The sequence below is a fragment of the Hymenobacter sp. UV11 genome (genome assembly GCF_004684095.1).
Classification (GTDB): Bacteria; Bacteroidota; Bacteroidia; order Cytophagales; family Hymenobacteraceae; genus Hymenobacter.
The window spans coordinates 1-101,264 of sequence record NZ_SRII01000014.1 but is presented as its reverse complement, the minus strand read 5'-3'; the positions used below and the strand labels follow the sequence as shown (position 1 = coordinate 101,264).

Sequence of the window (101,264 nt, the reverse complement as noted above, 5' to 3'; positions counted from 1 at the left end):
CAACTGCGCCCGCTCTGCCGGTGTCAAGCTTATGTTCATCAAACAAGTTTAGTACTTTTAGCTGACTTCTCTCGCAATCCTATTCGCGACGAGTATATTGAGCGCCAGCGCGTGTACTTGCTCAATACCGTTATTCCGGTGGGCGAGACGTATCGGACCAGTTTTTCGCAGGTGCTGGGGGAGCGGTAAGCGGGGGCCCTTATTGGACTAATTGCTGCTAATAATCAATCTATTAGCATCACAAGGTTGAGTAGGCGCATCAAGCAATTGGCGCTTTTATAGATGTACAGGTTGTTCACTAAAACGGCCGTTTGGCTGAATACACTAGGTTTATCGGTGCACCTGCGGCCAGTAGTACTTTGCTTCCATGAGAGCCCTCGTGCTCCTACTCGTCTGTTGTGCTCCTGTGTGCAACTACCTGTGTGCAACTACTGGTTTTCTAGGCCTGCCCCAAAGGATAGGTAAGTCCCGGCCGAACCCTGCCGGCTTCTGGGGATGTGGCCGGCAGGGTAGTGAGTGTGGTTGTGTTGGGCTGTCAGCCAGTACCAGACGCTTGCCTGCGGGAGCGTAAGGGCCACTACATACTAGACTTGTTCCTCAATAAGAAATCGCGCATTTTCCAAGCCGTATTTGGAGTCGAAAATGAAAGTTGCCTATAGAACCCAAGGATACGGGCTTGGCCAAGCAAAAAAGACTACCCAGTGACCCAAAGTGGCGAAAAATTTCAGCCATTTCTTATTCGGGAACAAGTCTACTGACTTGAAGAAGAACTAGCAGGAGCTATCTACCCAAGCCGAGGTCCACTTCACTCCGCATACTGCTTATTAAGCATGTCTATCGATGTCATCAACGGAGCCAGCGAGACTAATAAAATAAATATATAAATTTATCTTATTAGTCTAATCCTTTTTCTCCCCCAAATCAGCTATACCGTTCGGAAACATGCTTTTTGCTACTTGGGCCATGTCTAATGCCTCACGCAGCAACTTAATTTTTCCGTTCTCCGCTACCAGACGTCCCATGTAAGTCTGATTGTAAGCCCGGTTGGTGGATGCCACTTGGCAATGGGCATCGTATTCTCCAAAAACCTGGTCGGGAGTGTCGATATGAATTTTAATATTGCTGAATCCAAACCCAGGGAAAGTTTTCGGCAAATTCGCCAAAAATTTGCGAATGGTTTCTTTTCCTTGCCATTGCCAAGGCAACCCTAAACTAGCGAGGTAGGGCATCTCAATAGTGGCATCATCCGCAAACAGTTCAATTGCCTTATCCGAGTCATGGATGCCTCCAAGATAACTTAACAGTAATTCTTTGGCTGTTTTTGTAGCGCTCATGGTTTTGCTCTTTTTTGGGTGAATGGATTGTGCGGCAGCTGTATTTATTTCAAATGCATAAGGTGCTAGTGCCGCGATGCCCAGCACACCTAAACCTTGTCTAAGGAAATCTGAACGTTTCATCTATTTTCTGATAGAAAGTAGGCTTTATAGAATGCCGGCGTGGTTGACCAGAGTGTCCCGCTGGCCCTGCGCCTAATCGACCGACAAACAGGAGGCTTATCGGTCCTTATTCCCTCGTGACGTCGAGTTGCAACGAAGAGGTAACAGGGCCCGGTGCACGCACCCCAGCACCGGTCTTTTCCGCTTTTTTGCTAGTCCCTATCTCTTGCGGGGACGTGGGCAGCCAGCGTCGCGAACTCGCGGTTAATCCCGGTGCCCGTGTCCCCGCACGCCGCCAGCAACATGGGCAGCTTAGCCGGACATAGCAGCGTTACACCTGCGCAGAACCCCCATCCACAAACAGCTCGGTACCGGTGACGAAGCTGCTGTCGTCGGAAGCCAGGAACACCAGGGCCTTCCCGATTTCATCCGGCGTGCCCAGGCGGCCCAGGGGCACGGTGCTGGCCAAGTAGTGCTTGATTTGCTCGGCCTGGGCAGCATCGGCGGCGAGGCCGCTGAGGCCGGGGGTGTCGATAGGGCCAGGGCTGAGAGCGTTTACCCGGATTTTGCGGTCTTTTAGGTCCGCCGTCCAGGTGCGCGCGAAGGAACGCACGGCGGCCTTGGAGGCGCTATACACGCTGAAATTGGCTACGCCCTGCGAGCCGGCCGTGGACGACATCAGGATAACCGAGGCGCCATCGCGCAGCAAGGGCAGGGCCTTTTGCACCGTGAAGAGCGTGGCTTTTACGTTCAGGCTGAAAGTGTTGTCGAAGTGCGCTTCCGTGATGCTACCCAGGGGAATAAACTCGCCGCCCCCCGCGTTCGTGAACAGGACATCCAATTGGCCCTTTTCGGCCTGGATGGTGGCAAAAAGCTGGTCCAGGTCGGCTTGACTGGTCACGTCGCTGCGGATGCCGCGGGCGTTGGCGCCGAGCTGCTGCACGGCGGCGTCGAGTTCTGCTTGCCGACGGCCGGTGATGAAGACGTAGGCTCCTTCGGCCACAAAGCGCTGGGCTGCGCCCAAGCCAATGCCGGCGGTACCGCCCGTAATGAGGGCTACTTTACCGGCTAATTTCAGGTTGTTACTCATAATAGGGAGCGAAAAAATGGGTTCGGTTGGTAAATCAGCGTGGCGATTTTCGCCAGTTTAGAGAGAGCGGAAACAGCCGCTTGGCTGGCCTCTGCTAACTGCACAAAGGTCCCACCCCGTACCCCGTGGCTCCTTTGATATTTGTCAAAAAAACGCGCTGACAACTACCCGCTGAATCCGCTTAGTTTATTGACTTACTGCTCACTTCTCTTCGTATTTCTTGCCTTTTGTCAATGCATGCGCACGACTGACCTGGCACCTTTGCTGGTGGAACAACTCAACAGCCAATGCCTACTATGCCTCAGTTATACGCCTTGCCCGACGACCGTGCGCTTACCATTGCTCCCGGGGAAACGCTGCTAGCGGCCACGCTGCGGCAGGGCGTGCCCCACGCGCACGCCTGCGGCGGCCAGGCCATCTGCTCGACGTGCCGGGTGCAGGTGCTGGAAGGGCTGGCTTATTGCTCGCCCCGCAATGCCTCGGAGCAGGCCCTGGCCGACCGCCTGCGCCTGCCCCCGCCTGTGCGCCTGGCTTGCCAGACTACCGTGGCAGGCGGCGATGTGCGGTTCTCGCGGCCCATCCTTGACACCCTCGACCTGGAACTTACCGCGCAGGAACTCCAAAACCCCGGCCAACAGCTCGGTCAGCTGCAACAGGTAGCCGTCTTGTTTTCTGATATACAGGACTATACTGTGCTAGCCGACCAGTTGCCGCCCTACGATGTCGTTCACCTGCTAAATCGCTACTTCGAGGTCATGAGCGAAATTGTGGCCGCTCACAATGGCTACATCAGCGATTTTATCGGCGACGGGCTCATGGTGGTATTCGGCTTGAGCCACCCCGCCACGGCCGTACTCGATGCGCTGGCGGCCGGCCGGGCCATGCAACGCGGCGTGGCGCAGCTCAACCCGTACCTGGAGCAGATGTACGACTGCGCCTTCCACGTGCGCATCGGGCTGCACTACGGCGAAGCGGTGGTGGGCCACATCGGCGGCAGTGGTTTCCGCAAGCTGGCGACCATCGGCGACACGGTGAACGTGGCGTCCCGCATCGAAAGCGCCAATAAGGAGTACGGCACCTACTTTCTGGTGTCTGAGGCCGTGGTGGAAGCAGCCGGTCCAAGCCTAGTGGTGCGGCAGGGCTTCCTGGCGCCGCTTAAAGGTAAAAAAGGCTTGCATCGCCTCTATGAAGTGGCTCCCGAGTCAGAGAATGAGCCAGTGCATAAGGGCCAATGAGTAGCAGGTAATGGCCATCCATTCAAAAACTTAATCTAGGAAGTACATGAGGCACCCTTACTTTCTGCAGGCCCTGCTGCTGCTTGCCGGGCTGCTCACTTGCTGGCCGGTGGCGGCGCAGCCTTTACCGGTTAGCACCGTGTTCGTGGTCGGGGGCCGCAGCCGGGGGCCAATTGAACTGCTGCAAACGTTACGGGCAGTAGCGGCCCAGGCCGCCCCCCTTAACGGCCGTAGCACGCTAGTGCTGCTGGACGACCACCTGGGCACGCTTTTGCTAGCTAGTGGGGGCAAGGGCGAAGCCTCGGCGGCCCTGCTGGCGCAGTTGCACGCCTTTCCTGGGCGGCTGGTTGTCGTACCCAGCGGGGCCGACGGGCGGGAAGGTGATGCACCGGTAGCCCAACTCCTAGCTACCCCCGCTGGCCGCCCCGATGGGCTGGTGCCCGACGGCCGCTGTCCCGACCCGGTGGAGTTGCGACTCGATGGGCAGCATACCCTGGTAGTCCTGAACACGGCCTGGTGGCTACGGGCACCCGCTCCCGCCGACCAGCCCGGCAGCTGCACCACCCAGGACCCGGCGCTCGTGCTCACCCAGCTCAATGATGTGCTGCGCCGCAACCAGGGCCGCCACGTGCTGCTGGTGGGCCAGCAAGCGCTGGCACTGGCTCACCGACGGCTGCCGCTCTTACCCAATCCGCGCTACGAACTGCTGCGCACCTCCCTGCGTAGCATCCTGGAAAAGTATCCCGGCCTGACGTATGTGAGTGCCCAGGGCGCCCGCCACGCCCGCTACGACGAAGAGCATGCGCTGCACTACATCAGCAGCGGCCCATCGGCTCCGCACGCCCCACTCGCCGATGTGTTGGCGACGCCCGCCAGGGCGGCTTATCAGGGTTTTACTCGCCTGGAGTATGCCCTTGATGGCCAGGTACGGGCCACCTACTGGGTGCCCGATGCCCAACACCCCGAAGGCCAATCGGTGGTAGCCGAACGGCAATGGCTGACCCCCGACCTCACTCCGGTGCCAGTGGCTGACACGTTTGCCCGCGCCCACACTGCCGCGCAGCCGCCTATGGTAGCAGTGGTGCCCGCCAGCACCCACTACCGGGCCGGTCGGTTTCGCCAGTGGCTCCAAGGGGCCAACTACCGCCGGGAGTGGCAGCAGCCTATTGCCGTGCCGGTGCTGGATTTAAGCACCGCGCAGGGCGGCCTGACTCCCCTCAAGCGGGGGGGAGGCCTGCAAACGCAGTCGCTGCGCCTGCGCGCGGCCAGCGGCCAGGAATTTGTACTGCGCTCGATTGAGAAGAACACCGCGGGCGCAGTGCCCGACTTTTTACGCCATACGCTGGCCGCCGCCATTGTGCAGGACCAGATTTCAGCCGCGCATCCCTATGCCGCGCTGCTGGTGCCGCCCTTGGCCGAAGCCGCGGGGGTAGGGCACACGAATCCGCAAGTCGTGCTGGTGCCCGACGACCCCCGCTTAGGCATTTATCGCCGCGAGTTTGCCGGCTCGCTCGCGCTGCTCGAAGCCCGCGACCCGGCTCCGCCCCGCAGCTTTTCGGGCGAGCCCGAGCGCAAAAAGTACGGCACCGCCGACGTGCTCGCGCAGTTGCAAGCTGACCCACGCAACCGCGTCGACCAACGGGCCGTGCTGCGCGCGCGCCTGCTGGACCTGGTGCTCGCGGACTGGGACCGCCACGACGACCAGTGGCGCTGGCTGGCCTACCCCCGGCCGGGCGGCGGGCGCACTTTCCGGGCGGTTCCGCGCGACCGAGACCAGGCGCTGTTCGTCAACGAAGGCTTTTTGCCGCACCGCGCCCGCGCCGAGTACCTACTGCCCCGTATTCAGGGCTTTGACCTAGACTTTCAGAATGTCAACAGCTTCAACTTTAATGCGCGCTACTTCGACCATTCCTTTCTGACCCAGCTTAGCCGCGCCGATTGGCGGGCCCTGGCCGACTCGGTACAGGCCAGCCTTACCGACAGCGTATTCGCGGCCGGGCTGCGCCAGTGGCCCGATTCCATCTACCGCCTATCGGGCCCCACGGTGCTAGCCAAGCTGCAAGCGCACCGGGCGCGTCTGCCCGCGTGGGCCGACCAGTACTACCGCTTCCTGGCCCACGCGGTGGACGTGGTAGGCAGCGAGGGCACCGAGGAGTTTGAAGTGCTCCGCCAGGACGATGCCCGCACGCAAGTGACGGTGTATACCCTATCCCAGACGGGGCAGCGCGGCGCCGTGCGCTACCAGCGCACGTTCCAGACGGACGAAACACAGGAAATTCGCCTATATGGGCAGGGTGGGGCCGATGTATTCGCGCTGCACGGCGAGGTGCGGCACGGGCCGGTGGTGCGCGTGGTGGGGGGGGAAGGAGCGGATACGCTGCGCGATAACTCCCGCGTGCGCAGCGGTCGGCGGCGCGTCACAGCCTATGATACCCCCACAGGCTTGACCGTAGTCGCCCGCGGGCCCGACACCAAAACCCGTCTCAGCTTCCAGCCCAGGGTAAATCAGTACGACCGCCAAGCGTTCCAGTACGCCTTTGCCGGGCCCCTCTATCCGTGGAGCTACAATGTGGACGATGGGCTATTCGTCGGCCTGGGGCTGCTCCTCAAGCGGCCCGGTTTTCGCAAGCTGCCTTGGGCGGCTACCCACCAGCTCACGGCCAACGCGGCCCTGCGCACCGGGGCCTTCAGCTTCGGCTACGAAGGCAATTTTGCGCAGGTAGTGGGCCCGTTCGACTTGCAGGTGCGCGCCGCCGTGCAGGCGCCGAACTACGTGCGCAACTTCTACGGCCTAGGCAATGAAACCCAGCTGGTGCCCGACGAGCCCACCAGCGCCGCCTACTACCGCGTGCGCTTCCGCAACCTCGCCTTGTCCGCCCTGCTGCTGCGCCGGCTAAGCGCCCACAGCACGGTAGTTGGCGGCCTGCTGTACCAGGGCGTTGACGTCGAGGAGCAGCCCGGCCGCATCCTCGCCCAAAATCCAGACGAGCGGTTGCACCCCGCTACGCTGTTCCAGGCCAAGCAGTACGTAGGCGCGCGCGTGGGCTACGAGCTAGCGGGGCTGCACGCGCGGGCCGAACTGCCCCAGGGCGCGGCTGGCCAAGCCGAGTTGTCGGCCCTGCGCCCCCTTACCAGTAGTGCCCGGCCGCTGGCCCAGCTCACGGCGTCGCTCGCCCTCTACCGCAGCTTCCGCTTTCCGCTGCGCCTCACGCTGGCCACCCGCTTTGGCGGCACCGTCAATCTCAACGACGACTACGAGTTTTTTCAAGCCGCTACCCTCGGAGGCCTTTCCAACCTGCGTGGCTTCGGCCGTACCCGCTTTGCTGGCCGCCAAAGCGCTTACAACAACACGGAGGTGCGGTTGCAAATCGCCCGTTTTCGTAGCTACTTGGTGCCGGCCACGCTGGGCATCCTTGGCTTCCATGACGTGGGCCGCGTGTGGGTACCGGGCGAAACGTCCGGCACCTGGCACCAGGGCTACGGCCCTGGCCTGTGGCTGGCCCCCACGCCGCAGGTAGTACTGGCTGCTATGTACGGCATCTCGCCTGAAGGCCGCTTACCGCTCGTCCGCCTAGGTTTCTTTTTCTAAGGCGGGCCACCAGCTCAGTTGACCCGTTGCTACTCTTCACCTCCTCATGAAACTGTCCTCGCTGCTCCTGCTTGCCCTCGTGGCCGGTGCAGGTCTTTTCTATTGGCGGGGCCAGTGGATAACTAGGACGGTCAGCGCGGCCGTTCCTCCTGCTGCAACTCAACCGGCACCAGGGGTGCTAGTAGGAGTTGGCACCGTGACAACCACCTATTCGTTTCCCCTGGCCCGGTACCGGCACGGTCCCATTAAGCATCTGTATGTGGGAGATGGTCAGCACGTGCGTAAAGGGGAGCTCTTACTGAAGTACTACGACTATACCTTTCTAACGGCTCCGGCAGCAGGCATCATTACACAACTTGCCGACACGGCCCATAATAATAGCTCGGGAGCTGAGCCGGTTTACTTCTTTACCGAAGTCGCGCCTTTTCGCCTGCGGCTGCTCACCAGTTCAGCTAGTAACACACTGGCGGTGGGTCAGCAAGTGCAGGTGCAAAGCTTACAGTATCCAAATCAGGTCGTGACTGGGGTAGTAGTCGGCATTCAGCCTAATAGTGCCGCGCGCCTGCTCGACTTGCGCTTGCTGACCATTGGCTATGAGCCATTGTCCCCTCAAGCTCAGGTTCAGGTAAGAATATTGCAGCCATAAGCGCACGTTGCTGTGCTGTCGCTTGGCGCAAAGCGTTGCCCATCCACGGTGCAGATAGCCACGGCAAACTGGTCGGAGTTGACCTTAGCCAACTGCGAAATATTGTCAGCCACGGCCCCCTCTTCTTGCAGGTAGCTTAATCATACCAGATGATGGGCTCTCGGCTACACGGCGTGTAGCTGCTGGCGGCTTAACTTATCTACCAAGTGCAGGCCCACATTGGGGGCTAGGCGGCGAATCAGGCGCAACTGCCAGGCGTTAGCGCCGGGGGCGTAGTAGAGCTTGCCGGCCTCTATTCTTTTTAACAGCCCGGCGGCAAAATCGGCGGCCAGCACTAAGGGGCCCGAGTTGCGCAAGTCTTGCATTGTCATGCGGCTTTCCACGGGCGGCGGCATCACCACAAACGGCTGGTTGCTGAGTTGCACCCGCAGGCTCTGCGTGAACACACTCAGGCCCGTTTTGGACGCGGAATACAACGGCAGAATGGGCACCGGCATGATGGCGGCTTCTGTCGTAACGTTAATAATGTAGTTTTTCCGTTTCAAGTCGGCCTGCCGGATGAATCATTGCGTCAGGCAGATAGGGCCAGCTAAGTTGATGCTCAGGCGATTGGAAATATAGGCTGCTTCAGAATGTCCCACATCTCCAGCACGGCCGCATTATTAACCAGCGCATTGAGCACGACGCCCTGCGCGTGCAGGGTAGCAAACAGCGCGTCGATGGCTGCCGGCTGGGCTACGTTGCATTGAAACACCTGTAAAGCAGGCACTAGCCGTTGAGCTTCCTGTAGCTTTTCCAGCCGGCGACCGATGATGATAACCCGATTGCGGCGCTGCACCAGTAGCTGCGCCAAGGCAAAGCCAATCCCGGTGCCGCCCCCGGTGAGCAGCACGGTTTTATTTGTAAAGTCCATGAGATTTTTAAATGGTATAAGCCTAATTTTCTCACCCCCTCTTAGCCACTAGCACCCCAGGCTAGTGGCTGAGAGGGGGTGAGAAATATTTCCGAACAGCCGGCGTCCAATAGGACGGACGTAAACTTGCTGCGGGGCTGAATCAACTGGGCCTACCGCTCTTTCAGCGCACCCACCTGCTCCTACAACTGACGCGTAGTGGAAATTAAAGACGGAGCCTATTAGCGGTAAGTAGCTACCGATAAAGTAGTTGCTAGCTGGCTACTCGACAATTTCAGCAGCTGGCGGCGCAAAAAACATGTTGTATTTTGGGGCCAGACTCAGGGCACGCATGAGCTCGTCCATATCGGGCGCGCCAGTGGGCAGCGGGTCCGATGCTGCTACCGTGCGGGCGGCCTCATCGAAATACGCCTGATGTAGTCCGTTGGCCGTGCTCAGTAACCGGGCTGGGTGTTCAGTTCGGTTGGCAAAGCCATGGAAGGCATTTGGTGGCACGATGAGCGTGTCGCCCGGCGCGCAGCTCACCCATTCCACCTGGTCCTGCTCCAAGCGCATGAAATCGACTTGACCATCGAGGATGTAGAACACCTCGGCGTAGGGATGCGCGTGCAGCGGCACACCCTTGCCGGGCTCCAGCGGCAATTCATAGATGGCAAAATTATACCCCGTGTCGGCAGTCTTTGCTTTCCAGGTAAAGCGGGAGTTGGCTATCTCGAAATGTTCGCCGGCGCCGCGGCCTACTTTGCGTACGCCCTCCGTGGGTGGAATCTGCAAGGAATTACTCATAAGTTTAAGAAGTAAAAAGTTGGGGAAAGTGAATGTTAAAGCCACGCATGTGGGCTCAGCCGCTACATGCCGAAGGGCTTAGCGGATGGGGTGATTTTTATTGAAAAAGCTCCTGAGAAGTCGTGCTTCGATCAACGGACGCCAGCTACGCATGACGTCCTTCTGCTTTATCAAACCCACACTTAGGTTGCGGCTCAAGCAAGGCAGGCGGTACGCCCAGCCTTGTCGTGAGGTCGAAAGGCTCTTTAGCCCAACAAACGGGGTAAGTACGGCGCAGCCTTATAAGCCGAAGCGTTGCACCTTGCCAGCGAGAGCCGCAGCACGTGAGGGCCGCCCGGCTATTAGGCATCAGTCCCAAGTACGCCGCGCCGAACTGCTTATAAGGCCAGCCCGCCCCCACGGTCCCGAACCAGGTGTGGGTGGTACCCCGGCAGGGCAGCGGCTGGCTGGACCGCTGCCCGCGCAAAGCAGGGCCCCGCCGCGCGTTTATTTTCTTACAGCGCTATTCGTTGGGTTTCTGGCACCGTGGCAATGTGTTGCAGCTTGCCCTGCCGGTAGTCTTGAAATAAGCGGTTAATGTCGGCGGAGGTATCCCCAATGAAGGGGCCGTGCGCGATGATGCTTTCACCGGTCGGCTTGCCGGCATACAGTATAAAGCGAGCGCCCTGGTTACCAGCAGTTACTGGCAAGTCACTTAGCTCGTCCGCCGCCGTTAAATCCAGCCAGCCCAGCTGGTCCTGCCGTAAGATTTTTTCATTTTGCCCGGCTTCGAAGCTACCCTGTAGCACGTACAGCAGGGTGTTAAAATTGGCAGGCAGTTGCAGCGTAGTCGTCACGCCAGCTTCGAGGCTGATGTCGGCGATGATGATGGGAGCGTAGTTTTTGACGGGAGAAACCAAGCCAGCCAACGTGCCGCTGTACAGCCGTATGGCGACACCGTTTTCGTGGGAGGTAGGCACATGCTCCAGCGGTAGGTCCTGCACGCGGGGCAGTACCCAGCGGTCTTTCTTTGGCAGATTCACCCACAGCTGTAAGAAACGCACTCTCGCTATCCTATCAATCGTTTCGGTATGGATAATGCCACTACCGGCTGTCATCAGTTGAAAGTCGCCGCGCTGCATTCGACGGGCGCCATCGCCGATTTCGCCCTCCAGCAAGAGCGTAACGGTTTCGAAGCCGGCATGCGGATGAGGTCCACCCACCGGCGTAGTGTCCTTCTTATCCAACCAGTCATCCATGAGAAGAATGAACGGGTCGCTTTGCGGGTAGTTGTCGCCTATCACGGCGCGGGCCGTATGCTCGGGGCCCATAAAGCCAGTGTGCCCTGCCGGGGTACTGGTGCTTACCACATTTCTTGTGCGTGCCATGGTAACTTTTCCTTTCTGTGTGAAAGATGGTGAACGGGGCTATAGCCGGTTCGGAAGCAGTTGTCCGGGCGGTGGCGGGCACTCGCCCGGACAACTGCAGAACCTACCCCAGGTATTAAGTAAGTCGCGGGGGGGGGGCTAAGCGCTTACTGCTTAGCTAGTACGTTGAAGCTGAGCGTGAAATCGTCGTAGATGGCTTTGTCGCCGATGTTGTCGAAGAAGGACTTCGAGCCGTACTTGATGTCGTACTGCGTGCGGTTGACCGTGGCCGTACCCGTAGCGGCGGCCACGCCGTTTTTCACGCCTACTTTGGCCGGGAAGCTCAGCGGCTTGGTAATGCCTTTAATGGTCAGCTCGCCCGTGATGGTGGCATTGTTGGCCGTGGCCGCTGCACCCTTAATGGGCGTCACCTTCGTGATTTTGAAGCTAGCCGTGGGGTATTTAGCGGGGGCAAAGAAGTCGTCCGACGTGAGGTGGCCCATGAACTTGCCCATGGTTTCCGCATCGGTGATGTCAGTGGTTTTAATCGTTTTCATGTTCACCGTCACGGTGCCGCCCACTAGCTGATTACCCGTTACGAGCAACTCGCCGCTACTGAACTGCACCGTGCCGTTGTGGCCATGGGTAACAGCTTTGGCATCCCAACCGAGGGTGCTCAGCTGGGGCTGCAGCTTGTAAGGTGTCGCCGCTTTGGAGGCAGCAGCACGGGGAGCAGGAGCGCCGGGAGCTGCGGCGTACGTGGGGGCTGCCAGCAGCGTGGTAGCAAAGAGCAGGGAAAACAGGGTCTTTTTCATTGTAACAAGGGAATGGTGGTTGCAGCCTTGAGGTGCAACCGGGGTTAAAAAAAGTCAACTAAAAGGGGGAGGCGCATGATTAATATTCCGGTTATCAACTATTTGCCCAGCATTGTTTCGCGCCAGGGGTAGCCAGCGCCGCTGGTTTTCGCGGTTGGCTGGTGCCGGTAATCACGCCCTGGTGCCGGTGGCTGCCGGCACGCGTGCTTTAGCAAGGGCAGCCGTGGGGGAGTTGCTGTTCGGAGTGGCCCAGTGCCCACGCCTTGGTCCTGGCGATAAGCTTTTTCGTGAGGCAGAGGAGCACTGATTCGGCCCGGTAAAGGAGCATAATGCCCCACACTACGCAACTGAGGAAGCCTGCTATACCGGTTAGGTTGTCGAGTAGCTGGGCGAGCTGGTCAACCCACCAGCCAAGGCCGCTGGCGGACCGCGGAGCGGACCGGTTAGTGGGCGCAAAGGATGCAGGGCGCGAGGCGGGCTGCTGGTAGCGACCCTTTCGCACACGAAGTAAAAAACTGCTGGCGGTGTGTGGCATGGCAAACGGGGCAGAAAAGAAGCGTCGGCTTAGCTAAGCGGAAAAGGCATAGCGCAACGCTCGCGTTGCTTGTGTTACTTACAGCGGGATGCTGGCCAGCGCGTTGGGGAATGCCGCCTCTTTTAACTCGGGATTAGCGGTGCCTTCCACGCGCAGCACCGTCACGTCGGTCATCCCCAGGAAGGCGAGCACTGTCTTCAGGTAGGGCACCACGAAGTCGTAGGCGGTCATGGGGCCTTCGGAGTAGACGCCGCCACTCGACATGGCGAGGTACACCTTCTTGCCGGTCACCAACCCTTCGGGGCCGGCTGCGGTGTAGCGGAAGGTGATGCCCGCGCGGGCAATGTGGTCAATCCACGCTTTCAGGGTCGAGGCAATTCCAAAATTGTAGAGGGGCGCCCCGATGACGATGGTATCGGCCGTCATTAATTCGGCAATGGCCTCATCCGAATGGCGCACGGCCGCCTGCAGCTCGGGGGAACGGCCTTCGGCGGGCGTGAAGAAGGATTGCAGGTGCACCTCCTCCAAGTGGGGGAAGGGCTTGCTGGCCAGGTCGTGAACTTGAACGGCGCTGCCGGGATTGGCGGCTACCAGCTTTTCAACTACTGCATTGGCCAGCTGCGTGCTGTAGGACGCTGCCCCACGGGGGCTGGAAATAATCTGCAGAATCTGCATGACAAAAAGGGCTAGGGGGTTGGAGACTTTGCGAGCGAGAAAGCAGCCGCTTGGCTGGCTTCTTCTACTTGTACAAAGGTCCCGCCCCGCTCCCCCTGGCTCCTTTGATATTTGTCAAAAAAACGCGCCCGTCGAGGCGAGTTTCCACTCCATCAGCGCAGCCGTTGTAGTCGTGTACTTACGCCACCTGGTCGCTGTTTCCAATTGATAATTTGGCGCTTAGCTTGCGCCTAGAGGCTTTCCTGATTACGCTGGATACTGCGCCTTACTGCCTGGGTTGTAGGGGCGCTGCTGGGGAGTGCCGGTCCCATGCCTTTTGCGGGATGGTTCGCCCGAAAGCTACTCCACTGCGCCTGGAGACGATACAGCTAATACGACAGGACTCGCGCCAGTACCAGGCTCAATACGACAACCAGAACCAGGCTTATCAGCACGGCTGGTTTGCAGTTGGCTTTTAGGGGCAGTCGTGCTTGGGCAGCACTGCCGAGCCGAACCTTTTCATTTTTTGATAAATGTCAAAGGTTCGGCTCAGCCCCGGGCTGAACCTTTGTGCTGTCAGCCAGGCACCCGTCATTCAAGCTTAAAGGGCACCTGCCGATAGCCTGGTCTTGCCTACTTATCAATCCCATTCCCCACATAAAAGCCACCAAAACCAAGATGATGACTGACCCCATAAATGTACTTCTCCACCGCAACCTGCAGGAGGTCTTCGGCGAAGGCGATGATGCTCGCCGTCGGGCGGCAATTGAGGAGCTCTATACGGAAGACTGCGTGCTCTACGTCCCCCCGGGAGTTGTCGTGGGCCGGGATGCGCTCGACAAATTCGCCGGCGAGTTGCGCGCTACCCATCCGCACTTCGCCTACACGCCCTACGGCGAAGCGCAGGCGCTGCACAACGGCGGCATCCTGGCCTGGGGTTCGGGCTCCAGCAAAGAGGCCCCTGCCTATACCGGCCTCGATATTGTCATCGAGCGGGACGGTCAAATCGCCGCGTTGTATGTGTTTGTTAATCCGAAGCTTACACAGCAAACGCAGTAGTCGTTATCTCCGACAAGTATCGGAAGACCGATTAGGTTAAACGAAGCCTCCGAGAAACACGCACAAATTCAATCAGTAGCTTCTTACTACTACCCCACGCATGAACCACGAAAAAACCATTGTTGACTTGATTTTAAGTCAATTCGAAGGCAAAGTGCAGCAAACCACTGCGGTATTTACTGCCCTGGGGGCCGAGGCTGCCCAGGTACCCGTGGCCCCTGACCGCAATACCGTCGGCTACTTGCTGGGCCACCTGGTGGCCGTGCACGATAAGCTGCTGGAAGGGTTAAGCCTCGGCGAGCGGCTGCACCCGGAGTGGGACGGCCTATTTTTGGCGCCGCAGCAGGCCGGCGCGGCGTACCCCCCTTACCAGGAGTTGCTGGCGGCCTGGCAGCAGGTCAACGCGGCGCTCGTGGCTGGCTTCGCCACCTTGAGCGTGGCCGATTGGCTCACGAAGCACGCCTACGTCAGCGACGCGGATTTTGCTCACGAGCCGCACCGCAATAAGCTCAACCTGTTACTGAGCCGCACCGGCCATTTGTTTCACCACGGTGGTCAGCTAGCCTTAGTGAAGCGCTAATGCCACTACGGCCCCCACTTGTACCGGGGCGGCCTAGCCGCTCCGGTACAAGTGGGGGCCGTGGGCGCGTCGGTCAGTACCATCACGATTAACACTTCTTAGTCAACCTCCTTGTCCTCCACTTTGGTGTGGAAAAGAAGGTACGATGTACGTCTTCGTAGATAGCGTGACAGCGCAGGTGGGTAAGTGAATCAAGCGCACGGTGAAGAAGCACCCGGAAACATGGCGGCAAAAGGCATTTCTTTGCCCTGTTCTCCGTTTTGATTCCACCGCTATGTTTGCTGCATTTGAAGAGTATCTACTTAGTAAGGCGGCTTTTACTTCCGCTGAAATCCAGCAGATTCAGGCCGTAAGCGCCCTCAAAAGCCTACCCAAGCGCCAGTTCCTGCTACACGCGGGCGAAGTCTGGGCCTACCATGCGTTCGTGACCGGTGGGTGCCTGCGTACCTACACCATTGACGCCAAAGGCGCGGAGCACATCATCAACTTCGCCGTGGAGAACTGGTGGATTGGCGACCGCCAGAGCCTGACCACCGGCCAGCCCGCTACCTATAACATTGACGCGGTGGAGGACTCGACGGTGCTGTTGATTAAGCGCGAAGAATTTGACCAGCTCCTGCACGACATACCCACGCTGAATGAGCTAATCAACCGTATTCTACAGAACAGCTTTTTAACTTCGCAAAACCGGATTCACGCGGCCATCAGCTACTCAGCCGAGGAAAAATACCGTGATTTTCTACAGAAATATCCCGCATTCGCCCTGCGCATTCCCCAGCACATGGTCGCCTCTTACCTAGGGATGACCACGGAAACCCTAAGCCGCGTCCGGCGAAAGGTGTAGCCCGGCAGCATAGGGCTACTGCTGGCAGAGGTGGCCGCGACCCATCACTTTTTAGCTATGCCCCTCTCCATTCCCTACAAGCTAGCCTTTCACGTAAGCCGTCTTGACCTCGATTGCCTCCAAGCCTTCGTAACGACAACCCTTAGGGCCCAGAGCGTGCACGAGGAGCCCGGCCTAGCGGCATGCCAGCTACCCAACGGCAGTCTGCTGGAACTCTACGGCCCTGGCGCCTGCTACCCGCCCCACTTATTCGAGCACAGCCCTGTAGTAGCGAGCTTTCCGGTTGCCGACCTGACGCTGGCGGTAGCGCAGGCCCAGGCGGCGGGGCTGCACGTAGCCGCGGTGCCCGAGGAAGTATGCTCGGGTTTACGGTATTGCCACTTGCAGCTACCCGGAGGCTTGATTATCGGCCTTTACCAGGAAGGCCCAGCCGCACGGACAGTATCAGCGGATGATGGGGCTGGACCTCACCTGCACGCAGGTGAATAATCGCGTAAACCGCGCTGCAATCCCCTAACGGGACCGGTACCAGTCCCTTTTTAAGCCTTCTATGCCCGCTATTCGCACCGAACTGCTTGACCTACACTACGAAGAGGAAGGACCCGCCGAAGGGCCGCCGGTGTTGCTGCTGCACGGCTGGCCCGACGCCCCACGCGGCTGGCGCCTGGTGGCCCAGCACCTACAGGCTGCGGGCTGGCGCACCATCATGCCCTATTTGCGGGGTACGGCCCCCACCCGATTTCTCTTCCCGGACACGCCCCGGGTAGCGCCAGGGGTTGCGCTGGCTCAAGACGCCATCGACTTGCTGGACGGTTTGCAGATAAGGCAGGTGGCCGTTGTCGGCCATGATTGGGGCGCCCGCGCCGCCTACACGCTGGCCGCGCTGTTTCCGGAACGGGTTACGGCCGTCGTGGCGCTGGCGCTGGCCTACCAGCCGCGGGGCCACTTTACCCTGCCCGGTTTCGCCCAATCGCGCCTGTTCTGGTACCAATGGTTCATGTGCACCGAGGCCGGGGCCGCGGCCGTGCGCCAAGACCCCGTGGGCTTTGCTCGGCTGCAATGGCAGACATGGAGTCCGCCCGGCTGGTTTGAGGAGGCTGAGTTTGCGGCGACGGCTGCTGGTTTCAGCGAGCCGGACTGGGCGGCTATTACCTTGAATGCTTACCGCTCGCGGTGGCTACCCGACGAAGTCAGTGACCCTCGTTACGCCGGACTGCAAACGCGGTTGCACGAAATCGAGTGTTTATCTACCCCGACGCTCCTGCTGCAGGGAGGGGTGGATACCTGTGACGGACCAAAGGAATCGGAGGGACTTGACCGCTACTTCCAAGCGGGCTACCAGCGGCGGCTAGTGGAAGGGGCCGGGCATTTTCCCCACCGGGAAGCCCCGGACGCAGTAGCGCAGCACATCTTAGTATTTCTGTCCAACAACACGCGCGTTTGACTCTACAAGTCGGCGGACATGTCGCGCTACCCGAAAAGCCCGGCAACGACACCGCAATAGGCTCAAAAACCTGTTTAGCAATAAGCGTTCAAAGAAGTTCCTTTACTAGAAGAGTAAGCTGAACTCGGCAGATGATCAGCAACAACTTCATTACTGCGAAGTGGCCTTTATTGGACTAAATTATATTGATAATCAGCTGTTTGTACCCAGTAATCGATATGGGGCTCGTTTCACTCTCCTAAGTACTGATGCACAAACTTGATAGCCATGCTGCCCTCGCCCACGGCCGAGGCCACCCGGGCCATCGCGCCGGCCCGGCCGTCGCCGGCGGCGAAGAGGCCGGGTACGCTGGTTTCGAGCAGGTGCGGCTCGCGGGACTCGGGCCAGATGGGGGCAAAGCGCGGGTCGGCCAGCAGCTCGCGACCGGTGAGCAGAAAACCCTTGGGGTCGCACAGGGCCAGCGGGCTTATCCACTCGGTGCTAGGGCGGGTGCCGATAAATATAAATAGTGCCCGCGCTGGGTAGCGCACCGGCTCCTGGCCTTCGGCCTGCACTACTACGGCCCCTAGGGCGTTGCCACCGCAGGCCTCGCGCACTTGCGTGCGGGGCAGGATTTCGACGTTGGGAGTTTGGGCGAGCTGCTCGATGAGGTAGGCCGACATGCTGGCGCCCAAGCTCTCGCCCCGAATGACGAGGTACACCCGGGAGGCAAAGCCTGACAAATACATGGCCGCCTGCCCGGCTGAGTTGCCCCCGCCCACCACGAACACCGGCTGGGCGCTGCAACTACGGGCCTCGGTGCGGGCGGCCCCGTAGTACACGCCGGCCCCGCTAAGGCGCTCCAAGCCGGGGGCTTGCAAGACGCGGTAGCTCACGCCCATCGTGAGCACCACGGCGCGGGCCCGCACCTGGCTGCCGTCGCTCAACGTCAGCAGCTTGTAGCCGTCCTGCACGGCCAAGCTGGTTACTTCCTGCGGGGCCATTAGCTCGGCCCCGAGGCGAATGGCCTGGGTCCAGGCACGGTGGGTTAGCTCACTGCCGCTCAAGCCTGTAGGAAAGCCCAAATAGTTTTCGATGCGCGACGACGAGCCGGCCTGCCCGCCGGGGGTTTCGCGCTCGATAAGTAGCGTGCGCAAGCCTTCGGAGGCCCCGTACACAGCGGCGGCCAGCCCGGCGGGGCCAGACCCCACGATAACCACGTCGTACAGCTCTTGCTGGGCAGCGGCCAGCAGGCCCAGGTGGCGGGCCAGCTCCTGCCGGTCGGGCTGGGCCACGGCCTGCCCGTTGGGGTAAATGACGACCGGTAGCTCCTGCTCCGAGAAGCCGGTAGCCGCCAGCAGCGTGCGGGCCCCAGCATCCTGCTCCATGTCGAGCCACTGGTAGCCCACGAGATAGCCACTCAGGAAATCCTTGAGCGCGTGCGAGCGCGGCGACCACTGGTAACCCAGCAGCCGCAGGCCGTCGTAGGCGGGGCGGTAGGTGGCCTGCCAGCTAGCCAGCAGGTCGTGCAAAGTTGGGTAGAGCAAGGTTTCTGGCGGGTCCCAGGGCTTGAGCAAGTAGTAGTCGAGCTGCGCCGAGTTGATGGCCCGGATAGCGGCCGTGGTATCGGCGTAGGCGGTGAGCAGCACGCGCTTGGCTTCGGGAAATAGCGCGCGGGCGCGAGTCAGCACCTCTATTCCCTCTACCTGGGGCATGCGCTGGTCGCAGAGCACCAGGGCCAGCGGCTCGGCGCGGGTGCGCAGGGTTTCGAGCGTTGCGAGGGCTTCGGGGCCCGAGCCGACAGGCAGAATGCGGTAGTGCTGGCGAAACTCCTGGCGCAGGTCGCGGGTGATGGCCCCGAGCACCTGCGGGTCGTCATCGACGGTGAGAATCAACGGCTTTTTCATGCGGCGGGGCGAATAGCGGGCAGCCAGGTGGTAAACACCGTATGGCCCGGCGTGGAAGTCACCTCCAGCCGGCCGCCGTGCTCGTGCACGATGCGCCGGGCAATGTCGAGGCCCTGGCCGGTGCCCTCGCCTAGGGTCTTGGTGGTAAAAAAAGGTTCGAACAAGCGCGGCAATACGTCAGGTGGGATACCAGAACCGTTGTCACTGATGGCCACGCGTAGCCGGTCGGCCTCGGCGGTTACTTCCACCGTGAGTGTGCCTTCGGTAGCAGGCAGAGCATCGAGGGCATTGTCGAGTAGATTGGTCCACACCTGGTTGAGACTGCCGGCGTGCCCCAGCACCAGCGGCAGGTCGGGGGCGTAGGCACGGGTCAAGCGCACGTTTTTATCGCGCAGCGCGTGGGCAAACAGGTGCAGGGTGCTGTCAAGCCCTTCCGTCACGGCCAGTGGCCCGGCAGTGGGGGCGCGGTCGAGGTGGGTGTAGGTTTTCACGTCGGCCACCAGGGCGCTGATGCGGTGGCTGGCCTCGCCGATGTCGGCCGCGAGGCGGGCGGCCAGCAAATGCCCGCTCAGCCAGGCAAACGCGGCTGGCCGCGAGCCGGGGGGTAGGGCCGCGGCCACCGGTTCCAGGTCGGCCAGGTGCAGCCCGGCTTCGCGCAGCCCGGCGGCGTGCGCGTAGCCGTCGGGGCAGCCCTGGGTTTCGAGCCAGTCGGCCAGCTCGGCTTCGCGGTCGGCGGCTTCGAGGGCCGGCAGCGAGTGTACGGGGGGTAGGGGCCGCCGCGCCAGGTCGGTAACGGTAGCCAAGGCAGCGGCGGGCGGACTAGTGGCCACCAGCGCCAGCAGCCCCAGCGGAATGGTTTGCAGCAGATGCGTCAGGTTGGCCGCGCCCCGGCTCACGGCGGCGGCGGGGTTGTTGAGTTCATGGGAGAGGCCGGCGGCCAGCTTGCCCAGCGCCCGCAGCCGCTCACCGTGCTCCTGGGCGCGCACCTCGGCGCGGGTGCGGTCGTTCATCAAACTAATCAGGCGCTGGGTGAGCACCGGGCTCAGGCGCTCCAGCTCTCCAAATCGGCCGCAGGCCAGCACGTAAGCTTCGGTTTCCGTTTCGGCCACGCCCTGGTGGGCGAAGCGCTCGGCCCGCGAATAGGGTAGGGCCCCGCCCAGCTCGCCCGCCTCCAGCCGGTAGCCACCCGGCCCCACACTTTCACCGAAGCGCACGCTGCCCCGCAGCACGGCCACCAGGCTGTCGGCCGGCGAGTCGGCAGCTACGACTACTTCACCGGGCGCGTAGCGGCGCAGCTCGCCCGCTTGCTGAAGCCAGGTTAGCACGTCGGCGGGCAGGTCGCAAAAAACGCGGATGGCGCACAGCGCTTCGCAGGTAAGGGGCAGCAGCGTGGGCATAGCGGAAGTGCAAAAAAGTGGCTTTGGATGGACCACGTGAGGCAAAGAGCAAGCATTTAGTACTGGCTCGCCCTCAAGCATCCGGCGCGGCCGGCTCTACCGCCCGCTGCGCCAAATGGTGCTCGATGCGGCGGTCGGGCACGAGCCAGCTCACGGCGACGGCCACGTACAGAGCCACCGCCAACGCAGGCAGCCAGAAGCTGGCCGCCACGCCAGCCGCGTAGAGCAGCAGCGAGAGGGGCCTTTTCCAATCGCGGCGGTCGCGGGTTTGCGCCAGCACCGACTGGGGCCCGTTGGCGACCAGCAGCCGGTTTTGCAAATGGAGGTAGGCTATAGCCGCCAGTAGCAGCACTGTGCCGTAGGCGGCGAGCGGGGCTGTCGATAGGCCCCGCTCGCCCACCCAGTCGGTGGTGAACGGGATGAGCGAGAGCCAGAACAGCAAGTGCAGATTGGCCCACAGCACCCGCCCATCTATGCGGCGCACGCTGCCGAGCAGGTGGTGGTGGTTGGTCCAGTAAATGCCCACGTACACGTAGCTCAGGCTGTAGCCCAGCAGCACCGGCACTTGCCCGCGCAGCGCGGCAAAGCTGGCCGCGCGCGGCACGTGCAGCTCCAACACCATGATGGTGATGATGATGGCGAGCACCCCATCGCTAAAGGCCTCCAGGCGGGTTTTGGACATCAACAGGCAAGTAAGAAGGCTAGCGGCGGGGCTAGCCGCGCCCGGCCAGGTAAGCCGCTACCTCGGCCAGCCGGTTCGAGAAGCCCCACTCGTTGTCGTACCAGGCCGCCACCGACAGCAGCTGGCCCTGCTGGGTGGTCAGCGGCAGGTCGATAATGGACGAATGCGGGTCGGCCACGATGCGGGCGCTGGCCCACTCGTCTTCCAGCACGTCGAGCACGCCGTGCAGGGGGCCCGCTTGCGCCGCCTGCCGGAAGGCGTCGTTCACCTGCGCCACGGTGCAGGCGCGCTCGGTCACCAGGTTCAGCTCGGCGATGCTGCCCGTGCGGGTGGGCACCCGGTAGGCTTTGCCAGTGATTTTCAACTCGGGCCAGATGAACTGCAAGGCCCGCGCCGCGCCCGAAGCAGAGGGAATAATGTTCTCGGCCGCCGCCCACGAGTCGCGCCGGTCGTGCATCGGCTGGTCGGTCAAGGACTGCGAGTTGGTGTAGGAATGCACCGTGGAAAACAGCCCGTACTGAATGCCGAACTGCGCCTGAATAACCTGCACCACGGCCGCCAGCGCGTTGGTCGTGCAGCTACCCATACTGATGATGCGGTGCCGGGCAGGGTCAAAGGTGTCGAGGTTGATGCCCTTCAGCAGCACAGCGTCGCAGTCGGCCAGCGTCTTGCTGGCCGCGCTCACCAATACATATTTCGCCCCCCGGTCGAGGTGCGCCTGGGCCCCGGCGCGGGTGGTAGCCCGGCCGGTGCAGTCCACCACCAGGTCTACCCCCAGGGCGGCCCAGTCGGGTATCTCCTTGGCCGAGTTGAGGTAGGGAATGGGGTGCTCGCCCACCCGCAACTGGCCGGCCTGGCCCGTTACCGGCGCGGTCCAGCGCCCATAGTTGGTATCCACGGCAAAAAGGGCGGCCAGGGTAGCCTCGTCGCGAACATCGGCAATAACCACCGGCACGAACAAGCCCTGCTGCAAGCCGACGCGCAGCAACTGCCGCCCGATGCGGCCGAATCCATACAAGGCAATTTTTTTCATAAGCAACAGATTGTGATTTACTTACAGTAATGCTCCCGCACGTAGCCAACTACCTACTTGACCGGGGCCTTGGCGGCGGCGGCCAGTATCACGTCGGCTACCTTATCGGGCTGGGCCAGCAGGACCATATGGCTGGCGGGCAGGGTAGTGGTACTGGTAGCCTTCATCTTTTTGGCCAGGCTGCGTTCTAGGTCGGGGTTTATCATGCGGTCGTTGGCGGCCACGATGTACCAGCTGGGCTTGGTTTGCCAGGCTGGGGTGCTCACCTTGTCTTTCAAGGCCGCGAAAGGCTGTGGGGTCTGCGTAGCAATGGCGACCTGCTGCTCGGTTTTGGATAGGTCCTGCGCTACATCCTCGACGAAGCCCTTGGGCGACATGTGGACGTAGCCGAACTTATCGGGTTGAATCTGGTCGTTGCCGGGCGTGCCGGGAAAGGTCTGCACCAATTCCAGGAAGGATTGGCCCGCGTCGGGGGCCGCGGCGGCCACGTACACCAGGCCGGCTACTTTGGGGTCGGTGCCGGCCTCCGTAATCACCACGCCACCCCAGGAGTGGCCCACCAGCAGCACCGGGCCGTCTTGCAAGTCAATGGCCCGCTTAGTGGCGGCCACGTCATCGGCCAGCGAGGTGAGCGGGTTTTGCACGGCCGTGACGTGGTAGCCCTTGGCTGTGAGCAGCGGAATGACCTTGGCCCAGCTGGAGCCGTCGGCCCAGGTGCCGTGCACGAGCACGATGTTCTGGATGCCCGCCGGAGGGGTAGACGGGTGCGCGGCAGAGGGGGTAGGGGCTGGGGCAGCGGCCAGCAGCAGGCTGGCGAGCGCCCCCGCTAAGGAGCCGGAAATCAGGTTCATACTAAAAAAGGGTTGCGGCTGGGCCCCAAGTGCTTGCGCAGCTCGGCGGCGGCCTGGGTGACAAAGGAGGTTACCTGGGGCAGGTCGGCCAGCGCGTTGAGCAGGCCGCAATCGTGCATCATGCCGTCGTAGCGCACGGTAACGAAGGCAACCGGGCCGCGCTCACTTAATACAACCGCGTCGGGGCCTCCTTACTACTGCAAACCTAGGGGCGTACATGGCGCGCCCTGCGGTAAAAAAGCCGGAATAAACGGTACTTTTAAGTGGATAACCCAGCCCTGTGCCCGCCCTGCCCGGCGCGGAAGCTTACTTCGTGGTCTCTATGCGCCTGCGTGTTTTTCTCTTAATCGGCGGCTGGCTGCTGAGCACGTTGGCGGCTCGGGCCGAGCCTATTACGCCGCTGCTGACCCCGGCCGCGGTTGTTCGCTTGCGCGCGCAGCTCTGGCGTACCCCGGCTAGTCCTGCTCGCCTGCGCCTGCTGGTGCAGCTGGCCGAAGAGCTGCTGGCCCAGCACGACGAGCTGGGAATGCCCCTCGATAGCGCGGTCGCCTATGGTCAGCAGGCGCTCGCCCTGAGCGCGGGGCTGGCCGACCCCGCCGGCCGCATTCGCAGCATGTACGTAAGTGGGCAGCTGCCCGGCGCGAAGGATGCGGCCGATACCACTGGCCGGGCGCAACTGCGCCAGGGAGTGGCCTTAAGCCAACGGCTTGGCTACCCCCTGCTCGAAGCCAGCGGCTGGCTCCACTTGGCCGACAGCTACCCGCGCACTATGCTAGGGCTGCCACGCAAGCTGGTCGGCTACGCCCACGCCGCTACCCTGTTCAAGCAAGCCAGCCGGCCGGTGGAGTACGCCTACGTGTTGAAAACCATGGCCGATATGCACCTGCTGCAAGGGCATTCGGGCCAGGCCGAGCAGGAGCTGCTGCACGTGCTGGACCTGTACCGGGCCGCCGGTCACCGCGAGTTGCACTACACCTACGACTTATTGCGGGGCGCTACCCGGCAGGCGGGCAACTACCAGGAGGCCCTACGCTATGGCCTGGCATCTATTGAGAGTGCCCAGGCCACCCACGACACCACGGTGATAGCCTATTTTTATAGCAATGTAGCGGCCATCTACGCCGAGCTGAAGCAACCGGAGCGGGCCTTGGCTTACTACCATCGCATCCTGCGCCGCGAGTTGCGGTCGCGGGCGAAAGAAGGGGCGGTAAGTACGTGTGCCGTTATCAGCCGCCTGCTGCTGGGCCAGCAGCAGCCCCGCCAGGCCCTGCGCTTTCTGCAAGCCACGGCGGGCCCCATCCAGGCCACCGACCAGGATACCTACACCCGCTGCCTGGTTGACTGCTATGTGGCGCTGGGGCAGTTTGCGCGGGCCGAGCGAGCGCTGCGGACGTTACTGGCCGCGGCCCGCCAAGTCCCCTTAAGTGACATGGACCGCATGAACCTGGACAAAACGGCTGGCAGATTTTACTTGGCCACCCGGCGCTACGCCCAGGCTTACCCCCATTTGCAGCAGGCGCTGGTGCTAAGCCAGTCGGCCGGGTTTCTATTGCAAACGGCCGCGCTGCACCAACTGCTGTTTCAGGCTGATTCGGCCCTGGGGCGGTTTCCCGCCGCCATTGGCCACTACCAGCAGTACAAGCGCCTTACCGATTCGGTGTTCAACGCCACCCGCAGCCAGCAGCTGGCCAGCCTCCAGATTCAGTACGACACCCGCCAGCAGGAGCAGAACATTGCCCTGCTTACCAAGCAAGGGCAGCTGCAACAGGCCCGCCTGCGCCAGCGCGAGCAGCAGCGCAACGCCGGGCTGGTGGGGGCGGCCCTGCTGCTGCTGTTGCTGGCCCTGGGCTACAGCCGCTACCGCCACGGGCAGCGCAGCAACCGCCTGCTGCGCGCCCAGCGGGCCGAGATTGAGCAGCGCAGCCAGGCGCTGGCGCAGCTGCTGGCCGAGCAGCGCGAGCTACTCACCGAAAAGGAATGGATGCTGCGCGAAATTCACCACCGCGTTAAGAATAATCTGCAAGTAATTGGCAGTCTGCTTAATACCCAGGCCGACTATTCGCCCGACCCCGCCGCCCTCAGCGCCCTGCGCGAAAGCGAGCACCGGGTGCAGGCCATGGCCCTGGTGCACCAGCACCTCTACCAAACCGACCGCGTGGGCTGGGTGCCGCTGCCCGCCTACGTGCAGGAGCTGGCCGCCCACCTGCTTGATGCCTTCGATGCCACCACCCGCGTGCACCTGCACCTCGACCTGGCCCCGCTGGCCCTGCCCGTAACGGTGGCCACCCCGCTCGGCCTGATCCTGAACGAGCTGCTCATCAATGCGCTAAAGCACGCCTTCGGGCCCGGCCAGCCTGGTACGCTGACGCTAACCGGCCGGGTGCTGCCGCAGCATGCGTACCAACTCAGCGTGGCCGACGATGGCCGGGGCCTGCCGGCCGACTTCGACCCGGCCCGCGCTAATTCACTGGGCCTTAACCTAATAACCGGCCTGAGCCACCAGCTCGACGGCGAGTTTAGCCTCCTGCCTAACCCCGCGGGCCGGGGCGCGGTAGCCCGCTTATGCTTAGCCCTCCCCGGCCCGGCCGAGCACGGTGCCTAGCGCAGTTTCCGATTTAGTGTACAGCGCGAGCGCCAAACGGAGTGGCACTCCGTTTGGCGCTCGCACGGAAACGGAGTGCCACTCCGTTCTACATCGCGCTGTATATAGACCTGGAAATTGCCATAGAAGCCCCGCGCGGCGGCCCGCCATAATCCGCTGAAAGTACCGCGAATGCCGGTTTTTTTACCGCCGGGCCAGTCTGGAGGGCGGGTAGTTTTGCAGGGTCAAAGCTGCCCCAGGGCGCAGTGCTGCGGGCGGCCTGGCATTTTTTCACCCTCCTAACCATCCGAGTCATGCCTAAAATCACGGTAAAAGACGGCACCGAAATTTTCTACAAGGACTGGGGCACGGGCCAGCCCTTGTTCTTCCACCACGGCTGGCCGCTGTCGAGCGACGACTGGGATGCCCAGCTGATGTTTTTCCTGAACAAAGGCTACCGCGTTATCGCCCACGACCGGCGTGGGCACGGCCGCTCGTCGCAGGTGCCCACCGGCCACGACATGGATACCTACGTGGCCGACGTAGCCGAGCTGACGGCCCACCTCAACCTGCAAGATGCCGTCCACATTGGGCACTCCACGGGCGGCGGCGAGGCCATTCACTACGCTGCCCGCGCCGAGAAGGGCCGCGTAGCTAAAGTGGTGCTCATCAGCGCCGTAACGCCCCTTATGGCGCAGGGCCCTACCAACCCAGACGGCGTGCCGATGGCGATATTCGATGAAATCCGCGAGGGCACGGCCATGCACCGCGCCCAGTACTACCTCGACTTTACCCTCCCCTTCTACGGCTTCAACCGCGAGGGAGCCAAGGTGCAGCAAGGCATCCGCGACAACTGGTTTAGGCAGGGCATGACTGGCGCTGCCAATGCCCACTACTACGGCATCAAGGCGTTTTCGGAAACCGACTTCACCGAAGACCTCAAAAGCGTGGATATACCGGTGCTGGTGCTGCACGGCGAAGACGACCAGATCGTGCCTATCCAGGTGGCCGCCGTCAAGGCTATTAAGCTGCTCAAGCACGGTAAGCTAATTACATACCCCGGCTTTCCCCACGGCATGCCCGCCACCGAGGCCGCCACGATTAACGCTGATTTGCTGGCGTTTATCCAGTCGTAGGTAGTCGTTAAAATTGACGAAAAAAGGCCATGCTGCGCGCAGTATGGCCTTTTTTGCGTTTACCAGCCAGCTGCTTTCAGCGCACGCCCAGCTTCTTCATGCGGGCTTCCAGCGTGGTGGCCTTGATGCCTAGCAGCTCGGCCGCGCCACCGTCCCCGCGGATGCGGCCACCGGCCTGCGCCAGCGCCGCCGTAATGGCTTCGCGCGCGGACTCGGCGAAGAGGCGCACGGGCGGGGCCGCAACTGGCGCGGAGGGCGCGGCCAGTGCCGGGACCAGCGATTCAGCCAGCGCCACGGTGGGCGTGCGGGCCACAATGGCGGCGCGCTCTAGCACGTGCTCCAGCTCGCGCACGTTGCCAGGCCAGTGGTAGGCCAGTAGCTGCCGCACGGTGTCGGGGGTGAGGCCGGTGAGGGGCTTGCCCAGCTTCTTGCCCAGGCGCTGCAAAAAATGCTGGGCCAGGGGCAGCACGTCCTCGGGCCGGGTGCGCAGGGGCGGCACGGCCAGCGGAAACACGTTGAGGCGGTAGTAGAGGTCGGAGCGGAAGCGGCCCTCGGCCACCTCCTGCTTGAGGTCGCGGTTGGTGGCGGCCACGATGCGCACATCCACCGCGATGGGGTGGCGGCCGCCCACGCGCTCTATCTCGCGCTCCTGCAGGGCGCGCAGCAGCTTGGCTTGCAGCTCCAGGGGCAGCTCCCCGATTTCGTCGAGGAAGATAGTGCTGCCGTCGGCCAGCTCAAACTTGCCCAGGCGCTTGTCGGTGGCCCCGGTGAAGCTGCCTTTTTCGTGACCAAACAGCTCGCTCTCAATCAAATGCGGGGGTAGGGCGGCGCAGTTAACCTTGACCATGGTGCGGGCGGCCCGGCCCGATAGTTCGTGCACGGCGCGGGCCACCAGTTCCTTACCAGTGCCGGTTTCGCCGGTTATAAGCACCGTGGCATCGGTGCCGGCCACTAGGCCCAGGCTGCTCACCAGCGCCTGCATGGCCGGGCCGGTGCCGATGATTTCGCCCACGTTATACGTAGTGCGGATTTCCTCGGCCAGGTAGGTGTTTTCCTGCGCCAGCTGCTCGCCCAGGGTCTTGATGCGCTCGAAGGCCAGCAGGTTTTCCAGGGCCAGGGCCAGCAGGCGGCTCAGCTCTTGCAGTAGGCGCAGGTCGCGGGCGGTGTAGGCGTAGCGGGCGCGGCTAGCCACCACCACGGCCGCCCCCGGCCGCCCCTGCACGTGCAGCGGCATGTACATGGACGAGCGCAGGCCCAGGTGCTCGCCGTAGCGCCGGGCCACCAGATTTTGGGCGCGCCGGGCCTCGCCTTCGTCGCCCACGTTCAAGGTAGGCTGCTGCAGCCGGGCCTCCAGCTCTAAGATAGACTGCTGCCAGGCCAGACGGGCGGCGGCATCGGGCAGGTACACAAACTCGGCGGCGGGCAGCAGCCGGAAGCTGCCGTCGGGCTGGCGGCTGGCGTTGGTACCGTCTTGCACGGGGCCCAGCACCCGGTCTACGCCGTAGAGCGCCACCAAATCGAGGGGTAGCACCTGCTGCAGGGCTTCGGCCACGGCCGGGGCAATTGCTTCCAGCTCGCGCCCGTTGCGAAAGGCGCTGACCAAGGCCAGCTCGGCCGCTTTCTGGCGGCGGCGGGCCTCCACCTCTTCACACACCAGCAGGTTGTCGAGGGCCAGGGCCAGCTGCGGCAGTAGCAGGGCCACGGTGGCGTACTGCTCGGGGGTGAAGGCGGCGGGGTCGGGACTGGCCAGCTGCAAGCTGGTGAAGGAATGGCGCTTGAGCAGCACCGGAAACGTGGCCAGCGCCCGCGCCCCAAACGCATCGCGGCTGGCGCGAACCGTACGCTGGGTGCGGCATAGCTCGTTGAAGATCGCACCAGTGAAGGTGCCTGCCTGCTCGCCCATTTGGTCGGGGGGCTGCTCGGTGAGGCGCTGCAGCAGCGCGTCGGGCGCATCGGGGCCCAGCAACCGCAGCGCCGGCACTTTCTCGAAGGTGCCGGCAGCGCTCTTGTGCAGCACCACCCAGTAAAACGACTGCTCCTGGGGCAGGCCAATACGCAGGCTGAGCAGGGTGAAAGGCACGAGCTGGTCGAGCTGCGCGGCAATGGCCTGGCACAGCTCGTCGCGGTTGTGCAGGTATACAATGGCGTTGTTGACCGCCACTTGCAGCTCGCGCTGCTGGCGCAGACGCGCCTCCTCGCCGTGAGCGTGGCGGTAGCGGGCCAGTTCTAGGGCGGCCAGCACGTCCTTCTCCCGAAACGGCTTGTTGAGAAAGCCCAGCGGCTGCGTGCGGTTGGCGGCCGCCAGCACCTCGTCGCTGAGGTTGGCCGAAAGGAACACGAACGGAATCTGGCGCTCGCGCAGCCAGGTGGCCAACTCCAGGCCGCTTTCGGGGCCTTTCAAAAAAATGTCGAGCAGCACCACCGTGGGGGGCGCGTCGGCCAGCAGGTGCCGGGCCTCGGCAGCCGTGGCGGCCATGCCCAGCACCTGGTAACCGGCCTTGGTGAGTCGCCGCCGCAGGTCGTCGGCCACAATAAACTCGTCCTCTACCAAGAGCACCGTATCGATGGGAGCGGGCAGCGAGCTGGCGGGTGTCAGGGCAACGGGCATGAAACAGGCTGATAAGTTAGCGAGAATCAGTCCCGCTACGCTGGGCTAATTCTCCAAAAGTAGGCTCCATTATGTTGGAGGCTCCAACATAATGGGCGGGTGGAGAAGATAGCACGGCTGGCAATTTATGATGTAATAAATTGATTGTCAAACATAAGCGAAGAAAAAAACACATTAAAAATCGGCGGTGGCAGGTTGGCACCGTGCTGGCACTGGCCTGGGCAACTCCTTTTCTGCCGACCTATGCCAACTTTCAACACCTCACCAGCCGAACCGCTTCGCATTGCGGAGTGGGTAGCCACCGGCGGCACCCTACCGGCCCCGCCCAGCGGGCATTTTGCCCTGCTAATCATGCGTGAAGGTACTGGTACCTACCATCGCCCCGACGACGAGGCCGTTGCCTGCTTGGCTGGGACGCTATTGCTGCTGGGGCCCGCCGACCGTTGGCAACTAGCTGCTTCCCAGCCTACCCGCCTGGCCTGGTTGTGCTTCTCTGCCGATTTTCTGACCAGCCAGACCACGGGCTTCCCGCAGGCCGCCGACTGGCAGCAGCTGCGGAGCCGGGGGGCTACCCTGGGCCGAGCCGGGCACCTGGCCCCGGCGGCCGTGCCACCCGCGCTGGCGGCGCTGCTCACGCTGCTCATCGACTGCTACGCCGGCTGCCCCGGCGCGGCGCTGGACCCGCTGGCCGGGCCGCTGGCGGGCACGGTGCTGCGGGCCGTGGGGCAGCAGCTAGCCCCGGCCCTGCCCGCGCCCGGCGGCGCGGTGGCCGCCCACGCGGCGGGCGTGGTGCGGCAGGTGCTAGCCTACATCCGGCGGCACGCGGCCGTGCCCGGCCGGCTGCACCTAGGGCACCTGGCCGACGAATTTGCCTACTCGCCCTCGCACCTGAGTGCCTTGTTTCGGCAGCACATGTGCGAGCCGCTGCACCAGTACATTGTGCGCCACCGCTTGCAGCTGGTCGAAACACACTTGCGGGCCGGGGCCCTCACCGTGTCGCAGATTGCAGACGAGCTGGGCTTCGTGGACGTGTGCCACCTCAACAAGCAGTTCAAGAAGCGCTACCACCTCACGCCCACCGAGTACCGGCGGCAGCGCAGCACCCTTGCCGTAGCCAGCTATGCGCACGCCTGAGCCAACCGCCCCCCGCGCCCCGCTGGCCGTGGGTCCGCTGGCCGACCTGCGCCGCCAGCGGCCGGCCAGCATCGCCCACTACGCGCTCGTATTGCTGGAGGCGGACCGCCGGGCGGCGGCCTCCCCCCAGCTGCTGTACTGTGGGGTGCCCGGCCAGCTGGCGGCCCTGCTGGCCCGCGTGCCGGCGGCGGCCCAGGGCCTGGGAGCCTGCTTCGCCCCCGGCCTGCTGCCCGAAGAGCCCGGGGCCGGCCACGCCGCGCTGGCCCTGCTGGCCAACCCGGCCCCGCTGGCAGTGGCCGCTGCGCCGGCGGCCGAAATCGCGTTTCTGCTCACCAGTCTGGGCCAGCAGGTGGCCGCCGGCCAGGGCCTGGAGCTGGCGCGGGCCTACCTGCACGCGCTGCTGCTACGCTGCGCCAGCCTGCGCGGGCCGGGGCCGGCCCCGGCCGCGCCGGGCGGCCTGCTGGCCCGGTTCCGGCAGCTGCTGGAGCAGCGCTTCCGCACCTGTAAGTCGGTGGCCAGCTACGCCCACGAGCTGTGCGTGACGCCTAACCACCTGAGCGAGCGCATTCGCCAGGAAACGGGCCGGCCGGCCGGCGAGCACATCCGCCAGCGCGTGATGCAGGAGGCCCGCCAGCTGCTGGCGGGGCCTGACGTGCAGCTTAAACAGGTAGCCTACGAGCTGGGCTTTGAGGATACGGCGCACTTCGGCAAGCTCTTTAAGCGCTGCCACGGCATGAGTTTTTCTGATTTTCGGACTAAGCAGCTGGGGTAAGCCGGCTCGGGTTTGCGAGTCATGTACGCGCGGCTGTGATAATTCGTACACGGCTTGTAAATCTAGCTTATCTACCAATGAGTCAAAATTTTGACGCCCTGATAGTGGGGGCCGGCCAGGCTGGCCCGCCGCTGGCGGGCCGCCTCACGGCGGCGGGCTGGTCAGTGGCGCTCATCGAGCGCAAAGACTACGGCGGCACCTGCGTAAATACCGGCTGTACGCCCACTAAGGCCCTGGTGGCGAGCGCCAAAGCCGCGCACACCATGCGTCAGGCTGCTGCCTACGGCCTCCCCCCCGCGGGTGAGCTCCGGGTGGATTTAGCCCTGGTGAAGGCCCGCAAGGATGCTATCGTGGCGGCCTCGCGCACCAGTCTCGAAGCCTGGCTGCAGCAGCTACCTAGCTGCACGCTTTTCCGGGGCACTGCCCGGTTTGCGTCGCCCACGGCCGTGCAGGTGGGGGAGGAGTTGCTGGAAGCCCGGCATATTTTTCTGAATGTGGGGGCCCGGCCGGCCAGCCCGGCGCTGCCCGGTATCGGGCAGGTGCCCTACCTCACCAGCAGCACCCTGTTGGCGCTGGAAGAATTGCCGACGCACTTGCTCGTGGTGGGCGCGGGGGCCGTGGGGCTGGAATTCGCGCAGCTTTTCCGGCGGCTGGGCGCGCAGGTAACCCTCGTCGAGCGCAACCCGCGCCTGCTTCCGCACGAAGATGCCGACGTGGCGGCCGCCGTTACGGACATTCTTGCTGGGGAGGGCATAGCGCTGCGGCTCGGGGCCGAGTGCATTGGCCTGGCGCAGGAAAACGGGCAGCCGGTGGTGCACGTCAGTTGCGCGCACGACCCGGCCCCGAGTCGGGGCTCGCACCTGCTGCTGGCCCTGGGCCGCCAACCCAATACCGATGACCTGGCTCTGGAAAAGGCTGGCTTGCAGGCCGATGCCCACGGCTACATTCCGGTGAATGATCAGCTGCAAACGGCCACGCCGGGCATCTGGGCGCTGGGCGACTGCAACGGCCGGGGCGCGTTCACGCACACCTCCTACAACGACTTCGAGATTGTGACCGCCAACCTGCTCGACCACGACCCGCGGCGCGTGAGCGACCGGCTGCCCGTGTCGGCCATTTACCTCGACCCGCCCTTCGCCAAAGTAGGCTTGACCGAAACCGAGGTGCGGGCCGCCGGCATTCCGGCGCTAATCGGCAAGCGGCCGATGACCGAGGTGGGCCGGGCCGTGGAGAAAGGCGAAACCCAGGGCTTTATAAAAGTGCTGGTGCACGCCGAAACCGACCAGATTCTGGGGGCCAGCATCGTGGGCGTGGGCGGCGATGAGGCCATCCACTGTATCATCACGGCTATGTATGCCCATCAAACGGCGGCCTTCATGCGCCGCAATGTCTTCATTCACCCCACGGTTTCGGAACTGATTCCGACGGTATTCGGGGAGTTGAAGCCGCTGGCTAGTTGAGCAGTAAGGCCGCCAGCTCCTGGGGCTTGGCGAAGAACGGACTGTGGCCGCAGTCCAGAGTATCTACTTGGGCTACAGCCCCGTTGGCGGCCACCATGCGCCGCTGCAAGGCGGGGGTGATACCCACGTCGCGCAGGGTTTCGATGTAGCGTTTGGGTAGGCGGCCGAAGTTGGCGGGCGTGAGCGCGACCGGCTCCTGAAAGGGGGGTAGGGGCTCGGGCCGATGCCGGGCTACCACCAGCGCCTGAATGGCCGGGGGGCAATCGGCCGCGAAGATGGGCACGATGGCTTCGGGCTGGATAGTGGCCGTGCGCTGGTCGGCCGACACGACCAGGTTGGCGGGCAAGATGCTGTCCGCATCGGCGAAGCTGAAGGCACTTTGGCCGTCGAGGGGCAGGTAGGCGCAGAGGTACACGAGCTGCGCAATGCTGGCCGGAATACGCTCCGCTACCTGCGAGACGACCAGGCCGGCCATGCTGTGGCCCACCAGCACAACGGGGCCGGCTTCGGCCAGCACGCGGGCGGTGGTGGCCTCCACGTAGCTGGCCAGGGTGAGGTCGTCGGGGGGCATGGGGTCGTCGCCGTGGCCCGGCAGGTCAAAAGTCACTACCCGGTGCCCGGCCTGCTCCAGCAGCGGCCGCACCTCGGCCCAGGCGTATTGGCCCGACCAAGCCCCGTGAACGAGTACGAAAGTCTTTTTCATGAGAAGGATTAAAAACTGATTATGAATAAATTGCCAACAGGCTCAAGCCCTAAAACCGGAAGGTGACCCTAGGCGAAACGTAGGTCTGGTCGAGTCCGGGGCCGGAATCCCGCAGGAACTGGCCAGCCCGGAAGTAGGTCAGGAACAACTCCAACTCCCAGTGGCGGCTGGCCTGCCAGTCACCTTCCAGCGTGAGCTGGTCGCCGATGTAGCGCGCCTGGCCGGGGTTACCGGGGCGGTTTAGCACGTAGGGCACGCGGTAGAGGCCGTCGTCGAGGCTGGCGCGCCAGAAAAAATCCCAGTCGAAGCTCAGCGCGAAGGCATCGGTGCGGGCCGGGTAAAGCGTGAGCACCGGGTGCAGGTCGAAGAGGTTGGCCGGGCCAATAAGAGCCGCTTGCCCGAAGTATGCCCCCTTGGGAAATAGCGGGTTAAAGGTTTGCAGGTTAGGGTTTTCAGCATTACGGTCGCCGCTGATGTATTCAGCGCGCAGTTGCAGCAGCGGCCGCAGTGGCTGAGCGGCAAGCCGGTAGCCAAACTCGCCCGAGGCCGTCCAGGCGCTGATGTTGCCGCTGCCGAAGCTGCCCCACTGGTACACGGCCTCCACGTTGTAGCGCCAGGCGCCCGGGCTGCCCCACCAGCGGCTGCCCACCGAGTGCCGCCGCTCGGTAGCCAGGCCCTGCTGGTAGCGGGCCGCCTGGTTGTCGAAGCCCAGGTAATACATATCGAGGCCGCCGCCCAGGCCCTTGAGCGTGTGCACGCCGTAAAGGCCCCAAAACCAGACGCTTGGGCTCGGGCTATCGTCAAAAATGCCGGGCTTGGTGGTGGCCGGGCGGGTAAGAAACCCGTCGAGCTTCCAGCCCGGCGCGTAGCTCAAAAAGCGCGCGCCGTCGAAGGTCTGGCGCACGTTGGGAGCCTCGCGCCACGAGATGAGGCGTGACGAGCCGTAGGCCATTTCCTGCCGGCCCAGCCGCAGCGTGAGGCCCCGCCGGCCGGGCCCGGTGCCCACGTCCATGAAGGCCTGTTGCAGGTCGAGCTGGTCTTCTTCGGTCAACTCGGGCGCGTAGCTTTTGAAGTGGGTCAGCCCGCTTTTGAGCTGGCCAAACACCCGCAGATGGGGGCCCAGGTGCAGGTCGGCGTGCAGCATGTAGCGCTCCAGCAGGTAGCCGTTGGGGTCGTCGGGGCCGGCGCCCCAGTCGCGGTGCCCAATACGCTGGTACTGCGGCCGGATTTCGCCGCCGAAGCTTAAGTAAGTGGTTTTAGCCGCGTTGAGTGGGATAAACTTAAGCGGGTCGAACAGGTCGGGGGGCACCGCGCTGCTGTCGTGGGCCAGGTAGCGGTAGTCCTCGCGGGCACGCTCCATCTGGTAGGCCGGGGAGGTGGCCCGGTGTTCCTCGCCGGGGGGTAGCCTGGACTGGGCCAGGATGCGCCCCCCGGCGAGGAACACCAGCAGCCCAGCTACCAGCCCCGTGGCCAGCGGCTTACTTGGCAGTAAGCGGCGCATCGAGCTGCTGGATAAAGTCGGCTGCCGCCGTTTCCACGTAGGGCCCATAGGCGGCTACCAGCACGCCCCGGTGGGCGGGGTTGCGGCCCGAGCGCAGGGCGTAGAGCACCGCGCTGTCGTCGGGGTTCGAGTTGCCCTCGAAGCGGTGCACCTCTTCTATGTGCAGCTCGCTCGGGCGCAACTCCTCGGGCACCTGCACGCAACGGGCCACGGTGCCGGCCAGGTTGTAGTCAAGGGTGTAGCCCCGTCGACGCAGGGCCAGGAGCGCTTCCATCAGGGTGTCGTAAACGGGCGTTTCCATAAGGCAATAAATTGACAGTGAATAAATTGGCTTCAAATCAAGGCGCATCTGGACAACAGTAGCTAGCCGGCTAGCCCGGCTAGCTGGCCTCGAATGCCCGGCCGTAGGGCCCTGGCACGGGCACGGCGGCTAGGTCGGCGTGCAGGTCGGCAGCGGCGTGGAGCGGGAAGTAGGGGTCGCGCAGTAGCTCGCGGGCCAGTAGAACTAGGTCGGCCTGTTGGCTGGCAATGAGGTCATTGGCCTGGGCGGGCGTGGTAATGAGGCCCACCGCGCCGGTCACAATCCCCGTTGCGGCCTTGATTTTGGCGGCGTAAGGCACCTGGTAAAGCGGCACCACCTTGGCCCGGTCGGGCATGCCGAAGCCCCCGGCTGAGGCCGTTACCACGTCCACGCCGCGCTGTTGCAGCGCTGCCGCCAGGCGCACCGAGTCGGCCAGCCGCCAGGCGTGCTCCTCATCGGAGAAATCCACGGCCGAGAGCCGCACCAGCAGCGGCATACTGCCGGGAATAGCCGCCCGGATGGCCTCCACCGTTTCGAGCAGCAGGCGAACGCGATTGTCAAAGCTGCCCCCGTACTCATCGGTGCGGTAGTTGACCAGGGCCGAGTAAAACTGATGAAATAAGTAGCCATGCCCGGCGTGCAGCTCGATGGTATCGAAGCCGGCGCGCCCGGCCCTCCCGGCCGCCTGGGCAAAATCAGCCACCAGCTGCTGGATTTCCGGCCTGGTCAGGGCCTCGGCAGTGTGCTGCTGGTCGAGCGATACCGCCGAGGCGCTTTTGGTCGGCCAGCCGCCCTCGGCCGGGGGTAGGTAGTGAAAGCCGGCGGCCGGGTGCGCGTGGCTGCCCTTACCCCCCGCGTGCCACAGCTGCACGGCGATGCGGGCGCCCTGGGTCTGCACAAACTGCACCACCGGCCGCCACGCCGCCACCTGCGCCTCGTTCCACAAGCCAGCGTCGAACGGCGTGTTGCGGCCCTCCGGGGTCACGGCCGTGGCCTCCGTGATAACCAGGCCCACGCCACCCACCGCCCGGCTACCCAGGTGCACCAGGTGCCAGGCCCCCACCAGGCCATCGGGGCTACGGTACTGCTGCATGGGCGACATCACCAGCCGATTCTTCAGGGCCAAGCCGCGCAGCTGCAACGGCGAGAATAGGGATAAGCTCATGCCTCAGGCGGTTATGGTGACTGTCAGATTAGTGGCGGCCTGCTGCCGGGCCTGCCGGTGGTAGCCCAGTACCCGTAGAGGCAGCAGCAAGCCGGGCAGGCCTACCACGGCCAGCCCACCCCAGCGGGCCGCCACGGCCCCCAGCAGGCACCCGGTCAGGAAGGCTCCGATTACCAGCCCCTGCTTGCGCAGCGCGGCGGCCGGCTCGGGGCTGGGGTGGGCCATCAGCCCCAGCGCGTCGAGGGTAGCCTGGGTCACGTTGCCAGTCATGACGGTAGTAGGGCCGTAGGTTTCCTTGGCGTAGAGGCGGCCGAACGCGTTTTGCAGGCCCATGGCGAACACCACCAGCATGGCGGCCACCTGCCGCAGCGCCCCCGGCCCAGCCAGTGCCAGCAGGCCGGCGGCCAGCAACAGGCCGCCTTCCCAAAGCAAAACGGCGTAGCGGTTTTGGGCGCGGCCACCCACCCAGCGGCCCGCCGCCACGGCCGCCACAAACACTGGGAAGCTCACCAGCTTGGTCCAGGCGTGGGAATCGACGTGGTGCAGCACATCGTAGGCAAACACGATGAAGTTGCCGGTGACGTGGGCCGAAAACAGCGAGTCGGCCGCCACGAAGGTGACCGTATCGCAGAAACCAGCCACCAGCGTCAGCAGGATGCTCAGGTGGCGGAGGCGTTTTTCCAAGTCGGGAGCCATAAGCTGCGGTTGATTAAGTAGCCAGCCACTGCCACAGGTAATGGTCTACGGAGCGGGTACCCGGCCCCAGGGCCAGCAGCAGCAGAAAGCAGATGGTGTAGATGTAGGGCACATCGCGCACGGCCACCGAATCGCGCCGGTGCACCACGAAGTAGCCAATGGCCGTGACGCCGATGGTGGGCAGCACCGCCAGCCGCGTGGCTACCCCCAGCACCACCAGCAAGGGCACCACCGTGTCGGAGAAGGTGGCTACCAGCTGGTTGAGCGCAGCCGGTAGCCCCAGGGGGTTGGGTACTACCTCCGGCGCTTCGCCAGCCGGGTACTGAAACTTGCGCAGCCCATGCACCCGAAATAGCTCCACGGCCAGCAGCACCCGAAAGCCCAGCAGCGCCCAGTTGTTGAGGGCGCTGCCCAGGTCGGAATAAAGCAGCGTTTTGAAGAAGTCAAGCATGACGAGCCGGGAAGGGCGTTTCTCTCTAAAAAGCGAAGCAGGAGCAGCCGAGCGCGCCCCAGAAGGCGGTGTAGTTGTTGACCGGCACGTTACTTAGGCGGGCCTGGTCGTGGGCGTGGCCGTGCACATCGCAGGCTCCGGCGCAGCAGTGCACCTGCGCAAGCACTTGGCGCTGGGCGGCGCGGGCGGCCCCAGCGGCGGGACTGTCGGCGGCCGGCGGGCGGTTGGCCGTCACGCGGTAGGTCGGGTTGGCAGGGTAGTAGCCGGGGCGGATAACCGTGGGCGACCAGTCGGGCAGGATGGGCAGCGGCGCGGGACCGAAGCCGCCCTTGGCGTACACGATGGTACCGCCCACGATGGTCATCTCCGCCTCAATCTGCTTGATAACCTCCTCATTCACTGTAAAATAGTCCTGGTCGAGCACTGCCAGGTCGGCCAGCTGCCCCACCTTGATGCTGCCTTTTGTGTCCTGTTCGCTCGAAAACCAGGCGCTGCCCCGCGTGTACAATTCCAGCGCCGTGGCGCGGCTCAGGCGGGTGGCCTCCGGGTAGAGGGGTAGGCCGCCCACGGTTTTGCCGGCGGTCAGCCAATACAGGGCCAGCCAGGGGTTGTAGCTGCTCACGCGAGTGGCGTCGGTACCGGCCCCCACGGGCAGGCCAGCGGCCAGCATCCGCTGGATGGGCGGCGTGTGCTGCGCGGCCGCGGCCCCGTAGCGCTCCGTGAAATACTCGCCCTGAAAAGCCATGCGGTCCTGCACCGCGATGCCGCCGCCCAGGGCCCGCACCCGGTCAATGTTGCGTTCGTCGATGGTTTCGGCGTGGTCAAATATCCAGGGTAGCCCGTCGAAGGGCACCTCGCGGTTAACCTGCTCAAACACGTTCAGAAAGCGCGTAATACTCTCGTTATACGTGGCGTGCAGCCGAAAAGGCCAGCGGTTTTCGACCAGCAGGCGCACCACCCGCGCCAGCTCGGTCTCCATCGTAGCGGGCAGGTCGGGGCGGGGCTGGAGAAAGTCCTCGAAGTCGGCGGCCGAAAACACCAGCATCTCGCCGGCCCCGTTGTGGCGGTACATGTCGTCGCCCTGACGCAGCCGCACCGAGTTGGTCCAGGCCTCGAAGTCCTCGTACTCCTGCTTGGGCCGCTGCGTAAACAGGTTGTAGGCGATGCGCAGGGTGAGCTGCCCGGCGTCGTGCAGCTCCTGAATCACCTGGTAGTCATCGGGATAGTTCTGGAAGCCGCCGCCCGCGTCAATTACGCTCGTGAGGCCGAAGCGGTTCAGCTCGCGCATAAAGTGGCGGGTCGAGTTTACCTGGTGCTCGTGGCCGAGCTTGGGGCCTTTGGCCAGGGTCGAATACAGAATCATGGCGTTGGGCGTAGCCAGCAGCAGGCCGGTGGGCTCGCCGCGGCTGTCCTTCTGAACCTGCCCGCCGGGGGGCGCGGGCGTGGCGCGGGTGTAGCCCACGGCTCGCAGCGCGGCCCGGTTCAGCAGGGCCCGGTCGTAGAGGTGCATAATGAACACTGGCGTGTCGGGCGCGATGGCGTTCAGCTCGTCGAGCGTGGGCATGCGGCGCTCGGCAAACTGCATTTCCGTCCAGCCGCCCACCACGCGCACCCACTGCGGGGTGGGGGTACGGGCCACCTGCGCGGCCAGCAGGCGCAGGGCATCGGCCAGCGAGGGCACGCCGTCCCAGCGCAGCTCCAGGTTGTAGTTGAGCCCGCCCCGAATCAGGTGAATGTGCGAGTCGTTAAGTCCCGGAATGGCCCGCTTGCCTTGCAGGTCGATGCGCACCGTGGCCTCGCCACCGAGCGGCATTACCGCAGCGTCGTCGCCCACGGCCACAAACCGGCCGGCTTCGATGGCTACGGCCGTGGCGGCGGGGTTGGCCGGGTCCACGGTGTGAATGCGGCCATTATACAGAATCAGGGAAGCAGGCATAGCAAAAAAAGGGGGGTAGGGGAGAAGTGCCGGAGCACGCCCAGCGAGCATTGCCAAGCCGTTTTAGGCCGCTACTTCGTGCTGCTTCAGCATGTTGTGGGCGTACTGAATGCCCAGGCCGTAGCCGCCGCCGTACTTCTTCATCAGGTCCGTCACGGCCGGGTAGGTTTCCTGGCGGGCCCAGTCGCGCTGCAGCTCCAGCACGTACTGCACGGCCGTCATCGGGCGCACGCCGGCCTGCACCATCCGTTGCATGGCCCGCTCGTGGGCTTCGGGCGTCACGTCGCCGCAGGCATCGGCAATCACGTAGACCTCGAAGTTTTCGGCCAGCGCCGACAAGGCCGGCCCCACAATGCACACGCCCGTCCAGAGGCCGGCCATCACCAGCTTCTGCTTGCCAGTGGCCTTGATGGCTTGGTTGCAGGCCGCGTCTTCCCAGGTGTTCATGGTTGTGCGGTCGAGGTAGGGCGTGGTGGCCGGCGGGTACACCTCCGTGATTTCCGGAAACGTAGGGCCGCTAAAGGCGTGCTCCAGCACCGTCGTCACGATGGTGGGCACGTTGAAAATGCGCGAGCCCCCCGCGAGAATGGCCGCGTTGGTGCGCAGCTCGCTCATGCCAATGCTACTAGTAGCGAAGGCCATCTGCCCCTCAAAATCGATGAGCAATAGGGCGTGGTTTTGGGGGTCGAGGAGCTGGGAAGAAGGATGAATGTCCATGGTAACTACTTAAATGAAAGGAGTGAATGCACCTGCGCTGCACCTGCAAAACGCTCTTTCAAAGGTCTGGCCAGCCCCTACCGGCAACAAGGTGCAAACCACGGCTTCGGGGGTATAAATCATGGGCCGCCCGGCCGCCCCGCAGCCAGTATTTGTACTGCTGAAGCCGTGGTTTGCACCTTGCCGCTACCTCCCGCGCGCACGCACCTTTGCCCCTTCCTACCGGCTTCGCGGCCAACTTCGCTTATGCACGATTCCCCCCTCACCCTGGCCGGCCAGCCGCTGGCCACGGCCTCCCACGCCCTGATTCTGCTGCACGGCCGCGGCAGCTCAGCGGTCGATATTCTTGCGCTGGCCCGCTACCTGCCGGTGGCCGACTACGCCCTGCTGGCCCCGCAGGCCACCGGCCACAGCTGGTACCCGCAGTCGTTTCTGGCCCCGCCCGCCCATAATGAGCCGTACCTGACGGCGGCGCTGGCCGCCGTGGGCCGGGCCGTGGCCCTAGCCGCCAGCCACGGCATTGACCCCGCGCGCACCTACCTGCTCGGCTTTTCGCAGGGAGCCTGCCTCACGCTGGAGTACGCCGCCCGCCACGCCACCCGCTACGGCGGGGTAGCGGCCTTCACGGGCGGCCTCATCGGCGACCAGGTGTACCCGGAACGCTACGCCGGCGACTTCGGCGGCACGCCCTGCCTGCTGGCCAGTGCCGACCCCGACCCCCACGTGCCCGCCGCGCGGGTGCGCGCCTCCGCCGCCCTGATCACCACCCTAGGGGCCGCCGTCACGGAGCAGATTACCCCCGGCATGGGCCACACCGTCACGCAGCCGCAGTTGTCGCTGGCTAGTGAGTTGATTTTTAAACCGGTACCAAGCCACTAAATTCTTTTCCTCTCATGGCCGATACTGCCCCCGCTCCCGTTCCGTTCGACCCGCTGAATTTCCTGCTGGTGCCCGCGCGCACCTTCGAGCAGCTTGAAATCGGCGAGGTGTTTCGCGCGCCCAGCCGCACGCTCACCGACGCGCACTCGGCCGCCTTCCAAACCGTGTCGTGCGATAACCACCCCGTGCACTACGATGCCGAGTGGGCCCGGCGCCACGGCCACAGCGCCCCGGTGGTGCACGGCTTGCAGGTGCTGGCCTTTACCGCGCCGGGGGCCACGTTGTTTCCGCACGTCATTGGCGAAGTGTTTATTGCCTTCACGGAGGTGTCGTGCCGATTTCTGGGCGAAGTCCACGCCGGTGATACCCTCTACCCGGCCCTGCAAATCACCGACCTTATTCCGCGGGGCGCTACCGGCACCGTGGTCACGGCGGCCACCGTTCACAACCAGCGCGGTGAGCTGGTGCTCAGCGGCCAGCACACGTATTTGCTGCGCACTACGCCGGCCGCTTAGGCCGCTTATTTCCTTTCACCTCTTTACTTGATTACCCACATGGAACCTCGCATTCTGGGCCTGCACCACGTCACGGCCATTGCGGGCAATGCCCCGCGCAACTACGACTTCTACACGAGGGTCCTGGGGTTGCGCTTCGTGAAGAAAACCGTTAACTTCGACGACCCCGGCACCTACCATTTCTACTTCGGCGACGAAACCGGCTCGGCTGGTACCATTCTCACGTTCTTTCCCTGGGAGCACATCACGGCCGGGCGGCGCGGCACCGGCCAGGCCACCGAAATCGGCTACTCGGTGCCGGCCGGCAGCTTCGATTTCTGGATGCAGCGCTTCGAGGCTAACGGCGTAACCTACAACAAGCCCAGTGAGAAGTTTGGCGAGCAGTACCTCACGTTTCTGGACCCCGATGGCCTGAAATTTGAGTTGATTGCGTCGAAAATGCCCGACCCGCGCACGCCCTGGACGACCTCCGAAGTAGGGGCCACCGTAGCCACGCGAGGCTTCCACACCGTCACGCTCACGCTGGCCGACCCCCAAGCCACCGCCGAAATCCTGACCGACGTATTCGGCTATACCTTACTGGAAACCCACGTCAACCGCAGCCGCTACGTAACGGACACGGTGCCGGGCGGGGCGCAGTACATCGACCTGGTAGCGGCCCCCGGCGAGGCCCGCGCCATCACGGCCGGCGGTTCGGTGCACCACATTGCTTTTCGGGTGAAAGACGACGAGGCTGAGTTGTACTTCCGCCGGAAGCTCATTGCCAAGGGCATGCAGCCTACCCCCCAGATTGACCGCGACTACTTCCACTCGGTATACTTTCGCGAGCCGGGCGGGGTGCTGTTCGAGCTGGCCACGGAAAACCCCGGCTTCGCCGTGGACGAGCCCCTGGCCGAACTGGGCACCCACCTGATGCTGCCCACCCAGCACAAGCACCTGCGCCCGCAGCTGGAGCAGCGCCTGCCCAAGATTGGGTAAGGCCAGGGTGGCAGCCAGGCAGCGCGAAAAATTCTGCAAGCGCGTCACGCAGAGCCGGTTGAAGCAGCGCTGCCGAACGATACGGTGGAGCTACTTCGATTGGCTCCACGTGACGCGCTTTGCTTTTTAAGCCAAGCCGGCCACTTAAGGCGCGGCGCTAGTACTCGCGCAAGTCCTCATCCACGTAGCACCAAGCCCAGCGCTCGCCGGGCTCGGCCGAGGTGATGACGGGGTGCTGCGTGGCGTGAAAATGCTTGGTAGCGTGCTTGTTGGGTGAGTCGTCGCAGCAGCCCACGTGCCCGCAGGCCTGGCAGATGCGTAGGTGCACCCAGGTGCTGCCCAGCGCCACGCACTCGGGGCAAATGTGCTGGGTATCGCGCCGCAGGTGCTGCGTGTCGAGCGTGGTCAGGTGCTGGCAAAGGGTACTCATCGCAAGAGGGCTTGGTGGAGGAAAGGAGCAGCTGGCGAAGTACGGTGGGCCGCCGCGCAAAACCAGCCCCAGCGTGGCTTTATACCGCAGATTCGCTGGTTTGTACCGCCGCGGCGGTGGGGGCGAGGGGTAGTTTTGCCACCGTGCGGCTCGCAGGGAGCCAGCAGTCCCTAACCCCCTTTTTTGACCTTGAAAACGCTCATTCTCTTTTATTCGACCTACGGCCACGTCTGGAAGCTGGCCGAAGCCGTGGCCGACGGTGCGCGCCAGGTAGCGGGCAACGACGTAGTCGTAAAGCGCGTGCCCGAAACCCTGCCCCCGGCCATTCTTGACCAGATTGGGGCCACCGGGGCGCAGCAGGCCTTCGCCCACCTGCCCGTGGCTACCCCGCAGGAACTGGTTGACTACGATTCCATTATCTTCGGTACGCCCACCCGCTACGGCAACCTCTGCGGCCAGATGCAGGCCTTTATGGACAGCACCGGCGGCTTGTGGGCCAAGGGCGCGCTCGTGGGTAAGGTGGGCGGCGCGTTCGTGAGCACCGCCACCCAGCACGGCGGCCAGGAAGAAACCATTCGCGCCTTCCACACCGAGCTGCTGCACCACGGCTTCGTTATCGTGGGCCTGCCCTACGCCTGGCAGGGCCAGATGGGCCACGAGGAAGTAACCGGCGGCACGCCCTATGGCGCCAGTACCGTGGCCGGTGGCCAGGGCGAGCGCCAACCCAGTGCCAATGAGCTGGAGGGCGCTTACTTTCAGGGCCGCCACACGGCCGAAATCGCCCGTAAGCTGGCGGCAGGGTAGGGGCGATGCCCGCCCCGCCTCTACGTGCCGCCCGGCCAGCTGCCGCCCCACGCTGGCTGGGGTCGTAGGGCGTGCGCGGGGCGGCCGGGCGGGCCGCGAGTTTCTGGCCCTGCTGAAAGGCGAAAGTAGCCTCTACCACCTCTGCGAGGTAAGTTCGCAGGACTGAGCAATCACTTTTTGCTAGCCTATGAACGTGCGCTACCTGCTTCTTGCGGGGCTGCTAGGGCTAGGGGCGCGGCTGGCAGCCCCGCCCAGGCTCTGGCGGCGGGCGCCGTATTCGTGATAGGCAGTAGCCGCGCCGTGCCCGAGCCGGTGAGCACGGGGCCCTATGAGTTTTTCTAGGCCGCCACCCTGGGGGGCACAGCAACCTGCGCGGCTACGGGCGCGCGCGCTTCGCGGGCCAGCACAGTGCGTATCAGAATGCCGAAGTGCGCCTGCAAGTGGCTCGTTTCCGCAGCTACCTGGCGCCCGCCACCGTGGGCGTGCTGGCTTTTCACGACGTGGGCCGCGTGTGGCTGCCGGGCGAAAGCTCGCGCACCTGGCACCAGGGCTGTGGCCCTGGCCTGTGGCTGGCCCCCACGCCGCAGGTGGTGCTGGTCGCACCAGCGGGCTCTCGCCCGAAGAGGCACTGCCGCTGGTGCGGCTTGGCTTCTTATTCTAATTTATTGATTAACAATAGTTTATATTTTTTCTATGCAACTCTCAGTACGGTTATCCTGGTGGCACCGGCTGGTTGGCTGGCTGGCAACCCCAGTACCCCGCCCGGCCAGCGTGCCCACTGCGCCCTTACCCGCGGTGGGCACCGAGCAGCTAGCCGGCCAAGCCGACGGCTTGGCCGTGCTGGTGAAAGCGCAGGGGCCGGCTAGCCAGCCTACCCCTTTGCAAGTCATCTGCCTGTTTGATAGCAGTAATCCGCAAGACATCTACCAGTCGCCCCCCGCCCTGCCGGCCGCCCGCAATGGGCTGGTTCACGTCGACCAGGCGCTGGGCGGCCAGCTCACGGCCCTGCGCCGGGCCGGGCATTTCCGGGGCCTACCCGTCGAAACGCTACTGCTGACACCGCCCGCCGGCACTATGCCAGCTACCCGGCTGCTACTGCTGGGGCTAGGCAGCCGGGCAATAGCCGCCACCAGCCTGGAATCCCTGCTGGAGCAGGTCGGGCTGACTGCCATGCGCGAGGCCCTGCGCCTGGGCGTAGCCAGCTACTCCTTTGCGGCCAACGTGCAGGACGGCGGCCTGACCGTAGTGCCCGCCCCTGTTACGCAGGCACTGCTCACGGGTACTTTCGCGGCCTACCGTACGCAGCAGTACGTGGCCGCTCACCAGTTGGGGCCGCCACCCACCGTGCGGCAACTGACGATGCTGGCCGGCCCGCCCACCTTCGCCCACGCCGTAGCGGGCGTCGAACAATTTTTTCGTTACCAACGGGCTAGCTAGCCGAGCTAAGTAGGTAGTAGCGCAATTAGCAAACCCTCTGGTTTATAGCCTTCCTACCCCGTGACTTTTCCTCAGCAGGTTTGTGAAGCCGCCCCACTTTCAGGATGACCCAGAACGAAATACTGACTCCCGTGCCGGGCCCAGCTGGCTGGACCGGGCCCTCCAGCGTGCTGGTAGTAGGGGGCTCGGTGGCCGGGCTGGCGGCCGCCCTTGCCCTGGCCCGCACTGGCCACTACGTCACGGTGCTGGAGCGTCGGGCCGGCTCATTGCACGGCGGGGCCGGCCTGGGCATCGACCGCCGGCTGCTGACGGCCGTTACCGGCCAATCGGCCCTGGGGGAGGTTAATAGCCCAGCCCTGCCCGTCGTCACCAGCTCCCGCGATTCTACCAGTTGGGAGGCGCTGTACACCTGGCTGCGCACGGGCGTAGCCCGGCAGGCCTCCCGCATTCGAGTACTGGCAGCTCGCACGGTGGTAGAAGTGGGCCAGGACCAGCACCGGGCTTGGGTGCGCACGGCCGAAGGCCCGCGCTACGAGGCCAACTGGCTGGTGGGGGCTGACGGTTACCGCAGCCTGGTGCGGGCGGCCGTCAGCCCTGAGCAGCCGGCTGCCCGCTACGCTGGCTACGTGCTCTGGCGGGGCTTGGTGGAGGAACATGACCTGCGCCACCCGCTGCCCGCTACCGCGCTCGGCGTGCAGGAGCATTGGCAGCCCCGCTACCGCCTGGTAGCCTACGCCGTGCCTGGAGCGGGCGGTACTATTGAGCCGGGCCAACGCCGCCTCAGCTACGCCTGGTACGACCCCGACCGCACTTCCTTGCTGCGCGAAATGGGCTGCCTGGTTGGCGATGAGGTGCGCGCCTCCGTGCGTCCTGAGCAGCTGCCAACCGAGTTGCGCGCTGAGCTGGCAGGAGCGCTAACGCGCTGGCCGGCTCCCTGGCCGGCAGTACTGGGTACCTCGCTGGCAGCGGGCGGCCTGTTTGGTACGCCCGTGGCTGAATACCTGCCTCCGCGCCTGGTGCAGGGCCGCCTAGCGCTGCTTGGTGATGCTGCCCACGTTGTTAGTCCTATTACGGGTAGCAGCTACCGCCACGCGTTGCTCGATGCGCAGGCGCTGGCCGCTGCTTTAGCAGCAGTTGGTCCACCAGTAGCTAGACGGCTGCTGACTTACGAGCAGGCTCGTTTAGGTTCTGCCCAGCGGCTCGTACGCACCAGCCAGCGCCTTGGCAACGCCTATCTGCGGTATGTGGGCGGGTAGGCAGGCCTATGCTGCACGCAGCAAACAGGTGAAAGAATTGCTTTCTCAAAGCCACGGCCACGGGCCCTTATTGGATGCTTTTCGAGGGGCCATTTCCAGCGCGTAGAGGTGCTTTTTTCGGCCGTATTTTGCTGACCCTTATTGGAGTACTTTTAGGGCACGACACCCGTCGCCCTCTTTGCCTGTGTATCGACCAATGATAAAGGTCAGCTTACCGAAGCTAAAGTAATAGGTCAGGCTTGCTGCGACAGAATCATCCTAGCTCTTCGCCTTCTTCTGTTTGGTCGAGTTTGCCGGCTCTTTGACCTTTAAACCAGTTCCGATAAAAGAGCTGGGCTTGTAATTGAGCGTCTTCCCATACTATCCATTGCCGGAAGCTCTGTGCGTGACCATTCGCATACTGCTGCGAAAACGCAACCGTGGTTTTTTGAAACTGGCTAACCAGCCAGAATGGACGCAACTGATGCTGGGCACTTGCCTCCATGAACTGCTGTCGGTCGACTACCAGCATCTCTTGCGACGGGTCATAGTCTTCGTTGATTTCCTGGTAACAGGCTACCGTCTGGCCTTGCTGATCACGAAACGCTTGTCGGTTTGTGTCAATAATCTGCAGTTGCTGGCGAACCATTTGTGAGGGAATCAAATATGAGGTTTCACCGTTCTCAACCGAGTTTTCCAGGACTCTGGTAATCGTAGTATATGCGGTCCATTCTTGGTCATTAGGACCATACAGCGTTGTAGTAGTTTCCTCTTCTTCCAGATCGCGACTGAGCACTACATCTTTTACCGAAGCGTAAGTGTCGCCGGCCGGCCGGGACTGCCACCGGTCCAGGTTGTCAAAGTCATGGAAGTTGTCAGTTGCCAGACGGCGCATGTTGCCCGCATAGCTGTGCTGCATAGCATCCCAATCTGTTTGGCTTACCCAGATGCAGCATATAATCAATTCGGTAGTTCCACGGCCCTCCTGCTCGGGTAGGCGAATTTGGGAAAAGAGCGGCAGCCATGCCCGCAAGGTTGTTTCGGTGGCCACCGCAGCCGGCACAAAATCAGGTAATGTCAGCCACGTCGCAAAGTCAGGCTCATCCGGCCGGTGGACCCATGCCTGCAGCCGAGCTACGACATCCTCGTCGGTGCCTACCGACACCTCAGGGGCCAACTCAACCGGCACATACCAAGTTACTTCACCTTCCGTCGTGCCCTCCAGTTCAGTAGCTGGGTTGGCAATGGTGAGAAAATCCCGATAATTGAGCACCGACGGCCGGTGTACGCCATGTCGTTCGAAAGGAAGACGGTCGGCTAGGTACCCTTGTAGGTGGTGGACTGCCAGCCACGTATATTTCTCCTCAAACGTACTGGTTTTGCTGAGCGAACCATGCGTGGCCTTGGTTGAGCCGGGGCCGGTGGTGCGATTATAGCCCAGGGAGGCGATGTAAGCGAGAGCCGCTGACATCGCAAAATCATAAGTGGTGATTCTTTTTTGATGTGCTTGCTCATATTCAGCCAGTAAGCTGTAGCCTTGCGCCTCTTTGCGGCTCCGCCCAAAGTTAGGATAGCCTAAAAACCCCTCATAGCTCTTTTCAAGAACATACCAGGCTAAATCGTGAACGATAGGAAACCGCTCATCGGTCCCCCGGTGGCTTATTAGTTCTTTCGGCTCTTTAGGGTCGCGCAGCTTGAGTGGTAAGAGCGTTGAGTTAGCAGGGTATGGGGGCCGGGCAGGGCCGGCATCCTCTTCAGAACAGTCACCCAATGTTACCGCGCGTTCCACCGCTGCTCGGGCATGGGCCCGTACCACTGAATTCAGCAGATTCGCGATACGGGCAGGGGCAAAGATGTTCCGCAAAATCCACTGGGCTACTTGCTGACCGCCTGCGCTGGGCTGCGTCAATAAGCTCATCACGCCCAGCATAACCGCTGCTAAATCCTCCTGCATCTGCGGGTCGCCGGCGTCAAAAACCAACTCCATTAGTTCTACAAAAGCTTCGGGCCTTGCACTACCCCAGCGAGTCAATTCCCGGCGAGCGTGTTCCCGGTAGGTGTTGTTGACCGTAGCTAAACTCCAGGCAAACAGCAGCGGCAGTCCCGTAGCGGAATCGTACGCACGCAACTGCTGCTGGCTGAGAATTTTGCCCACGTTTCGTTCCCTCGTGTCCTCTAAAGCAGCCGGACTGGACCAGAATAAATCCCGGGCGAACACTGACGGAAAACTGCTCAGCACCTCGTGCACCAGCGGCCGCACTATTTCCACGTCCGTGCGGTAAATATTCGGCAGCACAAACTCTTCCAGAACTGTATTGCGCTCACGCACACCCTGTTTGAAATGGGCAATAGCCTTGGGTAGATAGTCGGCAATCCTGGCTCCCGGAGCGTTGGCCAATGCCACATACTGCATGTCGGCAAGCTGAACTGCGTCGAGCTCATCCACCCAGTAACCATCTTCTCCCACCAGAATACGTTTGTCGCTGAGTAGGGCAGTTGCCGTCAGATACAATACGTTCGGGTCTTGGCGCTGGAGCAGATGCTGCGGGATGTGCTTATCACCTGACTGCAGGATGTATTCGGTTGCTTCACAGGCTAGCAGATAGTCAATGAGCGGCTGTTGATAGGCGAAGCTAACAGTTTGAGTAGAGGGTGCAAGCTTGTTAGCGCGCGGCTCATCTTGCTGCAAGATAAGTCCATGGTTCGCATAGCCTTCCAACATTAGGGTGGCCTGGTTGAGGTTTACCCGCCCTGGCAATTCGGCTACTATCTGCTCACACAGCCTATCGTGTCCAACGGCTTGTTGCTCTTGTAGCAGTTTGCCAATACGAAGCAACCCACGCTGTGCCACGTGCTGGCTGGTTGGGAAAGCTAGCTGTGGGTTTGCTGTAAACTCCGCTTCAATCTGGTCGATTTTATAGCTAAGCAAGCCTCCTAAGCTTATGGTAACCGGCTCATCTATAGCTGCTAAATCCTGCCCAGCATATTGAATGGCAAATAAGCGAATGCATAACGCGTCGTGGAATGCTTCGGGCAACCACGGCGTGCTGGTATAATCAATACCATAGTGCTCCAGATAGCGTGTGGCCAAGTCCACGAGGGGTACATCCCCCTCGTGCGGCAAATCAAGCCGCCGGTTGATAGTGGCGTCGAAGTCCAGACGGCTAGGATTCAGGTTTGCCGGTGGGTACGCTCGCGAAGTGACGACAAAGCGCAGGTGTGGGTGCTTGGTCAACAAAAATCTTAATTCACTGACTCTTTCTTGCCATGGCGTGGCGTAGGTCACTTCATCAATACCATCCAAACAGATAAGGACGCGTGTGGGCTCATCTTGCAGTGCTTGGCCGGCCACTGCGGCGCGCGCGCGCCGCACATCTACCCGAGCAGCCATTGCGCCTAGCGCGGTGAATAATTGCTGGGCCGTCCAATCCGTGAAGCCATTCAGTGCATGATTAAGGAGAACATGCCAGTTCTGAGCCGGCGAATAGCGCGCCGAAACCAGCAGCGCTGGGTAGCCATCGCTCAATCGTTGTTCAACGGCTCGAACGACTCCGTGCGTTTTGCCAGTGGCCGGTCGGCCAAAAATCAGCAGATTATGAGGGTGCTGCTCTGTAAGTAAGCGCGTTGCATAGCCCGATAATTCTGCCTCACTCAGCATTTGTAGTACGTCCTTGAGCCGAGGCAAGGTCCCCAGCACGAGATTAGAAAAGCCTTTTGCTTCCAGCTTGTCCAACACCGAGTCCACTTCTACTACTGGTATCACTGGCAACGTCAAACTATTGTCTGCAAGTAACAGCGCTTCGACTACTTGCTGTAACTGCTGAAGTTGAGTGAGTAGATATTCCCGTAACTCCTCCGCTTCCGCATTCAACTCAGCGGGCGCCCCAGCTAATCTGATGAAAGTACCTAGTAGAGATTCCGCTTCGCTTATGAGACTGGCCAGCTCGACTACTCGCTGGTGAGCAGCCGAGCGGTACGCGGGTGCTAGCACGAGCTTGTCAAGCTCGTGCTGGATAAGGCCATAACTATGCAATGCAGGTGAATAGCGCTCCCGAAGCCAGCCAGATTTGGCTAGCTCAAATTGGTCTATTAGCGTAGCTGGCGAAAGCTCTTCCTTGTTGAACCAAAAGCGATGGACACCTTCGTTTTCGGGTTGCTGTAGCAATTCCTGCAACTGGTGCTCGGTCCAGAACTCAACCTTTAGATTGGGGTAGGTGCCCTCCAGTTCTAGTAGCAGGTCTTCAACCCGTTTATCCTCCGGATTCCGAATAAGCTTGTCACCGCGCCCTATTTTGATGGATTGTAAATCCCGCGGCACGCACACGATATACTGTTGTAGCTGTGAGCGAACGCGCTGAGCAGTGTCAACAGAATCTCGGATTTGGTCGATTTGGCCTTTCTCCAAAGGACCCAAGAACCATTTGGCTTGCAACCCAATAATCTCCCCCGTACCTAACTCAGCATACGCCTCTACGCCACCGTCGCCTCCTGCCCCGTTCACTACGGCAAAGCGTTTCACTTGGCCCGCATAAGTAGCATGGACCCAGTGGTCAAAAAGTTGATTACAAAGCGCCTCGAATGCTTGGTCTGGGGCATCCCCGTAAGTACTAAGCGTTTTGAAATTCATAGTAAATAGCTGCAGGAATTACTAGCTGGGCATTACTTCTGGGGACATGCTATCAAGCCCAGTACGGCAGGTACCTTGCATGCTTTTTGGACTTGCTGGTCGGGTCAGCAGATTTGAGCAGTCCCGCAGTGATGGCGTCGGTGATGATGCGCGACGCTGCCGGATAGTTGGATTCGGCGATACCCAGCCGCTCGCGTAGCGATTGATTGGTCATGCTCTCACCCGATACCTGCTTGAGGCAGGCGTGCTGGTAGCAGGCCCGGACTTTATCCTGTCGGTCCATCTCCCCGAAAGAACGCGCGCTGAACAGCACTACACGAGTAAATTGCTCGGAGGCCTCAAAGCGAGGTGCTGGCAAGTGGTGCTCCTCACATTCCTGCACCACTTTGTCGATGCCGCTGCCGCGCTCCTCACACATGTCCAGTTGGCGCATGGCTCCGGCCAGCAATTCATTACGACTACGTGGGGCGTGGTCGATGAAGCGGCGCTCATCAATCAAGGGCTGCCCGGGATTGGTAATTTCAATACGGTTCTCGAATACATCTACCTGCGGCGAAACCCCCTGGGCTAAGAAATCCTGGTGAATTAGGGCATTAGCAATAAGCTCGCTCAGCACCAGGGGTGGATAAGAAGGAGCTGTCTGTTCACGCAGGATAACTTTAGTTTCGACATTGCCCGGCAGCATATTGCCGATGGTCCGCACTAGGCCCTCAAATTCGAGTGCGTAGCCCCGCGGAGCCGGCACTTCCCGCAGGGTACGCACCTTGCTGCGTCCCTGGTAGAAAATGAGGCGAATGGCCTTGCGTCCCAGGCGCTCAAAGTCACTCAGGTGCTGCGCGAAGAGCAAGGCGCCGAGGTTGGTGATGTCGTAGGCCGCGTCTCGTGGCTGAATCATGTCGCGTTGCGCCAGCTTTTCTAGCAGCCCAGCCTGGGTTGTGGGGAGCGGCAGCTTGAACATGCGGAAGAAGGCGGAGTAGTCGAGCAATTCCAACACCCGCGCGGCGGACTGCCCTTTCAGCGCAATTTCTCGCTCAAAACGGGTCGCAGCAGCTTGGGCTCGAATGCGCTCCAGCTTTTCCAGGCTCAAGGCTGTCAGGCTCTCGCCGTTGCGCCCGTAGTAGTGCCCCTGCCAAGCGGTGGGTACTCCTTGCAGCGCCGGCGGAATCTCAAACAGCACTAGCCGCTGCCCCGCGTACACCACTTCATGAATGTCAATGAACGAGAGGTTGTTGCTGGTCTTAGCCGCCACTTCGCCCTTGAGACTATCGAGGCCGGGGCGACTGGGCCGGTACTGCGTGCCTACTACTTGCCTCTTGTCATTTACGCCAAATACCAGCCACGCTTGGTCCTGCCGGTGCAGGTTGGCCTCGTTGCTGAGAGCGCTGAAGTACCGGCCCAGGTCGTCAATGCCAAAGCTCGTGCCCGCTGTTTTAAACTCCAGTAGTTCAGTTTCGGCCGGCAGCGCTAGGAGGCGGTCTAGCAGGGCAATAAGGTCAGTATCTGTCACGAGGCAAAGAGGGGATTACCAGCAAATATAGCCTGTTCCCAACGTGTCTGTTACATAAGCGCTACATAAGAAATGCCCATTTTGGGCTATTGAAGCAGGGTAAGGAGGTCAAGTAACCTGTTTTGTTACATAAGCACTACATAAACTCGCTGTTTACAATAACAGACGCTTACTTATTACTACTTACATCCACGTCACTGATGACAGCAAAGAAACGCAATGCCTGCACCGGCTTGATAAAATCATAACCAGTTAGGGTAAATCAAACCAGATTGCAGCTACTTGATTTAACTCAACTGATTATGGTCTTTATGCTTTACACCAGCTGTTGGGTTACTTCTGTATAAGCAGTCTTTAATGAGGCACGAGTTAAGTCATTCGTTTCTAAGGCCTCAAATACTTGTTGTGGAGTGATTTCAAGCAAATCTTGTTTTTGAAACGCTTTGATATAACTAAGTGCATTGTCTCGCAATTTTCGTAGGCCGGGCTTGAGCATCACAACTACATCGCTGCGCAGGCCCGCTTCCCGACCTATCTTTCGGGTAGGAATTATCATAATGGGCGTGACTTGTGCATCAGCGTATTCACGCTCAAACCACAGCAAGGAATTGGCCATCTGACCTGTTTCCGTTTTGTAAATGCTAGGACGGTCTGTTTTGACTTCGTTTTTACACTCGAATAGCAAGTAATCGCCACTTGCGATATTCCATAGATTATCCGGGCCAGCGCCATACTCCTTGTCTGGGCGACCACTCCGAAAGCCCAGTACTGTTCCTAGGTCTTGTAGGGCCTTTTCAAACTTCTTGGCCTCTACGCCAAAATGCAGGTGGTTGAGAATAGCGCTCAACTGCAAGAAAGCCTCTTTGTAGGTTACCGCCTGGCGAAGCCAAGCTCGTGCACCTTCGGCCTGCGTCTGGCTGATGACGAGCTTACTAACCTGCATGCCGTGTTGCGGCTTAAGCACGTACTGGTTTTTTTTGTGTGCGACAATCTGTAGCTGGCCCGCCGCGTTTTTATCTGTTGCGTAGCGTAGCCGCGCCATTTCCTGCAAATACCAGCCCCGCTCGGCGTCATCCTCTGCGCCTAAATGCTGGTCAACAATTGCTTGCAAATGCTGCACAGCCCGGTCTACTTCATTCTGCCGGTAGCTAAGCTCAGCCTTGCGCTCCAGTTCTAGGATAGGAAGCAACCGTCGGTCGGGCACTAAGGCGTCGACAGAATTCATTTCCTGGATATAGTAGTTTTTCCAGCCCTCGTCCCGCCGCAAGCACTGCCCAATAATCCCACTAAGTTCTTTCGCGCTGTCGCTTGTCGTCGCCTCTTTGGCTACCATGCCCGAAACGTCTACCCCGATTTCTAACTGCTTGCGTGTTTGGGGCGAGAAAAATCGCTGATTCCGCAGTGTGCTAATGAATGACGTCAATTCGTGGTCGATTAGCAGGATGACGCAGTAATCTTTTTCGCCGCGCACCCCGCGCCCCAAACCCTGTTCAATCTTCTGTGCTGTTTTCATCGCCAGTACCTCGCTGCCTTCCCGGCATTCTTCCTGATAACGGTCACTCAGTGTTTCAGCGCTGGGCTTGCCGTCCAGAATGAGGATGCGGCAAGCATCGTCAGGCAAATCGATGCCGTCGTAGCGGTTAGCCATCACCAGCGCTTTCGCGCCATCACCAGCTTTAAGTGATTGTAAGCGGCTGGCCAACGTGTCCCCGTCCAGCACTTCTGCACCAGCTGATTTCCAGACGGCTCCGTCATTAAAGCTCGGCACAATGGCTACAATACCGTGGTTGCGACCCTTTACTTCTTTACCATAGGCATCGACAATGAAGCTGTGGCCAAGATGATAATCCATGTTATAGGGCATCAAAATCATCTTTTCACCAGACCACTTCACGTCCTCATAGGTCAGTGGATTACTAACCGTGTTGCTGCTCAAGCCTAACTCTTTAACGAAAAAAGAATCATCATTCGTGGTAGCGGACATGAATACCCGCAGCTTGGCCTTATCAAAGGAGCCTAGTAGCTCGATGGGATTATGGTACGGAGAAATTTCGATGGCCTGACCAGTTATATAACACTGGCAGTCACGCAAACTATCTTTTACCAAGTCCCAGACAAACAGTAGCCCTTCTTCTTCCCGGTGCTCGGTCAGCAAGCGCGAAACCTCTTCCAACCGGTTTTGCCACGTCCAATACGGCACGGGCAACAACACATTCCACTCCTCGGCTTTTACCTCATCTGTGCGAGCCAAGCTTTGGTGCTTTAAATCATCCTCGAAGAATGCCAGCAACTGGTCAAACAGCGGGCCGTGCTTCTCACGTGTCAACCGGATAGTGAAGGCTTGCCGCAGCGTATCAATGCAGGCGTGGGAGTCGTCGAGCACAATAGCGCCTACTGGCTGCGCTCGGTTGCCCAACCCAAACTTAGACTTGCCATTGAATAGCTTTTGGACATGGGTTATCAGGATGGACTTTCCATTGGTGAAATCAGCGGGTATCTGCCGGTCATTGCCAATAGCACACTGCTTGATGCCGAACTTATCGGCCTGTATTTGAGTCTGCTCCGCTAAGTATTTGTTGGGGCATAGGTATAGTGCTGGCCCCTGGGCTTGGTTCAGCTTAGATTGAAGCATCAGTAGCCCGGTCAGGGTTTTGCCTTCGCCGGTGTGCAGTTTCAGGATGATATCACGCTCTGCTAAGCGGGTTTCGTACCAGGTGCTTAGTACTGCTATTTGAGCAGGGCGTAAGGGTCCCTTATCACTTCGCCGGTCTAATAACTCATAAATTTCGATGGGGTGAAGCTTTTTCTCTGGTTTGCCAGCGGCCAGGTGCTTGTTGAAATCAACCATAATTTGGATGGGAATTGGGTGAGCAGCAAAGATGCGCGCTGAATATCACTATTTGGTTCTAAGCGCATTATCCATTGATGCCTACACCTTTTTCTCCCTGCCCGCCGCTCACCAATTTGTTCAATAATCATCCTTGAAAGCCCGCACGGCCACCAGAAAATCCGCTACGTGCGGGAGCAGCTGCTTTTTCTCCGGTAGCGTCAGCGCATTGAAGCGCGGGGCGGAGAGGGGCAGCGCCAGCGTGGCTCGTAGCATATCGTAGTAGCCCTTGCCCCCGCGCCGCACTTCGTAGCGCAGGGTAGGGGAAGTGAAGTGGTGAGCGTGCCTGGCGGCGAATCGGTCGGCTTCGCTGCCCGCCACCACGCTCCGCATAACCAATTGTTGGCTGGGCCGGTCAATGCTGACGGTGAACGTGTTATTCAGTGCCCGAATGGATAAGCTGCAGTCGCGCTGCCCGTCTACCTGCGCCCGCCTATCCACTTGGTCGGACAAGCAATCGGCCAATACCTGGCCAAATTCGGCGGTGCTGAGGTACTTATCTTCGTCACTCAGCGGCTTCACCAGTTCCTGCGGGGCTAGGTACTGCTGCACGAAGCGGCGCAGCTCCTTCACCTCCTCGGCGGTTTCGAGCTGCGAGCCTATTTCGATGGAGTTGCTATTGGAGCCGCCTAGCAGGTTGAGGGAGGTGATGAGGCCGCTGGTTTCGTTGAAATAGAACTTGGCGTGCAGGTTGGCCACGAGTTGCGGCGTAATGCCCAGGCCCTGGACCTGCTCCTTGCTGACCAGATTACCAGGCTCGTGCCGGATGTAAAAGGTGATGCGCACGCCTCGGTCGCGGGCGGCAGTTAGGGCGGTAGCCAGTTGCTTCCAGTAGGTCAGGTTGACGTAGGGCGACACCAGCACCAGCTCTTGCCGGGCTTCGTGGATGATGTCGAATAGTAAGCCGCTGATTTTGTGCGGCTGGAGAATTTTCACGGAGAGTGAAGTGCTGGTTAAATAGAATTTTTAGGGTAAGCGCAGTCTAACTGTTCACGCTATTTGTCGGCGCCCACCTTTGGGCATTGCCCGGATAGGGTAGGGGTAGGAGCATTTATAGCCATCGAAATAAAAGCTGCGAATGTAGCGCGCATACCCGCTGTACCGACACAAACTGCCTGAGCAGGTGCTGCTAGCTGGCAAATAGCTTCTTTCTGCGGTAGCTTCGTTACCTGCCGCTTACAAGCGCTGCGAGCTATTAGCATTTTTACTAGGTGAACTATTCCGATTTTGAAGCCCGCTGGCTCCGTTCCGGCGGGGCCGAGCACGCCAACTACGGCCTTTTCTTGCAAGACCTCTGCGACCTGCTGGGCGTGTCCCGGCCCGACCCCACCACCGACGACCCCGCCCAGGACGCATATGTGTTTGAGCGCGGCGTGACGTTCGACGATGGAGCCGGCAAGCGCAGCACCGGCCGCATCGACCTCTACAAGCGCGGCTGCTTCGTGCTCGAAACCAAGCAGGGCACCGATACGCCCGACCAGCAGGCCAAAGCCGCCAAGGCCGAACTGGGCCAGGCCGCTGGCAAGCGCCGCAAGGGCCACGCTGTGCGCGGCACCGCCAAGTGGGGCCAGATGGTAGAAGCCGCCCGCGAGCAGGCCCTGCGCTACGTGCGCGCCCTGCCCGCCAGCGAGCCGCGCCCGCCGTTCGTGGTGGTAGTCGACGTGGGGTACTCCATCGACTTGTACAGCAACTTCGCCGGCGTGGGCGACAGCTACGTGCCCTTCCCCGACTCACAAAAGTTTCGGGTGCTGCTGCCGGCGCTGGCCGATGCCGACGTGCGGGCACGGCTTCGGCTGCTCTTTACCGACCCGCAGCAACTCGACCCGGCCCGCTTGGCGGCCCAGGTCACGCGCCGGCTGGCTGGCTACCTAGCCGGGCTCAGCACCCAGCTCGAAAAGGTGGGCCACGCCCCCGACGTGGTCGCACAATTTTTGATGCGCTGCCTCTTCACCATGTTTGCCGAAGACGTGGAGCTGATTCCCAAAAAGTCGTTTTCCAAGCTGCTGGCCGAGTATGCCGACACGGCCGAGGCCCGCGCCTACCTGCCCGAGGCCCTGGCTAGCCTATGGGCCACGATGGACAAGGGCGGCTTTTCGCCGGCCCTGCGCACCAGGGTGCGCCACTTCAACGGCAAGCTCTTCCACGATGCCACGGCCCTACCGCTGAATGCCGATCAGGTGGCCCTGCTGCAACAAGCTGCGGAGGCGGACTGGACGCTGGTGGAACCCGCCATTTTCGGCACGCTGCTCGAACGGGCCCTCGACCCCAAGGAGCGCCACAGCCTGGGGGCGCACTACACCCCGCGCCGCTACGTGGAGCGCCTGGTGCTGCCCACCGTGATGGAGCCGTTGCGCCAGGAGTGGGCCGCCGCCCAGGCCGCCAGCGCCCAGCGCCTGGCAGAGGGGAGGGGTAAAAAAGCCGTGGACGAAGCCCGTGCCGAACTGCTGCGCTTCCTGCACCGACTCACGTCGGTGCGGATACTGGACCCGGCCTGCGGCTCGGGCAACTTTCTCTACGTGACGCTGGAGCATCTCAAGCGCCTCGAAGGCGAGGTACTGAGCGCCCTGGGCCAGCTTGGGCAGTCGGGTCGCCTGGAGCTGGGGGACGGCACCACCGTGGGCCCGCGCCAACTGCTGGGCTTGGAGCTTAACCCGCGCGCGGCAGCCATTGCCGACGTGGTGCTGCGCATCGGCTACTTGCAGTGGCACCTGCGCACCTACGGCCTCACGCAGCTGCGTGAGCCACTGCTGGATGATTACCAGAATATTCAGCAGCAGGACGCGGTGCTGAGCTACGACGGGCCGGATTTTCAGAACGCCCGCCCGGCGGTGTGGCCGGAAGCTGATTTCATTGTGGGTAATCCGCCATTCATCGGCGACAAAGCTATGCGCGGAGCGCTTGGTAATGAGTATGTGAAAGCGTTGCGTAAAGCGTACAAAGGGTATTTACCTGAGTCAGCCGACCTAGTGATGTATTGGTGGAATAAAGCAGCCCGAATCGTGCAAATGGGCAATGCGGAAAGGTTCGGCTTCATCACCACCAACTCTATTACTCAACAGTTTAACCGCCAAATAATTCAGCCTTTTTTAAATGATACAGAACGGCCACTTTCACTGTATTTTGCTATTCCTAGTCACCCATGGGTGGAGGAGCGCGGTGGAGCCGCAGTACAGATAGCCATGACTGCTGGGCAGCCGGGTATAGGTGAAGGAGTAGTATTACAAATTATCGCCGAAGAACCGCAAGAAGATGGCAGCAGCGAAGTGAGTTTTCGGTCTCAATACGGCCGTGTCAACGCCGACCTAACTGTTGGAGCAAATCTCGATATTGCCGACCCGCTCCGCGCTAACGAGGGAATTTGCAACCTAGGGGTAAGTCTGTTTGGAGCAGGCTTTATGGTGTCGCCCCAAAAAGCCGAGCAGTTGGGTTTAGGGACAAAGCCGGGCTTGCAACAGCATATCCGACCTTATTTGAACGGCCGTGATATGGTGCAGATAAGCCGTCAACAGTGGGTAATTGACTTGCTAGGCCTTACTGAAAATCAAGTATTGACTCAATATCCTGAGGTTTATCAGCACATTTTTGAGGAAGTTAAACCAGAGCGTGACCGCAACAACAGAGAGTCATATCGGCGCAACTGGTGGATATTTGGCGAGCCACGAAAAAGCTTCCGCCCTGCGCTGGCGGGGTTGGAACGGTACATTGCCACAACGCTAACCGCAAAGCATCGACTATTTCAGTTTGTAGAGGAGCAAATTATAGCGGACGATTCGCTGGTAGTGGTAGCATCTGACAATGCTTACTATTTGGGCGTTTTATCTAGCCGCATTCACGTGGTTTGGGCACTGGCCGCGGGAGCTGATTTGGGTGGCAATACACCGCGCTACCGCAAAACCCGTTGCTTCGACCCTTTTCCTTTTCCTACCCCTACCGCGGCTCAGCAAGCCCACATACGCGAGCTAGCCGAAGCGCTTGACGCCCATCGAAAGCGCCAACAGGCCCAGCACCCCAGTCTTACCCTCACCGACCTCTACAATGTGGTAGAAAAGCAGCGCGCCAGCCAGCCCCTCACGGCCAAAGAGCAAATCACCCACGCGCAGGGCTTGGCCGCCGTGGTGCTCAGTCTGCATCAGCAGCTCGATGCCGCTGTGGCAGAGGCCTACGGCTGGCCCGCCGACCTGCCCGATGCTGAAATTCTGACCCGTTTAGTGCAGCTCAACCACACCCGCCAGCAGGAAGAAGCCGCCGGCACCGTCCGCTACCTGCGCCCCGCCTACCAGGCCCCCGAGCAACAGGCGGCTCTGGCCCTACCCGCGGCCACCGCGCCTACCCTCGTCGCTACGGCCGAGGCCGGCCCCCAGCCCTGGCCCGCCGAACTAGCCCAGCAAATGCAGGCCGTGCGCGGCATCGTGCAGCAAGCCAGCCAGCCCATGAGCAGCGCCCAAGTAGCGGCCCGCTTCCGCCGCACCCGCCCCGAGCGTGTGCAGCCGCTGCTCGACACGCTGGCTGCCATGTCGCTGGTGCGCTTCGTCGAGGAAGACAACGTGTATGCCTCCTAGCCCCATCTTAGGCCCGCTGAAGCAGCCCAGTCTGCCCTTACCACCCCGCTACTTGCTAGTATTTTTTTGCTTCTATGAAATCTAATTTTTATCCGATTACTTTTAATTTTGAGTCGTTTGATGTGCAGCGGGTTGCTTACCAGGATGGCCGGCTGCCGCAGCTGCGGCAGCAGTACAACGCCACGCATTCTTTCTTCCGGCGGGGCGATTTTATCTACATCTCGCCCGGTACGCCCGATGCTGACACGCTGGGCACGACGGTTCGACTAGCCATTCAGGATGAGCCAGAGGTTGTCAGCTCGCTGATTAAGCACGTGTTCTTTCGGGCCGTCAAAGACGCGCAGCCCAACCTACGGCCCGAGTTTTATCCGTTTCGGTTTGCGGCTCGCCGGGCCGAACTGGATTTGGCTTGGCGGCAGGTACCCGAGCCTCTGCAAGGCATTCTCACGTTCAAGCGCATCACGGAGGTGCAGTTTCGCGACCACGCCGATACAAGCGGCCAAGTAGTGTTCGGAGCGCTCATCAACCACCGCTACCGGTGGAATCTGGAGCGCACTTGCCAGGATTTGGTCGAGTCTGGGTTTGATTTGGTGGGCCGGGAAGTAACCGGCACGCAGGCTCCCGACCACGCCGATGGGGTAGTGGCCCCCGAAGTTTCCTTGCTGGGCCCGGTGCGGCAGGTGGTCGATGGCACTGCCACGGTCGATGCCAGCACCGGGCCCGTGAGCTACCCCTTGGCCGAACTACGGTTACACAACTCCCGCGATAACATTACGGCGTTCCTGGCCTGGAGCATTGGCGAGCCCCGGGCCGAGAGCATCATGCGCAGCATCAAGGACCTGGAAGCCCAGAAGTTAAAGCTCTTCACGGTGATGAGCGAGATTGAGGCTATTGGGCGCTGGCTGGGAACATTGGAGTACCGCAACTATGATTCCTTTGGCTTTCAAATCAGCCTGGATAACTCCGTAACCACGCCCAGCGGATTTGCTTTAAGCGAGCCCAGCCTGATATTCGACCTTAGCAAGACGCGGGTGCACGCGCAGCCTTCGCAAGGCCTGAATCTGTACGGCCCCTACAGCCGGTCCACGGGGTTTTCGACCAATACCCCGCGGGTACTTGTGGTATTTCACCGGCAGCACGCGGGCGATTTCACCAAATTCCTGGCCGACCTGCGCGAGGGCATTCCGGGCCACGGCTGGTTTGCTAGCGGTATGGTCAGCAAGTACCGCCTCACCTCCATGTCGTTCCATATTGAGGAGCTAACCGACTACTCGGTGGCCGAGTACTTGGCTGCTATTGACCGGGGCGTGCGCAAAGAAGACACGCCGTTTGACCTGGCTATTCTGGAAACGGCCGATAGCTTTCGCCGCCTGCCAAACGAAGACAACCCGTACTTCCGGGCCAAAGCACTATTGTACATGCAGGGCACAGCAGTGCAGTTCATTAAGCCCGAAACGGCCCGGACGCCTACATACACGATTGACGGCATCGCGCTTCAGCTATACGCCAAGCTAGGGGGTACGCCCTGGACCATTCCAGTCGACCAAAGCGTGGACCGCGAGCTGGTTATTGGCATCGGCAGCGCCATTCTGCGGCGCAACCACTACGCGGGCGCCGCCCAAACCCGCTACGTGGGCATCAGCACGTTCTTTGCGGCGGATGGCAAGTACCTGACCAACAGCCGCACCCGTAACGTACCTTACGAGGAGTATTTCGATGAGCTTTTACGCAATCTGAAAGACGCGCTGGACCGTCTCTCCAACGAATACAGCTGGAACGCGCAGGACCGCATCCGCTTGATATTCCACATTTTCAAGCCTATTAAGAACCTGGAAGTGGACGTCGTTTCCCGCCTCGTGGCCGAATACCCGCAGTATGACATCCGCTTTGCGTTCGTCACGCTGGTCGAGCGGCACCCCTACATTTTGTACGACGAGCAGCAATCGGGGACCAATGGCAAAGGGGCCCACGTGCCGAGCCGGGGCTACACCCTGCCCCTCGGGCCCCGGCAGTGCCTGGTGCACCTGCTCGGAACCCGCGAAGTGCGCACGGCCCGGCACGGCTCACCCACGCCCATCCTGGTCCGAATTCACGACCGGTCTACCTTCCTGGACCTTCAGTACATTGTCCAGCAGGTATTCAAGTTCAGCCGCTTGTCGTTCCGCACGTTTGGGCCCAGCGACACACCGGCTACCTTGCTCTATGCCAACCTGCTCACGCGCCAGCTCAAGGATTTGCGCGCGGTGCCCGGCTGGAACTCCACGACTGCCAGCGCCCAGCTCCGGGAAAAAAAATGGTTTCTGTAGAGGCCCTATCAACTTATTGGCTTCCCCTGCGCGCCAATCCGTTCACTAACTTCTTTCTCAATTTCTTAGATGAGAAGCCTGGTTTGGTACCCCCGGCCTTGAATCCCTCCGATACGGATAGCGTCGTCTCCAACTTGCTGTTCTATGTGCGCCGCGCGGATAGCGCCGCCGCCGCGAGCCTCTACCAAAAACTGGCGACCCGGCAGGTCAGAGTTGATTCCGAATGGATACACAATGATTACCTGGTTTTCGCGCTGGTGTGCGTAGTGCAAAAATTCCAGCTGGATGGCCAGTGGGTGCGCCAGGTCCTGCACAATCGGCCGAATGCTGACCCTACCCAACGGCTTATCAATAAGTCGTTTGACAATCTTCTGGCTGGCAATTACAACGCGAAAGAAGACTATCATCAAATTTCAATTGCCTACCAGTTAATCACGCAGCAAGAGCAATTTGATGCGGAGCGCTTGCATAAAATGTTTGCTTACCTGTGGCGACACTCCTTCCCGTACTTTGAATCAGAGTTTTTAAATATAGTCTCGTTACGCGCCATCCGAGCCGCTTTTGAAGCGAAAGGACTTACTGATATCGAACAGCGCTTTGTGGCCGAAAAATTTGCTAGTCAATTTCTGAAGAGAGCCGCTACGATAAGCAAAATACTGACATACAGCATTTTTATTTTGATTATCCTAGCTATGAGCGCTGGTGCCATCTTTTACGCAGAAAATAAGTGGGTGAAGGGGGCCCTGGCCGTGCTCACAACGCTGGGGCTGGGAGCTAGTTTCTTTGCGGATATTCGTAGCTGGGTGGCCTTACGAGTCGAAAAGCTAGTTCAGAGAGTCTGGGGCTACTCCGTTGACAAGTAGAGATATCCGGCAAGCTGTACTATATGTCACCCTTTATAACGGCTCCAGAATGCGATGAAAGGCCTAATTGGCTACTCCTAATCGAATACCAACTTTAGCTCGTCCTCCTATAGGTGCTGTCGGCAGTGACCTCCCTCCGGTGCCGTCTGCTGGTTTCGAGCCGTAGTGCCACACCCGACTATTCGCCGGAGGTGGCCAACCTAATGCCCGCTAGCGTAGAATACTAGTAGGCTCCATGTTCGTGAGGCTGGTCGAACAAACCACAGGAGGCTTCGTGAAATATTTATATATAATTTATGTATAAATATTTCACGAAGCAGCCACATCCTGTCAGGTAGCAATTCCCTATTTGCCAAACCTTTTTGAATTTACTGGACTGCGATATACAAAAAACAAATCATACCATAACTTACCTAAAACAAAAGCTCCCCATTACTGGGGGAGCTTTTGTTTTGCCGAATATCTTCTGCTAGGGCTAGGCTACAGTACTTCCAAGCAAGTTGGGCTACGCCAAGGTCGGTAGATGGCAGCCCGCCATTCTAGGGCATCGGGTGGCACACCGCCTACTATCAAGAGCAAAGGGCTACTAGCCCCGTACAAACGGCGCAGCGCAAAGCACCGCATCTGTCGAATATCCACCCCACTCGGGCGCGGCCTGTTATTGGGGTGCGTGTGCCATTCGCCCAGGTAGTGCAGGGGCGGGTCTTGTGCTTTGCAATCGGCCAGCAATTCTTTGATGCCCAGTATACCCCGCTCAAAAGTGACCGGCCCATGCTTAGAGTCGAGGGGCGGGGGCGTGGCTAGCACGGCGGTGGCCAAGTGGTAGCTCTCGTCGTAGTATCCGACCAGAATACCGCCCGTCTCGTGCGGGTGCTTGCGCTGGGCCTGCTCTTGAATGACCGCCACTGCTTTGGACGATAGTACTAGGCACTGGCGGCCATCTTCGGAACGAAATACTAAACTCAAGGGAAAACTTCTTCAGTGGCTGGCACCAGTAGCGGCACCCGCCAATTATGGGAAAGCGAAACAGGCAGCGAAATGGGCTGGCCATAAACTTGCTCCAACAACTCCACAGCGACACTACCCAAACCAGCTATCCGATTGAGCGGGGCCGGGGTCAGGGGGTTGTAACACCCAATGCCTCGCGGTAAGTCAATCTGCTCAGCTAGTTCATTTTGCTGAAGGCGATAGGGGGCGTACCATTCATCGAACTTGGCCTGCTCGAATTGACCCGCCATTTCCGCGTAAAAGAATAGCTGCTCGGCTCGTAAACTTAGCGAGCAACTCACAAATAAGGCATCTAAATTCATGCAAGCCAGCGGTATCATCCGCAGTACCGCATCTTCGGCCGTGGCATCAAGGATAAGCGTAGCCTCGCTGGCCGCCTGCTCAAACTCGGCGCTAGTTTTCGGCAGCATCAGGTCTATGCCTACTACGTGCGCTAGCGGGTTAGCTTGTCGCAACTGCTCGGCTAGGGCCAGCGCTTTAGGCTGCGTTAGCTGTTCAAAGCCGAGTGTGTGCCGAACTAGGTTACCGCCTTCTAGCTTCTCCCCGTCTACTACTGTTAGATGCTGTACACCCATGTGCACCAGTTGTACACTTAGATTACTGCCAAGCGCGCCAGCTCCTAGCAAAAGTACCTTAGCCTCACACAAAGCTTGGGGCAGCCGGCCCCGGTTTTGTAGCTCGGCTGCGTCCCAGTTTTCGGCAAGCTGTAACCAGGTAAGGGGGTGAGCAGATGCCAAGTGCGCCTTAACCAAGGCTAAGCGGCTTTTGGGTGGTGCTTTGGTAATTGGGAATAATTGCAGTGCCTGCCAGTGGTAGCGATACGGGTCTTCCCCGATTTTACGCGGTATTGGTACCCCGACCAGTAACATGACCTGAGCACCCGTAAGCTCAAAGTTCTTCCAGAGCGGCTCCAGCATATCGGCTAGATTTTTTCCCTGAGCAGTAAGTGCTTGCGCTAGTTCGGTCGTAGTGGCAGGTGCTTGCCAAGGTCCTACCACTGGCATCTCATTCAGCCTAATCCAAAGCGCTTGCCAATCTTTCTTTTTGCTCGCGACCACTTGCCCCCATGGCGGGGTATAAATAGCCTGTTTGCCGCGGGCAGGCAAAAAGCTGCGCACGTATAACGTGTTGGTTTCTGGACTATTGGAAAGCCAAGCTATGCCACTCGTGTTCGTATCCTGCTGCCATAAGGCAAAGGATTCCTCGTTTTCCAGATAGACTAAACGATTGCCTAGCGTTTTCCCGCCAATCGCAAAATCTGGCAATTCATACACGTCGCCGGGCTTTGCCAATATATTGGTAGCCGCTTGCGGAAGCCATTCCAACACCCGCACGACGTGCCAGCAGATGCGCTCGGCCGTGGTAGTAGGCTCAACGGGCAGCGCGTTGCGTTGCTTAGCCAAGCCGCCCGACCACGAAGCCGAACAGACGTGCCCACTGCGGCATTCCCACGTTGCATGCCGCGCACCATTGAACTGCTGATGCTGAAACGTAACGGTTAACCCATTTGGCCCCAAAGCCGGGTAAATCTGCACTTTGCCCCACTCATCGGCATCAAAGTTAACCGCCACTTCCCATTCACTATACAAGGGCACGGCGGCTGTGGGCTCCGCCTCAAGCTTGAGGCGGAGCCGTAACAGCCACGCAGCCGACTTCGATTGCTTCCTCCACTCACCCAGGACGTCTACGCCAGCCGTATGAGCCAGCATAGAACGCGCCTGGGCAAGGGCCATCGCATCAAATTTGCTCATGGCACTAGGGGGTAGAATTGCTTCCTAGGCGAAACGACCAGGACCAGAAGAACCACCCGTAGTAGGAGGAATGTACCCACCCGTGCTGCCGCTATCGTTGCTGAGACTCTTGAGCACTTGGCGCACTTTCGCGATAGCGAGCTTGACATCGGCCTCCGATGGATGAGACTTAGCCCCACTAACCGCGATAATGTCGTTGTTGCCAGCCTGGAAGTGCCAGCGCCAGTTCAGCCGGACATCGAGGAAGTACTCGTAGCCAGGAGCAACGGCCGTTTGCTCGAACTCAATAATTTTGCGTTCTGCGGTAGTTACCCCTAAGGTTTGGAAGGTGTGAGCCTCCTTTTGGGATTCTGCCTTATTTGCAAAGCCTTCGGGAGTGATGGCGATGATATTTTCATTCTCATCCCGTAGGCGCCAACGCCATTTTTTGGCGTCATCTAGGTAATACTCAAATCCTTTCATAAAAAAATAGAAAGCTGAAGGTTTAAAAAGTGTAAGGAACTCGCTGTATTTGCACTGGCCAGTATAGTACAGACGAGCCTGGTAGGTACAAGCCTCATGCCAACTAAACTTATGCGTAGTCCTGTTTCATTAGTGGGACAATATATTGCAAACGATTGTTAGGCAATTGCTTTTAAACCAATAATTTAAGTTTTTCGTAGGAACGCAATATTAATATTGGCTTAACAAAGCAACGCGTGCATTACTGACACGAAGACGCATACATTTGCCGTTGTGGAAAAGAAAATTGCCAAAATGGCAAGAAAACAGCCTTGTATATAAACATTGAATAGCCATGCCTCAAGAAATAGATGCTAAAGCACTGGCTGAAGCGATTGTCAGACGCCGTGAATCTAAGAAATTGACAGTAAGAGCAGTAGCGGCCGAGATGGAAAACGTAAGTTCCTCCACTCTATCCAGGATTGAGCGAGGTAACTTGCCAGACCTTGATACTTATATGCGAATTTGCCGTTGGTTAGACGTAGACCCAGCATTTTTTGCAGTAGAGCCCACTGGAAAAAAGGCTAACAGGAAAGACTCTGTTCTACAAAAGGAAGATATTATTACGCACCTTCGTGCCGACCAATTATTGACTACCCAAACACGGGAAGCACTAATAACCATGATTGAGGTAGCCTATGCGGCGGCCAGGCGCAATATCTTCCCTGATGAGTCTCAAATTCCCCCCACGGTTCAAGGCTGATGCAGAAAGTCATTCGCTTCACCTACGTCAACGGTTAGGCTTAAATGCTAGAGTTGCTTGCCCTGCCAAATTGGCAACTGGCGTGCACGGGATACTCCTTGCTGCGGCAGGCGCATTAAGTGACGAAATAGTTGATGCACTGGTCGATGAGTTTCCCGACCACTTAAAAGTGCGTCAGCATTTAAAATGGGTTGCAAGCGATACCACGGAGTTTTCAGCCATTGTGGCCATCGTAAATGGCTACAGAATGATCCTCTATAATGGTAATAATTCTCCTGCCCGGCAGGAAAGTGATATTATGCACGAACTAGCCCACATACTCTGTGAGCATCGAGGAGATTGCTTACAGCTTAATGCGGATATCTCGCTGCGCGTACATAATGCTTGCCACGAGCAAGAAGCGAAGTGGTTAGGAGCAGCACTACAGATTCCTGAGAAGGGCATTTTTGACCATGTGCGTGCTGGTCGTACATCCGAAGAAATTGCCGAAATATATGGTGCTAGTTTACAGATGGTCAACTTTCGCCGCAATACGCTAGCGATTGACCGCCGCATTTCTTACTTGAGGTAAGCCGAATGAAAATCACTTGCCACCTGCGCTTAGATAGCCTGGCCAGCGGCGGTATGATTCAAATGTAGCTTGCTATATAGTAGAGATAGTGGAGGGCCACCCACCCGGGCTTAGACATGGGCACTAGAACGAGAATCTTAATCAGGTGCGCGCTCAGCACGGCATGTCCTAAACCAGTAAGAACCCGCGCCTCAACCGTGCCCACGAAGCAGCCGGGGCCGTGATGGAAACTGTATGCTTCCCAAATCGAGAGCCAGTTACAATAGATAAAAGCATATTACACATCACGTGAGCTTGCTAGGTATCGAGCCTGAGCCAAACTTATCTTGGCGAGTAGTGCTCAGGCGATAATAGGCAACGTAGCGGGTAGCCGAAGCAAGCGTATAATCGTATGATAAAGAGTAGGTCGCAAAAGCTGGGCTATAGTTATTTTAGAAACGTCCGTTTATATAGTGTCTCAGGCGAAGCAAACATTTGCTGTAGCTTAGCAGCCACGGGAAGCTTCCATCGAGGTGTTGTCTAGACTCTCGTATAATCTCACCAGTAGAGTAGTCGATCCCATGATGTCAATTGATAGCCAGCGCCTGTTTGAGCAGTCGTTTGATACGTTCAAGGCTTTCGACAATTTGACCGTGGTTAACTGCAGCGCGGAGCAGGAAGCTTTTCCCGCCACTATTTGGCAAATTTTGCAACACTTGCTTAGGTGGCAAGCGCATCAATTAGCTCAACTACAAGGCATAGCTTCCGCAGAGGCGTTTGACGAAAAGCGAAGCTGGGATGCGGCACGCGTACCCCCCAACAAAGCAGCGTTGCAAGCTGCCGTCATGCAATTCAAGCGCCAACTGGTTGAGCTGAAAAGCTGGGCCAGCGAGGCGAAAGGGGAAGCGCCACAAGTTATCGCGCAAGCACTGGCTTTGCAAGAGGTCGCACTGCACTTGTCCTTTCACCTGGGAGAAGTTGTGCTGATGCGCCGGCTGCAGGGTAGCTATCCCTTACCGGCGCACATGCAAGAATTCTTGCAAGCCTAACTAAAATGATCTAGTTAGGATGAATAATTCAGGAATGAGTAGTACAGCCGAGCTTTTTTACATCTTGTAAAGGAACGTGGCTGTTGCAGAACTCAGTCGAGCCTTCGCATGGGGCACTAGCAACCAAAGCTGGCCTGTAACCTAACGCTAACGCTGCTTTTTGCCGGTTTCCGTACCAACTGCGGCCGCTGGTTGAACGAGCTTGCTAGTTCTGCAACAGCCACGAACGTTTGCACTTTGTTAAACAATTGACTATAAAATACTTATTGTTAAGTAATCAGAGTAATAGTATAAGTTGTACAAGCATTTACCCGCTACCGAATAGCTTGCAATCAAAAGGCAAAATCTCACTGATTAAGCGTCTACCTCATAGACAGTTATTATTTAGGCTTCTGGCCTCTACTGTGCCTGTACTTGCTTAGGTGTTCGTTATTGGCTAGCTTTCAACATGTCTACGCTGCCCCATTTAATGCCGCAACCGCGTTCCCGACGGTTACAACGGCGCCAGCGGCGTCAACGACTGCTCTGGGTGCTGCTGCTGGGCGTCGTCTTAGCTAGTGGAGCTTATTGGCTGCGCTAAGTAGGAACTGCAGGGGGCTAGCAGCGCAGGCGGGCTAGGTGCGGGGCCTAACGTGGCCTAGCCAGAGACTGCCTTACTGGGCGGCCATTTTCTGCGCATAGCCACTTTTAGCCAAAAAAGCCGGGTAGTCGCTAACAGTCAACATGTCGGCTACAGCTTGCTTCTTATCTGCCAGGCGCTCGTAGTACGCCTGGCAGATGCGGTAGCCCACGAAGTAGCCCAAGTCAGCGGGCTTATCGGCGGTTTCCTGGTTGTCGTTGGCAATCCAGTTGCGCGAGTTGGTACTGCCCATTTCCTGCGTGAAGGCGGCCCATAGCGCTGGCTCGTGGGCCAGGCCATAAGCTTGCAGGCGGGCGTTGACGTTGCGGCCGGTGGCCAGCTCCGCGAGGAAGTCGGCCATGCCCTCGTGGATGGCCCCGCGTAGCAGGCTTCGGTCGAGGCCGTCTTTTTGCAGGAAATGGATATGTTCGTGGGCCACCAAGCTGGGTAGGCCCGCCAAGCTGCCGAGGTTATGGCGCTCCCACAACGTCAACTCGCCCTCGTCTATGCCGGGTGCCTGGCATGCCATATCGGTGCCGATGAGCAGGCCTCGCCTGGAAGCCGTCCCGCCCGAAGTCCAGCGCCCGATGACGAAGTAGACGTTCGGAAAGCGCGCCGCCGGATACAGTTCTTTTAGCTTCCCGAAGCCGGCCAGAATCTGGGGCTTCAGGCTGTCGACGCGGAGGGTAAGCGAGCGGATGCTGCGGTAGTAGCGCGCCTTGCGCCGCTGGTTGGCCACAAACTTCGGTACCGACTTGATTTTCAAATCGAAGTAGTCCCGTAAGCCGGGGCTAGCCTGGTCGAAGTACACGCGCTGAAAAAGCTGGACGGCGTGGGCCGTGTCGCGGGCGGCTAGGTCGTAGGCCCGCCAGAAGCGCGGAATGTCTTCGGTCACGAGCTGAACCTTCTGCGGGTCAGGCTGGGCGGTGGCTAGCCGGACCCGCCAAATTAGTTCGGGCAGGGCCACCAAGGTAAAGGCGATTAGGCTAGCCCCGGCCAGCAGCCACCGCGTAACTTTTTGCATGGAATGAAGGGGGGAAGCTGTTCTAAGGATAGGACTTACGCAAAAGCCAGTTGTCCCTGCGCCGCCTGCGAAAGCCAACGGAAGCAGCCCCGATGGGAGCTTAGCGTAGGGCCGCGGCCTAACTGGTAGGAGCCAGCAGCGATAGGAAGGAGTAAGCTGGCTCAGCTAGGATTTAGTAAATAACCAGCGTTGCCCACCTTGTAGCAGGAGGAAGCGGGACTGGACGGGGTCAAACTCCAGACGGACCCCGACCTGGTCATCCTTGAACACGCCGGCACTTACCGGTTCCAGGGGCAATGGGTAGCGGGCTTCTAGCTGGGCTTCGAGCGATTCTCCCACGCGGGTTATCGTAATCTTAAGAGGTACCTGGGTACTCACGTACTTGCCCGTATAGCGGTCCAGCTCGGCCGTCACCGGTTGAAAGCTAGTAGGTTGATACTCGGCATCCACTCGTACCCGCTGGGCGCGGTTGGCCACGGCCCAGGCGGTGCGGAAAATAAGGCGGCTGCGCTGGGTAAGGGCCGTGAAGTCAATCTTCTCTACGTCGTCGCTGGGTTGGTGGTAGTCCCGGTGGAAGCCGCTGAAATAATAGATGACCGGTACCCGGTGCTTGGCAAAATTGTAGTGGTCCGACCGATAGTAGAGATGCGAGGGGTCGGCTAGCGTGTTGTAGCGGTAATCGAGCTGCAAGGGCGCGGCCTGCCGGTTGATGGCCTCGCTGAGGTGGTGCAAATCGGTCGAGAGCCAGTCGTCGCCAATCAGGTAGAGGTAGTCGCCTGTGCCGGGGTGCAGGCTATCCACGCGCCCGATCATGTCCAGGTGCAGGTCGGCCACGGTGGCCGCCAGCGGAAAAACCGGATGGTCGGTGTAGTACTGCGACCCGAGCAGGTCCAGCTCTTCGCCCACGTTGGCCAGGAACAAGAGGCTGCGACGCGGACCATGGCCCTCTTTCTTGGCCTGGGCAAACGCGCGGGCCATCGCCAGCAGGCTCACCGTGCCAGAGCCATCATCATCCGCGCCGTTATACACGCGCCCCTGCTGCACGCCGACGTGGTCGTAATGCGCCGATACGACGACCACCTCCTGCTTTTTATCGGTGCCTTCCAGGTAGCCCAGCACGTTCTCGGTCGTGAACGGCTGGGTTTGCACGCGCACCTGAAGCATCGCCGGGGGAGCCTGAAAAGGCGCGGGTACTGGCTTACCAGCCGCCGCAACGGCTTGGCGATAGGCGGTCAGCCCCGCGGCAGTGGTCCCCAACAGCGCAGCGCCCATCTCGGGAGATACAAAGAATACGTTGGGACCGGTCGCGGGGGGGGGCGTGGCTCCCGGAAAAGCTATTCGGTCCTGCCAGCCGTAGAGGTTGGCATAGTCCTGGGGCACCCGCGCGAAGGCGGCGGTGCTGGGCATAATGCGAATGGTAGACCGCGGGGCCAGCGCGTACAGCCCCGGTCCCCGCGCCAGTACTTCGGCAAAGCCGGGGCTACCATACGGACTGGCCTGCCCATCTTGGCCGAGTAGCGCCTGCCCCGCCGGGGTTTGGGGTTCCCCCAGCAGCATAATCAGGTCTTTGCCTTTCAGGGCGGGGTCCGCCGGCGTAAAATCAGCGTACTCCGGCGTACTGATGCCGTAGCCAACAAAAGTGGGCTGCAACTGGGCCGAGGCGGCGGCCGGACTACGGACCAGCACGTAAAAATCCTTGTTCACGAGGAAGGTCCGCCCGCCGACCGTGACGGACGAAGTGGAATCGAGCCCGGTGCGCGTCAACGAAAAGCGCTGGTAAAACGGCGTGTCAGAGTTGGGCACCGGGCCGACCAGCCCAGCTTTGGCCAAGGCGTTAGCCAGGTAAGTAGCGGCCATTTTCTGGCCTTTCTGCCCGGTAGCCCGGCCTTCGTACGCATCGGAGGCCAGTACCGTGAGGTCCTGCCGGAGTCCGGTGGCCGTGATGCGGTCGGCATAGCGAAGCGCTTGGTTAGCCGCGGGCGGCGTAGTCAGGCGGCGAGAATTGGCGCTGGGGTGGGTGCCGGCTGGCTGGGGCCGCGCGGGTTGTGCCAGACTGGGGATGGACGCCAGCAGGAAGGCGGCTACGAAGAAAGGGCGACGCATGGAAACCGGCGGGAGAAGGATGATGGGTAGGCCAGGAGCCGCTTCGCCGGGACAAAGGTTAGCGGCAACTAGTTGGCTGGTCACGGGCCTATTACCCGCCTGAACGGCCGCAAGTGGTGGCTCCCTCAAGTGAGGGCGAGTGGTTGTCAAAAGTAACGGCTGCCAGCGCAGTAGCTACCAAAAACGCTGGTGAAAAAACGCTGTACCTCCCCGCTTTTGTGCATTCGTGGCAGCAGGCACTTTTAACCTGCATCCGGAGACACTAGCCAGAGAATTGCTTAGCATACCTAGGCTAAGGCCGGCTGGTGTTAGGTTTGCCTGCTAGCTAGCGTTCTAGCTACGTCTGCCCCTTGCTTTATGAAGCCTTATATTTCGCTACTAAAGCTACTGTATTGGGTAAGAGGCGGCCTACCTGCCGGTCTGCTGCTGGGAATCGACCCAAGCGCAGTAGCGCAGCACGTCGTATTGCCACCCCTCCCCGTCACCAATGTCGGAGATATTGCCTACGACAGTGCCACGGACCGGGCGAGCTTTCAACGCTGCGGCGTCTATGATGCGCCGCAATACTATCAAGTGCATACCAGCTATGCGGGTGGGATGACCGCCCTACGCCAGCGCCTGCTCGAAAAACCAATTCCATTCAGCCAGACCACGGACAGCGGCTATCTCACGATTCGCTTTCTGGTCAATTGCCACGGGCAAACCGACCGCTTCCGCGTTTTTCAAGTGAACTCGACTTACCAGCCAACCCAATTTAGCGCCGTCTTGGTAGCTGAGCTGTTGCGCCGTACTCGGGCGCTGGCTGGCTGGCAGCCCGGGTACTACAGCGGGCAGGGGGCGCTCCATGGTCAGGTGCTGGACAGCTATTATCACCTCGTCTTCAAAATTTCCCACGGCCGCATCGTGGATATCTTGCCATGACCCGTCTCTTGCTGCTGCTGGTCGCCCTAGCTAGCGCCCTTTCCTCGGGGGCCCAACGTGTTAATTGCAACCTCTACCCGGTGGGTAGCCCGTGTCGGCAGGCCTGTGACCTCTACGAGTCGCCCCCGCGTCAACAGTCGGGCCAGGGTACGGCCGCTTCCCAGGCGTACTTTGACCAGATTCTGACGCTGTGCCCCAGTTTCGCCCCGGCGTGGCGGGAAAAGGCGGTGCCCTACCTCAAACGCGGCGATTTCAGTACCTGGAAGCGCTTGATTGACGAAGCCGTGCGCCTGCAACCGGCCCAGTACCTGGGCTACCGGGGCTGGTGCCGCTTTCAGTTTCTACGGGACTATGCGGGAGCCCTCGACGATTTGACTCACCTCATGCGGTTGACCAAGGGGCAGCCGGGCTACAGCCAGGACGGCGAGTCGGACCTGCGCTTGATACTTGCCCTGTGTCGGCGAGAGTTAGGGGACCGAGCCGGGGCGCTGGCCCTGCTGAACGCGTACCTGCCCGAACTGGAGGCCAAGCAGCGGGTGGGGCTCTATGATTACTTGCATCGGGGCGTCACCCGCCTACAGGATGGCGATTACTCAGGGGCCCGCGCGGACCTGCTGCACGAACAGCAGCAAGTACCTCAGCTGGCCGATACCCACTACTACTTAGGCCTCGTGTACCAGCACCAGCAGCAGCCCCTGCTCGCGCGCCAGCAATGGCTGCGGGCGGATTCGCTCTTCCGACGGGGCGCGCATCGACAGGATGTGTACAGCGAGTCGTTAGACCGTATATACCTGGCCGATATCGAGCGGGCGCTTAACTCCCGGCCCCGTTAGGGGTAGGCTATTGCTAGGCAGTAGTAAGTCTGCTAGGTAAGAAAGCTCCGATACTCCTGCAGCAGGCAGGAGCTACCCCTTGTAGAAAGGCACTCAACCAGTCTCACCTGGTAGCTTTCCCGGTTAAAAGCGACTTCTTAGTAGGGTTTTCTGTTTCTACGCTCTTGCCAACCCTATCACTGAGCTTACTTTCCCCACCGTCTCTCTCTACTCGTCCTAAAACTTGGAAGCCATGAACTTGATTGATAAACTGGCGTGGATAGAAATCCAAGACAATCAGGTTCTTTTGACGAAAAATTATGGGAAGGATAAATATTATATCCCAGGTGGTAAAAGAGAGCCGGGGGAATCGGACGAGCAAGCCTTACTGCGAGAAATCGAGGAAGAACTAACTGTACTTGTCGATAAAAGCACGTTGCAGTTTGTCGGCATTTTTGAGGCGCAAGCGCACGGACAGCCAGCAGGGGTTCTCGTAAGAATGACGTGTTATGCGGGAGAATACAAAGGGGCGATTCAGGCTAGCGCTGAAATCGAAAAAATTAAATGGTTTTGCTATGCGGAGAAAGACCAATTGGTAGGGGTCGATAAATTAATTTTCGACTATCTAAAAGAACAGGGGTTATTAACCTGACCATGAAAAATAGAATTACTAGTTAAAGGCTACTAAATCAGTTTACCCGTTGGCGCTTTCGTCTTACTCCTTAAATTATATAAACACGCGCTTCATTAGTCCCCCCTCAGGCAGCTGGGTTGGTTAGTAGACGCTGGATACCCATTGGGTGAAACGCTTTTCCATGCCGCGTGCGGTAACCGGACTGATTGAGTTGCTCGGCAATGGCCCGCAGGGTAGCGCCGGTGGCGCGTAGCAGCGTCGCAAGTTGCGCGGCCTGCCGGTTGTTCAGATTGGCCTGCGCATTCTGCGTCATGGCGGCCCACGATTTCTCGCGCGCGGCCTGGGTCAGATTAGCTGGCGTGCCTAACTGCGCCCCACGCGCCCTCTTCGCGGCCAGGGCATCGCGGGTGCGGGTCGAAATAGCCGAAGCCTCCTTCTGGGCCACGGCCGCCATGATGTGCAGGGTAAACTCATCGGCCGCGGGCAAGTCGACAGCCTGGAAGCGCACCCGGCTTTCCATGAGCGTAGCGAGGAAGGCAACGTTGCGCGCGAGGCGGTCCAACTTCGCCACCAGCAGCACCGCGTCCTCCTGCCGGGCCCGGGCAATGGCCGCCTGCAGTTGCGGCCGCTCGTTTTTCTTCCCACTCTCAATTTCGAGAAAGGTCGCAACGAGTTGGGCATCGCCGCGGAGGAAATTCTGTACCGCGGCTTGCTGGGCTTCAAGCCCAAGGCCGGACTGGCCTTGGCGGACGGTACTCACCCGGAAGTAGGCGACAAACTGGGTCATTGGTACAAAACTAGCCCAAAATCCCATCTTGTCACAAAAGTTAAACGGACGTTTAACACGTGTCAAATATCTGAAATAAAGCTATTTACGGCACATCACAAAACTGTTGTTTTAAGTGGTTAATTCCTCTTCGAAATGGCTCGTCAAGGTGGCACTATATTCACCGCCGAGGTAATTAACTAGGTTTACTATTGCCCCGCCAACGTGTGCCTAACTATTCCCTCCAGCGCCAAACCAGCGCCCGACTCGACTTTCATCCGGTCAGCGAAGCTGACTTTGCCGAGTGGCTTCCCTTCTATCAGGACCCGAGGAGCTCGGCCCAATGGGCCTATGCTTCTGCGGAAGAGCCAGTTGTCCGGTGCCAACAGTGGTTTGCCAGCCAGCGCTACCGGGAAGCAAACCAGTTAGGTGGCTTAAACACGTTGCGTGAAAAAGGCAGTGGCGCCTTGATCGGCTACTGCGGCCTATTGGTGCAAACGGTCGATGGTCTGCCCGAGCTAGAGATTGGCTATTCCCTGCTGCCTTCGCATTGGGGTCGGGGCTATGCCACCGAAGCGGCCTTGACTTGCAAAGCGTTTGCGCGTACGCATCACTTGGCTCAGTCCGTCATCTCTATTATCAGTCTGACTAATGTTGCCTCCCAACGGGTCGCGCTTAACTTAGGGATGCACGTAGAAAAAGTCACGTGGTACGCGGCTAATGAAGTAAGCATTTTTCGCGTGGCACTCGACGCAGGCTAGTTGAGCAGTTACGAGGCGTTTTATAAGCCGAAGCTCATATTTTGATACGAAAACCCATTTTTCAACTTAGTACCGATAATTAAGTATTATCAGTACTAAGTTGGTAACTTTGACGACTACTTAAACTCGCTCCGCTACTCCGTATTAATAGGCCCCATGGAAAACCCGTCTTCCTTACCCGTCATTGTCCCCACCCGCAGTCACTCGTTGGTGGAGATGCCCGCCTCGGTGGGGCGGTACGTCGAGGCGGGCCTGCAGGGCGCGGCCAATACCAAGCGCGGCTATGCGGCCGACCTGCGCAGCTTCGAGGATTACTGTCAGCACCATCAGCTCAGCTACCTGCCGGCCGACGTGTCGACCGTGGCTGGCTACGTCTCACAACTGGCCGACCGCGGTAAGAAGTACGCCACCATCCGCCGGCACGTGGCCGCCATCGCCAAGCTGCACCAACTCGCTGGCCAACCCTCACCCACGAGCCACGAGGCGCTGGGGGTGGTGCTCGACGGCGTAGCTCGGGTGCACGGCAAGCGCCAGCGCCAGGCGCCAGCCTTCACGGTGGCGGAATTGAAACAGGCTATCAGAGCCCTGGACCTGAGCACGCCCACCGGGCTGCGTGACCGGGCGCTATTGCTGCTCGGGTTTGCGGGGGCCTTTCGGCGCTCGGAGCTCGTGGCCCTGAACGTGGAGGATGTGGAGCTGACGCGCCTAGCGCTGGTCATCCACCTGCGACGCAGCAAGACCAACCAATACGGGGAGGAAGAAGATAAAGCCGTGTTTTATGCGCCCAGTGCCGATTACTGCCCCGTGCGTGCCGTGCAGGACTGGCTAGCGGTGCTGGCCCGGCCAGCGGGGCCCCTTTTTACGCGCATGAGCCGGGGTACCAGCCGGCGACCCGCCCAACCGGGCACCGCCCGCCTCTCGGATCAGAGTGTCAATGACTTGGTACAGCGGCACCTGGGGTCATCCTATACTGCCCACTCGCTGCGGGCCTCCTTCGTGACGGTGGCCGTGGAGGCGGGCCAGAGTAACAAAGCCATTAAGAACCAGACCAAGCAAAAGACCGACGCCATGATTGAGCGCTACGCCCGCCTGGATGATGTCAAGCGCTTCAACGCGGCCCAATACCTGGGGCTTTGATAAGACAAACACACGTAGCTTGTTGCTACCTAGCGGAGCTAAATAAACCCAATTATCTCCTCAACCGAGGTAGTCTTTCCTATAGTGTTAACGGGCTCGCTTTTTAGGGGCACTATCCCCGATTCGGCCTTCCTAGTTGTGCCCTGGGCCTGCCCAGGGCACAACTAGGAAGGCCGAATCGGGGATAGTGCCCGCCGCAGCCAGCGGGCCTAACTCTGCCACGTAGCCGGTCAGCGAGCCGGTCCCTCACCGGTTGCCGAAAATAACACAGGTACCCGCTTGCACACTTTTCGCTGCCAGCGCTTAGTCGACGTGGCCCAGCCTGGTAAAGCCGGTGGTTACGAGGGGCATGGTAGGAGTACTGAGGGAGGAGCGAACGCGCTTGTCAGAAAGCGGGAAGCAGCCGGGTGCCGCTGCTTTGAGCGGTCAGGCACCTGGGAAATAGACCGCTTTTAGGTACTCCCGCAGCGAGGTAGGCTGGCGGCCTAGCAGCTGCGCCACGGTAGTGGTTGTGCCAGCCAGCAGGCCGTGCTGGGTGGCATCAGCCCACTGGGCGAAGAAGGTGGCGACGGGTGCGGGGAAGCCGGCGGCTACTTTCTGCGCGATGTAGGGCGCCGGCTCGCTGCTTTGGTAGGTGATGGGGTGGCCCGCTAACCGGGAGAGCTCGCGGGCTACATCGTGAAACGAATAGGCTTCGCTCCCGGTCAGGGTATAGTTCTGGTTGTCATGGCCTTCGCTGATTAGCAGGGCGGCCGTGGCGGCGGCCAGTTCGGTGCGCTTGATGAAGGCTATTTTGCCTTCGCCCGCCGGAACGCTTATCTCCGTGGCCGGTACTTCGCTGCCTATCAGGTAGCCCAGGCCTTCAAAATAGTAACCGTTTTTGAGAATGGTGTACACCAGCCCGGAGGCTTTAAGGTAGGCTTCCGTGGCCAGGTCGCTCGCCGTGACCTCCGGCATCACAAAATCGGAGCTGCGCTGGATGCTGGTGTAGAACAGGTGCTTGACGCCGGCTTCCTTGGCGGCGTCGATGACGTTGCGGTGCTGCGTCACCCGGTCGGTAAATGCCACGGCAGACACCAGCAGCACCTTTTCGATGCCTCGGAAGGCTTGCACCAGGGCGGGGTAGTCGAAGTAGTCGGCCTGCCGCACGTCGACGCCTTGCTGGGCAAGGTCGGTGGCTTTGCTGGCGTCGCGCACTAAGGCGGCGATTTCCGTGGCCGGGATGGTTTTGAGCAAGCAGTCGATGGTTTCGTGGCCTAGGCCGCCGGTGGCGCCAGTTACTAAAATCATGGTAAAAAGAGAAAAGAGGGTTGAAAAAAAGGTTGGTCAATCGCCAGGAGAAGCCCGTCGGTTTCGAGCCGGGCGGGCTCCCTGGGGTAGCAGCGCAAAACCCGCGTACATTTGCTTGCGATTTGCAAGTGCAAAGGTGCTGCATATTGCTTGCAAAATGCAAGTAAAAAATAATCTTTTTTATGAAAGCCCTCAAACAGCGTTCTACCTGCCCCATTAGCACGTCGCTCGACGTGCTGGGGGATAAATGGACCCTTCTCATTATCAGGGATATGGTATTCGCGGGCAAGTCTACTTATGGGCAATTTTTGCAGTCGGCCGAAAAAATGGCGACCAATATTCTGGCCGACCGCCTGGCGGTGCTGGAGTCGCAAGGCCTGCTGACCAAGGCCGTGGCCGCCGATAAGAAATCGAAATTCACCTATCGCCTGACGGAAAAAGGCGTGGCTATCGTCCCGATTTTGGTCGAGCTCGTGCTGTGGGGAGCCCAGCATAGCGCCACCACCATCGACCCTAGCTTGCTGGCCGAGCTCCAAACCGGGAAAGACGCGGCCGTGGAGAAGTACCAGCGGCTCGCCCGCGCGGAGCTGCGTAGCTGAGGGCCCAAAAGGCCTATTGGGGGCTCAAAAAAGCCGCCTGGGCCGGTGGCCTGGCGGGGCACTTCGGGGCGGGTAGTATCTTTGAAACTATGCGTAGCGAGGGGGCCACATCATCGAATCAGAAACAGGCGGCGCTGGTGCCGGGGCCGGTGATTGCGCTGGCCTGGCTGCTGTTCAGCGGCTTTATGGTGCTGCTCGTGTTTGCGCAGAATCTTTCGGCGGGCACGCCCACGCACTGGGGCGAAACCCTGGGCGGGCGGCTGCTGCACGGGCTGCTTTGGGGGTTGCTCACGCCGGTGGTCTTTGCCCTGGCCAGGCGCTTCGACCTGACCGAGCGCCGCCGCCGGCTGCCCCACCTGCTGGTGCACGCGGCGGCCAGCTACGGCCTCACGCTGGGGTACCGCTTGGCGTATGCCGGGCTGATGAACCTGGCGGGGGCCCTGCTGGGGGGCTTTTCGCTGGGCCAAGTGGTCAGCAACGCCAATACCTGGGTGCCCATTTACTGGATGCTGCTGTGCATGGCCTACGCCGTGCAGTACCGCGAGCGGTTTCGGCAGGGCCAGGTGCAGGCGGCCCGGCTCGAAACGCAGCTGGTGCAGGCCCAGCTCCAGGCTTTGAAAATGCAGCTCCAGCCGCATTTTCTGTTCAACTCCCTGAACGCCGTGTCGGCCCTGATGGGCACCGACGTGAAGGCCGCCCGGCGGATGCTGGCCCAGCTCAGCCAGTTTTTGCGGCTGGTGCTGGAGGGCAGCGATGCCCAGGAAGTGACCCTGGCCCAGGAGCTGCACCTGACCCGCCTCTACCTCGAAATCGAGCAAACCCGCTTCCCCGACCGCCTGGCCGTGGCCTATCACATCGGGCCCGGCGCGGAGGCCGCCCTGCTGCCCGCCCTGCTCTTGCAGCCGGTGGTGGAAAACGCCGTGCGCCACGGCCTGGCCCCGCAGGCGGGGGTAGGCGAGCTGACCATCAGCGCCCACCAGCAGGCCGACCGCCTGCTGGTGCAGGTGCAGGATAACGGCCGGGGCGCCGCCGCTACCGCCGTGCGGGGCATCGGGCTGCGCAACCTCGAAAGCCGCCTGGCCACCCGCTACGGCACCGACTACGCCCTACGCGTGGATACTGCGCCCGGCCAGGGCTACTGCCTGCGGCTGTCGCTGCCCTTCCAGGCCGCCGGCCCTACCCCCCTCGCCGCATGAGTACGCCCCTGCGCACCCTGCTGGTAGACGATGAGCCCCTGGCCCGCAGCTTGGTGCGGGAGCTGCTCGCTGACTTCCCGGACCTGACCGTGGCGGGCGAGTGCGCAAACGGCACTGAGGCGCTGGGGGCCCTGCAAACCGGGGCTTACGACGTGGTGTTTCTGGACGTGCAGATGCCGGACCTCGACGGAGTGCAGGTGCTGCAACGGCTGCAGGCGGCGGGCCAGCCGCTGCCGCTGGTGGTGTTCGTGACTGCCTACGACCAGTACGCCGTGGCCGCCTTCGGCCTGCACGCGGTGGATTTTCTGTTGAAGCCGCTCGACCCCGACCGGTTTGCCGAGTGCGTGGGCCGGGTGCAGCAGCAGGCGGCCCAGCGCGGCGGCCCGGCCCTGAGTACCGAGTTGGCCGCCCTGCTCCGGGCGTGGCCGGGGCCGGCTGGCCCGGCCCCTACCCCCCCAGCCGCGTACCAAGACCGGTTTGTGGTGAAGCAGCCCGAACGGCAGTTTTTCGTGCCGGCCGCCGACGTGTTTTACCTCGAAGCCACCGGCAGCGGCGCGCTGCTGCATACGGCCGGCGCGGCCCACCCCGTGCGCACCCCGCTGGGGCAGCTGGCCGAGCGCCTCGACCCGGCCCACTTCCTGCGCATTCACCGCTCGGTGGTTATCAATACCGACCACATCGCGGAGTTCCGGGCGTGGGCGCACGGCGAGTACCTGTTTCGCATGGCCAATGGGCAGCACGTGACTTCGTCTCGCAGCTACAACGAGGCCATTCAGCAGTTTTTGAAGCGCTTCGCATAGCCGCCACCGGCCCCAAAAGGCCAGCTCGGGGCCGCTTTAGGCCAGCTGGGCGCGGGGCCCTGGCAGGGGCTGGGCGCGGCCCGTAAGTTTGACTGTCAACCCATTGCATCGCTGGCGCTTGCCTTCGCCTAGGGGGGTAGCCGCCGGCCGGCCCCCTTATTATGAGCACAGTCGCCCATCCCTTCCGCCGCTTGCTGCTGCCCGCCGGGGCCCTGTTGGGGGCCGCGTTTGTGGGCATTCAGTTTATTCATCCGCCGCTGGAAAACCCGCCCGTGACGGGTGATTTTCAGGCCCCGGTGGCCGTGAAAAACATCGTGCAGCGCGCCTGCTACGACTGCCATTCCAACCAAACCAACCTGCGCTGGTTCGATAAAGTCGCGCCCGTATACTGGCAAGTATCTGACCACGTGCGGGAAGGCCGGGCGGGGCTGAACTTCTCGACCTGGCAAAGCCTACCCCCCGACGCCCAGAAAGCCAAGCTGTGGGAAGCTGTGAACCAGATTATTGCGGGGGCCATGCCACTCAGCGAGTACACCCTGGCGCACCCGGCGGCCAAGGTATCGGCCCAGGACGTGGCCGTGCTCAAGCAGTACGTGGCCAGCCTGGCCCACAACCCGCCCGCCGACTCAGCCAAGCTGAATACGGCCGCCCGGCAGTACCGGCACTGGCAGCCGGCGGCGGCTAAACCTGCCGCCGTGCCGGTCGCCCCCAATGGCTTCGCCTTCCTGCCCGACTACAAAAACTGGCAGGCCATCAGTACCACCGAACGCTTCGACAACGGCACCATGCGCGTGGTGTTTGGCAATGCGGTGGCCGTGCAAGCCATTCGGGACAAGCACATTAACCCCTGGCCCAACGGCACGGCCTTCGCCAAAGTGGCCTGGGACCAGCTCGCCGATGCCCAGGGCAACGTGAGTCCCAGTGCCTTCAAGCAGGTGGAGTACATGCTCAAGGACGACCAGAAATATGCGGCCACCAAGGGCTGGGGCTGGGCGCGCTTCAAAACCGATAAGCTGGTGCCCTACAGCAAGGACGCCCTCTTCACCACCGAGTGCATCAGCTGCCACCAGCCCCAGCAACACAACGACTTCGTGTTCACCCAGCCCATCAACCACTAGCCGCATGAAAGCCACGACCATTGCCCTCGCAGGCCTGCTGGCGCTGAGCGCCTGTAGCCAAAACCAGGTGCCGGCCGGCCAGCTTAACGAGGCCGCCTCCCTACCCCCAGCGTTCAACTTCAGCAAGTTAGGCCTGCGCGTGCTGACCTCCGTCATCAACCAGCGGCAGGGCACCACGGCCACCCTGTACGGCAACGACCAGGCCCGTCAGGCGGCACTAGAAGGCGCTGGGGCCGCTCAGTCGGGCGAAGTCTTGGCCCTGCTCACCTGGCGGCAGCAGCCCGACCCCAACTGGTTCGGGGCCCGGATTCCGGGTGCGCTGCAATCGCTGGAGCTGCTGCGCACCGGACCAGCGGGCGCGGGCCGCCCGGCCGTGACGTACCAATGCTTTACGGGCCAAAACCTCGCGCTGCGGGCCGACACCCTGCACCAGCAGGAGCGCATTGCCTACCTGCTGGCTCAGAAACTGGCCGTGCTACCCTAGGGGCCTTAGCGCTATCAAGCAGCTAGTTAAGAGCAGATACTGCCTCCTCCGAACTCGGCGGTGGGGCGAAGAACATGTGGTAGTTGGGCGCCAGGCCCAGGGCGCGCTGCAGCTCCGCTAGGTCGGGAGGGCTGGCGGGCGCCGGGTCGGTGGCCAGGGCGGGGCGAGCGGCTTCGTCAAAAAAGGCCTGGTGCAACTGGGTGGCCGTGCTCAGGAGGCGGGCCGGCTGCGGCGTGCGGTTGGCGAAGCCGTGGAAGGCGTTGGGCGGCACGATGAGCGTGTCGCCGCGCCCGCAGCTCACCCATTCCTGCTGGCCGGCGGTGAGACGCATGAAATCGACCCGGCCTTCGAGGATGTAGAAAACTTCGGCGTAGGGGTGCGCGTGCAGCGGCACGCCTTTACCGGGGTCGAGCGGCAGCTCGTAGATGGCAAAGGCGTAGCCGGTGTCGGCGGCCTTGGCCTTCCAGGTGAAGCGCGAGTCGGCGATGTCGAAGTGCTCGCCCTCGCCGGGGCCCACTTTCCGAACGCCTTCAGTAGGCGGAATTTGCAAGGCAGAAAAGTCCATGAGTGAGGTGGTGTGAGAGAAAGCAACGCTTACCGTTTCCGACTCAAGCGTTAGCTTTCTTGATTAATTAATTGATTTATAGAATTTCAATTCTTTAGTTTACGGGCCCGAGCACCTGCGCCAGCTTTTGCGAGAGGGCGTCGCCGCGCAGGTTTTTGGCCATGATGCGGCCCTGCGGGTCGAGCAGGAAGTTTTGGGGAATGGAGCTAATGGCGTACTGCTGGGTCACTTCCGTGTTGAAACCTTTCAGGTCCGATACCTGCGGCCAGGTCAGGTTATCTTCCTGGATGGCTTTCAGCCACGCGGCCCGCGCCGACTGGCTATCGAGCGAAATGCTGATGACGGTGAATTTCTTATCCCGGTACGCGGCGTAGGCGCGGGCTACGTGGGGGTTTTCGGCCCGGCAGGGCTTGCACCACGAGGCCCAGAAATCAACCAGCACGTACTGCCCGCGCAAGTCAGCGAGCTTGACCAGCTTACCACTCGGGTCGGGCAGGCTGAAGGTGGGGGCCAGGGCCCCGAGGGCGGTGCGCTGGCGTTGCGCCAGCCGCTGCTGCATCTGCTGGCCCTGGGGCGAGGCGCGCAGGCTAGGGGCCAGCGCCTGCAGAAGGGTAGCGCCGGCCGCGGCATCGGGCTGACAGTCTTCGTATTCGGCCAATGCATAGAGGCTGAACGGGTTGGCGGGGTGGGCCCGGAGGTAGGCTACGTACACCGCCTGAAGCTGCCCGGTGAGCTGGGCTTCCTGGGCATCGGCGTGGTGCGCCAGGGCGGGGTCGGCGCGCTCGGCCGCCGCCTGGTGCCGCCGCGCTTGCGCCAGGGCGTCTAGCTGCGCCTGGAGCGGCGCGGTGCGGGCGGCTAGCGCGGCGCATTCACGGTTGAGGGGCGTGCCGGTGACCACGGCCTGCGCCGGCTGGCCGGTACCCGTGACGCTGACGGTGCCTTTTTCGAGGTAAAGGATGGCGACGTCTTCGCGCATCATGTGGGTGTAGGAAGTGCCGGGTGGGGGCAGCATCAGGCTGGCTTGCTGCGGACTGTCTACCGTGCCTTTGAGCTGAAAGTGCCCTTTGGTGATGACCGCCGAATCGACCACGTAAGCTGCCCCGCGGCGGTAGTTGAGGTAGGCCTTGCGGGCCGTAGTGGCCGGGAAGTAGCCCTGCACCACGAAGGGGGTAGGGGCCGGCGCGGGCGCGGCGGCGGCGGCCGGCAGCAGCCCGGCTAGGGCACTAAAAAGCGTGAGCATACGGTAAAAAGAAGCAGGTGATTAGGAAGTACAAAGCAACGGGCGCGCTTTGTAAACCCCTGTTAATTAAGGTTAAATAGTGTTAAACGCCCGCTGGCACGCCGGGCGGGCCGTACTTTCGCCGCGGCTTTCGCCTCTCCCCCATGCAACACCGGATTCGCGTTATTACCTGGCTGCTGGCCGCTTGCGTGCTGGGCATTAACGGCTTTCAGGCGTACTGGCTCTACAGCACCTACCAGCTGACAACCACGCAGTTTGACCGCGCCGTGCACGCAACCCTGGTGCTGGCGGTGCAGCAGCAGCTGACGCAAATTGTGGAGCAGACGAAAGCGCAGGCGTCGATGACGCTGAGCATCACGGGCAAGAGCAGCCGCTCGGTGGGACCCCGGCGCATCGTGTACGGGGCCGATGTCGGCCTGCTCTCGCGCAACATGCCGCGGCGGGCCGCGCTCTACATGAGCCACCACCTCACCAGCATCACCATTGACGACTGGAGCAGCGGCGATAAAGTCAGCCTGGCCCACCTGGGGCACGTCTACGCGCAACAATTACGGCAACAGGGTATCGACTCGGCGGCCGTGCTGGATACCTTTTCCCTGCCTGCCAAGGCGGCCCCTGGGCGTCCGGTGCGGCGGGCTACCCCCGTGGCGCACTTCACGCACGCCACGCCGCCCGTGCTGCTCAGCCCCACCAAGGGGCTTTACGTACGGGCGCATTTGCCGCCGCCTACCCACTATCTGTGGCAGCGGCTGGGGGCCCTGCTGGGCGGCTCGGTGCTGCTGCTGGTGCTCACCAGCGGCTGCTTCGTGCTGGTGCTGCACACCATGGTGGCCCAGCGCAAGCTGGCCGAGGCCAAAAACGACTTCATCAACAACATGACGCACGAGCTGAAAACGCCCCTCACCACCGTGTCGGCCGCCGTCGAAACCCTGGAGCGTTTTGGGCCCCAGGCCGACCCTGAGAAAGTAAAAACGTATCTGCGCATCTCGCAAACCGAATTGCGCCGCCTCTCCGACCTGGTAGATAAGGTCTTGACCATCGCCAGTAAAGAGCGGCAGGCCCTGGAGCTGCACCCCGAGCCCGTGCGCCCGGCCGAGCTGGTGCAGGCCGCCGTGCACCGGCACCAGCTGCACGCCCGCAAGCCGGTGCATTTTGAGATTGACATGGCCCCGGCCGACGTGGTGCAGGCCGACCGCCTGCACCTGGATGGCGTGATTAACAACCTGCTGGACAATGCCATTAAGTATTCCAACGCGCAGGTAACCATTGCGGTGCGCAGCCGCCGCATGGCGGGTGGCTGGCAGCTCACGGTGCAGGACGATGGGGTCGGCATCGCCAGCGGCTACCAGGCGGCAGTTTTCGACCGCTTCTTTCGGGTGCCTACTGGCAACCTGCACCCCGTCAAGGGCTTTGGCCTGGGCCTGTACTACGTGCGCCAGGTGGTGGAGCGCCACGGCGGGCGCATTGCCGTGCGCAGCGAGCCGGGCCGGGGCAGCACATTCACGCTCTGGCTCCCGCAGGCCTGAGCCCGCCCTAGGCGGGTAAAATACCCCTTTTGGGAAGCACGCAAAGCATTGGCTTTTTGATACTTGACACGCAAATTAATGCCGACCATCCTGTTAGTAGAAGATGAGCTTTCGCTCGCCCTCATCGTGCAAGACAACCTGGAATCGCGGGGGTTCACGGTGCTGCACGCGCCCGATGGCCAGGCCGGCCTGGACCTGTTCTGGCAGCACCGCCCCGACCTGGTGGTGGCCGACGTGATGCTGCCGGTGCTCGATGGCTTCTCCCTGGCCGAGGAGCTGCGCCGCCGGGGCGCCACGGTGCCCATCATCTTCCTCACCGCCCGCCGCCAGCCCGCCGACGTGGTACGCGGCTTCGAGCTGGGCGGCAACGACTACGTGAAGAAGCCCTTCAGCATCGAGGAGCTGGTGGCCCGCATTCATGCCCGGCTGCAGCCGGTGGCCCCTGCCCTCCCCGCCGTGGTGGCCATCGGCCAGTACGAGTTCGACTACCCCCACCAGCGCCTGCACCGCCAGGGCCACACCCAAACCCTGACCAATCGCGAGGCCGAGGTGCTCCACCACCTCTACCGCCAGCGCAACCAGGTGCTCGGGCGCGCCGAGGTGCTGCGGGCGCTCTGGGGCGACGACACGTTCTTCAACGGCCGCAGCCTGGACGTGTACATCACGCGCCTGCGCCGCTACTTCCGCGCCGACGCTGAAGTGCAAATCGTGAATGTGCGCGGCATCGGCTACAAGCTGATGCTGTGAGCTAAGGGCCAAAATGTTAGTGCGGCCGCTCTGTCAAAATCGCCTTTTTTGCCACTCACCCTACCCTTGTTAAAGACTACATGGCAGCTTATTTCTTCTTCAAGGCCAGCGCGTTGGTGCTGTTAATCAGCCCAGCTGGCCACCCCACGCCTACCCCCCACCCCGCGCTCCGCACGGCTGCTGCCAGCCGCTCCGCGCTAGCCTTGGCCCCCGATTTCCGCCAGCCCGACCCCCAAGGCAGCGTAGTGCAGCTCTCGGCCCTGCGCGGCCACTACGTGCTGCTTGATTTCTGGGCTTCCTGGTGCCCGCCCTGCCGGCGCGAAAACCCCGTACTGGTCCAAGCCTACCACCACTACAAAACCAGGAGATTCACCATCCTGAGCGTATCGCTCGACCACGACCGCGCGGCCTGGCTGAAAGCCGTGCAGGCGGATGGCCTGGCGTGGCGGCAGGTATCGGACCTGAAAGGCTGGGAGAATGCCGCGGCGGCACGCTACCATATTGAGGAGGTACCCCAAAACTTTCTGCTTGACCCAAGCGGCCACGTGGTCGGGCGAAACCTGCGCGGCGCGGCCCTAGAACAACGCCTCGCGCAGCTGCTAGGCAAAGCCCGATAAGTAAGTGTTATCAGTCCTTAGCACCCCAGCCGATGGAGCGACCTGCTTTACTTAGTGCTCCTCATCTGAAGCTCGGTCGCTACAATTCCTGCAGCGATGTTTTGGTAAGCTGTACCTGCTGAGCTGTTGCGTGAGGTGTCAGGCGCCCGCTTAAACTAGTCTTCTGACAAATGGGAAGCTGAGAAAGACGCTAGCCCAGATACGCTTTCAGCGACTGCGAGCGCGAGGTATGCTTGAGGCGGCGAATGGCTTTCTCCTTTATCTGCCGCACCCGCTCGCGGGTCAGGTTGAACTGCTCGCCAATCTCTTCTAACGTCAGCGCCGCGTGGCCATTGAGCCCGAAGTGCAGCGTCACGACGTCGGCCTCCCGCCGGGTCAGCGTTGAGAGCGCGCGTTGCACCTCCTGGCGTAGGGAGTCGTGCAGCAAGCCCGCATCCGGCGTGTCCCCTCCCTCATCTTGCATCACGTCGAGTAAGCTGTTTGCCTCGCCCTGCACGAAGGGCGCATCCATCGAGACGTGGCGGCCCGAAATCTTCAGCGTGTCCACCACTTCGGAAGTGGTTAATTCCAGCAGCTCCGCAATCTCGTCGGGCGAGGGTTCGCGCTCAAATTTCTGCTCCAACTCGGCAAACGAGCGGCTGATTTTGTTGAGCGAGCCCACCCGGTTCAGGGGCAGCCGCACGATGCGGCTCTGCTCAGCCAGGGCTTGCAGGATGCTCTGGCGAATCCACCACACGGCGTAGGAAATGAACTTGAAGCCCTTCGTTTCATCGAAGCGCTTGGCCGCCTTAATCAAGCCCAGGTTGCCCTCGTTGATGAGGTCGCCCAGCGTCAGGCCCTGGTTCTGGTACTGCTTGGACACCGAGACCACGAAGCGCAAGTTAGCTTTGGTCAGCTTTTCGAGGGCCATCTGGTCGCCCTCGCGGATGCGCTGGGCCAGGTCTACTTCCTCGTCGATCGAGACCAGGCTCACTTTGCCAATCTCCTGCAGGTACTTGTCCAGCGACTGGCTTTCGCGGTTGGTGATCTGCTTGCTGATTTTGAGTTGTCTCATGCGGGAACGGTGCGGCTTATAAGGGGCTAGCCAGCTATAACTCCCGGGGCTATAGCTTGGTTCGACTACTCCGGCGACGACGCCCTGCCGCAAGGGTCACGGCCAGGGCAAAGGCCTGACCACTTTCTATGGAGTCAGTTCTGTATCAATGAGTAGTTTAAAGTATTATCTGCGCCAAGAAGGTGGGCCATTTAATGCTACGCAGGTAACGTTTGTGGAGCGACGTTTAACGACTGTGAAATCCGGCTAAGTAGGGGTACTTTTGCCCAAACTTCCCCTTACTCGTGAAATCCTACGTCGCCTACCTGCGCGTCTCCACCCAGAAGCAGGGCCAGTCCGGTCTCGGCCTCGAAGCGCAGCGGGCGGCCGTGGCGACCTTTATGCAGGCGGCCTACTTAGTAGGAGAATTCGTCGAGGTCGAATCGGGGAAGAAGAACGAGCGGCCCCAGCTCCAGGCGGCCATGGCCCTGGCGAAGGCAAAAGGCGCGACGCTGCTCATTGCCAAGCTCGACCGCTTGTCCCGAAATGCTGGCTTCATCTTCCAACTCCGCGATGCGGGCGTGGACTTTGTCTGCTGCGATATGCCCGATGCGAACACGCTTACTGTGGGCATCTTTGCTGTGCTCGCCCAGCATGAGCGCGAGCTCATCTCAAAGCGGACCAAGGATGCATTGGCCGCTAAGCTGGCACAAGGTGCGCAACTTGGTACCCCGGCAAACCTCACGCCGGCCGCCACCCAGAAGGGGCGAGACCAGAGCGTAGCGAAGGCGCACGCCAATGAGCATAACGAGCGGGCGGCGGCGCACATTCTGCTGCTGCATGAGAAAGAATTCAATTACTCGCAGATTGCCGAGCGGTTGAATGCCCTGCGCTTTTTCACCCGCTACGGCAAGCCCTTCCGGGCCGAGCAGGTCAAGCGCCTCTACCTGCGGGTCAGTACTCCCGCACCCGGTTAGCACCTTCTCAGGTCGGCCGGACCACTTGGCCTTAGCTATCCGGCCCGAGGACCGGACGGCCGCTCGTCCTGATTTACCACCTCAACGACAGACGCCAAACGGAATTATCTTGCGCCGACCCTGGCGGGGCGTTCCGCTGGGGCCTGCGCGCATGACCCCAAAACAAGCTGACCGCCTCCGTCGCCAACTCACGGCTATCCGCCGGACCCTGGCGGCGGAGAAACGCAAGTTCGGCGGCTACGATGACAGTCGGGGCTTGCGCTACCTGCCCACCCGCTACTACGTGCAACTCGCCGATTTCACGGGCGGGCTGACCTATCTGCGCTGGTTCTGGCGCAGCTTCCCCACCGACATAGGCTTCGCCGACTTCCTATTCGAGGCCACCATTATCTTGTTCAAACAGGGCAAGCTGAAGGAGGCCTCCCGCCAGGCAACGGCGACCTTTCGGGCCGACAGGCAGTTGCTCGCCCACTTTCTCGGCCAGCCTGTCCCGCCTGCGGAAGTCTGGGAGAACCCGCCGCTGGCCGCCGAGGCGTATGCACGCTACTTTGCCACGCTGGGTAGCCCAAATACCCTACTGGACGTGGCTGAGTGGGTGGGTGAGCTGACGAGCAGCGAGGAATTCGTAGCCAGTGCGGAGCAGTTTAGCGACCTGCACCGACAATTGCACGGAGAGCAAGACCAGGAAAAGCGCCGGCAATTGCTGGCGCAGTTGTATCCCCCGAGCCCTGACAGCGCTTGACGGGGACACCCGCACCCCGCGATCCGTCGGCGTGGTTTACGTGAACTCCTTCTTTCTCTTAAAAAACGGGTTCAGAAACCTGAGTTCAACTAGTAACTGCCGACGCATTTACTAGCAGTAGTGGTCGTTGTTATTAGTTGCAAGTTATTAGTTGCTTACCTTGGCCTAGTTTTCTGGGAGGAGGTCATCAGCTGTCAGGCTCCAACTTATACTGGCTTTCTTTAAAGGGAAGCTGCTACAGCCCGCCAGCCTGCCCACGCTCTGGACGCCGGGCCGCCTGACCGATGGCTCGCAACGCAGCTTCGGCGGCAAGCTCACGGGCTACGCCCTGGGCTGGCCCACCGTGGACCGGCCCGAGCACCGCGCCGTGGCCCCCGTGAGCGGTGGCCGCTCGGCCGTATTTCTCTACCCCGACGACGACCTGGCGCTGGTGGTACTAACCAACCTACAAGGTGCTAACCCCGAGCGGTTCGCCGACGCGCTGGCGGCCTACTACCTGCCCGATATGCGAGTAGCCGACGGCTTCGGCCTGCCGCCTACCCTGCGCGCCTTGCACCGGACCCTGCGCCAGCGCGGTTTCTCGCACTTGACGGAAGAAGTCAAGCAGGCGCGCCGCCGCGACCCGGCTTACGCCCTGCCAGAAGCCGCGGTCAACGCTTGGGGTTACTCGTTGGTCGAGCAAGGACAACTCCTCAATGCCTTAGAGATTTTCAAGCTTAACGTGCGCCTCTATCCGGCCAGCGCGAACACCTACGACAGCTTGGCTGAAACCTACGCGGCGCTGGGCAACAAGAAGCTGGCCACTCAGTACTACGCTCGCACGCTGCAACTCAATCCGCAGAACCGCACGGCAGCGGAGTACCTGAAGCAATAAGTTGTTCAGCCTGCGTGAAAGGCAAGCGGGAAACTACCCTAGCTGCCTACTTCACTAAAAATAGAATTTTGAGTAAAGTAGGCAGCTATCTTTTTTCTCCTGATTTCTAGAAAAAGTCGAATAACATAACAAGTCTACCCGGATAATTCTGGAAATAATGGTGGTTTTGGGCTTCTCTCCGAGGCGCGGCTGGCGTGGTACTTTGCCGGTGACCGCGCTCCAAATTCAGGCGTTTACGAAACTCATGCCCTCGACGCGTTTTGTAAATGTTGAATTGTAGACGGGTTTCTTAAACTCAACCCGCACTATAGAGGCCATTTGGCCACCTAGTTTTGAACTGATTCCTGTCTGTTCACGGAAAGGAGCGATTACGGCTTATTGGAGTCCACTACCACGCGGCTGTCGCGGTTGGCCAGCTCCCAGGCCGTGTGGAAGATGAGTTGGTCGCGGCGGACCATGGCGGGGAAATCAATCAGGTCCACGTCGTCGGTGGGCTGATGGAACTGCGGGTGCCCGCCAGAGTAGTAAAAAATCACCGGCACCTGATGTTTGGCAAAGTTGTAGTGGTCGGAGCGGAAGTAGATGCGCTCGGGGTCGTTGGGGTCGTTGAATTTGTAGTCCAGCGCCACGGGGTTGTATTTCTGATTCGTGGCCTCGCTCAGCGCGTGCAGCTCCGAGCTCAGCTTGTCAGAGCCGACCAGGTAGAGGTAGTCGCCTTTGCCCCTGTGCGTGCTGTCCACCCGGCCCACCATGTCAATGTTGAGGTCGGTTACCGTGTTTTCGAGGGGGAAAATGGGGTGGCTGGTGTAGTATTCGGAGCCCAGCGCGCCTTCTTCTTCGCCGGTGTTGGCCAAGAACAAGATGCTGCGACGCGGGCCGTGGCCGTCTTTCTTGGCTTGGGCAAACGCCTCCGCCAGTTCCAGCACCGATACGGTGCCTGAACCGTCGTCATCGGCCCCGTTGAACACCTTGCCGTCCTTTACACCCAGGTGGTCATAGTGGGCCGAGACCACGATTACTTCCTCCTTTTTATCGCTGCCTTCCAGAAAGCCGAGCACGTTTTCGGTCGTGAAAGGTTCTTTCTTCTCAACCGTCTGCACCAAGGCCGCGGCGGGCTTGAAGGGCGAGACCACGGGCTTGCCCGCCGCGGCGACGGCCTTCTGGTAGTTGGCCAGGCCGGCGGCGTTAGTGCCCAGCAGCGCGGAGCCCATCTCGGGCGAGACGATGAACAGGTTAGGGCGCGTGCGGGCCGGCGCATCCGCGAAAGCCAGCTGTTCGAGGCCGAGCAGGTAAGCAAACGTCTTGGGTACTTGTCCGAAGGCCCCAGCAGTGGGCTCAATACAGAATAAGCTCCGCGGCTTTAAGGGCCGAATCGCGACCATTCGGTCCACCACCCCCTGAAAACCCAGGTCACCAAACATCAGCCCCGTCTTCTCGTCTTGGCGCAGTGGCTTGCCGTTTTTGCCCATGGGTTCCCCTAGCAGCATCAGCAAGTCCTTGCCGTGGAGGTCGCCGGCAGCGGCGAAATCTGTATAGCCCTCGGCCTGAATTCCATAGCCGGCAAACACGGGCTGCACGGGCGTAGCTGTGACAAATGTGCCATTCACGACGGCGTAAAAATCCTTATTCAGTACGAACGTCTTGCCGCCGATTTTCACCGATGTGCTCGGGTCCAGGCGCAGTCGGTTCATCGTGAAATGCTGCAGGTACGGGCTGTCCGAATCCTTCACCGGCCCCGTCAGGCCCAGGGCTGTGAACTGCTTGCTGATGTATTCGGCCGCCATTTTCTGGCCTTTCTTGCCGGTTTCGCGGCCTTCGTACTCATCCGAAGCCAGGATACTCAGGTGCTTGCGTAAATCCTCGGCCGTGATACCGGAAGCATAGCGCAGCGAAAAGTCGGTAGCCGGGGCGAGTGCGGCAGCTGTCTTGCCTGGCTTCGACTTCGTTTTGATTTTGCTAGTCGGTTTGTCTTGTGCCATCGCCCAGTTGGCACAAGACAAAGCGAAAGCAGCGGCAAAAAATAGCTTTCGCAACATGAAAAGAGAAAAAAATGAGAACTAGAAATGGGGCCCTCTCAGGAAACGGATAATGTAGCACGTTAATCGTTTAAAAGCGGCCTTCAGAGCACCGAGAAGGCATCTCGAAACGTGCGTTCAGCAAAACGGTAGGTAAGTTACACGGCAAGCCCTTTTACGTTTTGTAAACGACCCTTTACAGTACGTAAAAGCAGCTCCGGCTATGGTTATATCAGAAAGGTGCACCCTACTGGGCCAGATAAGTTCTCAAAGTGTACGACCCCGCTCGACCACCTCAGAATTTCCGGGTCGGTGATACCTGTGGATTAAGCCAGTTGGCTCCAGAAGATAATCCGGCCGGCGTGGTAATGCACCAGTTGCACGCCGCCGTCTTGGGAGACAGCTACGGCCAAGCACGCGGGGGCCGCCTCGCAGAGCCGGTAGGCGGCCCGGTGACGGGTGCCGCCCTGGTCGGCGGGCTCGGCCTGCAGGTGTTCGCCTTCCAGATCCAAGGCCCGATGGACGTGGTCCAGCGCAATGTGCGGCGCCCTAATTTCGACCCCAAAGCCTACTATTTCCAGGTTTTGGGTCAGCACCAACGCCCCGTCGACCGCCATTAGGTCGGCCAGCAGGTCGGCGAAGTGGTCGAGGGCCTCCGCCAGGATGCGGAGTGCGGGGTCGCGGGCCTGCTGGTAATAGGCCCAGCTCACGTCGCCTAAGGCCCGTTGCCGCGCAATAATGGCGTGAATGAGCTGGCTGCACCGCCCCTCCCCGCCCAACTCCTGGGTCGGGTACTTGGGGCGCAACAGGCCGCCGGGCGCCAGCAGCTCAGCTACGGCGCCCGGCGGCACAAATACCAGCAGCCCGCCGTGTCCCCCGGCCCGAACCCGCGCTACCGCCTGGCGCTGTACGTGCGCCCCGAGCTCGGCAATGAGGTTGAGCTCGGCGGGGGCTAGTTGGGGATTGGCCGCCACCATCTCCCCGAATCGCCCCCGGCTCCAGGCACGGGGAAACTGCAAAAAGCCGTGGCCGTCGATGCGGCCCGCGCGCAGCGTCAGCACGCGGGTGGCCCCGCAGTAACAGGTTAGCAGGCCCGGGCCCTGCACGTGTACCACCAGCACTGGGGGCACGCTGCCGGGCGTGGCGGCCAGACTGACCGGTAGCTGGTCCCAGGGCGTATCGGCCATCACCAGCCCCCACAGCACCAACTCGCCCGCCTCGGTTTGCCGGACCGCGAGCAGCGTCGCGGGGCGCGCAACAGCCGGGCTAAGCCGCCGAATTTCCTGTTCGTTCCAGGGACGGGGCGTGCCGAAGGCCACGACGTGAGGGTCTTTGGCGACCTGCCCGGAGGGAGCGGAGGGCGCCAACTGCGCCACCGTGGCGAGTGCTACGTGGCATTCCACGGGGCGGCCTTCTTCGCGCAGCAGACTGGCCTGGTACATAATGGACAGGAATTGGGTCAGCACAGCGTGCTCGGGCAACGGGCTGCTCTCAGTTTGAGTCCAGCGCGTACGTAGCGCGTGAGCGATTTCAGCAGGATAATACGCAGTGACCATGGGCGAGGGGGAGATTAGAAAAGAGTGTCGCTTGTCCGGCAGCGGTCCGGGTAGGGCAGTTTAAAACATTGCCGTCGACTATTCATAACCGCACGCTTTCGACACCCGCCACTAGGGGCTGGTTGCGGGGCCGGGGGGTACAACGCCTGCAAGGCCTCGCGCAGCCCGGGGAACTCGAAAGCAAAGCCCTGGGCCAGCACCTTGGCCGCGCTCACGCGTTTGCCGGTCAACACCAGTTCGCTCTGCTCGCCCATGGCCAGCTGGAGCATAAAGGCGGGAATCTTGGGTAGCAGCAAGGGGCAGTGCAGCACCTCGGCCAGGGCCGTGGTGAAGGTAGTGTTGGTAGCCGGGCTGGGAGCCACCGCGTTGTAGGCGCCCTGCCAGGCGTCATCGGTCAGCATGGCGAGCAAGAGGCGGCACAGGTCATCCATATGAATCCAGGACAGCCACTGCTGGCCACTGCCCAGGGGCGCCCCAAAGCCGCGCTGCACCGGGCCGGCCAGGGCCGGCAAGGCGCCGCCCGCCAGGCTCAGCACCACCCCGATACGCGGCACGACGACCCGTAGGCCCAGGGCGGCGAGGGGCGCGGCGGCCTGCTCCCAGGCCTGGGTCAGGTCGGCCAGCAGGTCGTGGCCGACCGGTGGCGTGTCTTCCGTTACCAGCGCGTCGCCGGTCGTGCCGTAGAGGCCAATGGCCGAGGCTGAGACGACGGTTCGTACGCGGTGCCCGGGTTTAGCCAGCTCGCGGTGCAGCAGGGCCAGGCCGTCGACGCGGCTGGCCAGGAGTTCCTGCTTGCGGGCGGTGGTCCATTGGCCCTCGCCCACGTTGGCCCCGGCCAGGTTCACCACCGCCTCGGCGAAGGGTACGGCGGCCGGGTCGATGGTGCCGGCGGCGGGGTCCCACTGAAACGTGCGGCAGGAGCTGCCGGGCGCCAGCGTGCGGCTCACATGGGCCACGTGGTGGCCGGCTTCGGCGAGCACAGCAGAAAGACGGGTGCCAATGAGGCCGGTGCCACCGGTGAGGAGGATGTTCACGAGAAGGGGCTTTGGGGTTCCGGCCGAAGCGCACCAGAACAACACAAAGGACCGGGCGGCCCGCGCGCCCAAACGATAACAAACGCTAAGAAATAGGGCGCCACCGGTATCTTCCCCGGCCTCTTTCCTCACTGTCCTATCACTGCCTGCTCTTTCATGCTGCCATCCCTTTCCGAATCGGTGCTGCGCCTGCGCCAGCACCTGACCCAGTTTGCGCCCCTCAGCGACGAGGACTGGCGCTTTCTGGTGCCGCACCTGCGCCTGGTGCCCCTGGCCCGGCACGCCGTGTTTGCCGAGCAGGGCCGGGTCGCTGCCGACGTGGCGTTTGTGCTCGACGGCATGTTCCGGCAGTATTATACCAAAGACGGCGAGGAGCGCACCAGCTACTTCTTCTTCGAAGACCAGCTGATGGGCGGCTACTTCAGCAGCCTGACCGGGCGGCCCTCGTTGGTCACCATCGAGGCCCTGAGTGCGGGCTGCTGCCTCACCTTTCCCTATGCGGTGCTAGTTGACCTATTTAGCCGGCGCATGGCCTGGCAGCAGTTCGGCCGGCGGTTTGCCGAGTATCTGGCCGTGGGCCTGGAAGAGCGCATGGTGAGCCTGCTGCTGCTCAGCCCCGCCGAACGCTACGAGGCGCTGCTGGTCAGCGGCGACCCACGCATCTTGGCGCGGGTGCCCCAGCACTACATCGCCAACTTTCTGGGCGTGACGCCCGTGAGTCTGAGCCGCATTCGCAACCGTACCTCGGGGGGTAGTAGGACCGCCATTTCTTAGCGATTGTTATCGCTTTAGGTCGGCGGAGCGGCGGAATTTTGCCCCGTCACTACCCCCCTAAAACCGCATGAAACTCCACACCATCCTGGGCGCCAAGGGCACCATCACCACGCAGCTGCTGCCGGTACTGCAACAGCACGGCGAACACATCCGGTTGGTTTCGCGCCATCCTACGCCGGTGGCGGGGGCCGAAACCCGGTCGGCCGATTTTCTAGACGCTGAACAGACCCGGCTGGCCGTGGAGGGCTCCGCCATCGTGTACCTGCTCGTGGGCCTGGAATACAGCGCCAAGGTGTGGCGGCGCGACTGGCCCGTGATTATGCGCAACGTGATTGCCGCCTGCAAAGCCACGCAGGCCCAGCTAATTTTTCTCGACAGCCTCTACACCTACGGCCGGGTCGAGGGCCCGATTACGGAAGCCACGCCGACGCTGCCAGTGAGCAAAAAGGGCCGGATTCTGGTCGAAATTGAGCAGCTGCTGCTGGCCGAAATGAACAGCGGCGGGCTATCGGCCATTATCGCCAAAGCCTCTGATTTTTACGGACCGGGCGTGGTTGAGAAAAGCTGGTCCGGCTCACTTGTGTTCAGTCGTTTAAAAAAGAAGCAAACCCCGCAGTGGCTCGTGAATGCCCGCGTACCGCGCACCTACACCTACACGCCGGACATCGGCCGGGCGCTGTACGTGCTGGCGCAGCACCCCGAAGCATTCAACCAAACCTGGATACTGCCTGTGGCCTCGCCGACGCTGACGGGTCAGGAATTCAGTGCCTTAGCGGCGAAGTGCATGCAGGGCAGCGGCAAAGTGCAGGTGCTGCCTAAATGGCTATTTGGGTTGATGGGCCTGTTCATTCCCTTTATGAAGGAGGCGCGCGAAATGCTATACCAGGACGAAAACGGGTACGTGCTGGACTCCACGCGCTTCAACCAGACGTTTGACTTCACGCCTACCCCCTACGCAGAAGGCATTCGGGCCACGGCGGAGTGGTTTCTGAAAAATTAGCTACTGCTGCAGCCGCCCGGCGTGCTGGCCATCGGGGCCGCCACGCCCTATGAGGAACAACAATAGCCCTAGGCTAAAGGCTGCCTGAACCGTTGTACGCTCCTTTTACCTCATTTTTCTCAACCCTCCTTCTATGTTTCTCGGACATTTCGGCGTCGGCTTCGGTGCCAAGACGCTGCAACCGCGGGTGTCACTAGGCACCCTATTTCTGGCCGCCCAGTTAGCCGATTTGGTGTGGCCCACGCTCCTGCTGCTAGGCGTGGAGCGCGTGAACATCGTGCCGCACGCCACGGCTACCAACGCGTTTGACTTTGTGTACTATCCCTTTACGCACAGCCTTGTGGGCGAGCTGGTGGCGGGCCTGCTACTAGGGCTGATTTATTGGTTGGTAAAGCGCAACGCACAAGGGGCGCTAGTGGTGGGCCTATTAGTACCTAGTCACTGGCTGCTCGATGTGGTGGTGCACACCCCCGATTTGCCGCTCTATCCCGGCCCGTCGCCCCTGTTCGGCCTCGGGCTGTGGAACCAGGTTGCCCTGACGCAGGTGGTCGAATTCGCGCTCCTGGGCGTGGGCCTGTGGCTTTACGTGCGCCGCACCACGCCCCGCAATGGCAAGGGCCGTTATGGCCTGCTGGGGCTGGTGGCGTTCCTGGTGCTGATACACGTGGGCGGCCTGTTCAGCCCGCCGCCCGCCTCGGTGAAAGCGTTGGGTTGGTCGGGACAGCTGTTTTGGGTGACCGTGCTGCTGGCCTATTGGGTGGACCGCAACCGCGAAGCAAGCGGCCAGCCGGGTGACGAACTGCTCCGGGCGGCGGTCCCGGTCGTTTCGTAGCAGGAGTAGGATATCTCTCCACCACGAACATAAAGATGCTCTCTACTTCCGGCGGTCGATGGTTCTTGCCCCGTGCGAAGTTGAATTACTTTTTATCATATGGTAAAAAGTGCCCGTTCACCTTAGGGGAGCTTTGCGGCACTTAACTCTAAACGGGGTACTTCTTCCAAAAGGATACTGTTGGCGAATCGTTGACTGGCTAAATAAGTTACATTTAAACCAGACTCTTCAGGCAGCTTTCGAGGGATTAATCCCTCGAAAGCTGCCTGAAGAGTCTGGTTTAAAAGGACTTGCTATCTCCGGCAGTAGTCATGGGATGAATTCGCCAACAGTATCCAAAAGGGCGGATTTACACGCTAAACCATCGGCTCACCAGAGGAATGCTTACGTCCTCGCGGCCCTGGAGACGGTGCCCTCCTGAACGCTACCGGCTACGCCACTGACACGGCATGGAGCGCCGCAACATGCTGCTCATGCTGCATTCCCCACGCTTTCAACACCTCAATGACTGGGTTGAGCGACTGCGCGTACGGCAGGGCTTGGTATTCGACCACCACGGGGGGACCGGGGTACACAGTGCGGGAGATGAGGTGCTGGGCTTCCAGCTCCTTGAGCTCCTTAGCTAGCACCTTCGTCGAAATACCCGCCACGCTCCGCTCCAGCCCGCGAAAGTGCCGGGTGCCCGTGAGCAAGGCCACAATGAGTGAGAGCTTCCATTTGCTGTTAACCACCAGCGAGGCGTGGCGCAGGGCGCGCATGGTTTGGTCGCATTGCGCGGCTTGGGAAGTAGTCATGGAAGGAGAGAAAGGAAAAAAGAAAGAGAAGCTATACTGGGTGATTACCGCTTGGTAACCAGACTACCAAGTGGTAATCTGCACTTGGGAAACGGCCCAAACAAACCGCTGCCTGGTGGCTTGAGGTAATCAGCTTACCCAACAGCGAAGCATCCCCTTTTGATACTTTTTCACCATTCTCAGCCACCAAATAACATGGTTTTAGTCACAGGCGCAACCGGCCAATACGGTACGAAAGTCCTTGAACACCTTTTGCATAAAGGAATCGAAGCGCAACACATTTCCGCCCTGGTGCGGGATGCTGCGAAAGGCCAAACCCTCCAAGACCAAGGAATCGAACTACGCGTCGGTGATTACGCGGACGTTGACTCGCTGGTACAGGCCTTTCAAGGGGTCGATACGCTCCTGCTGGTTTCCAGCAACGACAGAGGAGCCGTCGAAAACCGCACCGTGCACCACCTGAATGTCATCCACGCGGCCAAAGCAGCGCAGGTGAAGCACCTGGTGTACACATCCTTTGTCACTAAGCCGGCCTTTCAACACTTGGCCATCGCGGATTTCCTGACGTCGCATGCACAAACCGAGCAGGCCATCAAGGACAGCGGCCTTCCGTACACCATCCTCCAAAATGGTATTTACTTGGAGATGATACCCATTTTTGCGGGCAGCCAAGTAGCCGAAACGGGCCTCATCCTGTTTCCCGCCCAAGAAGGGAAAGCCAGCTGGGTGCTGCGGGCGGAGCTGGCCGAAGCCGCGGCCCACGTATTGACCACGAAAGGGCATAAAAACCAGACGTACGTACTGGCTAATACCGAAGCGACTTCTTTTCAGGCGATTGCGAAGGACCTGTCCGGCAGCCTGGGCAAAGACGTTCGCTATCAGTCTCCCCCAGTCGAAGAATTTCAAGCTATCCTGCAGCAAGCCGGGGTTCCGGAGATGTACATCGGCATGTTCACGATGTGGGCGAGTGCGGTGGCGCAAGGCATGATGGAGGTCGAGGATGCCACCTTAGCGACTTTCCTAGGCCGGCAACCAACCACCACGGCGCAATTCATCAAGCAAGTTTATAACTAATAAGAAAGGCCGGGCAAGACACCGTTTCTGCTCGGCCTTTCCAGTAAATACGAAGGCTATCCGGTTGAGAAAAGCAGCTGCAAACACCTCATAACCAGTAGTTAATAACACGTAAACCGGTTGGGTGAGGACTTCTCCCTTAACCCCGCGCACCTTGACCCGCCATCTGCTTCCTATCTCGGCGGGCTGATGGCTTAGCGTGTGAATCCGCCCTTTTGAAAGAAATACCTCTAAACGTAACGCCCTATGCTCTCCTGGCTCTGTTTACTCGCTGCCCTCCCTGTTGCCCTCACCATTTATGCGCAAGCCTCTCCCCAGGGGCTATCCGCGACGGTAGAAACCCACGTTGACCAAGACCCCTTAGAGCGGTTACCAAGTTAGTGTACATGATAGCCGCAGTGGTCAAACCAGTTTTTAGCGTCGGCTTCGCTTATCCACTCGGCAGCGGCGCAAATAGCCTCTTCCAATAGGTCGCGGGTGCGGGCTTGTGCCGTTCGCAACCAGGTTTTGAGCTTGCTGAAGGCGAGCTCAATGGGGTTGAAATGAGGTGGTCGGGTAAATGTGGACAGAATAGGGTCTTATCTTTCGATTGTCATGAAAGACACCCCCCAACCCACCAAACGCCGGCGCTATGACGCCGCCTTTCGCGCCGAGGCGCTCCGTTTGGCTAGCGAAAGCCGCTCGACGCAGGCCGCGGCGCGCGCCCTCAATATCGACCCCAAACGAATTTATAAGTGGCAGAAAGAGGTCCTTACCCCCGTGGCGGCGGCCCGTGGGGCGGAGTTGGACCCGGCTACAGCGGCTGAGCTGCGCCAGCTGCGGGCCTTGGCTCGACGGCAGGCGCAGGAACTAGAAATTTTAAAAAAAGCCATCATCATCTTCTCGCAGACCGAGACCCCATGAGCCGTTACCGTTTCATTGCGGCGCAAAGGGCCCACTACCCCGTGCGGCTGCTCTGCCAACTGGTGGAGGTGCCGGCTAGCGGCTACTACGCGTGGCAACAAGCTCAGCACCAAAAGGTAGCGCAGA

The 101,264-nt window shown here is 60.9% G+C and carries 92 protein-coding genes; 48 read left to right on the top strand and 44 right to left on the bottom strand.

Going from position 1 to position 101,264, the window contains the following annotated elements; genetic code table 11:
• On the top strand, positions 1 to 189 hold a 189-nt coding region (locus E4631_RS26315), incomplete at its 5' end, for a hypothetical protein (protein WP_205704292.1).
• Positions 190 to 899: 710 nt separating this feature from the next.
• Here E4631_RS26315 and E4631_RS21995 read toward each other — a convergent pair.
• Together E4631_RS21995 and E4631_RS21990 are read right to left on the bottom strand one after the other, a co-directional pair.
• Positions 900 to 1,457, bottom strand: a complete 558-nt coding sequence (locus tag E4631_RS21995) for a nuclear transport factor 2 family protein (RefSeq protein ID WP_240735160.1) — start codon at positions 1,455 to 1,457, stop codon at positions 900 to 902.
• A 310-nt stretch (positions 1,458 to 1,767) separates the two neighbouring features.
• Positions 1,768 to 2,526, bottom strand: a complete 759-nt coding sequence (locus E4631_RS21990; protein WP_133659067.1) for an SDR family oxidoreductase — start codon at positions 2,524 to 2,526, stop codon at positions 1,768 to 1,770.
• Between the two features lie 296 nt (positions 2,527 to 2,822).
• On the opposite strand from E4631_RS21990, the gene E4631_RS21985 reads away from it, so the two are divergent.
• The 3 genes from E4631_RS21985 to E4631_RS21975 are packed head-to-tail and all read left to right on the top strand — an operon-like array spanning position 2,823 to position 7,996.
• Positions 2,823 to 3,761, top strand: coding sequence for an adenylate/guanylate cyclase domain-containing protein (locus E4631_RS21985; RefSeq protein ID WP_166648202.1), 939 nt, complete (start codon positions 2,823 to 2,825; stop codon positions 3,759 to 3,761).
• Between the two features lie 46 nt (positions 3,762 to 3,807).
• Positions 3,808 to 7,350 (top strand): hypothetical protein, encoded by a 3,543-nt coding sequence (locus E4631_RS21980; RefSeq protein ID WP_133659069.1) that lies wholly within the window; start codon positions 3,808 to 3,810, stop codon positions 7,348 to 7,350.
• A gap of 46 nt (positions 7,351 to 7,396) precedes the next feature.
• Positions 7,397 to 7,996 carry an HlyD family secretion protein gene (locus E4631_RS21975; protein WP_135318638.1) on the top strand — a complete coding sequence of 200 codons (600 nt, stop codon included), beginning with the start codon at positions 7,397 to 7,399 and terminating at the stop codon, positions 7,994 to 7,996.
• Here E4631_RS21975 and E4631_RS27090 read toward each other — a convergent pair.
• The 7 genes from E4631_RS27090 to E4631_RS21940 all read right to left on the bottom strand — a co-directional run bounded on the left by E4631_RS27090 (position 7,972) and on the right by E4631_RS21940 (position 13,066).
• On the bottom strand, positions 7,972 to 8,109 hold the full coding sequence (locus tag E4631_RS27090; protein WP_205704291.1) for a glutaminase: 138 nt from the start codon (positions 8,107 to 8,109) through the stop codon (positions 7,972 to 7,974). The two genes, E4631_RS21975 and E4631_RS27090, sit on opposite strands and share 25 nt — an antisense overlap.
• 51 nt (positions 8,110 to 8,160) lie before the next feature.
• On the bottom strand, positions 8,161 to 8,541 hold the full coding sequence (locus E4631_RS26845; protein WP_133659071.1) for an SDR family NAD(P)-dependent oxidoreductase: 381 nt from the start codon (positions 8,539 to 8,541) through the stop codon (positions 8,161 to 8,163).
• A 56-nt stretch (positions 8,542 to 8,597) separates the two neighbouring features.
• The gene (locus tag E4631_RS26840) at positions 8,598 to 8,909 is read right to left on the bottom strand and encodes an SDR family NAD(P)-dependent oxidoreductase (RefSeq protein ID WP_133659072.1); all 312 of its coding nucleotides are present in this window, start codon (positions 8,907 to 8,909) and stop codon (positions 8,598 to 8,600) included.
• Positions 8,910 to 9,170: 261 nt separating this feature from the next.
• The gene (locus tag E4631_RS21955) at positions 9,171 to 9,695 is read right to left on the bottom strand and encodes a cupin domain-containing protein (protein WP_133659073.1); all 525 of its coding nucleotides are present in this window, start codon (positions 9,693 to 9,695) and stop codon (positions 9,171 to 9,173) included.
• Between the two features lie 494 nt (positions 9,696 to 10,189).
• Positions 10,190 to 11,062, bottom strand: coding sequence for a pirin family protein (locus E4631_RS21950; protein WP_133659074.1), 873 nt, complete (start codon positions 11,060 to 11,062; stop codon positions 10,190 to 10,192).
• Between the two features lie 146 nt (positions 11,063 to 11,208).
• A complete protein-coding gene (locus tag E4631_RS21945) occupies positions 11,209 to 11,856 on the bottom strand; it encodes a YceI family protein (RefSeq protein WP_133659075.1) in 648 nt (215 codons plus the stop codon).
• Positions 11,857 to 12,469: 613 nt separating this feature from the next.
• Positions 12,470 to 13,066, bottom strand: coding sequence for an FMN-dependent NADH-azoreductase (locus E4631_RS21940; protein WP_133659076.1), 597 nt, complete (start codon positions 13,064 to 13,066; stop codon positions 12,470 to 12,472).
• A 323-nt stretch (positions 13,067 to 13,389) separates the two neighbouring features.
• Between E4631_RS21940 and E4631_RS26835 the strand changes: the two genes are divergently transcribed.
• The 6 genes from E4631_RS26835 (at position 13,390) to E4631_RS21915 (ending at position 16,972) form a co-directional block, all read left to right on the top strand.
• Positions 13,390 to 13,524, top strand: coding sequence for a hypothetical protein (locus tag E4631_RS26835; RefSeq protein ID WP_262709808.1), 135 nt, complete (start codon positions 13,390 to 13,392; stop codon positions 13,522 to 13,524).
• A gap of 199 nt (positions 13,525 to 13,723) precedes the next feature.
• A complete protein-coding gene (locus tag E4631_RS21935; RefSeq protein WP_205704290.1) occupies positions 13,724 to 14,104 on the top strand; it encodes a nuclear transport factor 2 family protein in 381 nt (126 codons plus the stop codon).
• 100 nt (positions 14,105 to 14,204) lie between these two features.
• Positions 14,205 to 14,684 (top strand): DinB family protein, encoded by a 480-nt coding sequence (locus E4631_RS21930; protein WP_133659077.1) that lies wholly within the window; start codon positions 14,205 to 14,207, stop codon positions 14,682 to 14,684.
• Positions 14,685 to 14,958: 274 nt separating this feature from the next.
• Positions 14,959 to 15,528 carry a Crp/Fnr family transcriptional regulator gene (locus E4631_RS21925; RefSeq protein ID WP_133659078.1) on the top strand — a complete coding sequence of 190 codons (570 nt, stop codon included), beginning with the start codon at positions 14,959 to 14,961 and terminating at the stop codon, positions 15,526 to 15,528.
• A 57-nt stretch (positions 15,529 to 15,585) separates the two neighbouring features.
• A complete protein-coding gene (locus E4631_RS21920) occupies positions 15,586 to 16,017 on the top strand; it encodes a VOC family protein (protein WP_133659079.1) in 432 nt (143 codons plus the stop codon).
• Positions 16,018 to 16,078: 61 nt separating this feature from the next.
• On the top strand, positions 16,079 to 16,972 hold the full coding sequence (locus tag E4631_RS21915) for an alpha/beta fold hydrolase (protein WP_133659080.1): 894 nt from the start codon (positions 16,079 to 16,081) through the stop codon (positions 16,970 to 16,972).
• Between the two features lie 230 nt (positions 16,973 to 17,202).
• Here E4631_RS21915 and E4631_RS21910 read toward each other — a convergent pair whose 3' ends face one another.
• The 6 genes from E4631_RS21910 to E4631_RS26050 form a co-directional block, all read right to left on the bottom strand.
• Positions 17,203 to 18,858 (bottom strand): FAD-dependent oxidoreductase, encoded by a 1,656-nt coding sequence (locus E4631_RS21910; RefSeq protein ID WP_133659081.1) that lies wholly within the window; start codon positions 18,856 to 18,858, stop codon positions 17,203 to 17,205.
• Positions 18,855 to 20,255 (bottom strand): sensor histidine kinase, encoded by a 1,401-nt coding sequence (locus tag E4631_RS21905; protein ID WP_166648203.1) that lies wholly within the window; start codon positions 20,253 to 20,255, stop codon positions 18,855 to 18,857. The genes E4631_RS21910 and E4631_RS21905 overlap by 4 nt, the downstream gene beginning before the upstream one ends.
• Positions 20,256 to 20,328: 73 nt before the next feature.
• Complete coding sequence (locus tag E4631_RS21900; RefSeq protein WP_133659083.1) at positions 20,329 to 20,937, bottom strand: TMEM175 family protein; 609 nt, start codon at positions 20,935 to 20,937, stop codon at positions 20,329 to 20,331.
• 31 nt (positions 20,938 to 20,968) lie between these two features.
• Positions 20,969 to 21,970 (bottom strand): type I glyceraldehyde-3-phosphate dehydrogenase, encoded by a 1,002-nt coding sequence (locus E4631_RS21895; RefSeq protein WP_133659084.1) that lies wholly within the window; start codon positions 21,968 to 21,970, stop codon positions 20,969 to 20,971.
• A gap of 53 nt (positions 21,971 to 22,023) precedes the next feature.
• A complete protein-coding gene (locus E4631_RS21890) occupies positions 22,024 to 22,821 on the bottom strand; it encodes an alpha/beta fold hydrolase (RefSeq protein WP_133659085.1) in 798 nt (265 codons plus the stop codon).
• Positions 22,818 to 22,958 (bottom strand): hypothetical protein, encoded by a 141-nt coding sequence (locus E4631_RS26050; RefSeq protein WP_166648204.1) that lies wholly within the window; start codon positions 22,956 to 22,958, stop codon positions 22,818 to 22,820. Before E4631_RS26050 ends, E4631_RS21890 begins: the two co-directional genes overlap by 4 nt.
• A gap of 185 nt (positions 22,959 to 23,143) precedes the next feature.
• Here E4631_RS26050 and E4631_RS21885 point away from each other — a divergent pair, with 185 nt between their 5' ends.
• Both E4631_RS21885 and E4631_RS21880 read left to right on the top strand, forming a co-directional pair.
• The gene (locus tag E4631_RS21885) at positions 23,144 to 25,423 is read left to right on the top strand and encodes a sensor histidine kinase (RefSeq protein WP_133659086.1); all 2,280 of its coding nucleotides are present in this window, start codon (positions 23,144 to 23,146) and stop codon (positions 25,421 to 25,423) included.
• A gap of 293 nt (positions 25,424 to 25,716) precedes the next feature.
• A complete protein-coding gene (locus E4631_RS21880; RefSeq protein ID WP_133659087.1) occupies positions 25,717 to 26,538 on the top strand; it encodes an alpha/beta fold hydrolase in 822 nt (273 codons plus the stop codon).
• 76 nt (positions 26,539 to 26,614) lie between these two features.
• Here E4631_RS21880 and E4631_RS21875 read toward each other — a convergent pair whose 3' ends face one another.
• Positions 26,615 to 29,146 (bottom strand): sigma 54-interacting transcriptional regulator, encoded by a 2,532-nt coding sequence (locus E4631_RS21875; protein ID WP_133659088.1) that lies wholly within the window; start codon positions 29,144 to 29,146, stop codon positions 26,615 to 26,617.
• 243 nt (positions 29,147 to 29,389) lie between these two features.
• Here E4631_RS21875 and E4631_RS26310 point away from each other — a divergent pair, with 243 nt between their 5' ends.
• The 3 genes from E4631_RS26310 to E4631_RS21860 all read left to right on the top strand — a co-directional run bounded on the left by E4631_RS26310 (position 29,390) and on the right by E4631_RS21860 (position 32,512).
• Positions 29,390 to 30,280 carry an AraC family transcriptional regulator gene (locus E4631_RS26310; protein WP_240735158.1) on the top strand — a complete coding sequence of 297 codons (891 nt, stop codon included), beginning with the start codon at positions 29,390 to 29,392 and terminating at the stop codon, positions 30,278 to 30,280.
• Positions 30,267 to 31,052, top strand: a complete 786-nt coding sequence (locus tag E4631_RS21865) for a helix-turn-helix transcriptional regulator (RefSeq protein ID WP_133659089.1) — start codon at positions 30,267 to 30,269, stop codon at positions 31,050 to 31,052. Before E4631_RS26310 ends, E4631_RS21865 begins: the two co-directional genes overlap by 14 nt.
• Positions 31,053 to 31,129: 77 nt before the next feature.
• Entirely contained in the window at positions 31,130 to 32,512 is a 1,383-nt protein-coding gene (locus tag E4631_RS21860; RefSeq protein ID WP_133659090.1) for an FAD-containing oxidoreductase, read from the top strand.
• Here the strand turns inward: E4631_RS21860 and E4631_RS21855 are convergent.
• From E4631_RS21855 to E4631_RS21820, 8 genes are all read right to left on the bottom strand, one after another.
• A complete protein-coding gene (locus E4631_RS21855) occupies positions 32,505 to 33,215 on the bottom strand; it encodes an alpha/beta fold hydrolase (protein ID WP_133659091.1) in 711 nt (236 codons plus the stop codon). The genes E4631_RS21860 and E4631_RS21855 overlap by 8 nt on opposite strands.
• Before the next feature lie 49 nt (positions 33,216 to 33,264).
• Positions 33,265 to 34,716: an alginate export family protein gene (locus tag E4631_RS21850; RefSeq protein ID WP_166648205.1), complete on the bottom strand. Its 1,452-nt coding sequence runs from the start codon at positions 34,714 to 34,716 to the stop codon at positions 33,265 to 33,267.
• Positions 34,694 to 35,017, bottom strand: a complete 324-nt coding sequence (locus tag E4631_RS21845) for a phosphoribosylpyrophosphate synthetase (RefSeq protein ID WP_133659093.1) — start codon at positions 35,015 to 35,017, stop codon at positions 34,694 to 34,696. Before E4631_RS21845 ends, E4631_RS21850 begins: the two co-directional genes overlap by 23 nt.
• Before the next feature lie 79 nt (positions 35,018 to 35,096).
• Entirely contained in the window at positions 35,097 to 36,182 is a 1,086-nt protein-coding gene (locus E4631_RS21840; RefSeq protein WP_133659094.1) for an NADH:flavin oxidoreductase/NADH oxidase, read from the bottom strand.
• A 3-nt stretch (positions 36,183 to 36,185) separates the two neighbouring features.
• Positions 36,186 to 36,878, bottom strand: coding sequence for a YoaK family protein (locus E4631_RS21835; protein WP_133659095.1), 693 nt, complete (start codon positions 36,876 to 36,878; stop codon positions 36,186 to 36,188).
• Between the two features lie 13 nt (positions 36,879 to 36,891).
• A complete protein-coding gene (locus tag E4631_RS21830; protein ID WP_133659096.1) occupies positions 36,892 to 37,329 on the bottom strand; it encodes a DoxX family protein in 438 nt (145 codons plus the stop codon).
• A gap of 25 nt (positions 37,330 to 37,354) precedes the next feature.
• A complete protein-coding gene (locus tag E4631_RS21825; RefSeq protein WP_133659097.1) occupies positions 37,355 to 39,265 on the bottom strand; it encodes an amidohydrolase in 1,911 nt (636 codons plus the stop codon).
• Positions 39,266 to 39,328: 63 nt separating this feature from the next.
• The gene (locus E4631_RS21820; protein ID WP_133659098.1) at positions 39,329 to 39,982 is read right to left on the bottom strand and encodes a hydrolase; all 654 of its coding nucleotides are present in this window, start codon (positions 39,980 to 39,982) and stop codon (positions 39,329 to 39,331) included.
• 246 nt (positions 39,983 to 40,228) lie between these two features.
• On the opposite strand from E4631_RS21820, the gene E4631_RS21815 reads away from it, so the two are divergent.
• The 3 genes from E4631_RS21815 to E4631_RS21805 are packed head-to-tail and all read left to right on the top strand — an operon-like array spanning position 40,229 to position 42,354.
• Entirely contained in the window at positions 40,229 to 40,861 is a 633-nt protein-coding gene (locus E4631_RS21815) for an alpha/beta hydrolase (protein WP_133659099.1), read from the top strand.
• Positions 40,862 to 40,875: 14 nt separating this feature from the next.
• Entirely contained in the window at positions 40,876 to 41,376 is a 501-nt protein-coding gene (locus E4631_RS21810; protein WP_133659100.1) for a MaoC family dehydratase, read from the top strand.
• Between the two features lie 39 nt (positions 41,377 to 41,415).
• Positions 41,416 to 42,354, top strand: coding sequence for a ring-cleaving dioxygenase (locus E4631_RS21805; RefSeq protein WP_133659101.1), 939 nt, complete (start codon positions 41,416 to 41,418; stop codon positions 42,352 to 42,354).
• Between the two features lie 157 nt (positions 42,355 to 42,511).
• On the opposite strand, the gene E4631_RS21800 is transcribed toward E4631_RS21805, so the two are convergent.
• The gene (locus tag E4631_RS21800; protein WP_133659102.1) at positions 42,512 to 42,784 is read right to left on the bottom strand and encodes a UBP-type zinc finger domain-containing protein; all 273 of its coding nucleotides are present in this window, start codon (positions 42,782 to 42,784) and stop codon (positions 42,512 to 42,514) included.
• 189 nt (positions 42,785 to 42,973) lie between these two features.
• On the opposite strand from E4631_RS21800, the gene wrbA reads away from it, so the two are divergent.
• Entirely contained in the window at positions 42,974 to 43,588 is a 615-nt protein-coding gene (wrbA, locus tag E4631_RS21795; RefSeq protein WP_133659103.1) for an NAD(P)H:quinone oxidoreductase, read from the top strand.
• 338 nt (positions 43,589 to 43,926) lie between these two features.
• Here wrbA and E4631_RS26045 read toward each other — a convergent pair whose 3' ends face one another.
• Positions 43,927 to 44,085, bottom strand: a complete 159-nt coding sequence (locus E4631_RS26045; RefSeq protein WP_166648206.1) for a hypothetical protein — start codon at positions 44,083 to 44,085, stop codon at positions 43,927 to 43,929.
• A gap of 196 nt (positions 44,086 to 44,281) precedes the next feature.
• On the opposite strand from E4631_RS26045, the gene E4631_RS21790 reads away from it, so the two are divergent.
• Together E4631_RS21790 and E4631_RS21785 are read left to right on the top strand one after the other, a co-directional pair.
• Positions 44,282 to 45,025, top strand: coding sequence for a M17 family peptidase N-terminal domain-containing protein (locus tag E4631_RS21790; protein ID WP_133659104.1), 744 nt, complete (start codon positions 44,282 to 44,284; stop codon positions 45,023 to 45,025).
• 104 nt (positions 45,026 to 45,129) lie between these two features.
• A complete protein-coding gene (locus E4631_RS21785; protein WP_133659105.1) occupies positions 45,130 to 46,281 on the top strand; it encodes an FAD-dependent monooxygenase in 1,152 nt (383 codons plus the stop codon).
• Positions 46,282 to 46,534: 253 nt separating this feature from the next.
• Here E4631_RS21785 and E4631_RS21780 read toward each other — a convergent pair whose 3' ends face one another.
• From E4631_RS21780 to E4631_RS21765, 4 genes are all read right to left on the bottom strand, one after another.
• The gene (locus tag E4631_RS21780; protein ID WP_133659106.1) at positions 46,535 to 50,887 is read right to left on the bottom strand and encodes a hypothetical protein; all 4,353 of its coding nucleotides are present in this window, start codon (positions 50,885 to 50,887) and stop codon (positions 46,535 to 46,537) included.
• A 52-nt stretch (positions 50,888 to 50,939) separates the two neighbouring features.
• Positions 50,940 to 52,394 carry an ATP-binding protein gene (locus E4631_RS21775; RefSeq protein ID WP_133659107.1) on the bottom strand — a complete coding sequence of 485 codons (1,455 nt, stop codon included), beginning with the start codon at positions 52,392 to 52,394 and terminating at the stop codon, positions 50,940 to 50,942.
• 316 nt (positions 52,395 to 52,710) lie between these two features.
• Complete coding sequence (locus E4631_RS21770; protein WP_133659108.1) at positions 52,711 to 55,242, bottom strand: DEAD/DEAH box helicase; 2,532 nt, start codon at positions 55,240 to 55,242, stop codon at positions 52,711 to 52,713.
• 120 nt (positions 55,243 to 55,362) lie between these two features.
• Positions 55,363 to 56,217 carry a hypothetical protein gene (locus E4631_RS21765; protein ID WP_133659109.1) on the bottom strand — a complete coding sequence of 285 codons (855 nt, stop codon included), beginning with the start codon at positions 56,215 to 56,217 and terminating at the stop codon, positions 55,363 to 55,365.
• Positions 56,218 to 56,492: 275 nt separating this feature from the next.
• Here E4631_RS21765 and E4631_RS21760 point away from each other — a divergent pair, with 275 nt between their 5' ends.
• From E4631_RS21760 to E4631_RS21750, 3 genes are all read left to right on the top strand, one after another.
• Positions 56,493 to 59,840: a DNA methyltransferase gene (locus E4631_RS21760; protein ID WP_133659110.1), complete on the top strand. Its 3,348-nt coding sequence runs from the start codon at positions 56,493 to 56,495 to the stop codon at positions 59,838 to 59,840.
• 74 nt (positions 59,841 to 59,914) lie between these two features.
• On the top strand, positions 59,915 to 62,146 hold the full coding sequence (locus tag E4631_RS21755) for a Piwi domain-containing protein (protein ID WP_133659111.1): 2,232 nt from the start codon (positions 59,915 to 59,917) through the stop codon (positions 62,144 to 62,146).
• The gene (locus E4631_RS21750; protein ID WP_133659112.1) at positions 62,134 to 63,009 is read left to right on the top strand and encodes a hypothetical protein; all 876 of its coding nucleotides are present in this window, start codon (positions 62,134 to 62,136) and stop codon (positions 63,007 to 63,009) included. The genes E4631_RS21755 and E4631_RS21750 overlap by 13 nt, the downstream gene beginning before the upstream one ends.
• Before the next feature lie 480 nt (positions 63,010 to 63,489).
• Here the strand turns inward: E4631_RS21750 and E4631_RS21745 are convergent, their stop codons facing one another.
• Genes E4631_RS21745 through E4631_RS21735 form a run of 3 tightly spaced genes read right to left on the bottom strand, consistent with a single transcriptional unit; the run spans position 63,490 to position 66,230 of the window.
• The gene (locus E4631_RS21745; protein WP_133659113.1) at positions 63,490 to 63,975 is read right to left on the bottom strand and encodes a Mov34/MPN/PAD-1 family protein; all 486 of its coding nucleotides are present in this window, start codon (positions 63,973 to 63,975) and stop codon (positions 63,490 to 63,492) included.
• Positions 63,972 to 65,768, bottom strand: coding sequence for a ThiF family adenylyltransferase (locus tag E4631_RS21740; protein WP_133659114.1), 1,797 nt, complete (start codon positions 65,766 to 65,768; stop codon positions 63,972 to 63,974). The genes E4631_RS21745 and E4631_RS21740 overlap by 4 nt, the downstream gene beginning before the upstream one ends.
• A 24-nt stretch (positions 65,769 to 65,792) precedes the next feature.
• Entirely contained in the window at positions 65,793 to 66,230 is a 438-nt protein-coding gene (locus E4631_RS21735) for a DUF1508 domain-containing protein (protein WP_133659115.1), read from the bottom strand.
• A 334-nt stretch (positions 66,231 to 66,564) separates the two neighbouring features.
• Here E4631_RS21735 and E4631_RS21730 point away from each other — a divergent pair, with 334 nt between their 5' ends.
• The 3 genes from E4631_RS21730 (at position 66,565) to E4631_RS21720 (ending at position 68,571) form a co-directional block, all read left to right on the top strand.
• Positions 66,565 to 66,972, top strand: coding sequence for a helix-turn-helix domain-containing protein (locus tag E4631_RS21730; RefSeq protein WP_133659116.1), 408 nt, complete (start codon positions 66,565 to 66,567; stop codon positions 66,970 to 66,972).
• A complete protein-coding gene (locus tag E4631_RS21725) occupies positions 66,938 to 67,543 on the top strand; it encodes an ImmA/IrrE family metallo-endopeptidase (RefSeq protein ID WP_166648208.1) in 606 nt (201 codons plus the stop codon). The genes E4631_RS21730 and E4631_RS21725 overlap by 35 nt, the downstream gene beginning before the upstream one ends.
• Positions 67,544 to 68,103: 560 nt before the next feature.
• Positions 68,104 to 68,571 carry a DinB family protein gene (locus E4631_RS21720; RefSeq protein ID WP_133659118.1) on the top strand — a complete coding sequence of 156 codons (468 nt, stop codon included), beginning with the start codon at positions 68,104 to 68,106 and terminating at the stop codon, positions 68,569 to 68,571.
• Between the two features lie 653 nt (positions 68,572 to 69,224).
• On the opposite strand, the gene E4631_RS21715 is transcribed toward E4631_RS21720, so the two are convergent.
• A complete protein-coding gene (locus tag E4631_RS21715; protein WP_133659119.1) occupies positions 69,225 to 70,214 on the bottom strand; it encodes a DUF2268 domain-containing putative Zn-dependent protease in 990 nt (329 codons plus the stop codon).
• A gap of 165 nt (positions 70,215 to 70,379) precedes the next feature.
• Positions 70,380 to 72,317: a M28 family peptidase gene (locus E4631_RS21710; protein WP_133659120.1), complete on the bottom strand. Its 1,938-nt coding sequence runs from the start codon at positions 72,315 to 72,317 to the stop codon at positions 70,380 to 70,382.
• 357 nt (positions 72,318 to 72,674) lie between these two features.
• On the opposite strand from E4631_RS21710, the gene E4631_RS21705 reads away from it, so the two are divergent.
• The 3 genes from E4631_RS21705 to E4631_RS21695 all read left to right on the top strand — a co-directional run bounded on the left by E4631_RS21705 (position 72,675) and on the right by E4631_RS21695 (position 74,702).
• Positions 72,675 to 73,238 (top strand): hypothetical protein, encoded by a 564-nt coding sequence (locus E4631_RS21705; protein ID WP_133659121.1) that lies wholly within the window; start codon positions 72,675 to 72,677, stop codon positions 73,236 to 73,238.
• Positions 73,235 to 74,071, top strand: a complete 837-nt coding sequence (locus E4631_RS21700; RefSeq protein WP_133659122.1) for a tetratricopeptide repeat protein — start codon at positions 73,235 to 73,237, stop codon at positions 74,069 to 74,071. Before E4631_RS21705 ends, E4631_RS21700 begins: the two co-directional genes overlap by 4 nt.
• 232 nt (positions 74,072 to 74,303) lie before the next feature.
• Positions 74,304 to 74,702, top strand: a complete 399-nt coding sequence (locus E4631_RS21695) for an NUDIX domain-containing protein (RefSeq protein ID WP_133659123.1) — start codon at positions 74,304 to 74,306, stop codon at positions 74,700 to 74,702.
• Between the two features lie 106 nt (positions 74,703 to 74,808).
• Here the strand turns inward: E4631_RS21695 and E4631_RS21690 are convergent, their stop codons facing one another.
• Positions 74,809 to 75,471 carry a recombinase family protein gene (locus E4631_RS21690; protein ID WP_133659124.1) on the bottom strand — a complete coding sequence of 221 codons (663 nt, stop codon included), beginning with the start codon at positions 75,469 to 75,471 and terminating at the stop codon, positions 74,809 to 74,811.
• 206 nt (positions 75,472 to 75,677) lie between these two features.
• Between E4631_RS21690 and E4631_RS21685 the strand changes: the two genes are divergently transcribed.
• Positions 75,678 to 76,211: a GNAT family N-acetyltransferase gene (locus E4631_RS21685; RefSeq protein WP_133659125.1), complete on the top strand. Its 534-nt coding sequence runs from the start codon at positions 75,678 to 75,680 to the stop codon at positions 76,209 to 76,211.
• Positions 76,212 to 76,367: 156 nt separating this feature from the next.
• Positions 76,368 to 77,348 carry a tyrosine-type recombinase/integrase gene (locus E4631_RS21680; protein WP_166648209.1) on the top strand — a complete coding sequence of 327 codons (981 nt, stop codon included), beginning with the start codon at positions 76,368 to 76,370 and terminating at the stop codon, positions 77,346 to 77,348.
• Between the two features lie 426 nt (positions 77,349 to 77,774).
• Here E4631_RS21680 and E4631_RS21675 read toward each other — a convergent pair whose 3' ends face one another.
• Positions 77,775 to 78,638 carry an SDR family oxidoreductase gene (locus tag E4631_RS21675; RefSeq protein WP_133659126.1) on the bottom strand — a complete coding sequence of 288 codons (864 nt, stop codon included), beginning with the start codon at positions 78,636 to 78,638 and terminating at the stop codon, positions 77,775 to 77,777.
• A gap of 182 nt (positions 78,639 to 78,820) precedes the next feature.
• On the opposite strand from E4631_RS21675, the gene E4631_RS21670 reads away from it, so the two are divergent.
• The 5 genes from E4631_RS21670 (at position 78,821) to E4631_RS21650 (ending at position 82,835) form a co-directional block, all read left to right on the top strand.
• A complete protein-coding gene (locus E4631_RS21670) occupies positions 78,821 to 79,237 on the top strand; it encodes a helix-turn-helix domain-containing protein (protein ID WP_133659127.1) in 417 nt (138 codons plus the stop codon).
• Between the two features lie 89 nt (positions 79,238 to 79,326).
• Positions 79,327 to 80,433 carry a sensor histidine kinase gene (locus E4631_RS21665; protein WP_133659128.1) on the top strand — a complete coding sequence of 369 codons (1,107 nt, stop codon included), beginning with the start codon at positions 79,327 to 79,329 and terminating at the stop codon, positions 80,431 to 80,433.
• A complete protein-coding gene (locus E4631_RS21660; RefSeq protein WP_133659129.1) occupies positions 80,430 to 81,233 on the top strand; it encodes a LytTR family DNA-binding domain-containing protein in 804 nt (267 codons plus the stop codon). The genes E4631_RS21665 and E4631_RS21660 overlap by 4 nt, the downstream gene beginning before the upstream one ends.
• 161 nt (positions 81,234 to 81,394) lie before the next feature.
• Positions 81,395 to 82,351 carry a heme-binding domain-containing protein gene (locus tag E4631_RS21655; protein WP_133659130.1) on the top strand — a complete coding sequence of 319 codons (957 nt, stop codon included), beginning with the start codon at positions 81,395 to 81,397 and terminating at the stop codon, positions 82,349 to 82,351.
• 4 nt (positions 82,352 to 82,355) lie between these two features.
• Positions 82,356 to 82,835: a hypothetical protein gene (locus tag E4631_RS21650; RefSeq protein WP_133659131.1), complete on the top strand. Its 480-nt coding sequence runs from the start codon at positions 82,356 to 82,358 to the stop codon at positions 82,833 to 82,835.
• A gap of 22 nt (positions 82,836 to 82,857) precedes the next feature.
• On the opposite strand, the gene E4631_RS21645 is transcribed toward E4631_RS21650, so the two are convergent.
• Together E4631_RS21645 and E4631_RS21640 are read right to left on the bottom strand one after the other, a co-directional pair.
• Complete coding sequence (locus E4631_RS21645; RefSeq protein ID WP_133659132.1) at positions 82,858 to 83,400, bottom strand: cupin domain-containing protein; 543 nt, start codon at positions 83,398 to 83,400, stop codon at positions 82,858 to 82,860.
• Positions 83,401 to 83,494: 94 nt separating this feature from the next.
• On the bottom strand, positions 83,495 to 84,640 hold the full coding sequence (locus E4631_RS21640) for a TlpA disulfide reductase family protein (RefSeq protein WP_133659133.1): 1,146 nt from the start codon (positions 84,638 to 84,640) through the stop codon (positions 83,495 to 83,497).
• 143 nt (positions 84,641 to 84,783) lie between these two features.
• On the opposite strand from E4631_RS21640, the gene E4631_RS21635 reads away from it, so the two are divergent.
• From E4631_RS21635 to E4631_RS21625, 3 genes are all read left to right on the top strand, one after another.
• Positions 84,784 to 86,166 (top strand): cell wall metabolism sensor histidine kinase WalK, encoded by a 1,383-nt coding sequence (locus E4631_RS21635; protein WP_133659134.1) that lies wholly within the window; start codon positions 84,784 to 84,786, stop codon positions 86,164 to 86,166.
• Between the two features lie 63 nt (positions 86,167 to 86,229).
• Positions 86,230 to 86,913 carry a response regulator transcription factor gene (locus E4631_RS21630; RefSeq protein WP_240735156.1) on the top strand — a complete coding sequence of 228 codons (684 nt, stop codon included), beginning with the start codon at positions 86,230 to 86,232 and terminating at the stop codon, positions 86,911 to 86,913.
• Between the two features lie 80 nt (positions 86,914 to 86,993).
• Positions 86,994 to 87,530: a TlpA disulfide reductase family protein gene (locus E4631_RS21625; protein ID WP_133659135.1), complete on the top strand. Its 537-nt coding sequence runs from the start codon at positions 86,994 to 86,996 to the stop codon at positions 87,528 to 87,530.
• A 190-nt stretch (positions 87,531 to 87,720) separates the two neighbouring features.
• Here the strand turns inward: E4631_RS21625 and E4631_RS21620 are convergent, their stop codons facing one another.
• Positions 87,721 to 88,584: an RNA polymerase sigma factor RpoD/SigA gene (locus E4631_RS21620; protein WP_133659136.1), complete on the bottom strand. Its 864-nt coding sequence runs from the start codon at positions 88,582 to 88,584 to the stop codon at positions 87,721 to 87,723.
• 284 nt (positions 88,585 to 88,868) lie between these two features.
• On the opposite strand from E4631_RS21620, the gene E4631_RS21615 reads away from it, so the two are divergent.
• The 3 genes from E4631_RS21615 to E4631_RS21605 all read left to right on the top strand — a co-directional run bounded on the left by E4631_RS21615 (position 88,869) and on the right by E4631_RS21605 (position 91,156).
• Positions 88,869 to 89,540 (top strand): recombinase family protein, encoded by a 672-nt coding sequence (locus E4631_RS21615; RefSeq protein ID WP_133659137.1) that lies wholly within the window; start codon positions 88,869 to 88,871, stop codon positions 89,538 to 89,540.
• Between the two features lie 151 nt (positions 89,541 to 89,691).
• Complete coding sequence (locus E4631_RS21610) at positions 89,692 to 90,282, top strand: hypothetical protein (RefSeq protein WP_133659138.1); 591 nt, start codon at positions 89,692 to 89,694, stop codon at positions 90,280 to 90,282.
• A gap of 343 nt (positions 90,283 to 90,625) precedes the next feature.
• A complete protein-coding gene (locus E4631_RS21605; RefSeq protein ID WP_317129142.1) occupies positions 90,626 to 91,156 on the top strand; it encodes a hypothetical protein in 531 nt (176 codons plus the stop codon).
• 368 nt (positions 91,157 to 91,524) lie between these two features.
• Here the strand turns inward: E4631_RS21605 and E4631_RS21600 are convergent, their stop codons facing one another.
• From E4631_RS21600 to E4631_RS21590, 3 genes are all read right to left on the bottom strand, one after another.
• Complete coding sequence (locus E4631_RS21600) at positions 91,525 to 93,135, bottom strand: M28 family peptidase (RefSeq protein ID WP_133659140.1); 1,611 nt, start codon at positions 93,133 to 93,135, stop codon at positions 91,525 to 91,527.
• Positions 93,136 to 93,497: 362 nt separating this feature from the next.
• Positions 93,498 to 94,727 (bottom strand): putative sensor domain DACNV-containing protein, encoded by a 1,230-nt coding sequence (locus tag E4631_RS21595; RefSeq protein ID WP_135318637.1) that lies wholly within the window; start codon positions 94,725 to 94,727, stop codon positions 93,498 to 93,500.
• Between the two features lie 14 nt (positions 94,728 to 94,741).
• Positions 94,742 to 95,761: a TIGR01777 family oxidoreductase gene (locus tag E4631_RS21590; RefSeq protein WP_240735154.1), complete on the bottom strand. Its 1,020-nt coding sequence runs from the start codon at positions 95,759 to 95,761 to the stop codon at positions 94,742 to 94,744.
• Positions 95,762 to 95,917: 156 nt separating this feature from the next.
• On the opposite strand from E4631_RS21590, the gene E4631_RS21585 reads away from it, so the two are divergent.
• The 3 genes from E4631_RS21585 to E4631_RS21575 all read left to right on the top strand — a co-directional run bounded on the left by E4631_RS21585 (position 95,918) and on the right by E4631_RS21575 (position 98,367).
• Entirely contained in the window at positions 95,918 to 96,535 is a 618-nt protein-coding gene (locus tag E4631_RS21585) for a Crp/Fnr family transcriptional regulator (protein ID WP_133659143.1), read from the top strand.
• Between the two features lie 67 nt (positions 96,536 to 96,602).
• The gene (locus E4631_RS21580) at positions 96,603 to 97,535 is read left to right on the top strand and encodes an NAD-dependent epimerase/dehydratase family protein (protein WP_133659144.1); all 933 of its coding nucleotides are present in this window, start codon (positions 96,603 to 96,605) and stop codon (positions 97,533 to 97,535) included.
• A 133-nt stretch (positions 97,536 to 97,668) separates the two neighbouring features.
• Positions 97,669 to 98,367 carry a hypothetical protein gene (locus tag E4631_RS21575; RefSeq protein ID WP_133659145.1) on the top strand — a complete coding sequence of 233 codons (699 nt, stop codon included), beginning with the start codon at positions 97,669 to 97,671 and terminating at the stop codon, positions 98,365 to 98,367.
• 431 nt (positions 98,368 to 98,798) lie between these two features.
• On the opposite strand, the gene E4631_RS21570 is transcribed toward E4631_RS21575, so the two are convergent.
• Positions 98,799 to 99,161 (bottom strand): helix-turn-helix domain-containing protein, encoded by a 363-nt coding sequence (locus E4631_RS21570; protein WP_133659146.1) that lies wholly within the window; start codon positions 99,159 to 99,161, stop codon positions 98,799 to 98,801.
• A 195-nt stretch (positions 99,162 to 99,356) separates the two neighbouring features.
• Between E4631_RS21570 and E4631_RS21565 the strand changes: the two genes are divergently transcribed.
• Both E4631_RS21565 and E4631_RS21560 read left to right on the top strand, forming a co-directional pair.
• The gene (locus E4631_RS21565) at positions 99,357 to 100,235 is read left to right on the top strand and encodes an SDR family oxidoreductase (protein WP_133659147.1); all 879 of its coding nucleotides are present in this window, start codon (positions 99,357 to 99,359) and stop codon (positions 100,233 to 100,235) included.
• Positions 100,236 to 100,829: 594 nt separating this feature from the next.
• Entirely contained in the window at positions 100,830 to 101,138 is a 309-nt protein-coding gene (locus E4631_RS21560; RefSeq protein WP_133659148.1) for a transposase, read from the top strand.
• Positions 101,139 to 101,264 lie beyond the last annotated feature (126 nt).

What these genes read in the sequence shown, in the direction of transcription:
- E4631_RS21995 (WP_240735160.1), bottom strand. Translation starts at nt 1,457, where the DNA reads ATGAAACGTTCAGATTTCCTTAGACAAGGTTTAGGTGTGCTGGGCATC.
- E4631_RS21990 (WP_133659067.1), bottom strand. Translation starts at nt 2,526, where the DNA reads ATGAGTAACAACCTGAAATTAGCCGGTAAAGTAGCCCTCATTACGGGC.
- E4631_RS21985 (WP_166648202.1), top strand. Translation starts at nt 2,823, where the DNA reads ATGCCTCAGTTATACGCCTTGCCCGACGACCGTGCGCTTACCATTGCT.
- E4631_RS21980 (WP_133659069.1), top strand. Translation starts at nt 3,808, where the DNA reads ATGAGGCACCCTTACTTTCTGCAGGCCCTGCTGCTGCTTGCCGGGCTG.
- E4631_RS21975 (WP_135318638.1), top strand. Translation starts at nt 7,397, where the DNA reads ATGAAACTGTCCTCGCTGCTCCTGCTTGCCCTCGTGGCCGGTGCAGGT.
- E4631_RS26840 (WP_133659072.1), bottom strand. Translation starts at nt 8,909, where the DNA reads ATGGACTTTACAAATAAAACCGTGCTGCTCACCGGGGGCGGCACCGGG.
- E4631_RS21955 (WP_133659073.1), bottom strand. Translation starts at nt 9,695, where the DNA reads ATGAGTAATTCCTTGCAGATTCCACCCACGGAGGGCGTACGCAAAGTA.
- E4631_RS21950 (WP_133659074.1), bottom strand. Translation starts at nt 11,062, where the DNA reads ATGGCACGCACAAGAAATGTGGTAAGCACCAGTACCCCGGCAGGGCAC.
- E4631_RS21945 (WP_133659075.1), bottom strand. Translation starts at nt 11,856, where the DNA reads ATGAAAAAGACCCTGTTTTCCCTGCTCTTTGCTACCACGCTGCTGGCA.
- E4631_RS21940 (WP_133659076.1), bottom strand. Translation starts at nt 13,066, where the DNA reads ATGCAGATTCTGCAGATTATTTCCAGCCCCCGTGGGGCAGCGTCCTAC.
- E4631_RS26835 (WP_262709808.1), top strand. Translation starts at nt 13,390, where the DNA reads ATGGTTCGCCCGAAAGCTACTCCACTGCGCCTGGAGACGATACAGCTA.
- E4631_RS21935 (WP_205704290.1), top strand. Translation starts at nt 13,724, where the DNA reads ATGATGACTGACCCCATAAATGTACTTCTCCACCGCAACCTGCAGGAG.
- E4631_RS21930 (WP_133659077.1), top strand. Translation starts at nt 14,205, where the DNA reads ATGAACCACGAAAAAACCATTGTTGACTTGATTTTAAGTCAATTCGAA.
- E4631_RS21925 (WP_133659078.1), top strand. Translation starts at nt 14,959, where the DNA reads ATGTTTGCTGCATTTGAAGAGTATCTACTTAGTAAGGCGGCTTTTACT.
- E4631_RS21920 (WP_133659079.1), top strand. Translation starts at nt 15,586, where the DNA reads ATGCCCCTCTCCATTCCCTACAAGCTAGCCTTTCACGTAAGCCGTCTT.
- E4631_RS21915 (WP_133659080.1), top strand. Translation starts at nt 16,079, where the DNA reads ATGCCCGCTATTCGCACCGAACTGCTTGACCTACACTACGAAGAGGAA.
- E4631_RS21910 (WP_133659081.1), bottom strand. Translation starts at nt 18,858, where the DNA reads ATGAAAAAGCCGTTGATTCTCACCGTCGATGACGACCCGCAGGTGCTC.
- E4631_RS21905 (WP_166648203.1), bottom strand. Translation starts at nt 20,255, where the DNA reads ATGCCCACGCTGCTGCCCCTTACCTGCGAAGCGCTGTGCGCCATCCGC.
- E4631_RS21900 (WP_133659083.1), bottom strand. Translation starts at nt 20,937, where the DNA reads ATGTCCAAAACCCGCCTGGAGGCCTTTAGCGATGGGGTGCTCGCCATC.
- E4631_RS21895 (WP_133659084.1), bottom strand. Translation starts at nt 21,970, where the DNA reads ATGAAAAAAATTGCCTTGTATGGATTCGGCCGCATCGGGCGGCAGTTG.
- E4631_RS21890 (WP_133659085.1), bottom strand. Translation starts at nt 22,821, where the DNA reads ATGAACCTGATTTCCGGCTCCTTAGCGGGGGCGCTCGCCAGCCTGCTG.
- E4631_RS21885 (WP_133659086.1), top strand. Translation starts at nt 23,144, where the DNA reads ATGCGCCTGCGTGTTTTTCTCTTAATCGGCGGCTGGCTGCTGAGCACG.
- E4631_RS21880 (WP_133659087.1), top strand. Translation starts at nt 25,717, where the DNA reads ATGCCTAAAATCACGGTAAAAGACGGCACCGAAATTTTCTACAAGGAC.
- E4631_RS21875 (WP_133659088.1), bottom strand. Translation starts at nt 29,146, where the DNA reads ATGCCCGTTGCCCTGACACCCGCCAGCTCGCTGCCCGCTCCCATCGAT.
- E4631_RS26310 (WP_240735158.1), top strand. Translation starts at nt 29,390, where the DNA reads ATGCCAACTTTCAACACCTCACCAGCCGAACCGCTTCGCATTGCGGAG.
- E4631_RS21865 (WP_133659089.1), top strand. Translation starts at nt 30,267, where the DNA reads ATGCGCACGCCTGAGCCAACCGCCCCCCGCGCCCCGCTGGCCGTGGGT.
- E4631_RS21860 (WP_133659090.1), top strand. Translation starts at nt 31,130, where the DNA reads ATGAGTCAAAATTTTGACGCCCTGATAGTGGGGGCCGGCCAGGCTGGC.
- E4631_RS21855 (WP_133659091.1), bottom strand. Translation starts at nt 33,215, where the DNA reads ATGAAAAAGACTTTCGTACTCGTTCACGGGGCTTGGTCGGGCCAATAC.
- E4631_RS21850 (WP_166648205.1), bottom strand. Translation starts at nt 34,716, where the DNA reads ATGCGCCGCTTACTGCCAAGTAAGCCGCTGGCCACGGGGCTGGTAGCT.
- E4631_RS21845 (WP_133659093.1), bottom strand. Translation starts at nt 35,017, where the DNA reads ATGGAAACGCCCGTTTACGACACCCTGATGGAAGCGCTCCTGGCCCTG.
- E4631_RS21840 (WP_133659094.1), bottom strand. Translation starts at nt 36,182, where the DNA reads ATGAGCTTATCCCTATTCTCGCCGTTGCAGCTGCGCGGCTTGGCCCTG.
- E4631_RS21835 (WP_133659095.1), bottom strand. Translation starts at nt 36,878, where the DNA reads ATGGCTCCCGACTTGGAAAAACGCCTCCGCCACCTGAGCATCCTGCTG.
- E4631_RS21830 (WP_133659096.1), bottom strand. Translation starts at nt 37,329, where the DNA reads ATGCTTGACTTCTTCAAAACGCTGCTTTATTCCGACCTGGGCAGCGCC.
- E4631_RS21825 (WP_133659097.1), bottom strand. Translation starts at nt 39,265, where the DNA reads ATGCCTGCTTCCCTGATTCTGTATAATGGCCGCATTCACACCGTGGAC.
- E4631_RS21820 (WP_133659098.1), bottom strand. Translation starts at nt 39,982, where the DNA reads ATGGACATTCATCCTTCTTCCCAGCTCCTCGACCCCCAAAACCACGCC.
- E4631_RS21815 (WP_133659099.1), top strand. Translation starts at nt 40,229, where the DNA reads ATGCACGATTCCCCCCTCACCCTGGCCGGCCAGCCGCTGGCCACGGCC.
- E4631_RS21810 (WP_133659100.1), top strand. Translation starts at nt 40,876, where the DNA reads ATGGCCGATACTGCCCCCGCTCCCGTTCCGTTCGACCCGCTGAATTTC.
- E4631_RS21805 (WP_133659101.1), top strand. Translation starts at nt 41,416, where the DNA reads ATGGAACCTCGCATTCTGGGCCTGCACCACGTCACGGCCATTGCGGGC.
- E4631_RS21800 (WP_133659102.1), bottom strand. Translation starts at nt 42,784, where the DNA reads ATGAGTACCCTTTGCCAGCACCTGACCACGCTCGACACGCAGCACCTG.
- E4631_RS21790 (WP_133659104.1), top strand. Translation starts at nt 44,282, where the DNA reads ATGCAACTCTCAGTACGGTTATCCTGGTGGCACCGGCTGGTTGGCTGG.
- E4631_RS21785 (WP_133659105.1), top strand. Translation starts at nt 45,130, where the DNA reads ATGACCCAGAACGAAATACTGACTCCCGTGCCGGGCCCAGCTGGCTGG.
- E4631_RS21780 (WP_133659106.1), bottom strand. Translation starts at nt 50,887, where the DNA reads ATGAATTTCAAAACGCTTAGTACTTACGGGGATGCCCCAGACCAAGCA.
- E4631_RS21770 (WP_133659108.1), bottom strand. Translation starts at nt 55,242, where the DNA reads ATGGTTGATTTCAACAAGCACCTGGCCGCTGGCAAACCAGAGAAAAAG.
- E4631_RS21755 (WP_133659111.1), top strand. Translation starts at nt 59,915, where the DNA reads ATGAAATCTAATTTTTATCCGATTACTTTTAATTTTGAGTCGTTTGAT.
- E4631_RS21750 (WP_133659112.1), top strand. Translation starts at nt 62,134, where the DNA reads ATGGTTTCTGTAGAGGCCCTATCAACTTATTGGCTTCCCCTGCGCGCC.
- E4631_RS21740 (WP_133659114.1), bottom strand. Translation starts at nt 65,768, where the DNA reads ATGAGCAAATTTGATGCGATGGCCCTTGCCCAGGCGCGTTCTATGCTG.
- E4631_RS21735 (WP_133659115.1), bottom strand. Translation starts at nt 66,230, where the DNA reads ATGAAAGGATTTGAGTATTACCTAGATGACGCCAAAAAATGGCGTTGG.
- E4631_RS21730 (WP_133659116.1), top strand. Translation starts at nt 66,565, where the DNA reads ATGCCTCAAGAAATAGATGCTAAAGCACTGGCTGAAGCGATTGTCAGA.
- E4631_RS21725 (WP_166648208.1), top strand. Translation starts at nt 66,938, where the DNA reads ATGAGTCTCAAATTCCCCCCACGGTTCAAGGCTGATGCAGAAAGTCAT.
- E4631_RS21720 (WP_133659118.1), top strand. Translation starts at nt 68,104, where the DNA reads ATGATGTCAATTGATAGCCAGCGCCTGTTTGAGCAGTCGTTTGATACG.
- E4631_RS21715 (WP_133659119.1), bottom strand. Translation starts at nt 70,214, where the DNA reads ATGCAAAAAGTTACGCGGTGGCTGCTGGCCGGGGCTAGCCTAATCGCC.
- E4631_RS21710 (WP_133659120.1), bottom strand. Translation starts at nt 72,317, where the DNA reads ATGCGTCGCCCTTTCTTCGTAGCCGCCTTCCTGCTGGCGTCCATCCCC.
- E4631_RS21705 (WP_133659121.1), top strand. Translation starts at nt 72,675, where the DNA reads ATGAAGCCTTATATTTCGCTACTAAAGCTACTGTATTGGGTAAGAGGC.
- E4631_RS21700 (WP_133659122.1), top strand. Translation starts at nt 73,235, where the DNA reads ATGACCCGTCTCTTGCTGCTGCTGGTCGCCCTAGCTAGCGCCCTTTCC.
- E4631_RS21695 (WP_133659123.1), top strand. Translation starts at nt 74,304, where the DNA reads ATGAACTTGATTGATAAACTGGCGTGGATAGAAATCCAAGACAATCAG.
- E4631_RS21690 (WP_133659124.1), bottom strand. Translation starts at nt 75,471, where the DNA reads ATGACCCAGTTTGTCGCCTACTTCCGGGTGAGTACCGTCCGCCAAGGC.
- E4631_RS21680 (WP_166648209.1), top strand. Translation starts at nt 76,368, where the DNA reads ATGGAAAACCCGTCTTCCTTACCCGTCATTGTCCCCACCCGCAGTCAC.
- E4631_RS21675 (WP_133659126.1), bottom strand. Translation starts at nt 78,638, where the DNA reads ATGATTTTAGTAACTGGCGCCACCGGCGGCCTAGGCCACGAAACCATC.
- E4631_RS21670 (WP_133659127.1), top strand. Translation starts at nt 78,821, where the DNA reads ATGAAAGCCCTCAAACAGCGTTCTACCTGCCCCATTAGCACGTCGCTC.
- E4631_RS21665 (WP_133659128.1), top strand. Translation starts at nt 79,327, where the DNA reads ATGCGTAGCGAGGGGGCCACATCATCGAATCAGAAACAGGCGGCGCTG.
- E4631_RS21660 (WP_133659129.1), top strand. Translation starts at nt 80,430, where the DNA reads ATGAGTACGCCCCTGCGCACCCTGCTGGTAGACGATGAGCCCCTGGCC.
- E4631_RS21655 (WP_133659130.1), top strand. Translation starts at nt 81,395, where the DNA reads ATGAGCACAGTCGCCCATCCCTTCCGCCGCTTGCTGCTGCCCGCCGGG.
- E4631_RS21650 (WP_133659131.1), top strand. Translation starts at nt 82,356, where the DNA reads ATGAAAGCCACGACCATTGCCCTCGCAGGCCTGCTGGCGCTGAGCGCC.
- E4631_RS21645 (WP_133659132.1), bottom strand. Translation starts at nt 83,400, where the DNA reads ATGGACTTTTCTGCCTTGCAAATTCCGCCTACTGAAGGCGTTCGGAAA.
- E4631_RS21640 (WP_133659133.1), bottom strand. Translation starts at nt 84,640, where the DNA reads ATGCTCACGCTTTTTAGTGCCCTAGCCGGGCTGCTGCCGGCCGCCGCC.
- E4631_RS21635 (WP_133659134.1), top strand. Translation starts at nt 84,784, where the DNA reads ATGCAACACCGGATTCGCGTTATTACCTGGCTGCTGGCCGCTTGCGTG.
- E4631_RS21625 (WP_133659135.1), top strand. Translation starts at nt 86,994, where the DNA reads ATGGCAGCTTATTTCTTCTTCAAGGCCAGCGCGTTGGTGCTGTTAATC.
- E4631_RS21620 (WP_133659136.1), bottom strand. Translation starts at nt 88,584, where the DNA reads ATGAGACAACTCAAAATCAGCAAGCAGATCACCAACCGCGAAAGCCAG.
- E4631_RS21610 (WP_133659138.1), top strand. Translation starts at nt 89,692, where the DNA reads ATGACCCCAAAACAAGCTGACCGCCTCCGTCGCCAACTCACGGCTATC.
- E4631_RS21600 (WP_133659140.1), bottom strand. Translation starts at nt 93,135, where the DNA reads ATGGCACAAGACAAACCGACTAGCAAAATCAAAACGAAGTCGAAGCCA.
- E4631_RS21595 (WP_135318637.1), bottom strand. Translation starts at nt 94,727, where the DNA reads ATGGTCACTGCGTATTATCCTGCTGAAATCGCTCACGCGCTACGTACG.
- E4631_RS21585 (WP_133659143.1), top strand. Translation starts at nt 95,918, where the DNA reads ATGCTGCCATCCCTTTCCGAATCGGTGCTGCGCCTGCGCCAGCACCTG.
- E4631_RS21580 (WP_133659144.1), top strand. Translation starts at nt 96,603, where the DNA reads ATGAAACTCCACACCATCCTGGGCGCCAAGGGCACCATCACCACGCAG.
- E4631_RS21575 (WP_133659145.1), top strand. Translation starts at nt 97,669, where the DNA reads ATGTTTCTCGGACATTTCGGCGTCGGCTTCGGTGCCAAGACGCTGCAA.
- E4631_RS21570 (WP_133659146.1), bottom strand. Translation starts at nt 99,161, where the DNA reads ATGACTACTTCCCAAGCCGCGCAATGCGACCAAACCATGCGCGCCCTG.
- E4631_RS21565 (WP_133659147.1), top strand. Translation starts at nt 99,357, where the DNA reads ATGGTTTTAGTCACAGGCGCAACCGGCCAATACGGTACGAAAGTCCTT.
- E4631_RS21560 (WP_133659148.1), top strand. Translation starts at nt 100,830, where the DNA reads ATGAAAGACACCCCCCAACCCACCAAACGCCGGCGCTATGACGCCGCC.